Annotated in this window: 96 protein-coding genes, 1 tRNA gene and 3 rRNA genes (2 of these 100 cut by a window edge); 73 read left to right on the top strand and 27 right to left on the bottom strand. The window is 71.1% G+C overall.

Translation table 11 applies throughout. The features are described from left to right. The 3 genes from GGQ69_RS08000 to GGQ69_RS07990 all read left to right on the top strand — a co-directional run. Positions 1–126 carry the end of an ATPase gene (locus tag GGQ69_RS08000; protein WP_183526840.1) on the top strand. It extends 1437 nt beyond the left edge of the window, so 126 of the gene's 1563 nt are visible here — the last part of the coding sequence; its start codon lies beyond the left edge, outside the window; its stop codon occupies positions 124–126. A gap of 112 nt (positions 127–238) precedes the next feature. Beyond that, positions 239–5137: an NAD-glutamate dehydrogenase gene (locus GGQ69_RS07995; RefSeq protein WP_183526837.1), complete on the top strand. Its 4899-nt coding sequence runs from the start codon at positions 239–241 to the stop codon at positions 5135–5137. Between the two features lie 7 nt (positions 5138–5144). Then, complete coding sequence (locus GGQ69_RS07990; RefSeq protein WP_183526834.1) at positions 5145–6692, top strand: sensor histidine kinase; 1548 nt, start codon at positions 5145–5147, stop codon at positions 6690–6692. 75 nt (positions 6693–6767) lie between these two features. Here GGQ69_RS07990 and GGQ69_RS07985 read toward each other — a convergent pair whose 3' ends face one another. Then, entirely contained in the window at positions 6768–7016 is a 249-nt protein-coding gene (locus GGQ69_RS07985) for a WhiB family transcriptional regulator (protein WP_010144519.1), read from the bottom strand. A gap of 377 nt (positions 7017–7393) precedes the next feature. Here GGQ69_RS07985 and GGQ69_RS07980 point away from each other — a divergent pair, with 377 nt between their 5' ends. After that, positions 7394–7792, top strand: a complete 399-nt coding sequence (locus tag GGQ69_RS07980) for a hypothetical protein (RefSeq protein ID WP_183526830.1) — start codon at positions 7394–7396, stop codon at positions 7790–7792. A 133-nt stretch (positions 7793–7925) separates the two neighbouring features. On the opposite strand, the gene GGQ69_RS07975 is transcribed toward GGQ69_RS07980, so the two are convergent. Beyond that, positions 7926–8297: a DUF1844 domain-containing protein gene (locus GGQ69_RS07975; protein ID WP_010144521.1), complete on the bottom strand. Its 372-nt coding sequence runs from the start codon at positions 8295–8297 to the stop codon at positions 7926–7928. 350 nt (positions 8298–8647) lie between these two features. On the opposite strand from GGQ69_RS07975, the gene infC reads away from it, so the two are divergent. From infC to GGQ69_RS07955, 4 genes are all read left to right on the top strand, one after another. Next, positions 8648–9697 carry a translation initiation factor IF-3 gene (gene infC, locus GGQ69_RS07970; RefSeq protein ID WP_370577129.1) on the top strand — a complete coding sequence of 350 codons (1050 nt, stop codon included), beginning with the start codon at positions 8648–8650 and terminating at the stop codon, positions 9695–9697. A gap of 121 nt (positions 9698–9818) precedes the next feature. After that, positions 9819–10013 (top strand): 50S ribosomal protein L35, encoded by a 195-nt coding sequence (rpmI, locus tag GGQ69_RS07965; RefSeq protein ID WP_010144525.1) that lies wholly within the window; start codon positions 9819–9821, stop codon positions 10011–10013. Positions 10014–10099: 86 nt separating this feature from the next. Beyond that, the gene (gene rplT, locus GGQ69_RS07960; protein WP_029139186.1) at positions 10100–10486 is read left to right on the top strand and encodes a 50S ribosomal protein L20; all 387 of its coding nucleotides are present in this window, start codon (positions 10100–10102) and stop codon (positions 10484–10486) included. A gap of 58 nt (positions 10487–10544) precedes the next feature. After that, complete coding sequence (locus GGQ69_RS07955; RefSeq protein ID WP_183526827.1) at positions 10545–11429, top strand: RNA methyltransferase; 885 nt, start codon at positions 10545–10547, stop codon at positions 11427–11429. Positions 11430–11499: 70 nt separating this feature from the next. Here GGQ69_RS07955 and GGQ69_RS07950 read toward each other — a convergent pair whose 3' ends face one another. Together GGQ69_RS07950 and GGQ69_RS07945 are read right to left on the bottom strand one after the other, a co-directional pair. Continuing rightward, positions 11500–11772, bottom strand: a complete 273-nt coding sequence (locus GGQ69_RS07950) for a GlsB/YeaQ/YmgE family stress response membrane protein (RefSeq protein ID WP_183526824.1) — start codon at positions 11770–11772, stop codon at positions 11500–11502. A 160-nt stretch (positions 11773–11932) separates the two neighbouring features. After that, positions 11933–13150, bottom strand: coding sequence for an MFS transporter (locus GGQ69_RS07945; protein ID WP_183526822.1), 1218 nt, complete (start codon positions 13148–13150; stop codon positions 11933–11935). A gap of 120 nt (positions 13151–13270) precedes the next feature. On the opposite strand from GGQ69_RS07945, the gene GGQ69_RS07940 reads away from it, so the two are divergent. Next, a complete protein-coding gene (locus tag GGQ69_RS07940) occupies positions 13271–13675 on the top strand; it encodes a (deoxy)nucleoside triphosphate pyrophosphohydrolase (protein WP_183528445.1) in 405 nt (134 codons plus the stop codon). 16 nt (positions 13676–13691) lie between these two features. Here the strand turns inward: GGQ69_RS07940 and GGQ69_RS07935 are convergent, their stop codons facing one another. Both GGQ69_RS07935 and GGQ69_RS07930 read right to left on the bottom strand, forming a co-directional pair. Beyond that, positions 13692–14789 (bottom strand): Rv2578c family radical SAM protein, encoded by a 1098-nt coding sequence (locus tag GGQ69_RS07935; protein ID WP_183526819.1) that lies wholly within the window; start codon positions 14787–14789, stop codon positions 13692–13694. 108 nt (positions 14790–14897) lie between these two features. Continuing rightward, positions 14898–15398: a hypothetical protein gene (locus GGQ69_RS07930; RefSeq protein ID WP_183526816.1), complete on the bottom strand. Its 501-nt coding sequence runs from the start codon at positions 15396–15398 to the stop codon at positions 14898–14900. 205 nt (positions 15399–15603) lie between these two features. Between GGQ69_RS07930 and pheS the strand changes: the two genes are divergently transcribed. The 8 genes from pheS to GGQ69_RS07890 all read left to right on the top strand — a co-directional run bounded on the left by pheS (position 15604) and on the right by GGQ69_RS07890 (position 24414). Then, entirely contained in the window at positions 15604–16617 is a 1014-nt protein-coding gene (gene pheS / locus GGQ69_RS07925; RefSeq protein ID WP_183528444.1) for a phenylalanine--tRNA ligase subunit alpha, read from the top strand. Between the two features lie 6 nt (positions 16618–16623). Then, positions 16624–19233, top strand: a complete 2610-nt coding sequence (gene pheT, locus GGQ69_RS07920; protein WP_183526813.1) for a phenylalanine--tRNA ligase subunit beta — start codon at positions 16624–16626, stop codon at positions 19231–19233. A 42-nt stretch (positions 19234–19275) separates the two neighbouring features. Continuing rightward, the gene (locus GGQ69_RS07915; RefSeq protein ID WP_324589898.1) at positions 19276–19944 is read left to right on the top strand and encodes a 4'-phosphopantetheinyl transferase superfamily protein; all 669 of its coding nucleotides are present in this window, start codon (positions 19276–19278) and stop codon (positions 19942–19944) included. A gap of 129 nt (positions 19945–20073) precedes the next feature. Continuing rightward, a complete protein-coding gene (locus GGQ69_RS07910) occupies positions 20074–20526 on the top strand; it encodes a hypothetical protein (RefSeq protein ID WP_183526810.1) in 453 nt (150 codons plus the stop codon). Positions 20527–20540: 14 nt separating this feature from the next. Next, complete coding sequence (locus GGQ69_RS07905) at positions 20541–21596, top strand: alpha/beta fold hydrolase (protein ID WP_141566051.1); 1056 nt, start codon at positions 20541–20543, stop codon at positions 21594–21596. A 38-nt stretch (positions 21597–21634) separates the two neighbouring features. Beyond that, a complete protein-coding gene (locus GGQ69_RS07900; protein WP_183526806.1) occupies positions 21635–22456 on the top strand; it encodes a beta-ketoacyl-ACP reductase in 822 nt (273 codons plus the stop codon). A gap of 105 nt (positions 22457–22561) precedes the next feature. Further along, positions 22562–22891, top strand: coding sequence for a hypothetical protein (locus tag GGQ69_RS07895; RefSeq protein WP_183526803.1), 330 nt, complete (start codon positions 22562–22564; stop codon positions 22889–22891). Between the two features lie 221 nt (positions 22892–23112). Continuing rightward, positions 23113–24414 carry an alpha/beta fold hydrolase gene (locus tag GGQ69_RS07890; protein ID WP_183526800.1) on the top strand — a complete coding sequence of 434 codons (1302 nt, stop codon included), beginning with the start codon at positions 23113–23115 and terminating at the stop codon, positions 24412–24414. A 7-nt stretch (positions 24415–24421) separates the two neighbouring features. Here GGQ69_RS07890 and GGQ69_RS07885 read toward each other — a convergent pair whose 3' ends face one another. From GGQ69_RS07885 to GGQ69_RS07870, 4 genes are all read right to left on the bottom strand, one after another. Beyond that, positions 24422–24820 carry a helix-turn-helix domain-containing protein gene (locus GGQ69_RS07885; RefSeq protein ID WP_221243366.1) on the bottom strand — a complete coding sequence of 133 codons (399 nt, stop codon included), beginning with the start codon at positions 24818–24820 and terminating at the stop codon, positions 24422–24424. 9 nt (positions 24821–24829) lie between these two features. Beyond that, positions 24830–26317 carry a M1 family metallopeptidase gene (locus GGQ69_RS16840; protein WP_183526796.1) on the bottom strand — a complete coding sequence of 496 codons (1488 nt, stop codon included), beginning with the start codon at positions 26315–26317 and terminating at the stop codon, positions 24830–24832. Next, the gene (locus GGQ69_RS07875; RefSeq protein ID WP_183526793.1) at positions 26314–30471 is read right to left on the bottom strand and encodes a Pls/PosA family non-ribosomal peptide synthetase; all 4158 of its coding nucleotides are present in this window, start codon (positions 30469–30471) and stop codon (positions 26314–26316) included. Before GGQ69_RS07875 ends, GGQ69_RS16840 begins: the two co-directional genes overlap by 4 nt. A 102-nt stretch (positions 30472–30573) precedes the next feature. Further along, positions 30574–31569 carry a quinone oxidoreductase gene (locus GGQ69_RS07870; protein ID WP_183526790.1) on the bottom strand — a complete coding sequence of 332 codons (996 nt, stop codon included), beginning with the start codon at positions 31567–31569 and terminating at the stop codon, positions 30574–30576. A gap of 107 nt (positions 31570–31676) precedes the next feature. Here GGQ69_RS07870 and argC point away from each other — a divergent pair, with 107 nt between their 5' ends. Genes argC through GGQ69_RS07840 form a run of 6 tightly spaced genes read left to right on the top strand, consistent with a single transcriptional unit; the run spans position 31677 to position 37607 of the window. Next, complete coding sequence (gene argC, locus GGQ69_RS07865; RefSeq protein ID WP_183526787.1) at positions 31677–32717, top strand: N-acetyl-gamma-glutamyl-phosphate reductase; 1041 nt, start codon at positions 31677–31679, stop codon at positions 32715–32717. Beyond that, positions 32714–33865 (top strand): bifunctional glutamate N-acetyltransferase/amino-acid acetyltransferase ArgJ, encoded by a 1152-nt coding sequence (gene argJ / locus GGQ69_RS07860; protein ID WP_183526784.1) that lies wholly within the window; start codon positions 32714–32716, stop codon positions 33863–33865. Before argC ends, argJ begins: the two co-directional genes overlap by 4 nt. Positions 33866–33875: 10 nt before the next feature. Beyond that, a complete protein-coding gene (gene argB, locus GGQ69_RS07855) occupies positions 33876–34817 on the top strand; it encodes an acetylglutamate kinase (protein ID WP_183526781.1) in 942 nt (313 codons plus the stop codon). Continuing rightward, entirely contained in the window at positions 34814–36130 is a 1317-nt protein-coding gene (locus GGQ69_RS07850) for an acetylornithine transaminase (protein WP_183526778.1), read from the top strand. Before argB ends, GGQ69_RS07850 begins: the two co-directional genes overlap by 4 nt. Next, a complete protein-coding gene (argF, locus tag GGQ69_RS07845; RefSeq protein ID WP_183526775.1) occupies positions 36130–37113 on the top strand; it encodes an ornithine carbamoyltransferase in 984 nt (327 codons plus the stop codon). Before GGQ69_RS07850 ends, argF begins: the two co-directional genes overlap by 1 nt. Further along, the gene (locus GGQ69_RS07840) at positions 37110–37607 is read left to right on the top strand and encodes an arginine repressor (RefSeq protein WP_183526772.1); all 498 of its coding nucleotides are present in this window, start codon (positions 37110–37112) and stop codon (positions 37605–37607) included. The genes argF and GGQ69_RS07840 overlap by 4 nt, the downstream gene beginning before the upstream one ends. A 139-nt stretch (positions 37608–37746) precedes the next feature. Here the strand turns inward: GGQ69_RS07840 and GGQ69_RS07835 are convergent, their stop codons facing one another. From GGQ69_RS07835 to GGQ69_RS07825, 3 genes are all read right to left on the bottom strand, one after another. Further along, complete coding sequence (locus tag GGQ69_RS07835; protein ID WP_183526769.1) at positions 37747–38532, bottom strand: hypothetical protein; 786 nt, start codon at positions 38530–38532, stop codon at positions 37747–37749. A gap of 181 nt (positions 38533–38713) precedes the next feature. Continuing rightward, a complete protein-coding gene (gene rpf / locus GGQ69_RS07830) occupies positions 38714–39430 on the bottom strand; it encodes a resuscitation-promoting factor Rpf (RefSeq protein WP_255459449.1) in 717 nt (238 codons plus the stop codon). 346 nt (positions 39431–39776) lie between these two features. Then, entirely contained in the window at positions 39777–40277 is a 501-nt protein-coding gene (locus GGQ69_RS07825) for an ankyrin repeat domain-containing protein (RefSeq protein ID WP_183526766.1), read from the bottom strand. A gap of 173 nt (positions 40278–40450) precedes the next feature. On the opposite strand from GGQ69_RS07825, the gene GGQ69_RS07820 reads away from it, so the two are divergent. From GGQ69_RS07820 to GGQ69_RS07730, 19 genes are all read left to right on the top strand, one after another. Beyond that, on the top strand, positions 40451–41713 hold the full coding sequence (locus GGQ69_RS07820; protein WP_183526764.1) for an argininosuccinate synthase: 1263 nt from the start codon (positions 40451–40453) through the stop codon (positions 41711–41713). 3 nt (positions 41714–41716) lie between these two features. Further along, a complete protein-coding gene (gene argH, locus GGQ69_RS07815) occupies positions 41717–43183 on the top strand; it encodes an argininosuccinate lyase (RefSeq protein WP_183526761.1) in 1467 nt (488 codons plus the stop codon). Positions 43184–43198: 15 nt separating this feature from the next. Continuing rightward, on the top strand, positions 43199–43855 hold the full coding sequence (locus GGQ69_RS07810; RefSeq protein WP_183526759.1) for a DNA-3-methyladenine glycosylase: 657 nt from the start codon (positions 43199–43201) through the stop codon (positions 43853–43855). A gap of 169 nt (positions 43856–44024) precedes the next feature. After that, on the top strand, positions 44025–46289 hold the full coding sequence (locus tag GGQ69_RS07805; protein WP_183526757.1) for an AAA family ATPase: 2265 nt from the start codon (positions 44025–44027) through the stop codon (positions 46287–46289). A 172-nt stretch (positions 46290–46461) separates the two neighbouring features. Beyond that, positions 46462–47775 (top strand): tyrosine--tRNA ligase, encoded by a 1314-nt coding sequence (gene tyrS, locus GGQ69_RS07800; RefSeq protein ID WP_183528438.1) that lies wholly within the window; start codon positions 46462–46464, stop codon positions 47773–47775. An 88-nt stretch (positions 47776–47863) separates the two neighbouring features. Next, complete coding sequence (locus tag GGQ69_RS07795) at positions 47864–49960, top strand: pyruvate kinase (RefSeq protein ID WP_370577128.1); 2097 nt, start codon at positions 47864–47866, stop codon at positions 49958–49960. Between the two features lie 568 nt (positions 49961–50528). Continuing rightward, positions 50529–52053: ribosomal RNA gene (locus GGQ69_RS07790) — 16S ribosomal RNA — on the top strand. 635 nt (positions 52054–52688) lie between these two features. Continuing rightward, positions 52689–55777, top strand: a 23S ribosomal RNA gene (locus tag GGQ69_RS07785). Positions 55778–56028: 251 nt separating this feature from the next. Then, positions 56029–56145: ribosomal RNA gene (rrf, locus tag GGQ69_RS07780) — 5S ribosomal RNA — on the top strand. The 16S, 23S and 5S rRNA genes sit together here, the layout of an rRNA operon. Before the next feature lie 1185 nt (positions 56146–57330). Next, positions 57331–58218 (top strand): hypothetical protein, encoded by an 888-nt coding sequence (locus tag GGQ69_RS07775; RefSeq protein ID WP_183526755.1) that lies wholly within the window; start codon positions 57331–57333, stop codon positions 58216–58218. A 3-nt stretch (positions 58219–58221) separates the two neighbouring features. Then, positions 58222–59058, top strand: a complete 837-nt coding sequence (locus GGQ69_RS07770) for an HAD-IIA family hydrolase (RefSeq protein ID WP_183526753.1) — start codon at positions 58222–58224, stop codon at positions 59056–59058. After that, on the top strand, positions 59055–59228 hold the full coding sequence (locus tag GGQ69_RS07765; RefSeq protein ID WP_183526739.1) for a hypothetical protein: 174 nt from the start codon (positions 59055–59057) through the stop codon (positions 59226–59228). Before GGQ69_RS07770 ends, GGQ69_RS07765 begins: the two co-directional genes overlap by 4 nt. Next, a complete protein-coding gene (locus GGQ69_RS07760) occupies positions 59225–60073 on the top strand; it encodes a TlyA family RNA methyltransferase (RefSeq protein ID WP_183526718.1) in 849 nt (282 codons plus the stop codon). The genes GGQ69_RS07765 and GGQ69_RS07760 overlap by 4 nt, the downstream gene beginning before the upstream one ends. Before the next feature lie 88 nt (positions 60074–60161). Beyond that, positions 60162–61334, top strand: coding sequence for an NAD kinase (locus GGQ69_RS07755; protein WP_183526715.1), 1173 nt, complete (start codon positions 60162–60164; stop codon positions 61332–61334). After that, a complete protein-coding gene (gene recN / locus GGQ69_RS07750) occupies positions 61331–63094 on the top strand; it encodes a DNA repair protein RecN (RefSeq protein ID WP_183526712.1) in 1764 nt (587 codons plus the stop codon). The genes GGQ69_RS07755 and recN overlap by 4 nt, the downstream gene beginning before the upstream one ends. A 58-nt stretch (positions 63095–63152) precedes the next feature. Further along, positions 63153–64889, top strand: a complete 1737-nt coding sequence (locus tag GGQ69_RS07745; protein ID WP_183526708.1) for a CTP synthase — start codon at positions 63153–63155, stop codon at positions 64887–64889. 5 nt (positions 64890–64894) lie between these two features. After that, positions 64895–65563, top strand: a complete 669-nt coding sequence (locus tag GGQ69_RS07740) for an NUDIX hydrolase (protein WP_183526705.1) — start codon at positions 64895–64897, stop codon at positions 65561–65563. Further along, positions 65560–66582 carry a site-specific tyrosine recombinase XerD gene (gene xerD, locus GGQ69_RS07735; protein ID WP_183526703.1) on the top strand — a complete coding sequence of 341 codons (1023 nt, stop codon included), beginning with the start codon at positions 65560–65562 and terminating at the stop codon, positions 66580–66582. The genes GGQ69_RS07740 and xerD overlap by 4 nt, the downstream gene beginning before the upstream one ends. 158 nt (positions 66583–66740) lie before the next feature. Next, positions 66741–67688, top strand: coding sequence for a hypothetical protein (locus tag GGQ69_RS07730; protein ID WP_183526700.1), 948 nt, complete (start codon positions 66741–66743; stop codon positions 67686–67688). Between the two features lie 123 nt (positions 67689–67811). Here GGQ69_RS07730 and GGQ69_RS07725 read toward each other — a convergent pair whose 3' ends face one another. Genes GGQ69_RS07725 through GGQ69_RS07710 form a run of 4 tightly spaced genes read right to left on the bottom strand, consistent with a single transcriptional unit; the run spans position 67812 to position 72192 of the window. Next, positions 67812–68972, bottom strand: coding sequence for a bifunctional 2-methylcitrate synthase/citrate synthase (locus GGQ69_RS07725; RefSeq protein WP_183528434.1), 1161 nt, complete (start codon positions 68970–68972; stop codon positions 67812–67814). A gap of 26 nt (positions 68973–68998) precedes the next feature. Continuing rightward, a complete protein-coding gene (prpB, locus tag GGQ69_RS07720; protein WP_183526697.1) occupies positions 68999–69946 on the bottom strand; it encodes a methylisocitrate lyase in 948 nt (315 codons plus the stop codon). Continuing rightward, positions 69946–71463, bottom strand: a complete 1518-nt coding sequence (locus tag GGQ69_RS07715) for an MmgE/PrpD family protein (protein WP_183526694.1) — start codon at positions 71461–71463, stop codon at positions 69946–69948. Before GGQ69_RS07715 ends, prpB begins: the two co-directional genes overlap by 1 nt. 12 nt (positions 71464–71475) lie before the next feature. Beyond that, positions 71476–72192, bottom strand: coding sequence for a GntR family transcriptional regulator (locus GGQ69_RS07710; protein ID WP_183526691.1), 717 nt, complete (start codon positions 72190–72192; stop codon positions 71476–71478). 120 nt (positions 72193–72312) lie between these two features. On the opposite strand from GGQ69_RS07710, the gene GGQ69_RS07705 reads away from it, so the two are divergent. Together GGQ69_RS07705 and GGQ69_RS07700 are read left to right on the top strand one after the other, a co-directional pair. Next, positions 72313–74250, top strand: a complete 1938-nt coding sequence (locus tag GGQ69_RS07705; RefSeq protein WP_183526689.1) for an AMP-binding protein — start codon at positions 72313–72315, stop codon at positions 74248–74250. A 71-nt stretch (positions 74251–74321) separates the two neighbouring features. Then, positions 74322–75014, top strand: a complete 693-nt coding sequence (locus tag GGQ69_RS07700) for an alpha/beta fold hydrolase (protein ID WP_221243365.1) — start codon at positions 74322–74324, stop codon at positions 75012–75014. Positions 75015–75030: 16 nt separating this feature from the next. Here the strand turns inward: GGQ69_RS07700 and GGQ69_RS07695 are convergent, their stop codons facing one another. Beyond that, complete coding sequence (locus tag GGQ69_RS07695; RefSeq protein ID WP_183526687.1) at positions 75031–75744, bottom strand: response regulator; 714 nt, start codon at positions 75742–75744, stop codon at positions 75031–75033. Beyond that, complete coding sequence (locus GGQ69_RS07690; RefSeq protein ID WP_183526685.1) at positions 75737–77461, bottom strand: ATP-binding protein; 1725 nt, start codon at positions 77459–77461, stop codon at positions 75737–75739. Before GGQ69_RS07690 ends, GGQ69_RS07695 begins: the two co-directional genes overlap by 8 nt. A gap of 176 nt (positions 77462–77637) precedes the next feature. Between GGQ69_RS07690 and GGQ69_RS07685 the strand changes: the two genes are divergently transcribed. The 8 genes from GGQ69_RS07685 to der all read left to right on the top strand — a co-directional run bounded on the left by GGQ69_RS07685 (position 77638) and on the right by der (position 86633). Further along, positions 77638–79092 carry a cation:dicarboxylate symporter family transporter gene (locus GGQ69_RS07685; RefSeq protein WP_183526683.1) on the top strand — a complete coding sequence of 485 codons (1455 nt, stop codon included), beginning with the start codon at positions 77638–77640 and terminating at the stop codon, positions 79090–79092. Between the two features lie 293 nt (positions 79093–79385). After that, the gene (locus GGQ69_RS07680) at positions 79386–80243 is read left to right on the top strand and encodes a ParA family protein (protein ID WP_183528430.1); all 858 of its coding nucleotides are present in this window, start codon (positions 79386–79388) and stop codon (positions 80241–80243) included. 29 nt (positions 80244–80272) lie between these two features. Next, positions 80273–81223, top strand: a complete 951-nt coding sequence (locus GGQ69_RS07675) for a ScpA family protein (RefSeq protein ID WP_221243634.1) — start codon at positions 80273–80275, stop codon at positions 81221–81223. Continuing rightward, on the top strand, positions 81216–81881 hold the full coding sequence (gene scpB / locus GGQ69_RS07670; RefSeq protein ID WP_183526681.1) for an SMC-Scp complex subunit ScpB: 666 nt from the start codon (positions 81216–81218) through the stop codon (positions 81879–81881). Before GGQ69_RS07675 ends, scpB begins: the two co-directional genes overlap by 8 nt. A 197-nt stretch (positions 81882–82078) precedes the next feature. Then, positions 82079–83140, top strand: a complete 1062-nt coding sequence (locus GGQ69_RS07665) for a pseudouridine synthase (RefSeq protein WP_183526679.1) — start codon at positions 82079–82081, stop codon at positions 83138–83140. Then, on the top strand, positions 83140–84288 hold the full coding sequence (locus tag GGQ69_RS07660) for a prephenate dehydrogenase (RefSeq protein WP_183526677.1): 1149 nt from the start codon (positions 83140–83142) through the stop codon (positions 84286–84288). The genes GGQ69_RS07665 and GGQ69_RS07660 overlap by 1 nt, the downstream gene beginning before the upstream one ends. Further along, complete coding sequence (gene cmk / locus GGQ69_RS07655; RefSeq protein WP_183526675.1) at positions 84289–85089, top strand: (d)CMP kinase; 801 nt, start codon at positions 84289–84291, stop codon at positions 85087–85089. After that, positions 85086–86633 (top strand): ribosome biogenesis GTPase Der, encoded by a 1548-nt coding sequence (gene der, locus GGQ69_RS07650; RefSeq protein WP_183526672.1) that lies wholly within the window; start codon positions 85086–85088, stop codon positions 86631–86633. Before cmk ends, der begins: the two co-directional genes overlap by 4 nt. Here der and GGQ69_RS07645 read toward each other — a convergent pair. Next, positions 86630–87886, bottom strand: a complete 1257-nt coding sequence (locus tag GGQ69_RS07645) for an FAD-dependent oxidoreductase (RefSeq protein WP_221243364.1) — start codon at positions 87884–87886, stop codon at positions 86630–86632. The genes der and GGQ69_RS07645 overlap by 4 nt on opposite strands. Before the next feature lie 30 nt (positions 87887–87916). Between GGQ69_RS07645 and GGQ69_RS07640 the strand changes: the two genes are divergently transcribed. The 3 genes from GGQ69_RS07640 to GGQ69_RS07630 all read left to right on the top strand — a co-directional run bounded on the left by GGQ69_RS07640 (position 87917) and on the right by GGQ69_RS07630 (position 89743). Continuing rightward, entirely contained in the window at positions 87917–88375 is a 459-nt protein-coding gene (locus GGQ69_RS07640) for a DUF4825 domain-containing protein (protein ID WP_183526666.1), read from the top strand. Between the two features lie 142 nt (positions 88376–88517). Then, on the top strand, positions 88518–89546 hold the full coding sequence (locus tag GGQ69_RS07635; RefSeq protein WP_183526663.1) for an NADP-dependent oxidoreductase: 1029 nt from the start codon (positions 88518–88520) through the stop codon (positions 89544–89546). A 120-nt stretch (positions 89547–89666) separates the two neighbouring features. Continuing rightward, a tRNA-Pro gene (locus GGQ69_RS07630) sits at positions 89667–89743 on the top strand. Positions 89744–89892: 149 nt separating this feature from the next. Here the strand turns inward: GGQ69_RS07630 and GGQ69_RS07625 are convergent. The 3 genes from GGQ69_RS07625 to GGQ69_RS07615 are packed head-to-tail and all read right to left on the bottom strand — an operon-like array spanning position 89893 to position 91918. Further along, positions 89893–90321: a heavy metal-responsive transcriptional regulator gene (locus GGQ69_RS07625; protein WP_255459448.1), complete on the bottom strand. Its 429-nt coding sequence runs from the start codon at positions 90319–90321 to the stop codon at positions 89893–89895. 48 nt (positions 90322–90369) lie between these two features. Further along, complete coding sequence (locus tag GGQ69_RS07620; protein ID WP_183526661.1) at positions 90370–91503, bottom strand: ArsO family NAD(P)H-dependent flavin-containing monooxygenase; 1134 nt, start codon at positions 91501–91503, stop codon at positions 90370–90372. A 28-nt stretch (positions 91504–91531) separates the two neighbouring features. Continuing rightward, a complete protein-coding gene (locus GGQ69_RS07615) occupies positions 91532–91918 on the bottom strand; it encodes a helix-turn-helix transcriptional regulator (protein ID WP_221243363.1) in 387 nt (128 codons plus the stop codon). A gap of 81 nt (positions 91919–91999) precedes the next feature. Between GGQ69_RS07615 and arsB the strand changes: the two genes are divergently transcribed. The 8 genes from arsB to GGQ69_RS07575 all read left to right on the top strand — a co-directional run bounded on the left by arsB (position 92000) and on the right by GGQ69_RS07575 (position 100376). Continuing rightward, positions 92000–93124, top strand: a complete 1125-nt coding sequence (gene arsB, locus GGQ69_RS07610; protein WP_298044340.1) for an ACR3 family arsenite efflux transporter — start codon at positions 92000–92002, stop codon at positions 93122–93124. Between the two features lie 28 nt (positions 93125–93152). Further along, positions 93153–93596 carry a low molecular weight phosphatase family protein gene (locus tag GGQ69_RS07605; RefSeq protein ID WP_183526657.1) on the top strand — a complete coding sequence of 148 codons (444 nt, stop codon included), beginning with the start codon at positions 93153–93155 and terminating at the stop codon, positions 93594–93596. A gap of 52 nt (positions 93597–93648) precedes the next feature. Next, positions 93649–94089 (top strand): arsenate reductase ArsC, encoded by a 441-nt coding sequence (locus tag GGQ69_RS07600; protein WP_183526655.1) that lies wholly within the window; start codon positions 93649–93651, stop codon positions 94087–94089. A gap of 14 nt (positions 94090–94103) precedes the next feature. Then, positions 94104–95117: a thioredoxin-disulfide reductase gene (gene trxB, locus GGQ69_RS07595; RefSeq protein WP_183526652.1), complete on the top strand. Its 1014-nt coding sequence runs from the start codon at positions 94104–94106 to the stop codon at positions 95115–95117. Then, a complete protein-coding gene (locus GGQ69_RS07590) occupies positions 95110–96579 on the top strand; it encodes an NAD(P)-binding domain-containing protein (protein ID WP_221243362.1) in 1470 nt (489 codons plus the stop codon). The genes trxB and GGQ69_RS07590 overlap by 8 nt, the downstream gene beginning before the upstream one ends. 208 nt (positions 96580–96787) lie before the next feature. Next, on the top strand, positions 96788–97945 hold the full coding sequence (locus tag GGQ69_RS07585; protein WP_183526650.1) for an acetyl-CoA C-acetyltransferase: 1158 nt from the start codon (positions 96788–96790) through the stop codon (positions 97943–97945). Positions 97946–97947: 2 nt separating this feature from the next. Then, positions 97948–99588 carry a fatty acyl-CoA synthetase gene (locus GGQ69_RS07580; RefSeq protein WP_183526647.1) on the top strand — a complete coding sequence of 547 codons (1641 nt, stop codon included), beginning with the start codon at positions 97948–97950 and terminating at the stop codon, positions 99586–99588. Continuing rightward, positions 99585–100376 carry an enoyl-CoA hydratase/isomerase family protein gene (locus GGQ69_RS07575; RefSeq protein ID WP_183526644.1) on the top strand — a complete coding sequence of 264 codons (792 nt, stop codon included), beginning with the start codon at positions 99585–99587 and terminating at the stop codon, positions 100374–100376. The genes GGQ69_RS07580 and GGQ69_RS07575 overlap by 4 nt, the downstream gene beginning before the upstream one ends. Here the strand turns inward: GGQ69_RS07575 and GGQ69_RS07570 are convergent. After that, complete coding sequence (locus tag GGQ69_RS07570; protein WP_183526642.1) at positions 100361–100897, bottom strand: DUF488 family protein; 537 nt, start codon at positions 100895–100897, stop codon at positions 100361–100363. The two genes, GGQ69_RS07575 and GGQ69_RS07570, sit on opposite strands and share 16 nt — an antisense overlap. 88 nt (positions 100898–100985) lie before the next feature. Between GGQ69_RS07570 and GGQ69_RS07565 the strand changes: the two genes are divergently transcribed. After that, complete coding sequence (locus GGQ69_RS07565; protein WP_183526640.1) at positions 100986–102461, top strand: peptide MFS transporter; 1476 nt, start codon at positions 100986–100988, stop codon at positions 102459–102461. Between the two features lie 65 nt (positions 102462–102526). Here GGQ69_RS07565 and GGQ69_RS07560 read toward each other — a convergent pair whose 3' ends face one another. After that, a complete protein-coding gene (locus GGQ69_RS07560) occupies positions 102527–103660 on the bottom strand; it encodes a hypothetical protein (protein WP_255459446.1) in 1134 nt (377 codons plus the stop codon). A gap of 128 nt (positions 103661–103788) precedes the next feature. On the opposite strand from GGQ69_RS07560, the gene GGQ69_RS07555 reads away from it, so the two are divergent. Next, positions 103789–105132 (top strand): MFS transporter, encoded by a 1344-nt coding sequence (locus GGQ69_RS07555; protein ID WP_183526638.1) that lies wholly within the window; start codon positions 103789–103791, stop codon positions 105130–105132. Between the two features lie 14 nt (positions 105133–105146). After that, positions 105147–105674: a DinB family protein gene (locus tag GGQ69_RS07550; RefSeq protein WP_255459445.1), complete on the top strand. Its 528-nt coding sequence runs from the start codon at positions 105147–105149 to the stop codon at positions 105672–105674. A gap of 102 nt (positions 105675–105776) precedes the next feature. On the opposite strand, the gene GGQ69_RS07545 is transcribed toward GGQ69_RS07550, so the two are convergent. Beyond that, positions 105777–107735, bottom strand: coding sequence for an FAD-dependent monooxygenase (locus GGQ69_RS07545; protein ID WP_183526636.1), 1959 nt, complete (start codon positions 107733–107735; stop codon positions 105777–105779). 225 nt (positions 107736–107960) lie between these two features. Here GGQ69_RS07545 and GGQ69_RS07540 point away from each other — a divergent pair, with 225 nt between their 5' ends. The 6 genes from GGQ69_RS07540 to GGQ69_RS07515 all read left to right on the top strand — a co-directional run bounded on the left by GGQ69_RS07540 (position 107961) and on the right by GGQ69_RS07515 (position 112055). After that, on the top strand, positions 107961–108860 hold the full coding sequence (locus GGQ69_RS07540; protein ID WP_183526635.1) for a MarR family winged helix-turn-helix transcriptional regulator: 900 nt from the start codon (positions 107961–107963) through the stop codon (positions 108858–108860). 65 nt (positions 108861–108925) lie between these two features. Then, a complete protein-coding gene (gcvH, locus tag GGQ69_RS07535) occupies positions 108926–109312 on the top strand; it encodes a glycine cleavage system protein GcvH (protein ID WP_010143416.1) in 387 nt (128 codons plus the stop codon). Positions 109313–109377: 65 nt separating this feature from the next. Continuing rightward, the gene (locus tag GGQ69_RS07530) at positions 109378–109833 is read left to right on the top strand and encodes an FHA domain-containing protein (protein WP_010143415.1); all 456 of its coding nucleotides are present in this window, start codon (positions 109378–109380) and stop codon (positions 109831–109833) included. 118 nt (positions 109834–109951) lie between these two features. Then, positions 109952–110638, top strand: coding sequence for a MerR family transcriptional regulator (locus GGQ69_RS07525; protein WP_183528414.1), 687 nt, complete (start codon positions 109952–109954; stop codon positions 110636–110638). A 7-nt stretch (positions 110639–110645) separates the two neighbouring features. After that, complete coding sequence (locus tag GGQ69_RS07520; protein WP_183526633.1) at positions 110646–111203, top strand: bifunctional nuclease family protein; 558 nt, start codon at positions 110646–110648, stop codon at positions 111201–111203. A gap of 252 nt (positions 111204–111455) precedes the next feature. Then, positions 111456–112055 (top strand): MerR family transcriptional regulator, encoded by a 600-nt coding sequence (locus GGQ69_RS07515; RefSeq protein ID WP_183526631.1) that lies wholly within the window; start codon positions 111456–111458, stop codon positions 112053–112055. Positions 112056–112160: 105 nt separating this feature from the next. Here GGQ69_RS07515 and GGQ69_RS07510 read toward each other — a convergent pair whose 3' ends face one another. Continuing rightward, a complete protein-coding gene (locus tag GGQ69_RS07510) occupies positions 112161–113018 on the bottom strand; it encodes a ParA family protein (RefSeq protein ID WP_183526629.1) in 858 nt (285 codons plus the stop codon). Positions 113019–113255: 237 nt separating this feature from the next. Here GGQ69_RS07510 and GGQ69_RS07505 point away from each other — a divergent pair, with 237 nt between their 5' ends. Next, on the top strand, positions 113256–115343 hold the 5' portion of the coding sequence (locus GGQ69_RS07505; protein ID WP_183528412.1) for a pyruvate carboxylase. The gene runs 1359 nt beyond the window's last position; the window shows 2088 of its 3447 coding nt (coding positions 1–2088); it begins with the start codon at positions 113256–113258; its stop codon lies beyond the right edge, outside the window.

Raw genomic sequence — 115343 nt, 5'->3', positions numbered from 1 at the left:
GAGGCCGCGCCGAAGTCGGCGCTGCGGCGGGCCCTGTCCGCGCTCGCGGGGACGCCGCAGGAACCGGCCGAGGGCCGTGCACGGCGCCTGCCGGTTCCCCGGCGACTGCTCGGCGCGGCCCGTTAACGCTTTGAGACGTGGGCCACTAGGCTCGGAGCCAGTGGACCAAGGACGTTCCACTGCCTCCGGACGCCCCGGTGCCCGGAGCCGTTGAAGCGATGGAAGAGGACACCACCACATGTCATCGTCGACTCCCCTGTGGACCGATCAGCACGACTCCACCACCCCGGAGCGCCAGATCGACCCCGCCCCGCTGTTCGATGCCTACTTCGAGCACGTCTCCGAGGCGGATCAGGCCGAACTGGACCCGAGGACCCGCCAGGCGCTGGTGACCACGCACGTGGACCTGGCTGCCGGCAAGGGACTGCGGGACGCGGTCGTGAAGGTGACGCCCATGCGTCAGTACGCGCTCGTGCAGATCGTTCACGACGACATGTCCTACCTGGTCGATTCCGTCACCTCGGAGCTGACCCGGCAGGGCCACGCCATCCGCATCGTGGCCCATCCCACGGTCATCACCCACCGGCACCAGGAGAGCGGACGGCTGCTGGCGGTGCACCGCGTCCCCACCCAGTCCGGCACCGCCAGCGGTGACACGACCGCGGCGCTCGCCGACCTCGGCCCGCTCATGGCCGGTGAGGGCGCCCGGGCCGTCGTCGAGTCCTGGATCGGGATCCAGACCGTGGGACCGCTGACGGAGGACCAGGCGGCGGACCTCGAGCACGGTCTCGAGGAGGTGCTCGCGGACGTGCGGGCGGCCATCGCCGACACCGACCGCATGCGCTCGGCGGCCTTCACGGCGGCCCGGGCCCTGGCCCACGATGCCCCGCCGAGCGTCCAGGGCGTGCGCCAGAGCACCGAACTGCTGAACTGGATGGAGGACGGCCACTTCACCTTCACCGGCTACCGCGAGTACCTGCTGCAGAGCGGGGACAACGGGCAGGTGCTGGTCGCTCTGGAGGACACCGGCCTGGGGATCCTGCGGCACCGGCCCAGTGCGCCCCCGGCACCGCTGTCCATCGCCGGCCGCAACCAGATCGAGCGCCCCAACCCGCTGATCATCACCAAGGCCAACTCCCGCTCCCGGGTGCAGCGGGCCGCCTACATGGACTACGTGGCCGTGAAGACCTACGGCGCGGACGGCCGGGTCACCGGCGAGCGGCGCTTCATCGGCCTCTGGGACCCCAAGGCGTACACGACCTCCGTGGAGGACATCCCGCTGATCCGGGACAAGGTGGCCGCGGTGCTGGCCCTGTCCGGGTTCCCGCGGGACTCCCACTCGGGCGCCGAGCTCCAGCAGATCCTGGAGACCCACCCGCGCGACGAGCTGTTCCAGGTGGACGTGGAGGAACTGTGGGAGACCTGCCGGCAGATCCTGCAGCTGCAGGAACGGCGCCGGACCCGGTTGTTCCTGCGCCCGGACACCTACGGGCGGTTCATGAACGCCCTCGTGTTCCTGCCCCGTGACCGGTACAACACCGCCGTGCGCGGCCGGATCCAGGACGTGCTGCTGGAGACGCTCGGGGGGGAGTCCCTCGACTTCCAGGTGCGGCTGACCGAGTCCGTGCTGGCCCGGCTCTACTTCCGCGTCCGGCTGCCGCGCGAGCGCGAGCGCAGTGAACCGGTGGATGCCAAGGAGCTGGAGCAGCTCCTGGTCGACGCGGTGCGCTCCTGGAAGGAGGGCGTGGACGAGAAGGCGATCGAGGCCTTCGGCGAGGACAGCGGCGTGGACACCGCCCGGCTCTGGGACGAGGCGTTCCCGCCCGCCTATCGGGTGGCCTACGAGATCGACGACGCCCTGGAGGACATCGGCCGGTTCTCGAGCCTGCCGGGGGACGGCGAACCGGTGGTGCACGTGGTGCCGGAGGACCGCGACGAGAGGTCCCGCAAGGCGGAGGAGGAGGTCGAGGGCATCACCGTGGGCCGGATGAAGCTGTACTCCGACCGGCCCCGGACGCTCACGGAGGTGCTGCCGGTATTGCAGAACCTCGGTCTGTCCGTGATCGATGAGCGCCCCTTCGAGGTCGAGCCGGCCGACGGGCGCAAGTTCTACCTCTACGACTTCGGACTGGGCTATCCCGAGGGCACGGAGAACGATGTCTCCGCCCGACTGCTCGAGGACGCGGTGGTGGCCACGGCGACGGGATCCGCCGAGTCCGACGCGCTGGACCGGCTGGTCCTGTTCCAGGAGCTGCCCAGCCGCACCGTCACCATGCTCCGGGCGTACGCCAAGTACCTGCGCCAGCTCGGCGTCCAGTACTCCCTGACCTTCATGGCCGACTCCCTCCTGACCCACCCGGAGATGACGTCCCTGCTGGTGGAGTACTTCTACACCCGCTTCGATCCCTCGCTGCCCGCGGCCACGGACGACGACGGCGCCACCGCCGGCCCGGCCCGGCGCCAGGCCATGGAGGACGTCCGTGAACGCGCCGAGAACGCCCTGGACGCCGTCTCGACGCTCGACGCCGAACGCGTCCTGCAGGGCTTCCTCACCGTCATGCAGGCGACCCAGCGGACCAGTTTCTTCCAGGGGCACCGCCGGCTGAGCTTCAAGATCGCCACGGAGCAGATCCCGTTCGCGCCCCAGCCGCGGCCGGCCCGGGAGATCTGGGTGTACGCCCCCGACGTCGAGGGCGTCCACCTGCGCTTCGGGCCGATCGCGCGTGGCGGGCTGCGCTGGTCCGACCGCCGGGAGGACTTCCGCACCGAGGTGCTCGGGCTCGTGAAGGCCCAGCAGGTCAAGAACGCCGTGATCGTCCCCACCGGCGCCAAGGGCGGGTTCTACGCCAAGAGGCTGCCCGACCCCGCCGCCGATCGCGGCGCCTGGATGGAGGCCGGGAAGGACGCCTACCGCACCTTCATCCGCGCCCTGCTCGACATCACCGACCAGCAGGAGCGCTCCGGCGAGGGCACGGTGTTCTCGGTGCGCGGGGACATCGTGCGCTACGACGGTGACGACGCCTACCTGGTGGTGGCCGCGGACAAGGGCACGGCGTCCTTCTCCGACACCGCCAACGAGATCTCCGCCGACTACGGTCACTGGCTCGGTGACGCCTTCGCCTCGGGCGGATCGGTGGGCTACGACCACAAGGCCATGGGCATCACGGCCCGCGGTGCCTGGGAGTCGGTCAAGAGCCACTTCGCCTCGATCGGCCATGACACCCAGGCCCAGGACTTCACGGTGATCGGCATCGGGGACATGTCCGGTGACGTGTTCGGCAACGGCATGCTGCTGTCCGAGCACATCCGGCTCGTGGCCGCGTTCAACCACCTGCACGTCTTCCTCGACCCGGACCCCGACGCCGCGGCCTCCTTCGCCGAACGCCGCCGGCTCTTCGAGCTGCCCCGCTCCTCCTGGTCCGACTACGACCGCTCCCTCATCAGTGAGGGAGGTGGCGTCTACGACCGCTCCGCCAAGTCCATCCCCGTCTCCGAGCAGGTGCGGGCCCGGCTGGGCCTGCCCGCGGACACCACCGAGCTGACGCCGGCGGAGCTGATCCAGGCCATCCTGAAGGCACCGGTGGACCTGTTGTACAACGGCGGCATCGGCACGTACGTCAAGGCCGCGGACGAGGACCACGCGGAGGTCGGGGACCGGGCCAACAACGCGATCCGCATCAACGGCGCCGACCTCCGGGTCCGCGTGGTGGGTGAGGGCGGGAACCTGGGCTTCACCCAGCGGGGCCGGATCGAGGCGGCCCTGGCCGGGGTGCAGATCAACACCGACGCCATCGACAACTCCGCCGGCGTGGACTGCTCCGACCACGAGGTGAACATCAAGATCCTCGTGGACCAGCTGGTCTCCACCGGAGCCCTGGAGGCGCAGGAGCGCGCCGCGCTGCTCGAGTCGATGACGGAGGAGGTCGCCCGCCTGGTGCTGCAGACCAACGTCGACCAGAACAGGCTGTTGCGCAACGACTCCCAGAAGGTCTCCGAGTGGCTGCCCAGCTTCGAGCGGCACATCCACTGGCTGGAGGCGCACGGGGACCTGGACCGGGCGCTGGAGTTCCTGCCCGATGACGCGGAGCTCGAACGTCGCCAGCAGGACGGGGCATCCCTGACGACCCCGGAACTGTCCGTGCTCGCCGCCTACGCCAAGACGAACCTCTCGGCCGTCCTGCTGGACTCGGCACTGCCGGACGACCCCTGGTTCGACCGCACGCTGGACGCCTACTTCCCGACGCAGCTCCGGGAGCGGTTCGCCGGACAGATCCAGCAGCACCCGCTGCGCCGGGAGATCATCGCCACCGTGGTCGCCAACGACGTCGTCAACACCGGCGGCACCACGTTCGTCTTCCGCGCCATGGAGGAGACCGGGGCGGACGCCCCCGCGGTGGTGCACGCCTACGTCGCGATCAAGGAGATCTACGGCTTCGGCCCGTTCCTCGACGCGATCTCGGCGCTGCCTGCGTCCGTGTCCGGGGAGGCCAAGGGCCGCGTCTACCTCGACGCCCGGCGCGTGCTGGACCGCGCCGTGCGCTGGTTCGTCAACCACCGCACGCGCAGCGGCGCCAGCATCAGCTCGGGGGTGGAGTACTTCCGGGACGATGTCCAGGCACTGGCGGCGGACCTGCCGCAGATCCTCCGGGGCCAGGACGCCGAGCGCTACGAGCAGTGGCGTGACGAGGCCCTGGAGATGGGCCTTCCGGAGGACCTGGCCAGCCGACGGGCCTACCAGTTCGAGTCCTACGGGCTGCTCGACGTGGTGCGGCTGGCCCGGAAGACGGGGCGCGACCCGCGCTCCGTGGCCGAGGTCTACTACCGCCTCTACGACTGGTTCGACGTGGATCCGGTGCTCAACCGCATCACCGGCCTGCCGCGTGACGGGCGTTGGCGCGCGCTGGCCCGGGCCGCGCTGCGCGATGACCTGTACGGCCTGCTGGTCAGCTTCTGCTCCGACATCCTGGACGGCAGGGGAGACACCGTCGACGAACTCGTGTCCCAGTGGGCCGAGGACCGCTCGACCAGCCTCACGCGGGCCGAGGGTTTCCTGGACGAGATCCGCGAGGCCGGGACCGATGACCTGGCCTCGCTGTCCGTGGCGCTGCGCCAGTTGCGCGCGGTGACGGCCCAGTAGGGTTCCGATGTCCCTGCTGACCGCACCGCTCGAGGACGATCCGGACCTCCGGGACGGAGACGTCGACCGGCTGCAGGCCGTGGTCGCCGACTGGCAGCTGCTGGCGGACCTGTCCTTCGGCGACCTGGTGCTCTGGTACCCGGTCACCGGGCCGGAGGAGCCCGATCGTGGTTTCGTCGCCCTGGCCCAGGCCCGGCCCTTCACCTCGCAGACCGCGCTGCACCGGGACATCGTGGGCAGCAGGGTGCGCGCGGACCTGAGGTCCCTCGTGGACCACGCGTGGCAGACCGGGGAGCCCACGGTCACCGCGCCCTCGGTCTACGCGCCGGACAGTTCGATGCGGGTCACGGTGTGGCCCGTGGTGCGTGAGGGCAGGACCATCGGCGTGCTGACCGTGCACCAGAACCTGACCGGACAGCGCACCCCCTCCCGGCTCGAGCTCGTCTACCGAGAGAGTGCCCACCGACTGCTGGAGATGGTGTCCCGGGGCCAGTGGCCGGATCCGGACGACCCGGTCGGCGGGCCGCACCGCGGCTCGCCGCGTGTGGGCGACGGCCTGCTGCTGCTGACCACGGACGGCCGGGTGGACTTCGCCACGCCCAACGCCGTCTCGGCCTTCCGCCGGCTGGGGGAGACCGACCCCCTGGAGGGGAGGTCCCTGGCCCGGGTCGTCACCGACCTGCAGGACGAGCGCCGCCCCGTGGACGAGTCCCTTCCCCTGGTCCTCACGGGCAAGGCGACCGCCCGCGCGGAGTTGCAGGTCCGGGCGGTGAGCCTGACCCTGAGGACGGTGCCGCTGAGGGAGCGGGACGAGCGCATCGGGGCGCTGGTCCTGCTGCGCGATGTCACGGAGCTGCGCCGTCGTGAGCAGCAGCTGGTGGGCAAGGACGCCACGATCCGGGAGATCCACCACCGGGTGAAGAACAACCTGCAGACCGTCGGCTCACTGTTGCGCATGCAGTCCCGCAGGATGACCTCGCCCGAGGCCAAGCGCGGGCTGGAACAGGCGATGCGCCGGGTGGACACGATCGCGCTGGTGCACGAGACGCTCTCCCACGGCCTGGACGGGCAGGTGGACATGGATGCCCTGCTGGGTCGCCAGTTCCGCCTGGCCGTGGAGGTCGCCGGCGACGGCCGGCCCGTCACCACCGAGTACTCCGGCGGGTTCGGCCACCTGCCCAGTGACCTGGCCACGCCCCTGGCCCTGGTCATCAACGAGCTGGCCACCAATGCCGTGGAGCACGGCACCCGCCCCGAGGGCGGGCACGTGGGCCTGTCCGCGCGGCGCTCGCACGTGCCCGCGGGGGAGCGGCTGGAGGTCCGGCTGTGGGACAGCGGCTCGTCGGATCCGTCCTCCGGGCCCGACGCCGGCCCGGAGTCCCCGGCGGCTCCGGGCGGGGCCGGCGTCGTGCCGGAACCGGGACAGGATGCCGGCCTGGGGCTGCAGATCGTCCGGACGCTGGTGGCCGGGGACCTCCGCGGGACGATCGACTGGCACCGGCGTCCGGACGGAGGCACGGAGGTCGTGATCCTGGCCCCGGTCCCGGAACGCTGAAACCCCGGCCTGCTGGGCAGGCCGGGGTTTCAGGGGCTGGGGTGGGGCCGGAGGCCCCACAGGGTGGTCGGAGCCTCAGGAGGCCCGACGGGCGCGGGCGGCGCGACGCTTCAGCGCCCGGCGCTCGTCCTCGCTCATGCCGCCCCAGACCCCGGAGTCCTGGCCGGACTCGATGGCCCACTGCAGGCAGGTGTCGACTACTTCGCACGTACGGCAGACCGCCTTGGCTTCCTCGATCTGGAGCAGTGCCGGTCCAGTGTTCCCCACGGGGAAGAACAGTTCCGGGTCCTTGTCCAGGCACGCTGCCCGGCTACGCCAATCCATGCTGATCGATACTCCTCTTCTGCCGGGCACACTGCGACCCGACGCGTCCTACGTCTGTCGAAACGGACGATCGTCCGTCTGCGGGGCTGGTCGTCGCCATCCGTACGACGGCAAAGAAAAAAGGGCCGTAGCAACGACCCCCGCTGAACTCGTGAAATATCTTTTCATGTACATTGCACGTAAACAAGGGGTACGGCGGATTGGACGGCGGATATCCTGAGGTGTTGATCACAAGCCGGGTCCCGACGGGACCGACTATTCCGGCCCCTGCGCGGCACTGTCAAGGGTGACGGGATCCATTCCGGTGCCGGATTGGGAAGAGGCAGCGGGCGGATCAGGTCGAGGACAGGGCAACGACGGAAGGACGGCACGAGCACGTGAGTACGCAGAGTCGGCAGGGTCCCCGACCCCCGGCCGTGGTGGCGGTGGCCCTGGTGCTGCTGTTGCAGGCCCTCGGAGTGCTGGTGGCGGCTGCCGGGTTCGGGGTGCAGGTCGGGACCGGGTCCCTGAACCTGGGCGCCCAGGTATTCCTCGTCGTCCTCATGGTCGCCGCCGGGTTCTGGATCGGAGCCGTGGGCCTGGGCGTGTGGCGCGGCAGGCCGTGGGTCCGGGCGGCCACCGTGGTCATCGAGATGTTCGCCGTCATCCTGTCCATCAGCTTCTTCTCGGCCGGGAACGTGCCCATGGGCGCCGTGTTCCTGTTGCCGGCCGCGGTGGCCTTGGTGCTCATGTTCTCCCGGCAGGTGGCCTCCTACCTGGCCGGACTGCCCTCCTGACCGTCCGGCCGTGCCCGGGGCACCCGGGCCGCTCGGGTCCTCGAGGCCGGAACGGGCCGGGCCCGGCGTCCTCTGCTGGAGGCGCCGGGCCCGGTGGGGTAACGGGGTCTGGAGGGCGTGTGCGGACCGGCGGTCAGTTCACCGCGCCGGTGTACTTCTCGCCCGGGCCCTTGCCCGGCGCGTCCGGGAACGGCGAGGCCTCGCGGAAGGCCAGCTGCAGGGAGCGCAGGCCGTCGCGCAACGGGCCGGCGTGCTGGCTGCCGATCTCCGGGGCGGCGGCGGTGACGAGGCCGGCCAGGGCGGTGATGAGCTTGCGGGCCTCGTCCAGGTCGATGAGCTCCTGGGCGTCCTCACGGTCGGCCAGGCCGACCTTCACGGCCGCCGCGGTCATGAAGTGGACGGCCGTGGTGTTGATGATCTCCACCGCCGGGACCTCGTGGATCTCCCGGACCCGGTCGGCCACCGGCTCGCCGGACGGGGAGGGATTCTGCTGTGCATCGTTCATGCTGGTAAGCTTGTCACAGACCAGCTGGTCCGCTGGCCATTCCCCTGTGGAATGGACCACGGTCACCAGCCATCGAAGTGGAGGCCATCTCCCACCCGCGTCAGCAGGAAGCCCGGATTCCGGGCCGAGTTGCCGGGTTACCGGTCCGGCAGTCCCGTGAGGGTTGTCGCACCGTTCGGTCGGCGGAGTACTCCGCTGGCCTCGGCCTCCGTCTGCGTTGAGCACGGAGGCCTTAGTCGTCTCCGGGCCCGGCGCAGGGGACCGCACCCGGGACAGCGGCCCCGAACCCGAAGAACCCAGACCACAGGAGTTGCAAGATTAGCGAGCCGAGAATCAACGAACGGATCCGCGTGCCCGAGGTGCGCCTGGTCGGCCCCCAGGGCGAGCAGGTCGGAATTGTGCGCATCGAGGATGCGCTGCGACTTGCCACTGAGGCCGATCTGGACCTCGTTGAGGTGGCCCCGACGGCGAAGCCGCCGGTCTGCAAGCTCATGGACTTCGGCAAGTGGAAGTACGAGGCCGCCGTCAAGGCCCGTGAGGCGCGGAAGAACCAGACGAACACGGTGTTGAAGGAAGTCCGCTTCCGCCTGAAGATCGACACCCACGACTACGAGACCAAGGTCGGCCACGCCCGGAAGTTCCTCACCGCGGGGGACAAGGTCAAGGCCATGATCCAGTTCCGCGGACGCGAGCAGCAGCGCCCGGAGCTGGGCATCCGCCTGCTCGAGAAGTTCGCGTCCGACGTCGCCGATGTCGGCAGCGTCGAGTCGACCCCCCGTCAGGACGGCCGCAACATGGTCATGGTGGTCGGGCCGGTGAAGAACAAGGCCGAGGCCCGCGCCGAGGCCCGGAAGAGCCAGCAGGACACCACCAAGCCCGAGCGCGTCGGTTCGCGCCGTGACGTCGCGGCCCGGGAGGCCAAGTCCAAGGTCGCGGAGGACACCTCGTCCGCCCCGCTGTCCAGCTCCATGTCGGACGCGATGCCCGAGCAGCTGAAGAAGATGGCCCAGGCCGGTTCGGCTGCGGCGGCACCGGCGGCCGCGCCGGCGGAGACCACTCCGGTGTCAGCTCCTGCTGTGACGGAGGAGGCCAAGCCCGTGTCCGCTCCGGCGGAGACCAAGCCGGCTGCGGCCAAGCCCGCGACGGCTTCGACGGAAACGAAGCCGGCTGCGGCCAAGCCCGCGACGGCTCCGGCGGAGACCAAGCCGGCTGCGGCCAAGCCCGCGACGGCTCCGGCGGAGACCAGGCCGGCTGCGGCCAAGCCCGCAGCGGCTCCGGCAGCCAAGCCGGCGGCAACTCCGGCAGCGGCCAAGCCGGCGCCCAAGCCGTCGATGCCGAAGCCGGCCCCCAAGCCCGGTGCGGCCCCGAAGCCCGGCCCCAAGCCGGGCGGCAGGAAGTAAGGCCGGCATCACACCTTCGGTCCGGCATCCCCGGACCGTCCAGATCGGCCCCGTGCACGGCGGGGCCCATGCAGCACTGTCCCGCCCCGGCGGGCAGCCAACACGAAGGAGAACGGCAGCCATGCCGAAGATGAAGACCCACAGCGGAGCCAAGAAGCGCTTCCGCGTGACCGGTTCCGGCAAGCTGATGCGTCAGCAGGCCAACCGCCGCCACTACCTGGAGCACAAGCCCTCCACGCTGACGCGCCGTCTGGCCAGCGACCAGCTGGTCTCGAAGTCCAGCGTCAAGACCATCAAGCGGATGCTCGGCATCTGAGAATCCCCGTGGCCTGAGGGCCGCAATCCAGCCAGCCGCCGCGCGGAGCGTCCCGCGGACGGCATCGATTTCGAAGGAGTACGCACGTGGCACGTGTGAAGCGGGCAGTCAATGCCCACAAGAAGCGCCGGGTGGTCCTTGACCGCGCCTCCGGTTACCGCGGTCAGCGTTCCCGCCTTTACCGCAAGGCCAAGGAACAGCTGCTGCACTCGTATGTCTACAACTACCAGCACCGCAAGAAGCGCAAGGGCGACTTCCGCCGGCTGTGGATCACCCGCATCAACGCCGCCTCCCGCGCCAACGGCATGACCTACAACCGCTTCATGCAGGGCCTGAAGCTGGCCGGCATCGAGGTGGACCGCCGCATGCTCGCCGAGCTGGCCGTGTCCGACGCCGCCGCCTTCGCCACCCTGGTGACCGCGGCCCGCGCGGCCCTGCCCGCGGACGTCAACGCCCCGGTTGCCGCCAAGTAGGCATTCCGGACTCCGTCCGCCGGGCGAGGCATCGCCCGCGCCCTCGCGACAGGACACCATGAACGAGCGCCCTGACCAGGACGTGATGACCAACCCCCGGGCTGACCGGGTGCGCAGGGTCGCACGGCTGGCGGGGCGCTCGTCGCGTCAGCGGGAGGGGTTGTTCCTCGCCGAGGGTCCCCAGCCGGCCCGCGAGGCGCTGCGCGCACACCTGGGCCTGCTCGGATCCCCCCAGTGGGCACCGGGTGACGTCGTGGAGGCGGTGTACGTCTCGACGAGGCTGGCCGATCGTCATCCGGACCTGACCGCCCTGGCAGCTGAGGCAGCCCGCGCGGGGGTCCAGGTGCGGCAGGCCAGTGACGAGGTGCTGACGGCCATGAGCGACGCGGTCACCGGGCAGGACGTCTTGGCCGTGTGCCGGATCCCCGAGTCCTCGGCGGAGTCGGTGCTCGCCGGTCTCACCGGCCAGCCGCGCCTGGCGGCCGTCCTGTGCCGGGTCCAGGACCCCGGCAATGCGGGGACCATCCTGCGCGCGGCCGATGCCGCCGGGGCCGACGTCGTGGTGTTCACGGCCGGCTCGGTGGACCTGTTCAACCCCAAGGTGGTGCGTTCCACCGCCGGATCGCTGTTCCACCTGCCCGTCGTGACCGGGGCGGACCTGCCTGCGGCCGGTGCGCTGCTGTCCGGCCGCGGACTCCAGTTGCTGGCCGCGGACGGGTACGGCACCGTGGTCCTGGACCGGCCTCCGCGGGGCCTGCTGGCGCGGCCCACCGCCTGGCTGTTCGGGAACGAGGCCCAGGGATTGTCACCGGCGGAACTGTCCCTGGCCGCCGAACGGGTGGCGGTGCCCCTCTACGGCAGGGCGGAGTCGCTGAACGTCGCCACGGCGGCGACCGTGTGCCTCTACGCCTCGGCCATGTCCCAGCACGCGGACCGGTCCTGACGTCCCGGCCGGCGACAGCACGAAGGGCGCCCCGAGGGGCGCCCTTCGTCGTCCCGCCGACGTGCCGGAATCAGACCCTGCTGCCGCGGCGGCGCGTGATGGCCTGCCAGATGAAGGCCACGATGATGCCACCGATGATGGCGAACACCCAGGTCCAGAAGCTCCAGAAGCTCTCGTTCAGGTCGAGGCCGAACAGCAGGCCACCGATCCAGCCTCCCAGCATGGCGCCCAGGATGCCGGTGACCAGCGCCCCCAGCCAGCCCCCTCCCTGGTCGCCGGGGAGGATGAGGCGCGCGATCGCCCCTGCGATCAGGCCCATGATGATCCAGCTGATGATGCTCATGATGTGTCCCCTTCGTGCTCGCCGTGCAGTGCGCTGACAGGGATAGTGTCAGCCGGGATGCACGGGCCCGTCCACGGTTGGCGGGCTGGACCGGACGGGCCATCGCCGGTGCCCCGGGCCGGCGGACTGCACGGCCCGCACGGTGCGGCATCGCCACACGTCAGCTGGGGGTTGCCGCGGATCGGGGACGCAACAGCAGCAGGGACAGTACGCACCCGACGGCGGCGAGGCCGGCCCCGGCACCGGCCGGCACCTGGAGCCCGGCACCGGCGGAGATGACCGCCGCGCCCACCCAGGCGCCCATGGCATTGGCCAGGTTGAGCGCCGAGTGGTTCAGGGCCCCGGACAACTGCGGCGCGTGCGGGGCGGCGTCCACGAGCAGCACCTGCAGGGAGGGGACCAGGGCCGAGGCGGCGGTGGCGGCGGCCAGCAGGGGGACCAGCGAGAGCACCCACCACGGTGCGGTGACACTGAAGAGGGCCAGGGCCACGGCCACGGTCCCGAGCATCCACTGCAGGGTGCGGGTGGCCGACCGGTCGGACCAGGCCCCGCCCAGCAGGGTGCCGGCCACCATGCCGAGTCCGTAGAGGGCCATGATGACCGGGACCAGCCGCTCCGGCAGTCCGCCGATCTCCACGAACACCGGGGCGATGTAGGTGTACAGCGCGAACATGCCCGCGAACCCGATGGTGCCCACCAGCACGGCCCGCCACAGTGCGCCGGAGCGCAGCGCGGTCAGTTCGCCGCGCACCGAGGTGCCGGCCGGTGCCGGGATGGCCGGGACCAGCCAGGCGACGGCGGCGATCGTCGCGGTTCCGAAGACTCCGGTGAGGATGAACATCCACCGCCAGCCCGCACTCTGTCCGAGCCAGGTGGCCACGGGCACGCCCACCAGGTTGGCCACGGACAGGCCCGCCATCACCCAGGCGGTGGCCTGGCCCCGGCGGGCCGGACCCGCCAGGTGAGCGGCCGCCAGGGCCGCGGCCGAGAAGTACGCGCCGTGGGGGAGACCCGAGATGAAGCGGGCCACGAGCATGGTGGCGAAGTCCGGTGCCAGCAGGCTCGCGGCATGGCCGATGACGAACATGGCCATGAGGGAGAGCGCCGAGACCTTCCGGTCCACGCGGGCCAGGCCCGCCGCCAGCAGGGGTGCGCCGACGACGACGCCCAGGGCGTAGGCCGAGATCAGGATGCCGCCGGCGGGAAGGTCGACCTCGAGATCGGCCACCGCCTGGGGCAGCAGCCCCATGATCGCGAACTCGGTGGTGCCGATCGCGAACCCGCCCAGGGCCAGCGCCAGGATTCCCGGCAGGATACGGCGGGGCCGGGCGGGCCGGGCAGGTGGGGCGGAGGGGTCGGCGGCAGTGGGGAGCACCATTCCAGCCTACGGGCCAGGCCTCCGCGCGACCGGCCTAGGATCGGGACCATGACTGAACTCACGTCCACGTCCACCCCGGCTGCCGAGGCGGGAGCACGACCTCGAGGCCCCCGACCCGTCATGGGGGCCGCGGTGCTGGACCGGCTGGACCGTCCGACCCGGTTGCTGGTGGGACGGCGCAGCTCGCCCGAGGGCCTGGCCGGCCTCTGGGAGTTCCCGGGCGGCAAGGTCGAGCCCGGAGAGGACCCCCGGTCCGCCCTGCGGAGGGAGGTCCGGGAGGAATTGGGCGTGGACGTCCGCCTGGACCGCGAGGTGACGGCAGCTCACCCCGAGGGCTGGCTGCTGGGCAACGGGGCCAGGATGCGGGTGTTCACGGCGGTCATCGAGCGGGGCGAGGCGCGTCCGCTGCAGGACCACGACCTGCTCGAGTGGCGCGCACTGGACCGGGACCGGCTCCAGGAACTGGAGTGGATCCCGGCCGACCGGCCGATCGTCGACGCGCTGGTGGAGATGCTGCGGGACTGACCGTGAGGGTGCCGGCTCAGAACAGTGCCGGCTGCGGAGAGTGCTGCGGAGAGTGCTGGGAAGGCCGCCCGGTAACCCCGCGCGCGGTGGCCCTGGCCTGCCCCTCCCCGTCCGCCGCGGTGATCCGGTGGGCGCCGCTGCGGTCCAGGCCGTGGCGGCGGGCGGCCGCGGTGGTGCGGCGGCCCAGGGCCTTCCGGTAGGAGGGTGCCGCATAGGAACCCCGGGCGTAGAGGGTGCGGTAGCCCTCGAGCAGTTCCGGATGGTCACGGGCGATCCAGTCCAGGTACCACTGACGGGCCCCGGGCCGCAGGTGCAGGGCACCGGCCAGCACCGACCGTGCGCCGGCAGCGGCCAACGCCGCCATGAGCTCCTCCACCTGCCGGTCGCCGTCCGTCAGCCAGGGCAGCAACGGCATGGCCATGACCGTGACGTCCGCCCCCGCCGAGGCCAGCCTCTCGATCAGCCGCAGGCGCGCCGCCGGGCTCGGCGTCCCCGGTTCGACCTGCTGTGCGAGGCCGGGATCGAGCATGGCCAGGGACACCGACACCTGCACGGGCACCTGACGCGAGGCCGCGGAGAGCAGGTCCAGGTCACGGCCCAGCAGCGTGCCCTTGGTCAGGATGGAGAACGGCGTGCCGGTGTCCGCCAGGGCGGTGATGATGCCGGGCATCAGCCGGTACCGGCCCTCGGCCCGCTGGTACGGGTCGGTGTTGGTGCCCAGCGCCACCAGCTCTCGTGTCCATCCGGGGCGGCCCAGTTCCCGGCGCAGCAGCTCGGGGGTGTTCACCTTCACCACGATCTGCCGGTCGAAGTCGGCCCCCGGGTCGAGGTCGAGGTACTCGTGGGTGCTGCGCGCATAGCAGTAGCGGCAGGCGTGGGTGCATCCCCGGTACGGGTTGACCGTCCACCGGAACGGCATGGGCGAGGAGTCCGGGACCCGGTTCAGGGCCGACTTGGACACGACCTCGTGGAAGGTGATCCCGGCGAAGTCCGGGGTGGTGATGGAACGCTGCAGGCCGGAGAGCGGCAGCAGGGCGGCTGGCGCGGCCGGAGTGCCGCCGCCGTCCTGACCGGTTCCGTCCCCGGCCTGCAGTGCCTGCGCTTCCCATCGCATGGACCGATTAGAACACATGTTCGAATCATGGTGCAAGGAAGGTGTCAGGAACGAGCGTGGGAACCCGGGGGCCGGCGCGTGGTGCCGTCCGTGCTGGTGAGAGTGAGGTCAGGCGCGCCGGCGCGGCCAGCGCACCGGGCGCTCGCGGTACCCGCCGGCCTCCAGTCCCGCGCGGCGCTCGAAGACGTTGCGGGAGGCGGTGTCCCCGGTGCGCAGCAGCGACCAGCCGACCGCCGCCGCGTACAGCACCAGGAACGGCAGTCCCGCGCACCAGGCGTACTGGGTGGCGTGCCGGGACTCATGGGCCAGCAGTTGCGGGGTGATGACCGTCCGGGCCCGGAACAGGACGACGTTGCCGACCGTGAACGCCCCGCCGTCCGGGAACGGCCACCGGTACCCGGTGGCCAGGACCAGCCCCAGGGGTCCCCGCCGCACGGAGCACCCGGAGCCCAGGGCCAGGACCAGTCCCAGGGGCGTCGTCAGGTTGATCGCGTTCCACCACCGCCGCAGCGCCAACCGCGCCGGGAGGCGGTCCGGCCCACGCCCGGGCGGCCGGCCGGCCCGGTCATCGGACCGGACCGGCCGGCGTCGGGAAGTGTGACCGGCCATGCCGTCCAGCCTAGGTGCCCGGGGCGGTCCACTAGACTGGCCGGGGCCTTCTTCCCGGTTGGCCCACCCCGTGTCCGAACCCACCGCAGCATGAAGGTCGTTGCCCGCCATGACGGAAACCCCCCAGGACCTGGCCGAGACCCCGGTCGAGCAGCCGGACGGTACCACCGAGCAGGTCGCACCCGAGATCTCCCCGGCCGACGAGATGGCCGTGGGCGCCGCCGTGGAGGCCGCGCTCCAGGCCTTCTCCGCCGCCGCCGACCTCAACCAGCTCAAGGCCGCCCGCCTGGCCCACACGGGGGAGAAGGCGCCGCTCACCCTGGCCAACCGCTCCATCGGCAAGCTGCCCAAGGACCAGAAGTCCACGGCCGGCAAGCTCATGGGCGGCGCCCGCAAGGCGATGGAGTCCGCGCTCGCCGCCCGCACCGAGGTGCTGGAGGAGGAGCGCGCGGCCCGGTTGCTCGTCGAGGAGACGGTGGACGTCACCACGGCGGTCCGCCGTCGTCGCGTGGGCGCCCGCCACCCGCTGTCGGTGCTGCAGGAGCGGGTCTCGGACATCTTCATCGGCATGGGCTGGGAGATCGCCGAGGGCCCGGAACTGGAATCGGAGTGGTACAACTTCGACGCCCTGAACTTCAAGCCGGACCACCCGGCCCGCGAGATGCAGGACACCTTCTTCGTGGACCCGCCCGAGGCCCACCTGGTGCTGCGCACCCACACCTCGCCGGTGCAGATGCGCGCCATGCTCGGGCGCGGTGCACCGGTGTACGTGCTGTGCCCCGGCCGGACCTTCCGCACCGATGAGCTCGACGCCACCCACACGCCGGTGTTCCACCAGTTCGAGGGACTGGCCGTGGACAAGGGTCTGACGATGGCCGACCTGCGGGGCACCCTCGAGTACTTCGCCCGGCAGATGTTCGGCCCGGAGGCGAGGATCCGGCTGCGCCCGAACTTCTTCCCGTTCACCGAGCCCAGTGCCGAGATGGACATCTGGCACCCCGGGGCCAAGGGCGGGCCGCAGTGGATCGAATGGGGCGGTTGCGGCATGGTCCACCCCAACCTGCTGCGCGCCGCCGGCCTGGACCCCGAGGTCTACTCGGGCTTCGCCTTCGGCATGGGCGTCGAGCGCACCCTGATGTTCCGCAATGAGGTCCCGGACATGCACGACATGATCGAGGGCGACGTCCGCTTCTCCCAGCACTTCGGAATGGAGATCTGATCACCCATGCGCATCCCGCTGTCATGGCTCCGTGAGTACGCGCAGGTCCCGGCGGACGCCACCGCCGAGGACGTCATGGCCGACCTGGTGAGGGTCGGCCTCGAGGAGGAGGACGTCCACCGTCCGCTGGACGGGATGTCCGGACCGATCGTGGTGGGTGAGGTGCTCGAGAAGGTGCCCGAGCCGCAGTCCAACGGCAAGACCATCAACTGGTGCCAGGTCCGGGTGGCCCCCGAGGGCCGGCCGCAGCCGCTGTCCGGCGAGGGCATCGACCCCTCCGGCGTCCAGGGCATCGTGTGCGGCGCGGACAACTTCGAGGTGGGGGACAAGGTCATCGTCACCCTGCCCGGGGCCGTGCTGCCCGGGGACTTCCGGATCTCCCCGCGCAAGACCTACGGGCACGTGTCCGCCGGCATGATCGCCTCCGCCCGCGAGCTCGGCCTCGGCGAGGATCACGACGGCATCATCGTGCTCTCATCCCTCGGCTTCTCCCCGGAGCACGGCAACGACCCCGAGGCCGGCACCGACGTGTTCGACCTGCTGCACCTGCGCGACGAGGCCGCGGAGATCAACGTCACGGCGGACCGCGGTTACGCCTTCTCCATCCGCGGCGTGGCCCGGGAGTACAGCCTGGCCACCGGTACCTCGTTCACGGACCCGGCCTCCCTGGTCACCGCCCCGGAGGCCGACGGTGACGGCTACCCCGTCCGCCTCGAGGACCGGGCGCCCATCTACGGGGTGCCCGGCTGCGACCGCTTCGTGGCCCGCACCGTGACGGGCATCGACCCGACCCGGCCGACCCCGCCGTGGATGAGCGCTCGCCTGCGCCTGGCCGGCATGCGGTCGATCTCCCTGGCCGTGGACATCTCCAACTACGTCATGTGGGAGCTGGGCCAGCCGCTGCACTTCTACGACGCCGACACCCTGCAGGGTGACATCGTGGTCCGCCGGGCCCAGGAGGGCGAGCGGCTGACCACGCTGGACGGCAAGGACCGCGCGCTCTCCGCGGAGGACCTGCTGATCACCGACGACCGTGGGCCCATCGGCCTGGCCGGCGTCATGGGCGGCGGGGAGACCGAGGTCTCCGAGGCCACCACCACCGTGCTGATCGAGTCCGCGCACTTCGACCCGGTGTCCATGGGCCGGACCCGCCGCCGGCACCGGTTGCCCTCCGAGGCCTCCAAGCGCAACGAGCGCGGCGTGGACTGGGAGGTCGCGGACGAGGCCGCCGAGCGCGCCGTCCAGCTGCTCGTCGAGCTCGCCGGGGGGACCCCCGGCCCGGGCATCACGGACGTCGGCACCCGGCCCGAGCCGACCGTCGTCGAGCTGCCGGCATCCTTCCCCGCGGCCGTGATGGGTGTGGAGTACACCGAGGAGCAGATCGAGCGGACCCTGACGGACCTGGGGGCCACGGTGGAGAAGACCACCGCGGCACGGCCGGGTCCCGACGGCGGCGCCGCCGGGACGGTCTTCACCGTCACCTCGCCGCCGTGGCGCTCCGACCTGGAGATCCGGGAGGACCTGGTCGAGGAGATCGGCCGGCTGGTCGGTTACGACGAGATCCCCTCCACCGTGCCGGTGGCGCCTCCCGGGCGCGGGCTGACCCGGCCCCAGGCGGACCGCCGCCGCGTGCTGCAGGGCCTGGCCGATGCCGGTCTGACCGAGGTGCTGGCCTACCCCTTCGTCTCCGCGGCCCAGAACCGGTTCTTCGGGTCCGCCACCGCCGAGGAGGGCGAGGCCCAGCGCATGGTGCACCTGGCCAACCCGATCTCCGCGGAGTTCGGCTACCTGCGCACCTCACTGCTGCCCGGCCTGCTGGAGATCGCCCGGCGCAACCACTCCCGCGGCTTCCGCGACCTGGCCCTGTACGAGTCCGGTTCGGTGTTCCTGCCCGGTGAGCACCTGGGCAGCGCCTCGATCCCCCCGCTGGGGGCGCGGCCCGCCGACGAGGTGCTGGCCGGCCTCGAGGCGGGCATCCCCGACCAGCCGCGCCACGTGGCGGCCGTGTTCACCGGCCACGACTCGGTCGCGGGGCCCGGTCACGCCCCGCGGGCCTGGGACTGGCAGGACGCGATCGGGACCGCGCTGGACGTGGGGGCGCTCCTGGGCGTGGAGCTGACCGTGACCCAGGGCCATCACCAGGCGTTCCACCCCGGACGCACCGCCCGGCTGTCCCTGGCCGGCGGTGACGGCACCGTCGTCGGGGTGGCCGGCGAGTTGCTGCCCACGTGGCTCGAGTCCGCGGACCTGCCGGCCCGGACCGTGGCCCTGGAGCTGGACCTGGATGCGCTGATCGCGGCCGCCGCAGGCGTGGTGGTGGCCCAGACGCTCTCCACCTTCCCCCCGACCAGCCAGGACGTGGCACTCGTGGTGCCGGCCGACACCGTGGCCGCGGAGGTGCTGGCCACCCTGCGCGAGGGCGCCGGGGAGCTGCTGGAGGACATCTCCCTGTTCGACGTGTATGCCGGACCGGGCGTGCCGGAGGGGCAGAAGTCCCTGGCGTTCTCGCTGCGGTTCCGCGCCCCGGACCGGACCCTGACCGCAGACGAGGCCTCCGGGGCCCGCGCCGCGGCCACAGCCCTGGCCGCCGAGCGCCACGGCGCCGTCCAGCGCTGAACCGGGCGGGTCGACGTCGTGACCGGGCCGGGGTGGCACGTGGTGGTCACCGGCCCTCGCGCCGGTGACCAGCGGCGCGAGGCCCTGGACTACCTGGCGGTGTCCCTGGGGCACCGGCCGGGCACCTTCGAGGTGGAGCACCGCTGCCCGGCCTGCGGGTCCGCCGAGCACGGAGCCCCGGTCCTGCGGTACAGCAGGCTGGCGCTCCGCCGGCACGGCCCGGACGCCGTGGACCCGGCCCGTGCGCTGCCGGCCGTGAGTTTCAGCCGGTCCCGCGGCTGGCTCGCCACGGCCTGGCTGGACGCCGCCCTGGTCGCGGACGGATGGCGGATCGGCGTGGACATCGAGGAGCTGGGGTCCTCGGCGTTCGCGACGGCGGACGAGCTCGGTGCCGTCGGCTTCTCGGTGGCCGAGGCCTCGGCCATCGCCGGTTTGCCTCCCGCCGACCGGCCCCTGGCGCGGGCACGGCTCTGGTCGGCGAAGGAGGCCCTGGTCAAGGCCCGGGGGACCGGCTTCCGGGGTGATCCGGCGGGGGTGCCGCTGGTCCCCGCCGATGAGGGACCCGATGATCCCGACGTCGAGGACCCCGGGCTGACGTGGGCGGTTCCGGGGGCGCCGGGGGCGGTGGTCTCGGCGGACCCGTACTGGCCCGGGGGATCCGCGCCCGAGGGGCTGGTCGGTGCCGTGGTGGTGCTACCACCAAGTAGTTAGCAGGTTTGTTAACTCCCTCGTCATGACCCACTGGGGCCTGTGTGTACGATGTGCTCAGACCACGACCACGGACACTGACATGCGGCCGGCGGCACTCTGATCTGCCCGGGCCGGCGGGAGGAACACCTTATGGCGGAAGCATCCGGCAACAACGCCGACCGGCCGTACCGGCAGTACCTGGACGACGTCCTCGCCGCGGCCTCGCCGGGGCTCGAGGAGGTCGTCAACTCCAAGGCCTTCGGGCACATGCTCTCCCAGACCGCCGGTAACCTGGTGGCCCTGCACCGGCTCGGCAATGACGCCCTGGACCTGGTGATCCGCAACGCCCGGCTGGCCGGCCGCTCCGACGTCACCTCCCTGCACCGCCAGCTGTCCCGCAACGAGGACAAGCTCGAGATGGTCCTGGAGAGCGTGGAGCGGCTCGAGGACGAACTGGCCGAGGAGCGCCGCCGCAACGCCGCCCTCGTGGAGGAGGCCGCCGAGCGCGACGCCGCGGCCCCGGCCCGGCCCGCCCGCCGGACCTCCCGGTCCACGGGTGCCGCGTCCCGGTCCACCACCGGCGACGCCGACCAGGGGAAGTGATCGGCGTGGCGTCGATGTTCCGGGACATGCTCCGCCTGCCCGCCACGCTCCTGGAGTACTCGAACATCCAGCTGACGACGCCGGACGCGGTCGTGGGCGCCACGCCCAAGGACGTGGTGTGGACCTACCGCAAGACCACCCTGTACCGGTACCGGAGCAATCGGCGCACCCATCCGGTGCCGATCCTGCTGACGTTCGCCCTGATCAACCGGCCCGACATCTTCGACCTGCGGCCCGGCAACTCCTTCGTGGAGTTCCTGCTGGCGGAGGGCTTCGACGTCTACCTCGTGGACTGGGGCTACGCGGACGAGGAGGACGCGGACACCGGCCTGGAGGACTACGCCCTGACCTACCTGCCCCGGGCCGTCCGGGAGGTACGGCGCAGCAGCGGCGCCGAGGAGATCACGCTGATCGGCTGGTGCATCGGCGCGGCGCTCAGCGGAATGTACCTGTCCGTGACTCCCGATGCCCCGGTGCGCAACTGGGTCCCGCTGACCATGCCCTTCGACGCCAGCAACTCCACCTACGAGGCCATGCTCGGCAACGAGGAGCTCGACACCGACTGGCTGGAGCAGCACGCCGCGTACCTGCCGGGCGCGTACGTGGACACGGTGAACAAGTTGCTGAAGCCCGTGCCGAATTACATCGGGACTCCGCTGCGGCTGTTCCGCCAGGTCCAGGACGGCACCGCGGACAAGGCCTCGTACCAGCCGATGGCCAAGTGGGTGGCCGACAACCCGAACTTCGCCATGCGCGCCTTCCGGCAGTGGGTGACCTGGGTCTACAAGGAGAACCGGCTGGCCACCGGCCGCATCCGCCTGCGGGGGCACCGGGTGGACCTGTCCAGGATCCAGCAGTCCATCCTGGTCGTGACCGCCTCGAGAGACCACATCGCGCCCCGTGACGGGACCCTGCCGCTGCTCGACGTCCTGACGAGCCCGGACGTGGACCACCTCGACGGGGTCGGTGGCCACATCGGCCTGATGGCCGGTTCCCGCGCCAAGGGGGACATCTGGCCCCGCATCCGTGACTGGCTCGAACCCCGCAGCCAGGACCGCCGCTCCGACTGACTGTCGGACGTACCATCCCATCCCCGGAGGAGAGCCACTTGACAGCTCAGAACCAGACCAACGGAGTCCGCGGCAGCAAGCTGGCCGATCGCGTGGCCCTCGTCACCGGCGGCACGCGCGGCATCGGCGCCGCCATCGCCCGCAGCCTGGCGCAGCAGGGGGCCGCGGTGGCCCTCGGCTACGGCGGTGACACGGGCCGCGCCGAGCAGTTCCTCCGGGAGATGCAGGAGACCTTCCCGGAGGGGCGGTTCTCGATCCACCAGGGCAACGTGGCCAAGGCCGATGACTGCCGGGCGACGATCGACGCCGTGGTCGCCGAGCACGGCAAGCTCGACATCCTGGTCAACAACGCCGGGATCACCCGTGACAAGACCGTCCTGAAGATGGAGGACGACGACTGGGACGCCGTCATCCAGGTCAATCTCTCCGGCACCTTCTACATGGCCCAGGCCGCGCTGAAGCACATGCTGGAACGGGGCACCGGACGGATCGTCAACGTGTCCTCGATCATCGGCGAGATGGGCAACATCGGGCAGGCCAACTACGCCGCCTCGAAGTCCGGCCTGTTCGGGCTGACGAAGACGCTGGCGCGGGAGGCGATCTTCCACCTGCAGCGGGCCGGCAAGCTCAACGACGACTCGATCGGCGTCACCGTCAACACGGTCACTCCGGGCTACGTCAACACGGAGATGGTCGAGGCGGTCCCGGAGAAGGTCCTGGAGAAGATCAAGGGCAACATCCCCATGGCCCGGCTGGCCCACCCCGACGAGATCGCGCGCGTGGTGCACTTCCTCGTGGCCGACAAGTCCTCCTACATCACCGGGCAGATCTGGGGCGTCAACGGCGGCATGGACATGTGAGACGGTGGCCTGCAGTACCGGCTTGCAGAGGTTAGCAAGACCCTGCTAACTTTGTTAACGCAGGCAGGTCCACCGCTGCCATCGACATCAACCCAAGGAGACATCATGGCTGCTGCCAACCCCAATGCCACCAATGCCACCAACGCTGCCGCTGACAACGCCAACCGCATGGCCGAGGAGGCCACCAAGCGCTTCGAGGAGAACACCGAGCGCATGAAGGAGTTCAACTCCGCCGTGGCCGAGTCCACCAAGGCCGGCAGCCGCACCGTCGTCGACAACTACGAGAAGGCCGCCAAGTCCTTCTTCGAGATGCAGCGCCAGATCGCCGGCACCTCCCAGAACGAATGGATGAAGAACACCGCGAACACCCAGATCCAGTTCTCGGAGGAAGTCACCAACGCCTGGATCAAGGCTGCCCGCGAACTGCTCAAGTGACCCGGTCGGCGTCCTGCCGATCCTGCGCTGACGAACGGCCCCGTCGAGTTTCGACGGGGCCGTTCGACGTCTGGACCATAGACGATGGGGCCATTCGACGTTTGGACCATAGACAATCCCGTACTGGCGCGTAGGATTCAACGTCAAGTGACGCGCGTCACCCGCTCGTCACCCGCTCGTCATCCGCACGACACATGAGCCATGTTTCCCAAGGAGTCCCCGTGTACACCTCGTCTCATCGTCCCGCCACCCCCGGCATCACCGATTCCCTCATCTCCGGCACCTTCGGCACCTGGACAGCACTGAACAAGTTCGCCCTCGACTACTGGAGGGACGCCTGGCAGCGAGGGGCGACCCCGCTGGACGTGGCCGGTGACTTCGTCACGTGGGTGTCCGCCATGTCCGACCGGCGCCGCCCGCCGTGGGCCCACCAGAACACGGTCCTGCGCGAGTGGCCCATTGCCCGCCTGCGTGACTTCTCCGCGGCGGACGCGCCCGCGGACATCCTGCCCACGGTGATCCTGCCGCCGCAGGCGGGCCACGACTCGAGCATCGTCGACTTCGCCGACACCCAGAGCCAGGTCATCACGGGCCGGGACAACGGCTGTTCCCGGATCCTGGTCCTCGAGTGGATCGGTGCCACCCAGGAGACCAAGGACACGGGTATCGACGACTACATGGCCCTGTTGCGGGAGGTCACCGACCTCCTGGGGGGCAAGGTCAACATCGTCGGTGACTGCCAGGGTGGCTGGCTGGCCACGATCTTCGCGGCCACGCACCCGGAGCGGGTGAACACGCTGGCCATCGCCGGCGCCCCGATCGACTTCCACGCGGGAGAGCCGCTGATCCATGAGTGGCTCCAGCACCTCACCCCGAGGGGTGACCTGTCGTACTACCGTTCGGTCGTGGAGGCCAATGACGGCGTCCTGCCGGGGCGGTTCCTGCTGGACGGCTTCAAGGCCCTGCAGCCGGACCAGGAGGTCAGCCGCGTGCTCGAGCTGGCGACCCACCTGCGCGATCCCGAGCACATGGAGCGCTACCGCAAGTTCGAGGACTGGTTCCAGTGGACCCAGGACCTGCCCGGCGCCTTCTACCTGTGGGTCGTCGAGCACCTGTTCATGCGCAACTCCCTGACCAAGCGCCAGCTCGAGGTCGAGGGCAAGATCGTGGACCTGGCCAACATCTCGTGCCCGCTGTTCCTGATGGCCGGACAGACGGACCACATCACCCCCGCGGACCAGGTCTGGGCACTGGCGGACCACGTCTCCACCCCCGCCGACCGGATCGGCCGGCAGTCCTCCGAGAGCGGCCACCTGGGCCTGTTCATGGGCCGCGACTCGCTGGAGAACCACTGGAAGGTCATCTTCGCCGAGATGGGGGCCCTGTCCAACAGGACGCCGGAGGACGATCCCGAGGTCCTGACCGATGAGCCGACCCACAAGCGCCCCACCCGGCGGGGACCGCGCAAGGCCGCCACGAAGGTCTCGGTCGCCCAGGCGGTCCCCACCGGTTCCGTCGACTGACGCGCTCTCAGCCCGGGCTGGCTGCGCCGGCCGGGTCGTCGCCCTCAGGGCCGGCGTCCCGGCCGGCGTCACCCTCGTTCGCGCGGACGAACGACCGGTAGATCTCCGTCAGGGAGGCCCGCTGGGCCGTGGTGAGCTCGCTGGCGGCCTGGATGGCCGCCTCCAGGCCACTGACGGTTCCGCCGCCCTCGCCCGGCCCGTAGAGGTCGTGCACGTTCACCCCCAGTGCCGTGGCGATCCCGGCGGCCACGGCCTCGGAGGGGGCGCGCAGCCCGCGCTCGATCTGGGACAGGTAGGGGTTCGATATCCCCACCATGGCCGAGACCTGTCGCATGGACATGTCGGCCAGCTTGCGTTGCTGGCGGATGTACGCGCCCGCCAGCCGGCGTTGTTCCTGAGTGCTCACGCATCCATCTTACGAAGTCCCGCGCCGCGGGGACGCGGGGAAGGGCGGCAGGCTCTGCTGGCAGAGCCAGGGGCGCAGCACCTCGGAGGCGTGCCCGGCGGGGTGGCCCGCCGCCGCGGCGTGCCGGTCGGCGTGGGCGAGGAACATCGCGGTGTCCACGGTGGCATGCCGGTGCTCGCGGACCCAGGCGCGCAGCAGCTCCGCGAACACCTCCTCGCCGAGATCCTGGCGCAGAGCGAACAGGGCCATGGCGCCACGCTTGTAGATGCGGTCGTCGAACATCAGCTCGGGGCCGGGGTCGGCCACCACGAGGTCCTGGTCCTTACCGGACAGGCCCCGCCAGGCGGTGCGGGCGTAGGAGGACAGGGCACCGCGGCCGGACTCGGCGCCCCACAGCCACTCGCTGTAGCAGGCGAAGCCCTCGTGGAGCCAGATGTCCTTCCACTGACGCAGCGTCAGGGCGTTGCCGAACCACTGATGGGCCAGCTCATGGGCCACGAGACGTTCGGCGGCCCACGACCCGGTCAGGTGGTTCGAGCCGAAGATGGACAGAGAGGCGGCCTCGAGGGGGATCTCGAGCGGGTCGTCCGTGACGACGGCGGTGTAGCGGGCGAAGGGGTACGGGCCGAAGTGCCAGCTGAAGCAGGCCATCATCTCCGTCTGCAGGCCCAGCACCGCCTGGGCGCGGTCCTGCAGCGCCGGGGAGGCGGCCAGGAAGACCGGCGCGGCGTGGTCCGGCCACTCCTCGTGGCGCCCATCCTGCTGCCTCTCGTCCCGCCCGGGCAGCAGCCCGTCCAGCAGGCCCTGGACCGCCTCGCGGACGGGCCCCGGGGCGGGGCGCCGGCCGGGGGTCCGCTCGGGCACGGCCACCAGCTGGTACCGGCCGATCTGCACCGTGACGAGGTAGGTGGGCGCAGGCTCGCGCAGCTCCCAGGTCCATTCCTCGCGCGAGGACCGGCGGCGGTGCCCGGTGGGCAACCCGTTGCAGACCGGGAGGTAACCCGCGTCGGTGCTGATGGTGAAGTGGTAGGTCGACTTCACCGAGGGGTGGTCCACGCAGGGGAACCAGGTGGACGCCCCGTTGGGCTGACCGGCCACCAGCACGCCGTCCTCCAGTTCCTCCCAGCCGATCTCGCCCCAGGTGCCGTGCATCATCCGCGGGACCCCCGAGTAGGTGACCTGCAGGGTCAGGGGAGTGCCGGCGTCCAGCGGCGAGGCCAGGTCGATCACGAGCCTGCTGTTGCGCGTGGCGTACTTGGTGACCTTCACGGAACGGTCCCGGGAGACCGCCGTGACCCGGGTCGCCGAGAGGCCGTGCAGGTCCAGCTCGATCCTCTTGGCCCGGTTCAGCAGGGTGCCCTCGAGACGCGCCGTGCCCGAGACCCGGTTGGCGGCCAGCTTCACCTCGAGGGTGAGGTCGTAGTGGCCGACGCCGTAGTCCGGGGTTCCCGATCCGGGGAGGTAGGGATCGGGGATGGCCGGTCTGACGTCACTCACGGGTGGGTCTGCTCCTGACGGTCTCGGGGGTGGTCCTGGGCGGGCCGGTCTGATGGATCCGCGGCGGTCCGGGCCGCGGCCTTCTGCGCCTTCGCGGCCCTCGCCGCAACAGCCCGGGCCGCCTTGGCCTCCCGGCGTTCCAGGCGCGTGATCGCGGCGGCCAGGCCCTTCACCTTCGGGCCCTTCCACGGTGCCACGGGGTTGCCGATCCACCAGGTGTGTCCCGGCACCATCTCACCGCGCATCACCAGCGATCCGGCACCCACGGTACCGCCGTCACCGATCGAGGCGGCCGGGAGGATGACGGAGTTCGGTCCCAGGGTCGCGCCGTCGCCGAGCCGGACGGTGTCGATCGACATCACCCGGTCGTGGAACAGGTGGGTCTGGACCACGCAGCCGCGGTTGACGGTGGAGGAGTCACCCAGGGTGACCAGGTCCGCCTCCGGGAGCCAGTAGGACTCACACCACACACCGTGGCCGATCCTCGCACCCAGTGCCCGCAGCCACCACACGAGTGACGGCGTTCCCGAGGACAACCGGCCGAACCAGGGGGCGGAGACCATCTCGATGAACGTGTCCACCACCTCGTTCCGCCAGATGAACGAGCTCCACAACGGGTGCTCGCCGGCAGTGATCCGGCCGACGAGGACCTTCTTGGCAAGCACCGAGGACCCGGCGGCCAGCGCGCCGGCCAGCATCAGCACCACTCCGCCCAGCAGCACGGGCAGCCACCAGCCACCCGGGCCGGCCCCCTCTGCGGCCCCACCGCCGAGCTGGGCCAGTCCCTCCAGGGCGAGGGCCACGAGGACGGCGATGACGGTGGAGACCCAGACCGGGATGCTGCGGAGCAGTTCCCATCCGGTGCGGGCGCGCTTGAGGGCGGCCGGGGGGTCGTAGGTCAGGGCATCCTCGGCCTCGACCTCGGTCCGTCGCAACCGGACGGGCGGGGAACCGAGCCAGGAGGAGCCGGCCTTGGTCTTCTTCGGCGTGGCGGACAATACCGCCACGAGGGAGTTCCTGGACAGCTTGCGGCCGGCGGCCACCATGCCGGAGTTGCCCACGAACGACTTCCGGCCGACCCGGGCCTGGCCCACGTACATCCAGCCGCGCTGGAGCTCGTAGGAACCCACCATCGTGTCGTCCGCCAGGAAGGCGTCATCCCCGATCTGGGTCAGGGCGGGCTGCAGGATGACGGTCGAGGCCTCGACGTTGGTGCCCACCTCGGCGCCCAGCCAGCGCAGCCACACCGGGGTGAAACGGGAGGCATAGAGCGGGAACAACAGGTCCCGCGCCGTGTCCATCACCCGCTCGGTGGCCCAGAGCTGCCAGCCGACCCGCGAGCGCACGGCGTGGTAGCCCTCGCTCACGCCCACCGAGAGCAACCGGACGACGACCACGGTGAAGGCCATGTTCAGCCCGAACCACACGATCGCGAGCAGGGGGCTGACCGCCAGCAGGCGCCAGCCGGAGCCGAAGAGCGTCTCGGGGGCCGCCCCGGCGCCACCGGGCTGCCAGTCGGGCCACCAGGTGAGCGACCACAGCCCCAGCAGGGCGGCCAGCGCGGCCGCGGCGAACGGCAGCAGCGCCACGAACCCGGACCCGACGGCGGACAGGGCGAGCCAGCCGGTGGCCCGCGGCGGGTCGATGTTCGGCCCGGAGTACTTGGCCTTGCCCAGGCGCTGGGCCGGGGACCCGGCGTAGTCGAGCCCGTCCTTGACGCGGCCGGACACGGTGGACCCGGGCTGGACCCGGGCGCCCGTGCCGATCGAGGCCCCGGGCATCAGCGTGGAGCGGGACCCGATCACGGCGTCCGGGCCGATGCTGATCCTGCCGATGTGCACGACGTCCCCGTCGATCCAGTATCCGGACAGGTCGACCTCGGGCTCCACGGAGGAGCCGTCCCCGAGCTCGAGCAGGCCGGTCACGGGCGGCACCGAGTGCAGGTCGACGTTCCTGCCGATCCGGGCACCGAGCAGCCGGGCGTAGGTGGGCACCCAGAGCGCTCCGCCCAGGGAGACGGGGTCCACCAGGTCGGAGACGTGCTGGGCGAGCCACAGGCGCAGGTGGACCTTGCCGGAGCGCGGGTAGGATCCCGGGATCACCCCGCGCAGCAGCCACCGGGCGGCCACGACCGAGATGAGCATGCGGCCCGGCGGGGCCACGAAGACCAGCCAGGCGGCCAGGATCCACCACCAGGACACGGTGGGGGCCCCGGGCAGGATGCCCCAGCCGGCCGCCAGGTTCGACCCGGCGGCCAGGTACACCACCCAGCGCATGGCCACGAGGATCACCAGCGGGATGCCCATCAGGGTCTGGAAGACCTGGGCCTTGCGCGTGGTGCGGACCACGGGCCGCGGTTCGACCGGCTCGGCCGGCTCGACCGGACGGCCGTCGTTGCCGGTGACGGCCTCCAGCAGGGCACCGGCCCGCGGGTGCGCATAGATGTCCCGCACGGTGACGGTGGGATAGCGGACGCGCAGGCGGGAGACGAGTTGGGCGGCGGCCAGCGATCCGCCGCCGGAGGTGAAGAAGTCGGTGTCCAGGTCATCCGGGGCGACGCCGAGCACCTCGGTCCACTGGGACAGCACCCAGCCGCCGGGGGACCCCGGGTCCACGGGCAGGTCCGCGTTCGGTCCGGACCCGGAATGCCCCGAGCCCTGTCCGGCCTGGCCGGGCAGGGGCCAGGGCAGTGCCTTGCGGTCCACCTTGCCGGAGGTCTTGGTCGGCAGGGTCTCGACGGTCACCAGCCGGGGCACGAGCGCCCCGGGCAGCTCGGCCTCGAGCCGGGTCCGGAAGGCCTTCAGGTCGGGTTCCGGGGCCGACGGTGACATGGCCAGATAGCCGATGAGCAGCTGGGTCCCGGCCGGTGTCGTCTGGACGGCCGCCGCGCCGCCGGCGACGCCGGGCAGGGACTGCAGGGCGGCGTCGATCTCGCCGAGTTCGATGCGGCGTCCGCCGAGCTTGACCTGTTCATCGGCCCGGCCGGCGAACAGCAGGCCCTCCGGGTCCCACACCACGAGGTCACCGGAGCGGTAGGCGCGGTCCCAGCCGAGGGTGGGCATCGGGGCGTACTTCTCGGCGTCCTTGGCCGGGTCCAGGTAGCGGGCCAGGCCCACGCCGCCGATGATCAGCTCACCGGTCTGGCCCTCGGCCACGGGGATCCCGGTGGCCGGGTCCACGACGGCCAGGTCCCAGCCGTCCAGGGGCAGGCCGATGCGCACCGGGCCCGTGCCGTCCATCCGTGCGGCGCTGGCCACGACGGTGGCCTCCGTGGGGCCGTAGGTGTTCCACAGCTCCCGGTCGTCCTCGGCGAGGCGGGCCGCCAGCTCGGGCGGGCAGGCCTCGCCGCCGAAGATCAGCAGGCGGACGTTCTCCAGGGCCTCCGGGGGCCACAGGGCGGCCAGGGTGGGCACGGTGGAGACCACGTTGATGGACCGGGACACCAGCCAGGGCCCGAGGTCCATGCCGGAGCGCACCAGTGACCGGGGCGCGGGGACCAGGCAGGCGCCGGAGCGCCAGGCCAGCCACATCTCCTCACACGAGGCATCGAACGCCACGGAGAGTCCGGCCAGCACCCGGTCGCCCGGGCCGAGGGGATCGTCCGGAAGGAAGATCCGCGCCTCCGCGTCCACGAAGGCCGCCGCGCTGCGGTGGCTGACGGCGACGCCCTTCGGGGTGCCGGTGGACCCGGACGTGAAGATGATCCAGGCGTCGTCTCCGGGCTCCGCCGGCCGTGCTGCGGGGAACGGCTTGGGCCGGGCCGAGGAGGTCCGGACCGTGCCCCCGCCGCTGAGGATGGCGGCCACCCGGGCCTCGGAGAACACCAGGCGCGCCCGTTCCTCGGGGTCATCGGCGTCCACGGGCACGTAGGCCGCACCGATGTAGAGCGTGGCCAGGATGGAGACGTAGAGGTCCACCGTGCCGGAGGGGATCCGGATGCCGATCCGGTCCCCGGCGCCGAGGCCGGCCTCGTGCAGGGCACGCCCCGTGGCCTTGACCTCGTCCAGCAGCTCGGCATACGACAGGACGGTCTCCCCGTCGTCGAGCGCCGGGGCCTCCGGGTGCTGTTCTGCGGTGGACACGAGCACGTCCACGAGGGTGCGGACCGGAGGAGCCTTGGCGGCGGCGGGCAACTGGGGCTGGTGCGTGGACACGGCGGGGCTCGGCCTGCTCTCGTCAGAGGTGGATGCTGGGAAACGACAAAAGAATGCGTGCCAGTTTATCGTGTTTCCGCCCCACCGGCCCGGTGGTGCGTGTCACTGGGGCAGGAGCAGGGACTTCCCCGTGGTCCTCCGCCCCTCCAGATCCTGATGGGCACGGCCCGCCTCCGCCAGCGGGTAGGTGGCGCCCACCCGGAAGGACAGCGAGCCGTCGTCGAGCGCGGAGAACAGCTCCCGGGCCCGCCAGCGGGTCTCCTCGGCGGTGCGAGTGTAGAACGCCAGCGACGGGCGCGTGACGAACAGTGACCCGGCGGCGTTGAGACGCTGCAGGTCGAAGGGAGGCACCTGGCCCGAGGAGCCGCCGAACAGCACGAGCATGCCCCGGACCCGCAGGGACCGCAGGGACTCCTCGAAGGTGTCCTTGCCGACGCCGTCGAACACCACGTGCACGCCCTCACCGCCGGTGAGCTCGCGGACCCGGTCCGCGAAGCCGGAGTAGTCGAGGACCTCGCTGGCACCGGCCTGCCGGGACAGCTCCTTCTTCTCGTCCGAGGACGCGGTGGTGATCACGGTGGCGCCCAGGGACACGCACAACTGGGTGAGCAGGAGTCCGACGCCCCCGGCCCCAGCATGGATCAGCACCGTGTGCCCGGGCTCCACCGGGAAGGTGGAGCGGCACAGGTAGTGGGCGGTCATCCCCTGCAGGGGGATCGCCGCCGCCGTGACGGGATCCACGCCGGACGGGACCGGCAGGAGCTGCTCGGCCGGTGCGGTGAAGAACTCGGCGTAGGTGCCCGAACCGGCGGCGGTGGCGACGAGGTCGCCGACGGAGACCCCGTTCCCGACGCCGGAGCCCACGGCCACGACCGTGCCCGATCCCTCCGAGCCCGGGACGAACGGGTGCGGCATCCGGTAGACGCCGGACCGCTGGTAGGTCTCGATGAAGTTCAGGCCGGCTGCCGCGGTGCGCACGAGCACCTGACCGGAGGCGGGGGAGGGAACGGGGACCTCGGTCCAGCGCAGGACCTCGGGACCGCCGGAGGCGTCGACGCGGATGGCGTGCTGGGTGGTGGGCACAGGGTTCACCGTCATGGTGCCCACCGTAGTCGTGGGCACCGACCGGTGCGAGGGTCCGGATCCACGATGGCCCTGTCTGCATAAATATTGGCAGGTCTGCATACTTCCCCTATCATGGGCGCATGAGCCTGAAAGTCGCCGTGTCCGGAGCCAGTGGCTACGCCGGGGGAGAGGTCCTGCGCCTGCTGCTGGGCCATCCCGAGGTCGAGATCGGGGCCATCACGGCCCACTCGAACGCCGGGGAACGCCTCGGTGCCCTGCAGCCGCACCTGCACGCGCTCGCCGACCGGGTGCTCCAGGAGACCACCGCCGAGGTGCTCTCGGGGCATGACGTCGTCTTCCTCGCCCTGCCGCACGGGGCCAGTGGCGGCATCGCCTCCGAACTGGAGGCCCGCTCACCGGGCACCCTCGTGGTGGACGCCGGGGCGGACCACCGGCTGGAGTCGGCCGAGGCCTGGCAGCGGTTCTACGGTTCCGGGCACGCCGGGACCTGGCCGTACGGCCTGCCCGAACTGCCCGGACAGCGGGAGCGGCTGACCGGCGCCACCAGGATCGCCGTCCCGGGCTGCTACCCCACCACCTCCCTGCTGGCCCTGGCCCCCGGGTTCACCGCGGGGCTGCTCGAGCCGCGGGACGTGGTGATCGTGGCCGCGTCCGGGACCTCCGGGGCCGGCAAGTCGCTCAAGCCCCACCTCCTGGGCAGCGAGGCCATGGGGTCGATGAGCCCCTACGGCGTGGGCGGGGGCCACCGCCACACCCCCGAGATCGAACAGGGGCTGTCCCAGGCCGCCGGGGAACCCGTCACCATCTCCTTCACCCCCACCCTGGCGCCGATGCCCCGGGGGATCCTGGCCACGGCCACCGCACGCTACCGTCCGGGGGTCTCCGCCGAGCAGATCCGGGCGGCGTGGCAGCGGGCCTACGACCACGAGGCCTTCGTGCACCTGCTGCCGGAGGGCCAGTGGCCGACCACCGGCTCGGTCCTGGGCTCGAACCACGTGGTGATGCAGTTGGCCGTGGACGAACACGCCGGACGCGTCATCGTCACCGCCGCCCTCGACAACCTCGCCAAGGGCACCGCCGGAGGCGCCATCCAGTCCATGAACCTCGCCCTCGGCCTCCCGGAGGACTCGGGCCTGACCCAACAGGGGGTTGCACCATGAGCGTCACCAGTGCACTCGGCTTCCGCGCGTCCGGCGTGGCCGCCGGACTGAAGTCGACCGGGAGACCGGACGTCGCCGTCGTCGTCAACGAGGGTCCGGACCGCCACGCGGCCGCCGTCTTCACCACCAACCGCGTGGCCGCCGCCCCGGTGCAGTGGTCCCGGCAGGCCGTCAGCGACGGCCGGGCCGATGCCGTGGTGCTGAACTCCGGCGGGGCGAACGCCTGCACGGGCGCACCCGGCTTCCAGGACACCCATGCCACGGCCGAGCGCGCGGCAGAGCTGCTGGGCGTCTCCGCCGGAGACGTCCTGGTGTGCTCGACCGGGCTGATCGGGGAGCGACTGCCCATGGACCGGCTGCTGACCGGCGTCCAGGACGCCGTCGACGCCCTGTCCGCCGACGGGGGGCCGGCCTCGGCCGAGGCGATCATGACCACGGACACCGTGCCGAAGACCCACGCGATCGGCGGGGACGGTTACACGATCGGCGGCATGGCCAAGGGGGCGGGCATGCTGGCCCCGGGGCTGGCCACCATGCTCGTGGTGCTGACCACGGACGCCGTGCTGGAACCCGGCACCCTGGACGGTCTCCTGCGCGAGGCCACGCGCACCACCTTCGAGCGGGCGGACTCCGACGGGTGCATGTCCACCAACGACACCGTCATCCTGCTCTCCTCCGGGGCCTCGGGCACCACCCCCGAGCCAGGTGAATTCCAGGAGCGGCTGCGGGCGGTCTGCGCCGACCTGGCCCGCCGGCTCATCGGCGACGCCGAGGGAGCCAGCCACGACATCGCCGTCGAGGTGGTCAACGCCGCCTCGGAACAGGACGCGGAGGAGGTCGGCCGCGCCGTGGCCCGGTCCAACCTGTTCAAGACCGCGATCTTCGGCAAGGACCCCAACTGGGGCCGCGTGCTCTCCGCCGTGGGCACCACGCGGGCCGCGTTCGAGCCGGAGGACCTGGACGTGGCCATGAACGGCGTGCAGATCTGCCGCGGCGGCGGCATCGGTGAGCCGCGCGAGCTGGTCGACCTCGAACCCCGCGAGGTGCACGTGCTCATCGACCTGCACGCCGGGGACCAGCGCGCCACCATCTGGACCAACGACCTCACGCACGAGTACGTGCATGAGAACTCCGCCTATTCGAGCTGAGGGAGCGACCGTGACCGCACAGGAAGCCACCGGACCGGACCGGGACCGGGCGACCGCCAAGGCCGGGGTGCTGATCGAGGCCCTGCCCTGGATCCAGCGCTTCGCCGGGACCACCATGGTCATCAAGTACGGCGGCAACGCCATGGTCTCCGAACCGCTGCGCCGGGCCTTCGCCGAGGACATCGTCTTCCTGCACCACTGCGGGATCCACCCCGTGGTGGTCCACGGCGGCGGGCCGCAGATCAACGCCATGCTGGACCGGCTCGGCATCGACTCCGAGTTCCGCGGCGGGTTGCGCGTGACCACGGCCGAGGCCATGGACGTGGTGCGGATGGTGCTGACCGGGCAGGTGGGCCGCGAGCTGGTCGGACTGGTCAACGGCCACGGCCCCTACGCGGTCGGGATGTCCGGTGAGGACGCCGCGCTCTTCCGGGCCGTGCGCACCGGCACGGAGGTGGACGGCGAGGACGTCGACCTCGGGCTGGTGGGTGAGGTCACCGGCGTCAATCCCGTGGCCATCCGCGACCTGATCGACAACGGCCGGATCCCGGTCGTGTCCTCCGTGGCCCCGGAGATCGGCCCGGACGGCGTCCCCACCGGGGACGTGCTCAACGTCAACGCGGACACGGCGGCCGCCGCGCTGGCCGTCGCGCTGGGCGCGGCCAAGCTCGTGGTGCTCACGGACGTGGAGGGACTGTACGCGAACTGGCCGGACCGGGACTCACTGGTGTCCTCCATGACGGCCTCCGAGCTGCGGGCGATGCTGCCCGGGCTGCAGTCCGGGATGATCCCGAAGATGACCGCCTGCCTGAACGCCGTGGACGGTGGGGTCCCGCAGGCCCACATCGTGGACGGACGCGAGCCGCACTCGATGCTGCTGGAGATCTTCACCGCAGCCGGGGTGGGCACCCAGGTGCTGCCCGACGCCCCCACTGAGACAGGAGCCCCATGACCTCGCCCGACTCCAACGCCGGTTACCTCGACCGCTACGGCCACGCGCTGACCGGGGTCTTCGGCGCACCCAGCACGGTCCTGGTCCGCGGCGAGGGTGCCAACGTCTGGGACGCCGACGGCCGGCGCTACACCGACTTCCTCGGTGGGATCGCCGTCAACGCGCTCGGCCACGCCCACCCGGCCCTCGTGCAGGCGGTGACCACGCAGCTCGCGACGCTGGGACACGTCTCCAACCTCTTCACCTCCGGCCCGCAGGTCGACCTGGCGGAGCGGCTGCTGGAGCTGTCCCGCGCGCCGGAGGGTTCCACCGTGTTCTTCGCGAACTCGGGCTCCGAGGCCAACGAGGCCGCCCTGAAGCTGGCCCGACGCCACGGTGGCGAGGACCCGTCCGGCCGGCGCACCCGGGTCATCGCACTGCGCAAAGCCTTCCACGGCCGCACGATGGGTGCGCTGTCCATGACCTACAAGCACGCCTACCGCGAGCCGTTCGAACCACTCGTGCCGGGCATCGAGTTCATCGAGGGCGGGGACGTGGAGGCGCTGCGGGAGGCTGTGGACGAGACCGTGGCCGCCGTCGTCATCGAACCGGTCCAGGGCGAGTCCGGGGTGCACGGCTGGCCGGCCGGGTACCTCCAGGCGGCGCGGGACCTCACCCGCGAGCACGGGGCCCTGCTGATCTTCGACGAGGTCCAGACCGGCGTCGGGCGGACCGGTCACTGGTTCGCCCATCAGTCCCCGCAGGTCACGGGGCAGGATGACCCGGTGATCCCGGACGCCATGACGCTGGCCAAGGGCCTGGGCGGGGGCATCCCGATCGGCGCGATGGTCAGCTTCGGTGCGCGGACCTCCTCCCTGCTGACCGCCGGACAGCACGGCACCACCTTCGGCGGCAACCCCGTGGCGACCGCTGCCGCCCTGGCGGTGCTGGGCGTCATCCAGGACGAGGACCTGCTGGCCCACGTGCGGCGCCTCGGCGCACGCCTCGCGGAGGCCCTGCGGGGTCTCGGCCTCGTCACCGGGGTGCGCCAGTACGGGCTGCTGGTCGGCGTGGACGTCACCGCCCCGGCCGGGTCCCCGGTGCCCGACGGCGGCCTGGCGCCGGCCATGGTGCGCGCCGGCCTGCGGGCAGGGTACCTGCTCAACGCCACGGGGCCGGACACGCTGCGCCTGGCACCGCCGCTGGTGATCGGCGACGACCTGGTCGACGCCCTGATCGCCGACCTCCCGAGCATCCACGCCGCCGCGCTGGCGGAGGCCCCGGCCCCGTCCGGCCAGGGCGGTTCCGACCTGAGAACCCAGGAGACCCACTGATGAGCCCTGCACCGGTCCACACACCGAATCCCGCCCTGCGCCACTTCCTGGTGGACACCGACCTGACGCCCGCCGAGCAGTCCGAGGTGCTGGACCTGGCCCAGGAGATGAAGGCCGACCGGTTCCTGCACCGGCCCCTGGCCGGGCCGCAGACCGGGATCGTCTTCTTCGACAAGACCTCCACCCGGACCCGGGTGTCCTTCGCCGCCGGGATCGCCGACCTCGGCGGCCAGCCGTTGATCGTGAACCCCGGTGAGTCCCAGCTGGGGCACAAGGAGACCATCGCGGACACGGCCGCCGTGCTGTCCCGGATGGTGTCCGTGATCGTGTGGCGCACCTACGCCCAGTCCGGCCTCCAGGAGATGGCCGAGAACGCCACCGTCCCGGTGATCAACGCCCTCTCGGATGACTACCACCCGTGCCAGTTGCTGGCCGACCTGCTGACGGTGCGTGAGCACAAGGGCCGCACCCAGGGCCTGGTCATGACCTACCTGGGCGATGCGGCCAACAACATGGCCAACTCCTACCTGCTGGCCGGGGTGACGGCGGGGATGCACGTGCGCATCGCCGGGCCCGGGTCCTACCTCCCGGACCCGGCGGTCGTGGCCGCGGCGGAGGAGCGCGCGGCACAGACGGGCGGGTCGGTGCTGGTCACCACGGACGCCGTGCGGGCGCTGTCCGGGGCCGACGTCGTCGTCACCGACACCTGGATCTCGATGGGCCAGGAGGCCGAGAAGGAACAGCGCCAGGACCTGTTCCGGGATTACGCCGTGGACTCCGCCGCGATGGCCCAGGCCGCGCCGGACGCGATCTTCCTGCACTGCCTGCCGGCCTACCGGGGCTTCGAGGTCTCCGCGGAGGTCCTCGACGGCCCGCAGTCCGTGGTCTTCGACGAGGCCGAGAACCGGTTGCACGCCCAGAAGGCGCTGATGGCCTGGCTGCTGTACCGGTCCGGCCTGGCGACGCCGCCGCAGGGTCGATGAGCGCCCCGTCCACCAAGACCGCCCGCCAGGCCGCCATCAAGGACGTCCTGGCCGAGGTGGCCGTGCACAGCCAGTCCGAACTGCTGGACAGGCTGCGCTCCCGCGGGGTCTCGGTGACCCAGGGGACGCTGTCCCGCGACCTGGTGGAACTGGGCGCCTACCGCGTCCGCAGCGACGGCGGCCAGCTGGCCTACGCGGTGCCTCCCGAGGGCCCGGTGGCCGGGGATGCTCCGGGCCACCGGGCCCCGGAAGCGATGGAGCACCGCCTGGCGACACTGTGCCGCGAGCTCCTCGTCTCGGCGGAGTCCAGCGGGAACCTCGTGATCCTGCGGACCCCGCCGGGGGCCGCGCAGTTCCTGGCCTCCGCCATCGACCAGTCCCGGCTGCCGGATGTCCTGGGGACCATCGCCGGTGACGACACCATCATGATCGTGGCCCGGGCCACGGACGGGGGAGTGGCCGTGGCCGGCCGGTTCCTCGGCTACGCGGGCTGACGGCTGATCCTGCCGTCAGGCCGGGCGGATACCAGGCACCGTTCCCGACGACGCCGGACACGCCGACGCCGGCCGAGGTGACTAGGCCGGCGTCGGTCGTGGTGCCACGGGGCGGCGTCCGGGAGGACCCGTGTCGGTGTCACATGCCGGGGACGGCGAAGACCTCGTCCTTGGCGGGCATGTCGACCGGCTCCACGGCGTCCCAGTCGGAGAAGTCCACGGTCCCGGTTCCGGCATCCGGGCTGGCGCTGGCCTGGGGGGAGGCCGGGGTCGAGGCGTCCGCCGACCCGCCCTCACCCTGCCCGGCCTGGTCGACCTCCACGCGGACGAGCCTGTTCTCCTGGGTGATGTAGATGGCCACCGGTTCACCGTTCTCGGCGCTGGTGCCGGAGTACTTGTAGACCTCCTCGCCGTTGTGCTCCACGACCTCTGAGGTGTACTCCGAGTCCTGGAACTGGTCGGAGCCGGGGATGTCCTCACTGACGCTGGACCAGAAGCTGGACATGGTGAAGCCGCCGTCCTCCGCGGGCATCTCCAGCCACTTCTCGCCCACGAGTTCCTGCAGCCCGGCGCCGCCCATCTCCTGGTAGAAGGCGCCATTGGGCTTCAGGTAGGTCTTCTCGGCGTTGCCGATGACCTCGACCTGCGCATCGCCCATGGAGACGGAGCCCGAGTAGGAGGAGTCGTCGATCTGACCGGACATCGCCACGGACATGTCCTGCCCGCCCTGGGTGACGTTGCCCTCGATGGCCACGGACTTGGCGTTCTGGATGGACTGGCTCACCTCGGGCCACACGTCCTCGAGTGCGGGGGCGCTGGTGCCGCAGCTCGAGAGGGTCAGCGCCGCGGCCGCGCCCAGTGCGGTGATGCCCAGGGCGCGGAACCGGCGGCGGACGGGGGTGTGGCTGCTGGTGGTCTGAGGCATGGATGTTCCCCTTCGAGACTGCTGATCCGGTGTGATGCGGCGCGCGGGGCGATGACTCGTCGACGCCGCGCGCGGTGATGACCGCTGTCTCACCCTAGCGGCCGGCGTCCTTAACGAGAGAACGCGCCGGATGGGGAGGACTCCCCATCCGGCGCGTTCCGTCAAGACTGACGGCCGTCGATCAGGCCGGCAGGTGCAGGGTCTGGCCGACGAAGATCAGGTTCGCGTTCGACACGGTGTCGGCGTTGGCGGCGTGCAGTGCCTTCCAGCCGCCCTCGACGCCGTAGGAACGGGCGATCTTGGCCAGGGTGTCGCCCGGCTTGACGGTGACGGTCTTGGCGGAACGCTCGACCGGGGTGACCGAGGAGGCGCGCTCGGCCTGCTGCACCTGTGCCTGCTGGACGGCGGCGCGCTCGGCGGCGGCGGCCTCCTGGGCGGCGGCGCGCTCGGCAGCGGCCTTGTTGGCGGCGGCACGCTCAGCGGAGGCGTTGGAGTCCGCCGACTGGGTGGTCACGTTGGCGTTGGAGGGCGTGCCGTACAGGCCCAGCTTGGCGGAGCAGGCAGGCCAGGCGCCCCAGCCCTGGGCGGCCAGGGTGTTCTCGGCGACGCGGATCTGCTCGGCCTTGGAGGCCTGGTGCGGCATGCCGGAGCCGCCGAAGGCGCGCCAGGTGGAGGGGGAGAACTGCAGGCCACCGTAGTAGCCGTTGCCGGTGTTGATGGACCAGTTGCCGGTGGACTCACACTGGGCCAGGGCGTCCCAGGTGGAGACCGGGGCGGCGGTGGCGGGGGCCGAGAGGGCGGTCAGCCCGGCGCCGGCGATGGCGACGCCGGCCAGGCCGGCGGCCGAGCGACGGACGATGGAGCGGCGGGCAGTCGTGGCAGTGGAGGTGTTCTGCATGATGTTGGGAGATGTCGGCCCACCCCTGCTCGAACCGTCCCCGGTCGTCACAGCAGCACCGTCCGCCGTCCGTGATGGAATACACGGCGCGAGGCTCCCAAGGGACGGTGCTGGTGGGGGAGGCCCGCTGTCGTTCTTTCCTGCCGGATCACGAAACGATCACGGAGCAGGTCTGAAACCAGTGAAAGGCATCAGGACGATAACGTCAAATCCGGGGCGGCTTCTTCAGGCAATTCCCATGGAACGCTCAGGAGCGTCGCTGGTGGGAGTCCAGGGGCAAGGCGCGGCGTGCTTCCCGGTCAACCGGGGGACGGCGCAGTGTGGGTGGTGACGCCGGAACGAGCGGTCACGGGGTCGAGACCGGGCCGTGATCCTCGTCACGCGGCGCCGCGTCGAGCAGGCTGCGCATGGCCTCGAGTCCGAACTGGTCCACCGCCGCGCGTGCGCTGACGGGGCCGGCGTCGGGATCCGCTCCGGCGGCCAGCAGGGCGCGCACCGACTCCTCGTTCTGGACGAACACGGCGCAGGTCAGGGCCGACTGGCCGCGCTGGTTGACCCGGTGGACGTCCGCCCCGCGATCCACCAGGGCACGGACGAGCCGGGGGTGGTTGTTGTAGGTGGCCAGGATCAACAGGGTGTCCCCGTTGTGGTTGGACAGGTTCACCGGCACCCCCTGGTCCACGGCCGCGAGCAGTGGCTCGGAGTCGCCGGCGCGGGCCAAGTCGAACAGGGAGTTGAGGAACTCCAGCTGCTCGTCCGTGAGCTCAGGGGCTCCGTGGGTCGCCGGGGTGCCGGGTCCCGGGGTGGAGTGGTCCGGGTTCTGGGGTCCGGGGATGTCGCTGCTCATGGGTCCACAGTACGGTGAGTGTGGTCGGGGTGCCGCGTCGCGGAGGGTCTCCACGGCGTCGTCCGTGCGCAACGATGCATAAATATGTAGACTCTTGCATAGAGTCCACCAGGGCCGCCTTCCCCCCGCGTGGGGACCGGCCCGCCACTGCAGGAGAGCTTGAGGAGCACGCAATGACAGAACGCATCGTCCTGGCCTATTCGGGCGGACTGGACACGTCCGTGGCCATCGGCTGGATCGCCGAGGCCACCGGGGCCGAGGTGATCGCCGTGGCCGTGGACGTGGGCCAGGGTGGGGAGGACCTCGAGACCGTGCGCCAGCGTGCCCTGGACTGCGGTGCGGTCGAGGCCTACGTGGCCGACGCCCGGGACGAGTTCGCCGAGCAGTACTGCATGCCGACCCTCAAGGCCAACGGCCTCTACATGGACGCCTACCCGCTGGTGTCGGCCATCTCCCGCCCGGTGATCGTGCGCCACCTCGTGGCCGCCGCCCGCCAGTTCGGCGCCTCCACCGTGTCCCACGGGTGCACCGGCAAGGGCAACGACCAGGTCCGCTTCGAGGTGGGCATCCAGACCCTCGGGCCGGACCTGAAGTGCATCGCCCCGGTCCGGGACCTGGCGCTCACCCGGGACAAGGCCATCGAGTACGCCGAGCGCAACGAGCTGCCGATCGTCACCACCAAGAAGAACCCGTTCTCCATCGACCAGAACGTCTGGGGCCGCGCCGTGGAGACCGGTTTCCTGGAGGACATCTGGAACGGTCCGACCAAGGACGTGTACGACTACACCGACGACCCGGCGTTCCCGCCGGCGCCGGACGTGGTGACCGTGACCTTCGAGCAGGGCGTCCCGGTGGCGCTGGACGGCCGCTCGCTCTCCCCGCTGCAGATCATCGAGGAGATGAACCGCCGGGCCGGTGCGCAGGGCATCGGGCGCATCGACATCGTCGAGGACCGTCTCGTGGGCATCAAGTCCCGCGAGATCTACGAGGCCCCCGGTGCGATGGCGCTGATGACCGCCCACCGCGAGCTGGAGAACGTGACCCTGGAGCGCGAGCAGGCCCGGTTCAAGAAGACCGTGGACCAGCGCTGGACCGAGCTGGTGTACGACGGCCAGTGGTTCTCCCCGCTGAAGAAGAACCTGGACGTCTTCGTGGACGAGACCCAGAAGTACGTCTCCGGGGACATCCGGATGGAACTGCACGGCGGCCGCGCCACCGTCCAGGGCCGTCGCTCGGACACGGGGCTGTACGACTTCAGCCTCGCCACCTACGACGAGGGCGATGCCTTCGACCAGTCCTCTGCACGGGGCTTCATCGACATCTTCGGCCTCTCCTCCAAGGTCGCGACCGAGCGCGACCAGCGGGTGGAGGGCGCTGGGTCCGTGGACTCCCTCGAGGACGTGGCGAAGCTGTCGAACGAGAGCACCGGGGCCTGAGACGTGGCGGATCAGGGCGCGGAGAACACGCCGGGGCCACAGCGCCACGGCACCAATGAGGGCTCGCTGTGGGGCGGCCGCTTCGCCGGCGGCCCCGCGGACGCCCTGGCGGCGCTGAGCAAGTCGACGGACTTCGACTGGCGACTGGCCCGCTATGACATCGCGGGTTCCCGCGCCCACGCCCGGGTCCTGCACACCGCGGGGCTGCTCGACGACGCCGAGCTCGAGGGCATGCTGGCCGCGCTCGACCGCCTGGAGGCCGACGTCGTCTCCGGCGCCTACGTCGCCGCGGACTCCGATGAGGACGTGCACGGCTCGCTCGAGCGCGGACTGATCGAGCGCGCCGGTCCGGAGCTGGGCGGCAAGCTACGTGCGGGGCGCTCCCGCAACGACCAGATCGCCACCCTGGGTCGGATGTTCCTGCGCGACCACGCGCGACTGATCGCGGCCCGCCTGCTGGACACCATCGACGCGCTCATCGCCCAGTCGGAGACCCACCCGTACGCGCCGATGCCGGGACGCACGCACCTGCAGCACGCCCAGCCGGTGCTGCTCAGCCATCACTTGCTCGCCCACGCCTGGGCGATGGCGCGGGACGTGCAGCGGCTGGTGGACTGGGACGGCCGTGCCGCGGTGTCGCCCTACGGCTCGGGGGCCCTGGCCGGGTCCTCGCTCGGCCTGGATCCCAATGCCGTGGCCGCAGACCTCGGTTTCGACTCCGCGGCGTGGAATTCGATCGACGGCACCGCTGCGCGGGACGTCTTCGCCGAGTTCGCCTGGGTGTGCGCCATGATCGGCGTCGACCTCTCCCGGATCAGCGAGGAGGTCATCTTCTGGGCCACGAAGGAGGCCGGTTTCGTCACCCTGGACGACGCCTACTCCACCGGATCCTCGATCATGCCGCAGAAGAAGAACCCGGACGTCGCCGAGCTCGCCCGGGGCAAGTCCGGGCGGCTTATCGGCGACCTGACCGGGCTGCTGGCCACCCTCAAGGGACTGCCGCTGGCCTACAACCGCGACCTGCAGGAGGACAAGGAGCCGGTCTTCGACGCCGCGGACACCCTCGAACTGCTGCTGCCGGCCGTGTCCGGGATGATCGCCACGCTGACGTTCCACACCGACCGGATGGCCGAGCTGGCCCCGCAGGGGTTCGCCCTGGCCACGGACATCGCCGAGTGGCTGGTCCGCCAGGGCGTGCCGTTCCGTGACGCGCACGAGCTCTCGGGCGAGGCCGTGAAGGTCGCGGAGTCGCGGGGCGTGGAGCTCTGGGACCTGACGGACGAGGACTATGCGGCGATCTCGCCCGCACTGACCCCCGCGGTCCGTTCCGTCCTGTCCACCGAGGGGTCCCTCTCCTCCCGCAATGCCCAGGGCGGTACGGCCCCGGAGGCCGTCGCCGCCCAGCTGGCCGAGCTCCGGCGCCAGCTCGTGCCGCTGCGCGAGTTCGGGGCGTCCGGCCCGCTGGCGTGAGGGAGCCCGGCATCCATGCCCGGTGACCTGAGCGTGCTCGAGCGGGGTGGCCTGCGGGCCGCCCCGCTCCTGCTCGGTTCGACGCTGACGGTCGCCCGGGGCGGGACGGTGGTCGGCGTGCGACTAACGGAGGTCGAGGCCTACGAGGGTCAGCGCGATCCCGGTTCGCACGCCTACCGCGGTCGAAGCCGCCGCAATGACACGATGTTCGGCCCCGCCGGTCACGTCTACGTCTACTTCACCTACGGCATGCACTGGTGCATGAACATCGTCTGCGGGACGGAGGGAACCAGTTCCGCCGTCCTGCTGCGCGCCGGTGAGGTGACGCTGGGACTGGACGCCGCCGTCGCCCGGCGCGGCGCCCCGGCCGGACCGAGGCTGGCCTCCGGTCCGGCGCGCCTGGCCCAGGCCCTCGGCATCGGGGCCGGTGACGACGGCTCGGTCCTGTTGTCCGGGCCCGGCCCGGACGACCACGCGGCGCAGGCGCCGGACGGCATCTGGCTCTCCGGCATCCGCTCGCGACGCCGGCCGGGCACCCTGACCGGGCCCCGCACCGGCGTCTCCGGGCCCGGGGGAGGACCGGAGTTCCCCTGGCGCTTCTGGCTGCCGGACGAGCCCTCGGTCTCGCCCTACCGTCCGGCGGCGCCGCGTCGTCGCACCTCACGGGCGTGATCCACGGGGTGGGCCCCGTCGCGCGGGGTCGGGCATTAACGGTGTGTTCACCGCAACCGCTGTACCATGGATGGTCACTCGTTCCGTGGTGCCCCCGGGGCGTGCCGGACCCCTCCGGTCGTCAGGCTCCCCCGGGGAGCACCGTCGATAGCCCTAAGGTGTGCAAGGCATGACTGATGTGGTCCCGGTCCACCAGACCGAACTGGAGCACGAGCGCCACTACGTCGCCCGGCTCTACCAGCGTCTGGACGAATTGCGGGCGGAGAAGGAGCGCCAGTTGGCGCGCGTGCGCAAGGAGGGACCCCAGGGCTCGGTGCAGAACGTCTCCGAACGCGACGCCTTCGCCACGCTCTACGAGGACCGCCTCGCGCAGTTGTACGCCGTGGACGACCGGCTGGTGTTCGGCCGGCTGGACCTGGACGGCGGGGACGAACGCTACATCGGGCGCATCGGCCTGACCGACGAGGACCAGCAGCGGCTCATGGTGGACTGGCGGGCGCCCGAGGCCGGGGCGTTCTACCAGGCCACGGCCCACCACCGGCTGGGGGTGCGCCGCCGCCGTCACCTGATGCTGCGCGGGCGCACCGTGGTGGACCTCGAGGACGACGTTCTGGACGCGAGCCTGCTGGACGGTGAGACCGGCCACCACGGGGCCGGCGCCCTGCTGGCGGCAGTCTCGGCGCGGCGCACCGGACAGATGGGGGACATCGTCGCCACCATCCAGGCCGAACAGGACGCCGTCATCCGTTCCCCGATCAAGGGCGTGCTGGTGGTCCAGGGCGGCCCGGGCACCGGCAAGACCGCGGTGGCCCTGCACCGCGCCGCCTACCTGCTCTACACCCACCGGGAACGGCTGAAGTCCGCCGGTGTGCTGCTGGTCGGCCCGTCACAGTCCTTCATGCGCTACATCGACCGCGTGCTGCCCTCCCTGGGTGAGACCGGCGTGGTGATGTCCTCCCTCGGCCGGCTCATGCCCGGCATCAAGGCCGTGCCGGAGGCCGACCGCCGGGTGGCCCGCATCAAGGGCCGGCTGTTCATGGCCGACGTGGTGGCCAACGCGGTGGCCAACCGCCAGCGGCTCCCCGCGGGTCCGCGCACGGTGGACGTCGGCGGTACCGTCCTGACCATCCGCCCCAAGCAGGTCCGGCGCGCCCGGGACCGGGCCCGGGCCACCGGCAAGCCGCACAACGAGGCCCGGAACACCTTCGTCAAGATCATGGTCCGCGAACTGGCCGACCAGTTGAAGGACAAGCTGGAGAAGTCCTCGGGCGCCGGCAACAACATCGACCGGTCCTACCTGGCGGAGGATGTCCGGACCTCCCGGGACGTGAGGATCGCCCTCAACCTGTGCTGGATGCCCCTGACCCCGGAGAAACTGCTCGCGGACCTGTTCTCCAAGCCGGAGCACCTGGACATGGCGGCGCCGTTCCTCGACCCCGAGGACCGCCGGCGCCTGGTGCGCCCGGCGGATGCGATGTGGACCGAGGCGGACGTCCCCCTGCTGGACGAGGCGGCGGAACTGCTCGGGGAGCTCGATCCCAGCGCGGGCCGCGGCAAGGCGGGACAGGAGGTCGAGCGCAAGCGGAACCTGGCCAACGCCGAGGCGTCCCTGAAGAACGTCAACGCCATGCTGGAGGACCTCGGCGTGGACGGCGTGGTGACCGCCGAGGCCCTGGCCGACGTCAACGAGGAGGGTGACCGCTACGTCTCCGCGTCCGAGCGGGCCTCCACCGACCGCACCTGGACCTACGGGCACGTCGTGGTGGACGAGGCGCAGGAGCTCTCGCCCATGCAGTGGCGGTTGCTCATGCGGCGCTGCCCCATGAAGTCGTTCACGATCGTGGGGGACATCGCCCAGGCGTCCTCGGCGGCCGGCGTCACCTCCTGGGCCGAGGCCCTGGAGCCCTTCGTCCAGGACCGCTGGCGCCTGGAGGAGCTGACGGTCAACTACCGCACCCCGGCCCGGATCACCCGGCTGGCCGCCCGGGTGGCCCAGGAGGCCGGGCTGCCGGTCTCCTCGCCACAGGCCGTGCGCGAGGGCGACTGGCAGCCCACGGTGCAGCAGGTGCCCGAGGCGCAGGCGGTCGGCGCGCTGATGGCCGGGGTGGCCGAGGACCTCGAGAGGATCGACGGCGGCCTGCTCGCCGTGATCGCCCCGGCCTCCCTCGAACGGCGCATCGCCGCCCTGCTCGTCGAACGCTACGGTGACCGGGTCGGGTCCGGCGGCGGTGGCCTGGGCCAGGACATCGTCTCCACCACCCCGGGAGAGGCCAAGGGGCTGGAGTTCGATGCCGTCGTGCTGGTGGAACCGGCACAGATCGTCGCCGAGACCGGTGGGGTCGTCGGGGACCTGTACGTCGCCATGACCCGGTCCACCCAGACCCTGCGCGTCCTCTCCACCGGCGGGTTGCCGGCGGGGCTGGGCGACGCCTGACCGGCCCCCCGCACCCTCCGCCGACCCCCGCCCGTCCCGGACCGTCCCCCAGGACCGTCCCACGCCCCGCATTCCGAAACGACGCACGCACCGAGAGGCAGCATCCGTGACCACCACGTCCACCGCACCGCAGGACCGCCAGCCGGAGGGCGCCCCGGCGCAGCCCCGGCCCGTGAACCCTGCCCTGGCCGGCCAGTCGAACGATCCCTCGTTCCCGAACATCTGGCAGGAGCTGAAGTGGCGCGGACTCGTGCACGTCTCCACGGATGAGACCGCGCTCGAGGAGGTGCTGTCCGGGGACCCGATCACGTACTACTGCGGTTTCGACCCCACGGCCCCCTCGCTGCACCTGGGCAACCTCGTCCAGATCCTCGTCCTGCGCCGGCTGCAGCTGGCCGGTCACCGGCCGCTCGGGCTGGTCGGTGGCTCCACCGGGCTCATCGGTGATCCGCGGCAGACGGCCGAGCGGGTGCTCAACGACCGCGAGACCGTCGGCGAGTGGGTGGGTTACCTGCGCGGCCAGATCGAGCGGTTCCTGTCCTTCGAGGGGGACAACGCGGCCCGCATGGTCAACAACCTGGACTGGACGGGGCAGCTCAGCGCCCTGGACTTCCTGCGGGACATCGGCAAGCACTTCCGGGTGGGCACGATGATCCGGAAGGAGACCGTGGCCAAGCGCCTGCACTCGGACGAGGGCATCTCCTACACGGAGTTCTCCTACCAGGTGCTGCAGGGCATGGACTACCTGAACCTGTACCGCGACTACGGCTGCACGCTCCAGACCGGCGGTTCCGACCAGTGGGGCAACCTGACCTCCGGGACGGACCTGATCCGCAAGGTCGAGGGAACCGCGGCACACGCCTTCGGCACCCCGTTGATCACCAACGCGGACGGCACGAAGTTCGGCAAGTCCGAGGGCAATGCCATCTGGCTGGACGGGCGCATGTGCTCGCCGTACACCTTCTACCAGTTCTGGCTGAACACGGCGGACGCGGACGTCATCAGCCGGCTGAAGGTCTTCACCTTCCTGCACCGGGACCGGATCGAGGAGCTCGAGGCCAAGGTCCGGGACGAACCGTTCCGCCGGGAGGCCCAGAAGACCCTGGCCTGGGAGGTCACCTCCCTGGTGCACGGGGAGGAGGCCACGCGCAAGGTCATCGATGCCTCCGCGGCCATCTTCGGCCAGGGCGACCTGGCCGCCGTGGACGAGGCCACCCTCGCCGCCGCCACCGCCGAGCTCCCGACGGCGGCTCCCGGCCTGGGTGCCGGTGGCCCGGTGGGCATCGTCGAGCTGCTGGTAGCCACCGGGCTGTCCGGTTCCAACTCCGAGGCCCGCCGCACGGTCGCCGACGGAGGCGCCTCGGTGAACAACGTCAAGGTCACCGACGCCGAGCAGGCCTTCGGGACCGAGCAGGCCCTGCACGGGCGCTACCTGCTGGTGCGCCGCGGCAAGAAGAACATGGCGCTGGTGGACCTGTCCGCCTGAGTGACGGTTCCGTGTCCACGCGGTGAAATCCCCGTCCGGGCGGGTCTGACGGCCCCGAAGGTCCCGGACGGATGGCAGAGTGGACGACGTGACCGATTCCGTGCGACCCGGCCGCCCCGCGTCCGCCGGCCCCGCGGCGCCGACCGCCGCGGACCTGGAGGAGCTCCTCGCCCAGGTGCAGGAGCTCATCGACGGTGCGCGCGCCGCCGAGGCCGACCAGGTGGACCGGATCGGCCGGGTCCGGCCCGAGCACCGGGACAGTGCCGCCAACCTCGTGCACTACGTCTGGCTCCGCGGCCGGGACATCCGCACGCTGCAGGGCCGTCTCGCCGACCTCGGCCTGTCCTCCCTGGGACGGCTGGAGTCCCGGGTACTGCCCACGCTGCACTCCATCGCCGCCAGCCTGGAGGGCCTCCGGCTGGCGCGTGCCGTCTCCACGGGTGAACCCGGCGCCGCCGTCGGGACCGGGGCGGGCCGTGCCACCGGATGGCCGGACATGGATGCCGGACCGGACCGGCTGGAGCAGAACGCGACCAGCCTGCTCGGCCCCAGCCCCGAGGAACGCGTCTCCAGGATCATGGTGACCTTCCCGTCCCAGGCCGCCACGGATCCGGAACTCGTGGCCGAGATGCTCCGCGCCGGCATGGACATGGCTCGTATCAACTGCGCCCATGACGGTCCGGAGCAGTGGCGGGCCATGATCCGGCACCTGAGATCCGCCCAGGGGCTCCCGCCCGTGGACGGTGCCGGCGGCCCCGCGCGTCCTCTCCACGGGGCGTGTTTCAGCCGCGGGGGAGAACCGGCACCGGACCGCTGCCTCGTGGCCATGGACCTGGCCGGCCCCAAGCTGCGCACCGGGCCCATCGCGCCCGGTCCCGAGGTGCTCAAGATCAGGCCGGAGCGTTCGGCCACCGGGCAGGTCGTCGAGCCGGCCACCGTGGTCCTGGTCGCTCCCGGACAGGAACCGGGCGCACACGGAGCATCCGGCGGCGGAGACGGCATCGGTGGTGACGGCACCGGCGGGGACAATGTGGACCCGGCCCAGCGCGTCCCCGTCCGGGACCCTCGGTGGGTGGACGGTCGCGCCGTGGGGGAGACCCTCCGCTTCACGGACGCCCGCGGCTCGGCCCGGACCATGACGGTGGCCGCCCGCGAGCCGGGCCGGCTCACCTGCGAGATGGCGCAGACCGCCTACTTCATGCCCGGGGTCGTGCTCTACGCGGCCGACGGCACGCTCACCGAGGTCGGAGCGCTGCCGCCGAAGGAGCAGCGGCTGTTCATCCGTCCCGGCGAACGGCTCGTCCTGACCCGGTCCCTGGAACCGGCCCAGCCGGTGCCCGGTGGTCCTCATCGGATCGGTTGCTCGCTGGCCCAGGTCTTCGACGACGCCGAACCGGGCCAGCGCATCCACGTCGACGACGGGAGGATCAGTGGCGTGATCACCGAGGTCAGTCCCGAGGAGATCGAGGTGCGCGTGGAGTCGGCCGGGGTGTCGGGGAGCAGGCTCAAGGCGGAGAAGGGCATCAACCTGCCGGACACGCACCTGGACATCCCGGCGCTGACCGAGGAGGACCTCGCCGCGCTGCCGTTCGTGGCGGAGCACGCGGACATCGTCAACCTGTCCTTCGTCCGGACCCCGGCAGACGTGGCGGACCTGATGGAGCGACTCACCGGCCTCGAGCGCGAGGACCTGGACGTGGTGCTGAAGATCGAGACCGTGGAGGCCTTCGAGAACCTTCCGCAGATCCTGCTCGAGGCCATGCGCTGGCCGGACATCGGCGTGATGATCGCGCGCGGGGACCTGGCCGTGGAGGCCGGCTTCGAACGGATGGCCGAGGTGCAGGAGGAGATCCTGTGGCTGTGCGAGTCCGCCCACGTGCCGGTGATCTGGGCGACCCAGGTCCTGGACTCGCTCGCCCGGACCGGGCTGCCGAGTCGTGCCGAGGTCACCGATGCGGCGATGGCCGAGCGCGCCGAGGCCGTGATGCTGAACAAGGGCCCCTTCGTGGTGGACACGATCGCCTTCCTGTCCGGCGTCCTCGGACGGATGCAGGAGCACGTGTCCAAGAAGCGCACGCTGCTCCGGGAATTGCGTTCCTGGGACCTGTTCTCCGAGGCGGTCACCAACCGCGGACCCCGGGGGACCGCAACCACCAGGCCCCCCCGGGACCGGATCGCCGACTAGGCCGCGACACCCGCGAGAGACGTGCCTCACAGTTGCGGACGGATGTCAGCCGGTGGACGCGAAAAGCCCGGAAATCCAGGGATTCCAGGGGTGCAGACCGCCCCGGGCGCCGATTTTGCACCGGCGCCGAAGCGTGTGTATAGTTCTTCAAGTCGCCAGCCGCGAAAGCGGGAAATCGGCGGCCAAACCCAGACTGAATGAAGGCCTAGACCGGTGCGCCCTGAGGGTGTAACATCGGTGGCCCGGAGGAAGTCTGGGGGGACCGCGGTGAGCACCGGGTGAACATGGCGGAAACGCCGGTTTGACGGAATGGAAACCGCAGTCTAAAGTAATAGACCGCAGATGAGAAAAGCGAAGATGTTCCGGGTTTTCCTGGTTTCTTGGTGAGTACTTGTGATGTGCCTGTTGTTTGAGAACTCAATAGTGTGCCAAGTTTGTTGATGCCAATTATTTGATTGGTTGAATGGCTGTCTGCCGCACCCCCGTGTGGTGGATGGTTTTTTGCCATGGATTGAGCGATGGCCGGCCGGGTTTTCCGCCGGGTGGGTCGTCGTGTCTTTTGTATTTTTTTACGGAGAGTTTGATCCTGGCTCAGGATGAACGCTGGCGGCGTGCTTAACACATGCAAGTCGAACGCTGAAGCCCCAGCTTGCTGGGGTGGATGAGTGGCGAACGGGTGAGTAACACGTGAGTAACCTTCCCTTGACTCTGGGATAAGCCTGGGAAACCGGGTCTAATACCGGATGCGACCTCTCACCGCATGGTGGGGGGTGGAAAGATTTATCGGTCTTGGATGGACTCGCGGCCTATCAGCTTGTTGGTGGGGTAATGGCCCACCAAGGCGACGACGGGTAGCCGGCCTGAGAGGGTGACCGGCCACACTGGGACTGAGACACGGCCCAGACTCCTACGGGAGGCAGCAGTGGGGAATATTGCACAATGGGCGCAAGCCTGATGCAGCGACGCCGCGTGAGGGATGACGGCCTTCGGGTTGTAAACCTCTTTCAGTAGGGAAGAAGCGAAAGTGACGGTACCTGCAGAAGAAGCGCCGGCTAACTACGTGCCAGCAGCCGCGGTAATACGTAGGGCGCGAGCGTTATCCGGAATTATTGGGCGTAAAGAGCTCGTAGGCGGTTTGTCGCGTCTGCCGTGAAAGTCCGGGGCTTAACCCCGGATCTGCGGTGGGTACGGGCAGACTGGAGTGCAGTAGGGGAGACTGGAATTCCTGGTGTAGCGGTGAAATGCGCAGATATCAGGAGGAACACCGATGGCGAAGGCAGGTCTCTGGGCTGTTACTGACGCTGAGGAGCGAAAGCATGGGGAGCGAACAGGATTAGATACCCTGGTAGTCCATGCCGTAAACGTTGGGCACTAGGTGTGGGGGCCATTCCACGGTTTCCGCGCCGCAGCTAACGCATTAAGTGCCCCGCCTGGGGAGTACGGCCGCAAGGCTAAAACTCAAAGGAATTGACGGGGGCCCGCACAAGCGGCGGAGCATGCGGATTAATTCGATGCAACGCGAAGAACCTTACCAAGGCTTGACATGTTCTCGACCGCCACAGAGATGTGGTTTCCCCTTTGGGGCGGGTTCACAGGTGGTGCATGGTTGTCGTCAGCTCGTGTCGTGAGATGTTGGGTTAAGTCCCGCAACGAGCGCAACCCTCGTTCCATGTTGCCAGCGGGTTATGCCGGGGACTCATGGGAGACTGCCGGGGTCAACTCGGAGGAAGGTGGGGACGACGTCAAATCATCATGCCCCTTATGTCTTGGGCTTCACGCATGCTACAATGGCCGGTACAATGGGTTGCGATACTGTGAGGTGGAGCTAATCCCAAAAAGCCGGTCTCAGTTCGGATTGGGGTCTGCAACTCGACCCCATGAAGTCGGAGTCGCTAGTAATCGCAGATCAGCAACGCTGCGGTGAATACGTTCCCGGGCCTTGTACACACCGCCCGTCAAGTCACGAAAGTCGGTAACACCCGAAGCCGGTGGCCCAACCCTTGTGGGGGGAGCCGTCGAAGGTGGGACTGGCGATTGGGACTAAGTCGTAACAAGGTAGCCGTACCGGAAGGTGCGGCTGGATCACCTCCTTTCTAAGGAGCACATGGCCATCACCGCCTGGACTTCTGGTCCGGGTACCGGGGTGGTCCATTGGTTGCCCGTGTCGGTCCCGCGTGTGGACCGGCGGGTTGCTCAAGGGTGGAACATCAACGAATCGTGCCCCGTGGTCGTACCGGCCGGTGGGTTCTCGTAGTACCGCGTCTGGAATGGGCGCCGCGGCCGTGGGCCGTGGTGTCGCGCCGGCGAGGGGAAGGGGAGCGTCACCGGGTCCGGATGGGCGTGGGGGTGTTGGCACACTGTTGGGTCCTGGGACAACAGGACCGGCCGTTCCCGGTCTGTCGGTGGAGTGATCCGCCGGTGGGCTCGGGGGTGGTTGTTCCGGGTCGGGTTCCTCCGTGGTGGGGGTCCCGGGTCCTGGTTCCGGCCGCGTTGAAGCGTCCTGCCGTTGTGGTGGGGTGTGGAGTGCGCGGTGCGGGTTGTTGTTTGGGAACTGCATAGTGGACGCGAGCATCTTATTTTTATTGCCGCCATCATCACGCCCCCTGGTGTGGTGTGGTGGCGCCGAGAATGTAGTCATCTTTGATGCCCGCACTGATCGTCCTGTCCTCCTGGTGGGGGCGGGTGTGTTGGTGTGGGTTTTTGCTCATTGAGGGCTTGGCCGTTGTGTGGCTAAGTTTTTCAGGGCGCATGGTGGATGCCTTGGCAACAGGAGCCGATGAAGGACGTGGGAATCTGCGATAAGCCTGGGGGAGTCGATAACCGGACGTTGAGCCCAGGATTTCCGAATGGGGAAACCCCGCACGCCGATGAGCGTGTGACCGCCGGTTGAACACATAGGCCGGTCGGGGGGAACGCAGGGAAGTGAAACATCTCAGTACCTGCAGGAAGAGAAAACAACATGTGATTCCGTCAGTAGTGGCGAGCGAACGCGGATGGGGCTAAACCGTGCACGTGTGATACCCGGCAGGGGTTGCGTGTTCGGGGTTGTGGGCCCTTGCGTGGTGGTTCTGCCGAACCACCGTGGTGAGGTGCGGGCGTATAGGCGAACAGGTTTGGATGCCTGACCGTAGAGGGTGAGAGTCCCGTAGCTGGAATGCGTTCCGCCGCTTAGTGAGTGTGCCCGAGTAGCACGGGGCCCGAGAAATCCCGTGTGAATCCGCCAGGACCACCTGGCAAGCCTGAATACTACCTGTTGACCGATAGCGGATAAGTACCGTGAGGGAATGGTGAAAAGCACCCCGGGAGGGGAGTGAAATAGTACCTGAAACCATGTGCCTACAATCCGTCGGAGCCTTTCGGGGTGACGGCGTGCCTTTTGAAGAATGAGCCTGCGAGTCAGTGGTACGTGGCGAGGTTAACCCGTGTGGGGAAGCCGTAGCGAAAGCGAGTCTGAATAGGGCGAACATAGTCGCGTGTCCTGGACCCGAAGCGGAGTGATCTACCCATGGCCAGGTTGAAGCGCGTGTAAGAACGCGTGGAGGACCGAACCCACTTCAGTTGAAAATGGAGGGGATGAGCTGTGGGTAGGGGTGAAAGGCCAATCAAACTCCGTGATAGCTGGTTCTCCCCGAAATGCATTTAGGTGCAGCGTCACGTGTTTCTTCCCGGAGGTAGAGCTACTGGATGGCTGATGGGCCCTACAAGGTTACTGACGTCAGCCAAACTCCGAATGCCGGGAAGTGAGAGCGTGGCAGTGAGACCGTGGGGGATAAGCTTCATGGTCGAGAGGGAAACAGCCCAGACCACCGGTTAAGGCCCCTAAGCGTGTGCTAAGTGGGAAAGGATGTGGAGTTGCTGTGACAACCAGGAGGTTGGCTTAGAAGCAGCCACCCTTGAAAGAGTGCGTAATAGCTCACTGGTCAAGTGATTCCGCGCCGACAATGTAGCGGGGCTCAAGCACACCGCCGAAACCGTGGCATTCAGCGTTTGCTGGATGGGTAGGGGAGCGTCGTGCACGAGGTGAAGCCGGGGCGGAAGCGTCGGTGGATTGTGCACGAGTGAGAATGCAGGCATGAGTAGCGAAAGACGGGTGAGAAACCCGTCCGCCGGATGACCAAGGGTTCCAGGGTCAAGCTAATCTGCCCTGGGTAAGTCGGGACCTAAGGCGAGGCCGACAGGCGTAGTCGATGGACAACGGGTTGATATTCCCGTACCGGCGAAGAACCGCCCATGCTGAGCCGGTGATACTAACCGCCCGAGCCTGCCTGGATCCCCTTCGGGGGACGTGGCAGGGGAGCGCGGGACCTGAACCGGTAAGGCAAGCGCATTAACAGGTGTGACGCAGGAAGGTAGCCGGGCCGGGCAATGGAATTGACCTGGTCCAAGGGTGTAGGGTGTCCGGTTGGCAAATCCGCCGGACGTGAGCCTGAGACCCGATAGGCCCCCACCACGTGGGGGATCCGGTGATCCTATGCTGCCAAGAAAAGCATCGGCGCGAGGTTCTAGCCGCCCGTACCCCAAACCGACACAGGTGGTCAGGTAGAGAATACTAAGGCGATCGAGAGAATCATGGTTAAGGAACTCGGCAAAATGCCCCCGTAACTTCGGGAGAAGGGGGGCCCCAACCGTGACACCCACTTGCTGGGTGGAGCGGATCGGGGCCGCAGAGACCAGGGGGAAGCGACTGTTTATCAAAAACACAGGTCCGTGCGAAGTCGCAAGACGAGGTATACGGACTGACTCCTGCCCGGTGCTGGAAGGTTAAGAGGACCTGTTAGCCGCAAGGCGAAGCGGAGAATTTAAGCCCCAGTAAACGGCGGTGGTAACTATAACCATCCTAAGGTAGCGAAATTCCTTGTCGGGTAAGTTCCGACCTGCACGAATGGAGTAACGACTTCCCCGCTGTCTCAACCATGAACTCGGCGAAATTGCACTACGAGTAAAGATGCTCGTTACGCGCAGAAGGACGGAAAGACCCCGAGACCTTTACTATAGTTTGGTATTGGTGTTCGGTGTGGCTTGTGTAGGATAGGTGGGAGACGTTGAAGCATGGACGCCAGTTCGTGTGGAGTCATCGTTGAAATACCACTCTGGTCACTCTGGACATCTAACTTCGGCCCGTGATCCGGGTCAGGGACAGTGCCTGATGGGTAGTTTAACTGGGGCGGTTGCCTCCCAAAATGTAACGGAGGCGCCCAAAGGTCCCCTCAGCCTGGTTGGCAATCAGGTGTCGAGTGCAAGTGCACAAGGGGGCTTGACTGTGAGAGCGACAGCTCGAGCAGGGACGAAAGTCGGGACTAGTGATCCGGCGGCACCTCGTGGAAGGGCCGTCGCTCAACGGATAAAAGGTACCTCGGGGATAACAGGCTGATCTTGCCCAAGAGTCCATATCGACGGCATGGTTTGGCACCTCGATGTCGGCTCGTCGCATCCTGGGGCTGGAGTAGGTCCCAAGGGTTGGGCTGTTCGCCCATTAAAGCGGTACGCGAGCTGGGTTCAGAACGTCGTGAGACAGTTCGGTCCCTATCCTCTGCGCGCGCAGGAAATTTGAGAAGGTCTGTCCTTAGTACGAGAGGACCGGGACGGACGAACCTCTGGTATGTCAGTTGTACCGCCAGGTGCACCGCTGATTAGCTACGTTCGGGACGGATAACCGCTGAAAGCATCTAAGCGGGAAGCCAGCTTCGAGATGAGATTTCCACAGGGCTTGTCCCTGGGAGGCCCCCAGCAGACCACTGGGTTGATAGGCCGGACGTGGAAGCAAGGACTAACGACTTGTGAAGCCGACCGGTACTAATAGGCCGACAACTTACACACACAACACCACCCCACCCCCCGCCGCTTCAGGCACCAGGGGACGGGGTTGGCCAGGTGCGCAGCGTCCACTATGCGGTTGCGGAACAACAACCCACCCCGCACCCCCGAGCCCTCACCGGCACCCGGGGCCCGCGGGGCGGAACACCGCACCACACACACAACTGAACAGTGCAACCACAAGTTGTACCCCTAAAAGACCACCCCCGACACAGCGGCCCCCACGGGAGGCCCGGACAGGGCGGTAACAGGGTTACGGCGGTCATAGCGTGGGGGAAACGCCCGGTCCCATTCCGAACCCGGAAGCTAAGGCCCACAGCGCCGATGGTACTGCATCCGGGAGGATGTGGGAGAGTAGGACGCCGCCGGACAACCATTCAAGGGAGGCCCCGCACTGTATGTGCGGGGCCTCCTTGCTTTAACCATGTCGGCTACTCTGGTGTGGCCGATCGGCAGCCCGGCCCCATTCCGGGTTGCGGTCGCACCTGAAGGAAAGAGGATCCTGGATGTCCGAGAACGAGGAACGCCCCGGTTCAGCCGGCCGCGACCGGAAGCAGACCGGTGGACAGACCGGGCGGGGGTCCCGCGGCGGCCCCCGGGACGATCGCCGTTCCTATGACTCCCGCGGCCAGTCCGGGCGTGCCGGAACGGGCCGGGACTCCGGTCGATACGGTTCCGAGCGCGGAGGCTCGTCATCCGCTCGTCGTGATCCCGGCGAGGGGCGACCCCGTCGGTCTGACGGCGGGGGTCACCGCCGGGAGGACGGTCCGCGTCGTGAGGACCGGCCCCGCTCCGGGGCGCCGCGCTCCGGTGACCGCAGCGGCAGCGGGTACCGTCGGGACGACCGTGAGGGCCGTCAGGAACGGCCTCGGCGGGAGAGCGGGTACCAGCGGGACGACCGCGGTGAGCGCGGGGATCGTCCTCGCCGGGACACCCGGGACAGCGGATACCGCCGGGACGAGCGGAGTGACCGCGGGGATCGCCCGGGCCGGGACAACCGTGAGGGTGGCTACCGCCGGGACGACCGAGGTGACCGCGGGGATCGCCCGCGCCGTGAGGGTGGGTACCAGCGGGACGACCGGGGCGCGCGTGGGGAACGACCGCGTCGGGACGACCGTGAGGGCGGTTACCGCCGGGATGACCGCGGTGAGCGGGGCCCTCGTCCGCGCCGGGACAATCCAGGCGGTGGCTACCGCCGAGACGATCGGGGTGACCGGAGTGATCGCCCTCGCCGTGAGGGTGGGTACCAGCGGGACGACCGTGGCGAGCGGGGAGATCGTCCCCGTCGTGATCACCGGGACGGATACGACCGCTTCCGGGAGGATCAGCGCGGTGGGCGCCCCGGAGCGGATCGCGGCCGGGGTGCCGGCCCGGACCGTCGCGGGTTCCGCGACCGGGGCGACAGCGCGCCCGATCACAACCCCAGCGACCTGCGCAGTGCCAACCGCCCCGACCGTGCCAAGTCCCCGGAGATCGACGAGGACGTCACCGGCAGGGAGCTGGATCGCGCGACCAGCCGGGAACTCGACTCGCTGGACGAGCGCAATCGTCCCTGGGTGGCCAAGCACCTGGTCATGGCCGGCCGGCTGCTCGAGATCGATCCCCAGTTGTCGTTCGAGCACGCCCTGGCGGCCAGCCGCCGAGGCGGCCGACTCGGCTGCGTCCGCGAGGCCGTCGGGCTGACGGCCTACGCCGCGGGGCAGTATGCCGAGGCGTTGCGCGAGTTCCGGACCTATCGCCGCATCACCGGTGACCACACCCACCTCCCCGAGATGGTGGACAGCGAACGTGCCCTCGGTCGTCATTCCAAGGCACTGGAGCTGGCCGGCGAGGTGGACCTGGGAACCCTCGACCGCGCCGTCCGCGTGGAACTCGTCATGGTGCTGTCCGGCGTCCACCGCGACCTCGGGGACGTCGATTCCGCACTGAAGGTGTTGCAGGTCCCCGAGCTCGACCGGAACCGCGGGTTCTCCTTCAGTCCCCGACTGTTCCGGGCCTATGCCGATGCCCTCGAGGAGGCCGGGCGAGGCGGTGAGGCGAAGGACTGGCGCCACCAGGCGCGGGTCGCGGAGCGGGCCCTCGGGATCGGAGAGTTCTCGGACCCGGAGATCGTGGACTTCGGGGTGGAGGAGGACGTGCGACCGGAGCGTCGTCCCCGGGCCCGTGACCTGGTCCCACCCGGGAGCACCGGAGAGGAGACGGAGGGCGATGCGGCCACGCCCGCTCCGGCCGCCGCGGGCTCCGAGGACGGCCAGCCCGATGATGACCATCCCGGGAGGGACCGCGCCGTCGCTGACGACCTGGCGGAGGAGGGACTCGTCGTCGTGGATTCCCGCGAGGACGCGTCCGAGGGTGCCGCGCCGTGGGAGGACGCGCCGGACGATCATCCGGGACAGCGTCCGGACTCTGCGTCCCGCCCCGACCGGGACCCGCAGGGCGACTGATCCGTGGCTGCACGCTTCTTCGACGGGCACGACGTCCTGCTGTGCGACCTGGATGGCGTCGTCTACGCGGGTGAGCACGCTATCGACGGCGCCGTGGAGACCCTCCGGGAGCTCGACGCACTGGATGTCCCGGTCGCCTACGTGACCAACAACGCCTCGCGTTCGCCCGAGTCCGTGGCCGAGCACCTCAACTCGTTCGGACTGTCGGTGGCGGGTGAGCAGGTGCTCGGTTCCGCCGCCGCCGGTGTGGCCCTGCTGGGCGAGGAGCTCGAGGGCCGGACCACCCGGGTCCTGGTCGTCGGCTCCGACCACCTGCGCGACCTCGTGTCCGGGGCAGGTCACGAGGTCGCCGAATCGGCCGCCGAGGACCCCGAGGCGGTGATCCAGGGGTTCGACCCCTCGGTCGGCTGGAAGGACCTGGCCCAGGCGGCCTTCGCGATCCGGTCCGGTGCCCGCTGGGTGGCGACCAACACCGACCTGACGATTCCCCGCGCCGAGGGGATCGCCCCCGGCAACGGCGCCCTGGTCGAGGCGGTGGCCCGCGCGACCGGTACCGTCCCGGTCGCTGCGGGCAAGCCGGAGCCGGTGTTGTTCCGGCTGGCCGCCGAGCGACTGGGCGGTCGTCGTCCGCTCGTCGTCGGTGACCGTCTCGACACGGACATCCTCGGCGGGAACCGTGCGGGATTCGACACCGCGCTGGTGCTCACGGGCGTCGATGACCACGACACGACGCGGGCAGCGCCCTGCGACCACCAGCCGACGTGGGTCCTGGACGGCCTGCCCGCCCTGCTGCAGGCGCCCCCGGAACGGTGGTCCGCGGCTACGGGGACGGACCGGTGAGCGCGGGGTGGCCCGAGCCCACCGGTGATCCCGCGGCCGACGCCATCGTGTCCGGCCTGGACGGGGCCGACGCACTGAGCCCGGGGGACGAGGTCGAGGCCTACCGGACGGCACTGGATGCCCTGTCCCGCCTCCTCGAGGAACAGCCTCGGTTGCCGGGGACGCCGTGAGCCGCTCGGGAGCTGCGACGGCCGGTGCTGAACGGCTGGACGTCGCCCTGACCCGTCGCGGGCTCGCCCGGTCCCGCAGTGAGGCCGCGGGGATGGTGAGCGCCGGGGAGGTGACCGTGAACGGCGCCCCGGCCACCAAGCCGTCGCAGAAGTGCGGCCCGGACGACGTGCTGGCGCTGTCCGCACGGGGTCCGCGCTACGCCTCCCGGGCGGGGCACAAGCTGGCCGGGGCGCTGGAGGTGTTCGCCGGCGTCGTCCCCGCCGGTCTGCGCTGCCTGGACGCCGGGGCCTCCACCGGGGGATTCACCGACGTCCTGCTGCGCGCGGGCGCCACCAGGGTGGTCGCGGTCGACGTGGGCCACGGACAGCTCGTGGACGAGCTGCGCCTCGATCCGCGTGTCGAGGTCCACGAGGGCCTCAACATCCGGGACCTGACCCCGGAGCGGATCGGCGGGACCGTGGACCTGGTGGTCTCCGACCTCTCCTTCATCTCGCTGCGCCTGGTCATGGCGCCGCTGGCCGCGGCGTGCCGGCCCGGTGCCGACCTGGTCCTGATGGTCAAGCCCCAGTTCGAGGTGGGCCGGGAGGCCTTGCCGCGCACCGGCGTCGTGGTGGACCCCCGGGCCCGTCGCCGGGCCGTCGCCGGGGTGGTCGACGCCGCCCTCGAGGCCGGGCTGGAGCCACGGGGACTCGCCCGGTCGCCGCTGCCCGGGCAGGACGGCAATGCCGAGTTCTTCCTGTGGCTGCGCCGGGGTGCCCCCGGCACCCCGGACGGCACGGACGGCGCACCGGATCCCGCGCCCGGTGGGGACTGGTGGTCCCGGCAGGTCGTGGACTGGGACTGACCGGGCCGGATGCAGGGCCCGCCCGGTCCATCCACACCGCGGACGTCTCGCGTCCGGCCGGCCACGGAGCGTGGGTATCCTTGTGCCCATGGCTCGCCGAATCCTCGTCCTCGCCCACACCGGCCGTGAGGACGCCATCCGCGCCGCCCTCCGCACGTGTGCGAGCCTCCAGGAGTCCGGGCTGGTCCCGGTCCTGCTCGAGGGCGATGCCATCGCCATCCGCGAGGCCATCCACTCGGACGTGGTGCCGCCGTTGGCGACCCGCCCCGAGACGCTGGGGGTGGACTGCGACCTGACCGACATCCATCTCGGCGTGGTCCTCGGCGGTGACGGGTCCGTCCTGCGCGCCGCCGAACTGGTCCGTGAGGCCGGTGTTCCCCTGCTGGCCGTCAACCTGGGGCATGTGGGGTTCCTGGCCGAGTCCGAGCGCACCGACCTCACCCGCACGGTCGAGGCGGTCGTGGACGAGGACTACACCGTCGAGGAACGGATGACGATCGACGTCCGCGTCTTCGAGAACGACGTCCTGGTCGCCCGGACCTGGGCTCTGAACGAGGCGAGCGTGGAGAAGTCCAACCGCGAACGCATGCTCGAGGTCATCACCGCGGTGGACGGCCGCCCCATCTCCACCTATGGCTGCGACGGTATCGTGATGGCCACCCCCACCGGCTCCACCGCGTACGCCTTCTCCGCGGGCGGCCCGGTCGTCTGGCCCGAGGTGCGCGCCATGCTCATGGTCCCGATCAGCGCCCACGCCCTGTTCGCCCGTCCGCTCGTGGTCTCCCCGGACTCGGTCCTGACCGTGGAGGTGCTCCCGCGCACGAATGAACCCGGCGTCCTGTGGTGCGACGGCCGGCGGACCGTCGACCTGCCGCTGGGGGCCCGGATCGAGGTCACCCGCTCGGAACACCCCGTCCGGATCGCCCGGTTGTCCCGCACCCCGTTCTCCGAGCGCCTCGTGCGCAAGTTCAACCTGCCCACCAAGGGCTGGCGCGGGCCGGTCACCGAACAGGACCGGGAGGAGGTGGCGGCCCGCGAGGCGCGCTACGCCGCCCGGCACACCGACGCCAAGGTACCCGGCTCGCCCGGCGTCTCCGTGGTCGAGCCGCACCACCTGGCACCGCGTCCCGGAGTGGTCCCACCGGCCACGGCCGCCATCCCGGTGGTCGTGCGCGAGGACGAGAAGCTGCCCCTGGCCCGATCCAGCACCACCCCGGCAGAGGCCCGTGAGGACCGAAAGCCCGGAGGCCGCCGGCCATGATCGAGTACCTGTCCATCGACTCCCTGGGTGTCATCGGCGACGCCACCGTGGACCTGGACCCCGGGTTCACCGTGGTCACCGGTGAGACGGGAGCCGGCAAGACCATGGTCGTGACCGCCCTGAACCTGTTGCTCGGGGCGCGCGCCGACGCCGGGGCCGTGCGCCACGGCGCCTCCCACGCCACGGTCGAGGCGGGGTTCCGGCTGGCAGCCGGGAACGCCGCCGTCGGGCTCGCCGAGGAGGCCGGGGCGGTCCTGGACGAGGTCGACGACGAGGGTCACGACGGCGACGCCCCGGGCCGCGGGCCGGGGAACCGCTCGTTGGTGGTCACCCGATCGGTGGGCGCGGCCGGGGGGTCCTCGCGGTCCCGCGCCTCGGCGGGCGGGCGCGGCGTGCCGGTGGCGCTCCTCGGGGAGATCGGCGGACACCTCGTGGCGGTGCACGGACAGACGGACCAGTTGCGGCTGAAGTCCGCGACGGCCCAGCGCCACGCGCTGGACGCCTTCGCCGGGGAGGAGCTGGCCACCGCGCTGGCGGCCTACCGGCGGGACTTCGACACCTGGCGTGCCGCCCGCGCCGAGCTGGCCGAGATCACGCTGCACGAGCAGGACCGCGCCCGCGAGGCCGAGAACCTGCAGCGTGCGCTCGAGGAGATCGACGAGGCCGACGTGACGCCGGGCGAGGACGAGGAGGTGCGCGCCCGGATCCAGCGGCTGGAGAACGTCGAGGAGCTGCGGGCGGCGTCCCTGGGCGCCCACGCCCACCTGGCCGGTGCCGACGTGGCGGAGGCGGTGGACGTCCCGGCCGCGGAGGCCCTCGTGGAGGCGGCGCGCCAGGCCCTGCTGCAGGCACCCGGCCAGGACACCGAGCTGACCGGGCTGGCCGCACGGCTGGCCGAGGTGGGCATCGTACTGGCGGACGTCTCGGCCGACCTGGCCGGGTACGCGGCCCGCCTGGACGACGACGCCGCGTCCGACCTCGACGCGGCGCAGTCCCGGCTGGCGGAACTGACCCGGCTGATGCGGCTGTACGGCCCGGAACTGGCCGACGTGCTCGACTGGGCGCGGTCCCACCGCGCCCGGCTCGACGAGCTGCAGGGCGACTCGGGCCGCATCGTGGAGCTCACCGAGCAGTGCGAACGGCTCGAGGCGGCCGTCCTGGCCGGGGCGGCAGAGCTCACCCGGTTGCGCACCGCGGCAGCGCAGGACCTCTCCGGACAGGTCACCAAGGAGCTGCACGCGCTGTCCATGCCGGACGCCACGTTCCATGCCTCGGTCACCGGTGGCGGTGAACCGGGCCCCCACGGTGCCGACGACGTCGCGCTGCTGCTGCAGCCCCACGCCGGTTCCGCCCCGCGTCCCCTGGGCAAGGGCGCCTCCGGCGGTGAGCTCTCGCGCGTGATGCTGGCGCTGGAGGTGGTCCTGGCCGCCACGGACCCGGTGCCCACGTTCGTGTTCGACGAGGTGGACGCGGGCGTCGGCGGAGAGGCCGCCGTGCAGATCGGCCGGCGGCTGGCCCGGCTGGCCCAGCACGTCCAGGTCATCGTGGTCACCCACCTGCCCCAGGTGGCGGCCTTCGCCGACCGCCACCTGAAGGTGACCAAGGACTCGGACAGCGACGCCGGCTTCACCACCTCCGACGTCCAGACCCTGGAGGGCGAGGACCGGGTGGAGGAACTGGCGCGGATGCTCGCCGGACGGGCGGGATCCGGGTCCGCACGGGACCACGCCCGGGAACTGCTCGAGGCCTCGCACGCCTGAGCCCCCGCGGCGGTCCCGCAGGGCACCGGCCCCGGGCCGGCGGCGGGGAACCGGTGTGGTGCTACGATCGAACTCCGTGGTGCAAAGAACCTCTCGATTCCTGAAAACGCCCAACGCGACCCGCCAGATCTTCGTGACCGGCGGGGTCGCCTCATCGCTCGGGAAGGGACTGACGGCGTCCTCCCTGGGCCACCTGCTCAAGGCGCGCGGACTGTCCGTGACCATGCAGAAGCTGGATCCCTACCTGAACGTGGATCCCGGCACCATGAACCCCTTCCAGCACGGCGAGGTCTTCGTCACGGAGGACGGTGCCGAGACGGACCTGGACATCGGCCACTACGAGCGGTTCCTGGACGAGGACCTCGACGGGCTGAACAACGTGACCACCGGCCAGGTGTACTCCACGGTCATCGAGAAGGAGCGCCGCGGCGACTACCTCGGTGACACCGTCCAGGTCATCCCGCACATCACGGACGAGATCAAGCGCCGCATGCGCCTGCCCGCCACGTGGGGCGGCAGTGAGGACCGCAAGGACCACCGCACCGCCGGCCGGACCGCACCGGACGTGATCATCACGGAGATCGGGGGCACGGTCGGGGACATCGAGTCCCAGCCGTTCCTCGAGGCCGCCCGGCAGGTCCGCCAGGACATCGGGCGGGACAACGTGTTCTTCGTGCACGTCTCCCTGGTGCCCTACATCGGCCCGTCCCAGGAACTGAAGACCAAGCCGACGCAGCACTCGGTGGCCACCCTGCGCTCCATCGGCATCCAGCCGGACGCCATCGTCATCCGCTCGGACCGTGAGGTCCCCCAGGACGTGCGGGACAAGATCGGCCGGATGTGCGACGTGGACAACGACGCCGTGATCAACTGCGCCGACGCCCCCTCGATCTACGACATCCCCAAGATCATCCACGCCCAGGGGCTGGACGCATACGTGGTCCAGGCGCTGGACCTGAAGTTCAAGGACGTGGACTGGTCCACCTGGGACCGGCTCATCGAGGTGGTCCACCACCCGGCCCACGAGGTCGAGGTGGCGCTGGTGGGCAAGTACATCGACCTGCCGGACTCCTACCTGTCCGTCACGGAGGCCCTTCGGGCCGGCGGTTTCGGCAACGACGCCCGGGTCACGATCCGCTGGGTCGCCTCGGACGAGTGCTCCACCGAGGCCGGTGCCGAACGCGCCCTGGCCGGAGTCGACGCGATCTGCGTGCCGGGTGGCTTCGGCGTGCGTGGCCTCGACGGCAAGATCGGTGCCCTGCGCCACGCCCGCGAACGGGGCGTCCCCGCCCTCGGGCTGTGCCTGGGCCTGCAGACGATGGTCATGGAGTACGCCCGCAACGTCCTCGGGATGGAGGGCGCCTCCTCCACCGAGTTCGAGCCGGACACCGCGTTCCCCGTCATCGCCACCATGGCCGAGCAGGAACACATCGTCTCCGGCGGCGGGGACCTCGGTGGCACCATGCGCCTGGGGTCCTACCCTGCGGCCCTGAGAGAGGGCTCGGTGGTCGCCGCGGCCTACGGCACCACGGAGGTGAGCGAGCGGCACCGCCATCGCTACGAGGTCAACAACGCCTACCGCGAACAGCTCGAGGAAGCCGGACTGGTCGTCTCGGGCACCTCCCCGGACGGCACCCTCGTGGAGTTCGTGGAGCTGCCGCGACAGGCCCACCCGTTCTACGTGTCCACCCAGGCCCACCCCGAGTTCAAGTCCCGCCCCACGGACCCGCACCCGCTGTTCCAGGGGTTGGTGGCCGCGGGCCTGGAGCACCAGCGGGCCGGGAGGACGGGCTGATCCGCATGGCGTACATCCCCCACGACGGCGGCCCGCTGGCCGACCTGCCCGCGGCCCGCACCGCGGAGGAGACCGAGAGGGCGTTCGCGGGCAAGGTCTGGGACGTCGCCCGGGAGTCGTTCCGCATGCATGAGGGCGAGGAACCTCTGGTGCGGGAGTTCATCCGCCACCCGGGCGCGGTGGCGATCGTCGCCCTCGACGACCGGGACCGGGTGCGGATGATCCGGCAGTACCGGCATCCCGTCGGCCAGGAGCTCTGGGAGGTCCCCGCCGGCCTGCTGGACGTGGCCGGCGAGCCGATGCTCGCCGCCGCCCAGCGGGAGCTGGCCGAGGAGGCCGACCTGCGGGCCGGCCGCTGGGACGTGCTCGTGGACTTCTACACCACGCCGGGGTCCTCCTCCGAGGGGATCCGGGTGTTCCTGGCCCGGGGACTGAGCGAGGTCCCGGAGGACCAGCGACACGAGCGGACGGGGGAGGAGGCCGGCATGCCGCTGGCCTGGGTGCCCGTGGACGAGGCCGTGGAGGCCGTGCTCTCCGGCCGGCTGCGCAACCCCTCGACCGCGATCGGCCTGCTGGCCCTGCGGGTGCACGCCGCGCAGGGGTTCTCCGGGCTGCGCCCGGCAGACGCGCCGTGGCAGGTCACCACGACCTCAGCCTCCGTCCCCGGCCAGTGACCGACGAGGAGCTCCCGCGGTCCCTGGTCCGGCCGGCGGAGGCCTACCTGGACCACCTGGCCGTGGAGCGGGGGATGTCCGCGAACACGCTGGGCGCGTATCGGCGGGACGTCACGCGGTACCTGCGCTGGCTCGTGGCCGAAGGCGTGGTGGAGCCCCAGGACGTCACCCGGCGGCACGTCACCGGATTCCTCCAGGCCCTGGGCACCGGTGCCGACGGCGGCCACCCCCTGGCCCCGCGGTCCGCGGCGCGCACCATCGTGGCGGTGCGAGGCATGCACCGATTCTGGACGCTCGAACACCTCACGGAGACGGACCCCGCCCGGGAGGTCACCCCACCACGACCGGCCCGGGAACTGCCGAAGGCCATCCGCGTGGACCAGGTGACGGCCCTGCTCGAGGCGGTGCCCACGGACACGCCCGCAGGACTGCGGGACCGCGCGCTGCTCGAGTTCCTCTACGCCACCGGCGCCCGGATCTCCGAGGCGGTCGGGCTGGACGTGGACGACGTCGTCGGCGCGGTCCGCGGCCCGACCGGTGCCGGTCCGGACGCCGGTGCGGACCCGTCCGGCGACCGGGGCGAGGGGGACGAGGAGTCCGGACCCGCCGTCGTGCGGCTGTTCGGCAAGGGCTCCAAGGAGCGGATCGTGCCGCTGGGCTCCTACGCCGCCGCGGCGATCGAGGCCTGGCTGGTGCGCGGCCGCCCGGCGCTGGCCTCCCAGCCGGGCACCGGGGGACCGGCCCTGTTCCTGAACCAGCGGGGCGGCCGGCTGTCCCGGCAGTCCGCCTGGACGATCCTGAAGAAGGCGGCCGAGCGCGCGGGCATCGGGACCGAGGTCTCCCCGCACACCCTGCGCCACTCCTTCGCCACCCACCTGCTCGAGGGCGGGGCGGACGTCCGCGTGGTGCAGGAACTGCTCGGCCACGCCTCGGTGACCACGACGCAGGTCTACACCCTCGTCACGGCGGACACCCTGCGGGAGGTCTATGCCGCCGCGCACCCCCGCGCCCGGGCCTAGGGCTCCATCACGATCCCGCAACGTCACCGGTCAGCCCGGCAGTACCGCGTGACAGCGCCGCACGGGGATGCTCAGATGGACGGAGGCCGTCCGCTCGACCGACGGCCGCAGTGAGACAGTCGTCGGCGCCGCCGGGGCGCCCCGGCGGGAGGGAGTCCATGATGGGGTACGGCACGGAGCGGGGCGGCGACCAGGACGACGACAGGGGTGTCCCCGGAGAGCCGGCGGCGTCCCGGCGCTGGCGCCGGACGCCCGTCGCCCTCGGCCTCGCCGCCGTCCTGGCCCTGGCCTCCTGTGCCGCCGTGCCCGGTGGGGGGAACTCCTCGGAGGCCACCGGCCCGTCGGAGTCCGCGGCGGTCCAGTCCACCGAGGCCGCAGGAGCCACGGAGTCCGGTGACGTCACGGGGTCCGTCGCTGCCAGTCCCACCCCGACGGCCAGCGGGGCGCCCGGTGACGGCGAGGGCGCCGAGGACGGGGACGGGTCCACGCAGACCCACAGCACGGAGGGGGGTCACTTCCGGTGGACGCTGCCGGCCGACTGGACCATCAGTGAGGAGCTGGCCGGCCCGGACACCACCGAGGCGTACGGCGTGAAGAACGAGCGGTGGGTCTTCCAGAACCCGGAGGGGACGGCCGTCTTCTCCGCGAACACCGGCGTGGGGCCCACGGACGGTGACGGCGCCAAGCCCGACGTCGTCGAGGTCGTGGACGCCGAGCGGCTGCGGGGCCTCCCGGCGGACCCGGAGTACGGGGAGGAGGACACCTGGTACCGCGCGGCCATCCTGAGGGACAACGGGCTGCGGGGCGACGAGGGGTTCTTCGACGGGGAGGAGTACCGGCTGGCGGTCCAGGTGGTGGGCGTGCCCCAGGACGTGGACCCGGAGGCGCCGGGCGATGACTACTGGAGCGGCTGGACCTTCGTGCTGCCCGCGGCCCCGGGCACGGGGCAGGGGACGGCCAGCTTCCTGCAGGGCCGCATCGCGCAGTCGGATGCCGAGGCGATCACCGGCCGGGAGGGCAAGGACGCCCTGCGCGCGGTGCTGGAGACCGAGGAGTACTCCGAGCTGCGCGACGTGGCAACGTCCCTGCAGGTCACCGCCCCCTGACACGGACGCGTCCTCGTCCGTCCGGGGTCCTGGACGCGAGCCGGAGACGGCCGGTCGCCTCCCCGCGGGAAGGCGACCGGCCGTCGTCGTGTCCGGGAGCCCCGGACGATACGCCGCTGCGGTTCAGGCGCCGGGCAGGTGCCGCTCGTCGGGTCCGTTGTAGGCGGACAACGGGCGGATCAGCGAGTTGGAGGCACGCTGTTCCATGATGTGCGCGGTCCAGCCGGTGACGCGCGCGGCGATGAACAGCGGGGTGAACAGCTCGGTGTCGAAGCCCATCAGGTGGTAGGTGGGCCCGGCCGGGTAGTCGAGGTTGGGCTTGATGGCCTTGGCCTCGTCCATGGCCTGCTCCAGGCCGTTGTACAGGCCGAGGATCTCGTGCCGGCCGAAGTGCTCGATCATCGCGTCGAGGGCCTTCTTCATGGTCGGCACGCGGGAGTCGCCGTGCTTGTACACGCGGTGCCCGAAGCCCATGACCTTCTTCTTGCTCGCCAGGGCATCCTCCATCCAGGCCTTGGCCCGGGCCTTGGCCTCCTCCTGGGACTCCTCGGGACGGATCCCGATCTCGTCGAAGGTGTGCATCACGGCCTCATTGGCACCGCCGTGCAGCGGGCCCTTGAGGGCGCCGATCGCGCCGGTGACCGCGGAGTGCAGGTCGGACAGGGTGGAGGTGATGACCCGCGCGGTGAACGTCGAGGCGTTGAAGGAGTGCTCGGCGTACAGCACCATGGAGATCCGGAACGCGTCGACGACCTCCGGGGCCGCCTCCTCGCCGAAGGTCATCCACAGGAAGTTCTGCGAGTAGTCCAGGTCCTCGCGCGCGGGCACCGGCTCTGCCGGCCCGCCGGCGTGGCGCCGGCGCTGCTCGTAGGCGACGACGGCGGGCAGCTGGGCGAACAGGGTCGTCGCCTTCTCCAGCTCGGCCTCCGGGGAGGAGTCCTCCGCCTTCGGGTGCTGGGCGCCCAGGATGGAGACCGCGGTACGCACGGAGTCCATCGGGTGGCAGTCGACCGGCAGGGCGTCCAGGGCCGCCTTGACGTGCTCGTCCAGGGCGCGGTGGGCCCGCTCGTGGGCGGTGAAGTCGGCCAGCTGCCGGTCGGTGGGCAGCTCCCCGTTCCACAGCAGGTAGGCCACGGCCTCGAACGGCAGGGCGGCGGCGAGCTCCTGGACCGGGTAACCCCGGTAGAGCAGGGAGTTGGTGTCCGGGTTGACCTTGGAGATGGCGGTGTAGTCGGCCACCACCCCGGCCAGGCCCTTCTTGATCTCGATCTCGGTCTCAGTCATCATCTCGAGTCCTTTCGCGTGACGGGTCAGCCGGCGTCGGTGCGGCCGGGGGAGGAGGCGGTGTCCAGCCCGGGCACCTGGAAGTTGAACACACCCGAGTCGAAGCCGTTGTAGCCCTCGTAGTCCACGAGCTCGTACAGCCGCGCCCTGGTCAGCATCTCACCGACCCCGCCCTGCTGGGTACCCTCCGTGCGGATGGTGGACAGGACCCGTTCCATGGCACCCAGTGCGGTGCGCAGGAGGGTGACCGGGTAGATCACCAGGGCCACGCCCACGCCGGCGAGCTGCTCACGGGTGAACAGCTCGGACTTGCCGAACTCGGTCATGTTGGCCAGTACGGGCACGTCCACGGCGGAGCAGACGGCCTCGAACTCGGACAGGTCCTTCATGGCCTCCGGGAAGATGGCGTCCGCCCCGGCGTCCACCAGGGCCTTGGCCCGGTCCACGGCCGCGCGCAGGCCGCCGGCCCCCTCGACCCCGCGGACGTCCGTGCGGGCCATGATGAGGAAGTTCGGGTCGCGGCGGGCGCTCGCGGCCGCGGCCACCCGCTGGGTGGCGGTGGCCAGGTCCACGACGGCCTTGTTGTCCAGGTGGCCGCAGCGCTTCGGGTTGACCTGGTCCTCGAGGTGGCAGCCGGCCAGTCCGGCGTTCTCGAGTTCCTGGATGGTCCGGGCCACGTTCATCGGTTCGCCGAACCCGGTGTCCGCGTCCACGATCGCCGGCAGGTCCGTGATCCGGGCGATCTGCCCGGCGCGCTGGGCCACCTCGGTCAGGGTGGTCAGCCCGATGTCCGGCAGCGCGAGCTCGTTCGCCAGGACGGCGCCGGAGATGTAGAGCCCGGAGAAGCCCTGTTCCTCGACCAGCCTCGCCGAGATCGGGGTGTAGGCGCCCGGGAACTGCACGGCCGCTCCGGGCTGCAGCAGTTCCGAGAGCCGGACCCGCTTCTGCTCGGCGGTGAGTGTCGAGTACAGCATCAGAACAGTCCCTCCGGTGCGGCGGCCAGGTCGATGACGCCCTCGGCGGCGGTGATGTTGAGCTGGTCCAGGTCCCCGGCGCCCAGTGAGGCGGTGCGCTGGGCGGCCTCAAGGAAGCGCTCGATCTCCTCGGGGGCCACCAGTCCCTCGGCCAGGGTGCGGAACTTGGCGATGTACTGTTCGCGGCCGAACGGGCGGGCACCCAGCGGGTGGGCGTCGGCCACGGCGATCTCGTCGCGGATGACGGTGCCGTCGGTCAGGGTGATCTCCACCGCGCCGCCGAAGGCCTTCTCGTTGAGGTCCAGGGAGTGGTAGCGGCGCGTCCACTCCGGGTCCTCCTCGGTGGTGACCTTGTGCCACAGCTGGACGGTGTCCGGGCGCGCGGCCCGCTCGGGGGCGTAGGAGTCCACGTGGTGCCAGGAGCCGTCCTGCAGGGCCACGGTGAAGATGTAGGGGATGGAATGGTCCAGGGTCTCCCGCGAGGCCTGCGGATCGTACTTCTGGGGGTCGTTGGCCCCGGAGCCGATGACGTAGTGGGTGTGGTGGGAGGTCCTGATCAGCACCGACTCCACGTTCTCCGGGTCGGTGGCCTCCGGGTGCTCACCGTGCAGCTTGCGGGCCAGGTCGATCCAGGCCTGGGCCTGGTACTCGGCGGAGTGCTCCTTGGTGTAGGTGTCCAGGATGGCGCGCTTGGCCTCTCCCGGGGCCGGCAGGGGCACCGAGTACCGGGCGTCCGGGCCGTCCAGCAGCCAGGCGATGACGCCGTCCTCGCCCTCGTAGATCGGAACGGGGGAGGTCTGGCCGCGCGTGGCGCGGTCGGCCGCCTCCACGGCCATCTTGGCGGCGAAGGCCGGGGCGTGGGCCTTCCAGGTGGAGATCTCGCCCTTGCGGGACTGCCGGGTGGCGGTGGTGGTGTGCAGGCCCTGGCCGATGGCCTGGAAGATCGTCTCCGTGTCGAGGCCGAGCAGGGTGCCGATGCCGGCGGCGGCGGAGGGACCGAGGTGGGCGACGTGGTCGATCTTGTGCTTGTGCAGGCAGATCGCCTTGACGAGGTCCACCTGCAGTTCGTACCCGGTGGCGATGCCCCGGATCAGGTCCGCGCCGGTGGACCCGCGGTGCTGGGCCACGGCGAGGATGGCGGGGATGTTGTCACCGGGGTGGGAGTACTCGGCGGCCAGGAAGGTGTCGTGGTAGTCCAGTTCGCGCACGGCCACGCCGTTCGCCCAGGCCGCCCACTCGGGCGAGACCTTCTCGGTGATGCCGAAGACGGAGGCACCGGTGCCCCCGGTGGACGGTGCGTGGGTCAGGGCCTGGGCCCGGGCCGCGACGATCGGACCGCGGTTCAGCGAGGCGATCGCCACGGAGGCGTTGTCGATGATCCGGTTGATGACCATCTCCTCGACCTCGGGGTCGATGCCGACCGGGTCGGTGGCGACCTCGGCCATCTTCCAGGCCAGCTGGTCCTTGCGGTCCAGGTTCTCCTCGGAACGGTAGACGCGGACGTCGTGGTTGATCATGGGGTTCTCTCCTCAGGTCGTGACGGTGTCATGGTCGTGCTGGGTCTCGTGTCCCGGCGGGGTGCCGGGCCGGGGGTCCGAGCGCGCCGGTCCGGCGCCCTCCTGGTGTGACTGCAGGTGGGCCAGTGCGTGCTGCAGGTGCATGGTGGTGGTGGCCGCGGCCAGTTCCGGGTTGCGTGCGGCCAGGGCGTGGGCGATCGCGGCGTGCTCCGTGGCGGAGGCGGCCAGCCGCGCGGGGTCCTTGCGGGAGAACCGGCGCAGGCGCGTCAGGTGCACCCGCAGGCCGCGCAGGTGCTGCGCCAGGTAGGGGTTGGCGCAGGCGTCGTCGACGGCGGCGTCGAGTTCCTCGGTGAGGGCGTAGTACTCCGTGGGGTCGGCCCCGCCGCGCAACGGTTCCGTCGCCGCCTCGAAGCGATCGGCCAGGTCCACGAAGAGCGCGGCGTCGGCATGCTCCGCCGCGCGGCGGGCGGCCAGGCCCTCGAGGGCGGTCCTGAGGTCGAAGAGCAGGCCGGCCTCCGCGAGCGAGACCTTCGTGACGACGACACCGCGGCCGGTGGAGGGCTCTGCCAGTCCCTCGGCCACCAGCCGTCCGATGGCCTCGCGCAGGGGCGTGCGGGAGAGCCCGAGGCGTTCGGACTGCTCGACCTCGCCGAGCACGGCCCCGGGCGGCAGGTGTCCATCGATGATGTCCTGCCGCAAGGCCTGGTACGCACGTTCACTGGCTCGCACAGGGTCAGTGTATACACAAGAAGTCCATCCAGGGCATCTTCGCCCGGAAATTCCCCGTATCCGGAATTTTGCGTATACAGACCCTAGACGGGGGCGTGACCCGGGCCATATCTTGTGCCCATGACCCCAGCAGCGCACGCCACCACCGGGCCGGACCACGACTACGCCGAGGTCTACCGACGATCCATCGACGATCCCGAGGGCTTCTGGCTCGAGGCCGCCCGCGCCATCGACTGGACCCGTCCCCCCACCCGGGCGCTGGACGGCGCCGCGGCCCCGATGTACCGATGGTTCCCGGACGGCACCCTCAACACCGCGGCGAACTGCCTGGACCGGCACGTGGCCGCCGGCCACGGGGACCGGACCGCCATCATCTACGATTCCGCGGTGCTCGGCACCGTGGAGCACATCAGCTACGCCGAGCTCACCGACCGGGTGGCCACCTTCGCCGGCGTGCTGCGGCAGCTGGGCGTCGGCCGGGGGGACCGGGTGGTGATCTACCTGCCGATGACGCCCGAGGCCCCGGTCGCCATGCTGGCGTGTGCCCGGCTCGGAGCGGTGCACTCCGTGGTGTTCGGCGGCTTCGCGCCCAAGGAACTGGCCACCCGCATCGACGACGCCCGGCCAAAGGTCATCGTCACCTCCTCCGGCGGCATCGAGCCCAGCCGCAGGGTCGAGTACCTGCCGGCCGTCGCCGAGGCCCTGTCCCTGGCCGGCCACCGGGTGGACGCCGTCGTCGCGCGGCGCCGGGACGGATTCGCCACGGACCCGGCCGACGTCGCGTCCGGGACCGCGGGCACCCGCTGGGTGGACTGGGACGAGGCGGTGTCCACCGCGCTGCCCGCCGGGCCGGTGGAGGTCGCCGCCACGGATCCGCTGTACGTCCTGTACACCTCGGGCACCACCGGTTCGCCGAAGGGCGTGGTGCGGGACCACGGCGGGCACGCGGTCGCCCTGGCCTGGACCATGGCCAACATCTACGACGTCGGCCCCGGCCAGGTGATGTTCACCGCCTCCGACGTCGGCTGGGTCGTCGGGCACTCCTACATCGTCTACGCCCCCCTGCTCGTGGGGGCCACCTCGGTGCTCTACGAGGGCAAGCCGGTGGGCACCCCGGACGCGGGTGCCTTCTGGCGGGTGGCCGCGCAGCACGGCGTGCGCTCGCTGTTCACCGCCCCCACCGCGCTGCGCGCCATCCGCAAGGTGGACCCGGAGGGAGCCCTGGCCGCCGACCACGACCTGTCCGGGCTGAAGGTCCTGTTCGCCGCCGGGGAGCGGCTGGACCCGGAGACCCAGCGCTGGATCGGGGACCTGCTGGGGGTCCCCGTCATCGACAACTGGTGGCAGACCGAGACCGGGTGGCCGATCGGGGCGAACCCGGTCGGACTGCAGGAACTGCCCGTGAAGATCGGTTCCTGCACCCGGCCCTCGCCGGGATACGCCGTGGAGGTCCTGGACGGTGCGGGCGAACCGGTGCCGGCCGGGACCGAGGGCAACATCTGCCTGCGCCTGCCGCTGCCCCCGGGCACGCTGGCCACCCTGTGGGGCAACGACCAGCGCTTCATAGACTCCTATCTCAGCGCCTTCCCCGGGTACTACGCGACGGGGGACTCCGGCCTCATCGACGAGGACGGCTACCTGTTCGTGATGGGCCGCACCGACGACGTCATCAACGTGGCCGGTCACCGGTTGTCCACGGGGGCGCTGGAGCAGGCGCTCGCCGCCCATCCGGCGGTGGCCGAATGCGCGGTGATCGGCCTGGCCGACCCGCTCAAGGGCCAGCGGGCCGCGGGATACGTGGTGCTGAAGTCCGGGGTCGAGGTGCCCGAGGACCCCGAGGAATTGCTGGCGGAGCTGCGGTCCACGGTGCGGGGGACCATCGGCGCGGTCGCCGACTTCCGCCAGGTCACCGTCGTGGAGGCCCTGCCGAAGACCCGTTCCGGCAAGATCCTGCGCAAGACGATGCGCCAGATCGCGGACGGGGAGGACTACGTGGTGCCCTCCACGATCGAGGACCGTTCCGTGCTGGACCGGATCGCGGACCAGCTGCGCGCCTGACCGGGACGTCCGGAGTCCGCGCGCGTGCCCCCACCGTGGCGCCGGGGCCGGGGCCGTGCCAGACTGCGCCCATGACGAGTCCGCCGCAGATCGTGCTGGTGCCGGGGTTCTGGCTGGGCGGCTGGGCGTGGGACGAGGTCCGGGCGGACCTGGACGGACGGGGCCTCGCGGTGGCGACCCCGACCCTGCCCGGGCGCGGGACCAGGGCCGACGGGCCGCAGGACCAGGCCGACGCGATCCTGGCGGCCCTGGACCGCACGACCGGACGCCGCGTGCTCGTGGTGCACAGCGGGGCGGCCATCGCCGGGACCCTGGTGATCGACCAGCACCCCGGACTGGTGGACCACGCCGTGTGGGTCGACACCGCCCCGGTGCCCGACGGGTACGCCATGGACCCCGGTCTCACGGCCGAGTGGTACCGGTTGGAGGACGCGTGGGCGAGGGAACTGGAGGGTGGCGCGCTGCGCGACCTGACGGACCGGCAACTGCAGACCTTCCGCGAGCGCGCCGTCCCGGAGGCGGCGACCGTGCTGACCACTGCCGTCCGGCTCTCGGACGACCGGCGCCACGACGTGGCCTCCACCGTGGTCTGCACGGAGTACAGCGGCGAGGAGTACCGCTCCTACGCCGGACAGGGCGTCCCCTTCCTGGCCGCCCTGCCGTACTACCGCAACCTGCGCTACGTGGACCTGCCGACCGGGCACTGGCCGATGTGGTCCCGACCCCGGGAACTGGCCGGTCTGATCGCGGACGCCGCCGGGTGAGCGGACCGGGGCAGGCTCAGCCCGCCGGCCCCGTCCAGCGGTACTCGTTCTCCGGCCGGCCCGGCGTGCCGTATCGCGGGGACCGCTCCACCATGCCCACCCGGTAGAGGTGCTCCAGGTACCGTCGCGCGGTGACCCGGGACGTCCCGACGGCGTGGCCCACCTCGCCCGCGCTCAGCGCGTCCGCGGCGGCGCCCCGCAGCAGCGCGACGACGGTGTCCAGGGTCCGCTCCGTCAGCCCCTTGGGCAGTTCCGGGGGACCGGCGGGCCGGGAGCGCGGGAAGGCCCGGTCCACCGCGTCCTGGCCCGGTGCGGTGCCGGTGCCGGCGAACTCGGCCGCCAGCTCGCGGAACGCGCGCATCCGCTCCGCGAACTGCTGGTAGCCGAACGGCTTGACCAGGTACTGCACCACGCCCAGGGCCACCGCCCGGCGGATGGTGTGCAGTTCCGTCGAGGCGGTCAGCGCCAGCACCCCGCCGGTGAAGCCGGCCGAGCGCATCTGCCGCAGCACGTCGAGCCCGTGGCCGTCCGGCAGGTTCATGTCCAGCAGGACCACGTCGACGCCGAAGGAACCGCCCCGGCGCATCTGCTCGGCCAGGAAGCCCAGCGCGTCCCGGGCGGTGGGCGAGACATGGACCACCTCGAAGCCGCCGGTGCGGGCCAGGTACTCCACGTAGGTCTCGGCCGTGACCTGCTCGTCCTCGAGGATCAGCACCCGGTAGTCACGCATGCCCGTCGATCCTCTCCGGGTGCCCTGCGTCCACCGGGTCCGGCAGGCCCCGGTCCGCGGCACCCAGGGGCAGCTCGACGGTGAACACGGTCCCGGAGTCCTGGGCCAGGTCCACGGTCCCGCCCAGCCGTCGGGCCGTCTGGCGGACCAGGGCCAGTCCCACCCCACGGCCGGCGGGCCCGGCCGGTTTCGTGGACCAGCCCAGCTCGAAGATCCGCTCACGGTCCTCCGCAGAGGGTCCCGGCCCACCGTCGGCCACCTGGAGGACCAGCCAGCGCCCCTCGAGGCGCGCCTCGGCGTCCACCCAGCGATCCTCCGGGTCCCGGCGGGCCGGGTCGGCGGCCGCGTCGATCGCGTTGTCCAGCAGGTTGCCCATGAGGGTGACCAGGTCCTGGGCCGGGACGCCGGTGGGGGAGTCGACCTCGTTGCGGTGGTCCATCGTGACCCCGCGCTCGCGGGCCTGGGAGGCCTTGGCGATCAACAGCGCGTCCAGCGCGGGCTCGGCCTCCGCGGTCGTGGCGAGGTCCGCGCCGGTGCCCCGGGCGTCCAGGGACTGCTCGATCAGCTCGCGGGCCTGCTCGGGGCGGCCCAGCTCGAGCAGGGAGTAGAGGGTGTGCAGCCGGTTGGCGTGCTCGTGGGTCTGCGAGCGCAGGGCGTCGGTGAGGGACCGGGTGGTCTCCAGCTCCCGGTTCATCTCCTGGACCTCGGTGCGGTCGTACAGCGTGACCACCGTTCCCGGGCCCGGCGCCGGGATCTCGGACGACCGCCGCCGCGACCGGGTCCAGGGCCGTGCCGTCGGCGTGGTCCCCGGGCGGGCGGGCCGCTGGTTCACCACGAGGATCCGCTCGCCCACCGCATAGAGCTCGTCCCGGGCCTGCCGTCCCGCGCCCAGCAGGTCGGCGAGCGGCGCAGGCAGGCCGAGCTCCCTCACGTGCAGCGGTCGATCGCCGATCACCCCGGCCTCCCGGGACGGGGGCAGGTCCAGCAGCTCGGCGGCGCGGTCGTTGTACAGCGTCAGGTGCCTCGTCGGCGAGATCAGGACCATGCCCTCCGAGACGTTGTGCAGTGCCGTGTCCAGCACCGCGAAGCGTGCGGCCAGCTCCTCGGGACCCAGCCCGTGGGTGGTCCGGGAGATGTAGCGGCCCAGGATCGCCGATCCGGACAGCGCCAGCGCGGCCAGCACCCCGGTGATCACCAGGATCCGGGGAATCTGGGCGGACACGGCGATGTCCAGCTCCGGAACACGCTGGCCGACGCCGACGACCCCGATGACCGTCTCGTCGTCCGCGGACAGGACCGGGGCCAGGGCACGCAACGACAGGCCGGCCGGGCCCGTCGCGACGGTGTCCACGCTGACCCTTCCAGCCCGGACCTGCGAGAGGTCCCCGGGGAAGTGCGTGCCCTGCAGAGCCGGATTCCGGTGGGCCACGCGCGTGGCGTCCGTGCCGAAGAACGTCACCCAGTCCACGTCGGCCGGGCCGGGCAGCTCCAGGGTCAGGGGCTGCAGGGCCGCCGAGGGGTCCGCCGCGGCGAAGCCCTCACGGACCGTGCCCTCGTCCGCGATCAGCTGTGCGGTGGCCACCACGTGCTCACGCTCCAGGGCGTAGAAGGTCTGCCGGGTCTGCAGGTAGCTCACACCGATCGCGAGGACCGCGATGACGACCAGCCCCGCCAGCTGGGCCACGGCGAGCCGCCGGGCGATGCTCCACCGGCGCATGATCACCTCCCGGATCTGTGAGCGGCGTCATGAACTTTATGACCGCAACCGTGACGATCCCCACAGTACGGGGCGAGGATCATCACTGACCGCAGTCCCGGTGGCGCCACACCCCGGCATCGCCGGCGTCCGCCCCCATCATCACACCCCGATCCACCATCGCAGCAAGGACCACCATGGCAGAGACCACCACCGCCCCGCGCGCAGAGCGCTCCGTGGCGAAGAAGACCAAGGACCGGACCCACTGGCTCTACATCTCCGTGATCGCCTCGGTGGTCCTGGGAGCCGCCGTGGGCCTGCTGTTCCCGGAGTTCGGCAAGTCCCTCAAGCCCCTCGGCGACGGCTTCGTCTCCCTGATCAAGATGATGATCGGCCCGGTCATCTTCTGCACCATCGTGCTGGGCATCGGCTCCATCGCCAAGGCCGCCACCGTCGGCAAGGTCGGTGGCATGGCCCTGCTGTACTTCGTCATCATGTCCACCTTCGCCCTGGGCCTCGGCCTGGTCGTGGGCAACCTCATCCACCCGGGTGAGGGTCTCGCGCTGACCCCCTACGACCCGGCCGCCAAGGCCGAACTCGACCCGACCGTCGCGTTCGTGCTGGAGATCATCCCGGACTCCGTCCCGGTGCTGCCGGTCCTGTTCGTGGCCCTGCTCGTCGGGTTCGCCCTGCAGAAGATGGGCGAGGCAGGCAAGCCGCTGCTGAACATCCTCTCCCTCGTCCAGGGCGTGGTGTTCCGGATCCTGATGATGATCATGTGGGTCGCCCCCATCGGCGCCTTCGGTGCCATCGCCGCCGTCGTCGGCTCCACCGGCTGGTCCGCCATCGGGGCCATGGCGCTTCTGATGGGTGCGTTCTACGCCACCTGCATCCTGTTCATCGTCCTGGTGCTCGGCACCCTGCTGAAGATCGTCACCGGGATGAGCATCTTCTCCCTGATCAAGTACCTGGGACGGGAGTACCTGCTGATCTTCGCCACCTCCTCCTCCGAGTCGGCCCTGCCGCGGCTGATCGCCAAGATGGAGTACGCCGGGGTGTCCAAGCCCGTGGTCGGGGTGACCGTCCCGACCGGGTACTCGTTCAACCTCGACGGCACCGCCATCTACCTGACCATGGCCGCCCTGTTCGTCTCCAACGCCATGGGCCTGGAGATGAACCTGGGCGAGCAGATCGGCCTGCTGGTCTTCATGATCATCGCCTCCAAGGGTGCCGCCGGCGTGACCGGCGCCGGCCTGGCCACCCTGGCCGCCGGCCTGCAGTCCCACAGCCCGGCGCTGCTGGGCGGGATGGGCGTGATCGTGGGCATCGACAAGTTCATGTCCGAGGCCCGGGCCCTGACCAACTTCACCGGCAACGCCGTGGCGACGATGCTGATCGGCAAGTGGGTCGGTGAGTTCGACGCCGACCGCGCACGGCAGGTGCTCTCCGGCCGGCTGGCGTTCGACGAGGCCCTGGTGGCCGGACACGGCGCGGCCGAGGCCGCACCGGCCACGGAGGCCGACGCGGAGTCCCGGGGGCGCGGCTTCGACCCGTACGAGTCGCCGACCATCGCCGAGCAGGCGGTGGAGGGGCACCCGGAGTCCAGCCTGAACGTCACCCGCGACCTGGACACCGCCGGCAGCCGCCGGTAGTCCGCCGACCGGGTCCCACGGACCCCACGACCGCGGCCGGGCCCCTGCACGGGGCCCGGCCGCCGACGTGGGCGGGAACCGACCGGCGTATACACCTTCACCCTGCGGTTGAACGTCAAGGCTCGCCGCGGGTCCGCGTGAATTCTCCGGGCCGGCCGAGATCCGGACTAGGGTGTACCCATGCCGCAGCAGCCGGCGTTATCCAGCGAAGGCACCTCACAGAACGGCGGACAGACGGACAGATGGCAGGAGTCGGCAGCATCGTGAACCAGCAAGAGCCCACGCCAGTGCTCATGGTCACCGGGGATCCGGTGATCGGGCCCACGGGACGGCCCAAGCACGAGTTCCCGGAGCCCGCCCCCCTGACCTCGCACGGCCCCGCCCGGATCATCTCGATGGTCAACCAGAAGGGCGGGGTGGGCAAGACCACCTCCACCATCAACCTCGGCGCCGCGCTCGCCGGGTACGGCCGCAAGGTCCTCATGGTCGACTTCGATCCCCAGGGCGCCCTGTCGGCCGGTCTCGGGGTCAGCCCGCACGAGCTGGACACGACCATCTACAACGTCATGATGGAGCGCAGCGTCACCGCGCGGGACGCGCTCGTGGAGACCGAGTTCGAGAACATCGACCTCTTGCCCGCCAACATCGACCTCTCCGCCGCGGAGGTCCAGCTCGTCAACGAGGTGGCCCGCGAGCAGGTGCTCGAGCGGTCCCTGCGCCAGGTCCGTGACGACTACGACGTCATCCTCATCGACTGCCAGCCGTCCCTGGGGCTGCTCACCGTGAACGCGCTGACCGCCTCGCACGGGGTGATCATCCCGCTGACGGCCGAGTTCTTCGCCCTGCGCGCGGTGGCCCTGCTGGTGGAGACCATCGAGAAGATCCAGGACCGGATCAACCCGGACCTGCAGGTCGACGGCGTGCTGGCCACGATGTTCGACGCCCGTACCCTGCACTCCAAGGAGGTCGTGGGCCGGTTGGTCGAGGCCTTCGGGGACCGGGTCTTCGAGACCGTGATCAAGCGCTCCATCAAGTTCGCCGACGCCACCGTCGCCGCCGAGCCGATCACCGCCTTCGCCCAGAAGCACGAGGGTGCCAAGGCCTACCGCACACTGGCCCGCGAGCTGATCTGGCGCGGCGGAGCGCCGTGAGCCCAGTGTCCGCGGCGGTGACCGGCGGAATGGCCGGTCTCGCCGCGGACGACGGTGGCCCCGGCGTGGCCGACCCGTCCCGGGCGGCCCTGGACGAGGCCGGCCTGGACGGGACGCCGTCCGGCTTCTCGGTCACCCTGCGGAACTTCTCCGGCCCGTTCGACCTCCTGCTCTCCCTGATCGCCCGGCGCCGGATGGACATCACCGAGGTCGCCCTGGCTGAGGTCACGGACGAGTTCATCGCCTACATCGGCACCCTGCGGCAGCAGCCCGGGGGACGGGACGAGGACGAGCGCGGCCGCCCGGACCTGGCGGCGCTGGACGAGTCCAGCGCCTTCCTCGTGGTGGCGTCCACGTTGCTGGACCTGAAGACGGCCCGGTTGCTGCCGGCCGGCACCACGGACGCCGAGGAGGACGTGGCCCTGCTGGAGGCGCGCGACCTGCTGTTCGCCCGGCTACTGCAGTACAAGGCGTTCCGGGACGTCTCCGCCCTGATGCGCAGCCGCATGGAGTCCGAGTCCCGGCGCTTCCCACGCCAGACGACGCTGGACCCGCGGTTCGCCTCCGTCCTGCCCCCGCTGGTGTGGACGGTGAGCCCGGAGCAGTTCGGTGCGCTGGCAGAGCAGGTCCTCTCCCGCACCCCGGCCGAACCCGACGCCGTCGGGCTCGGCCACCTGCACGCCCCGCCCGTCTCGGTGCGCGAGCAGAGCGGCATCCTGGCGGCCCGGTTGCGGGCGTCCGGCCGGCTCACCTTCCGTGAAATCGTCCACGACGCCGGCACCACCCTGGTGGTGGTGGCCCGCTTCCTGGCCCTGTTGGAGATGTACCGGGACCGGGCCGTGACGTTCCACCAGGACACGCCGCTGGGGGAGCTGGTGGTGGTGTGGGACCCGGATGCCCCGGACGTGCTGGCGGATCCCGGCGCCGGGTGGGACGAGGAGCACGACGAGAACCTGGACGAGGAGACGACGCATGAGTGAACCGGGACCACGGCCCGCGCCGGCGCCCCCGGCCGAGCGGGAGGGGCCCGGGCCGCACCTGCCCACCCACCCGGCCGGTGACGACCCGGCGGACCTGCGCGAGCAGCTCGAGGCCGTGCTGATGGTGGTGGACGAGCCGGTGACCGTGGCACAGCTGGTCCAGGCGACCGACGCGGAGCCCGCGAGGGTCGCCGCGACCCTGTCGGCCCTGGCGGACGACTACGACGGACGCTCCGGCGGGCCCCGGCGCGGTTTCGAATTGCGCGAGCTGGCCGGCGGTTGGCGCATCTACTCCCGGCCCGCCCTCGCCGACGTCGTCGAGCGGTTCGTCGTCGAGGGCCAGACCGCCCGGCTCACGCAGGCGGCCCTGGAGACCCTGGCCGTGGTGGCCTACCTCCAGCCGGTGACGCGGTCCCGCGTGGCCGGCATCCGCGGCGTGAACTCGGACTCCGTGATGCGCACCCTGGTCAGCCGGGGACTGGTGGCCGAGGCGGGAACGGATCCCCACACCGGAGCGGTGCTGTACCGGACCACCGGATACCTGCTGGAGACCCTCGGGGTGGGAAGCCTCGACGAGCTGCCCAGGCTCTCCGAGCACCTGCCCGGCCTGGACGACCTCGCGGCCCTCGCCGAGCAGGACGAGGGCTTCCGCGGCTGAAGCACGGCCGCGTCCACCCGGTGGGCCCTCGGCAGTGCGCAAGATCACCGCGCCCGCGTGACCTTGCGCGGGAAGGGCTGGACTATGATGGAGTGTTCGGTGGGGCACGGTCGTGGTGCCGTGACCGGTGACCCGAGGTCCCGTGATCCCCACCCACTCCGACCCCTGCACATGCCGTGAGGCACTGAAAGGACATCATGACTCCACGTACCCCCGGACACCAGAACTCCTCCGGCGGACCCCAGGGCTCCGGCGGCCGCCGCGGCCAGGGCGCATCGCGTCCCGGAAGGCCCGGCAAGACCGGTAAGCCCGGCAAAGGCTACGGCGCATCGGCCGGCAAGGGGCACTCCGGCAAGGGGGCTGCCCGCGGCGGCCCTGCCGGCGGCGGTGGCCGCACCCCGCAACCGGGCCAGAAGGGCGGGCCGTTCCGCGACGACTCGCGGGATGGATACGACCGCAACCTGGGCGCCGCGCGCAAGCCGCAGCGTCCGAACCGCGCTCGGCGCGAGCAGAATTTCTCCGAGGTCCACGACCCGTCCGGGGTGCGCCTCCAGAAGCTGATGGCCTCCGCCGGCGTGGCCTCCCGGCGCGTCTGCGAGGACCTGATCGCCGAGGGACGGGTCGAGGTGGACGGCAAGGTCGTGACCGAGACCGGTGTCCGCGTGGATCCCGAGACCTCGGTCATCCACGTGGACGGCATCCGCCTGCAGCTGGACACCACCCTGCGCTACTTCGCCTTCAACAAGCCCCGCGGCGTGGTCTCCACCATGGACGACCCCGAGGGGCGCCCGTGCATCTCCGACTACCTCAAGAAGGGCCAGGAGCGCCTGTTCCACGTCGGCCGGCTCGACACCGAGACCGAGGGGCTGCTGCTGCTGACCAATGACGGCGAGCTGGCCAACCGGCTGACCCACCCCCGCTACGAGGTCCCGAAGACCTATCTCGTCCAGGTGCCCGGGCCGATGGCCAAGGGCGTCGGGGCCCAGCTCAAGGAGGGCATCCACCTCGAGGACGGCTTCGCGCAGGTGGACTCCTTCAAGCTGGTGGACTCCACCCCGGGGCACGTGCTCGTGGAGGTCGTGCTGCACTCCGGGAAGAACCGGATCGTGCGCCGGATGTTCAAGGAGGTCGGCTACCCGGTCGAACGGCTCGTGCGCGTGAAGTTCGGGCCGATCGCCCTCGGCGACCAGAAACAGGGCACGGTCCGGCAGATGGGCCGGCAGGAGATGGGCCACCTGATGGCCTCGGTCGGACTGTGATGGCCCGGGCCCTGCTGACATCCCGGGTCCTGACGGAACCGGTCCTCATCAGGGGCACCGGACTGCTGGGCGCCTCGATCGGTCTGGGCCTGCGTGCCGCGGGCGCCGAGGTCTGGCTCGCCGACCCGTCGCCCTCCGCGCAGGCCGTGGCCGTGGACATCGGCGCCGGCGACCCCTTCCCGGCCGGGCCCGACGGCGCCACGGACGCGCCGGACGTCCGGCAGCCGGGCACCGTCGTGGTGGCCTCGCCCCCGGACGTGACCGGGCAGGTCGTGATCGATTCGCTGCGCCGGTTCCCGGAGGCCGTCGTGCTGGACATCGCCTCGGTCAAGGGGGCGATCGCCGCGGAGGTGCAGGCCGCCGTCGCCGACGGGACCCTGGCCCCCGCCCAGGCGGCCCGCTACGTGGGCACCCACCCAATGGCCGGTTCCGAGCGTTCCGGCCCGGTGGCGGCCCGCGGCCAGCTGTTCACCGCGGCCCCCTGGGTGGTCTGCGCGACCGAGGCGACCGACCCGTCCGCCGTCGCGGCGGCCGAGGAGATCGCCCGCAGCCTGGGCGCCACCGTGCACCGGATGAGCGCCGAGGACCACGACGCCTCGGTGGCGCTGATCTCGCACCTGCCGCAGATCGCCGCCTCCCTGGTGTCCTCCCGGCTCCAGGAGACCCCGGCGGCCTCGCTCGCCCTGGCCGGCAACGGACTGCGGGACACCACGCGCATCGCCGCCTCCGACCCCCAGCTGTGGGTGCAGATCCTCGCCGCGAACGCGCCGGAGATCCTGCGGATCCTCTACGGGGTGCGCGAGGACCTGGACCGGCTGATCGGCACGATGGAGGACCCGTCGGCGCCCGGTGCACGACTGGACATCGCGCAGCTGATCGCCGAGGGCAACGCCGGGCACGCCCGGATCCCGGGCAAGCACGGCGGTCCGCCGCAGGCCTTCGCCGTGGTCACCGTGATCGTGGACGACACCCCGGGCCAGATCTCGGCGGTCCTGCAGGACGTCGGCGCCGCCGGCGTCAACGTGGAGGACCTGCGCATGGACCACTCGGCCGGGTACCAGGTGGGCATGCTGGAGATCTCCGTACTGCCCGGACGCCGGCAGGAACTGACGGACGCGCTGACCGCGCGGGGATGGAAGGTGGTCTGAATGGTGGACGAGACGACGGGGGCGGCATCGCGTCGCCTCGTGGTGGCCGTGGACGGTCCCTCGGGGTCGGGGAAGTCCTCCGTGTCCCGCGAGGTCGCACGTCGGCTGGGCGCGGCCTACCTCGACACCGGGGCGATGTACCGCGCCGTGGCCTGGCACTGCCGGGAGGCCGGGGTGCTCGAGGACGACGACGCCGTCGTCAGTGCCGTCCAGGACATCGACCTGGGGCTGTCCGTGGACCCTGACGTCGACCGCGTGGTGGTGGGCACCCATGACATCACCGAGGCCATCCGCGCACCGGGCATCTCCGCCGTCGTCTCGGTGGTGGCCACCAACCGGGCCGTCCGCGAGCTGCTCGTGGCCCGTCAGCGCGAGCTGATCGACTCCCACCGCCGGATCGTGGCCGAGGGACGGGACATCACCACCGTGGTGGCCCCGGACGCCGATGCCCGCATCCTGCTGACCGCCTCCGCGGAGGTCCGTCTCGCCCGGCGCGGCGAGCAGCTCGGCGGCACCGTCGGCCGGCAGGACCTGACCGCCCAGGTGGTGGACCGGGACGCGAAGGACTCCACCGTGGTGGACTTCATGACCCCCGCCGCGGGGGTGGGTCTCGTCGACTCCTCCGAGCTCGACCTCGAGTCCACCGTGCAGGCCGTCCTGGCCGAGATCGCCGGCCAGTCCGGCCAGGGCGTCTTCGGCGACGCCCACCACGCCCCCGGCACCGAGGCGGCCGGAACCGCCGCACCGGTGACCACACCAGACACCGCAGCACCGACGACCCCGAAGGGGAACCGCGCATGAGCACCGAGAACACCACCGGCACCGGGCCGCAGGACGGGGCCGAGTACGTGCCCGCCGGCGAGGACAACGTCGCCGAGCGGCTGGCCGCCCTCTCGGACGAGGACGCGCGCCAGCGGGCCGAGGCCCTGCGCGCCGGCCTGCAGGACTACGAGCTCGACGACGAGGACGCCGCCCTGCTCCAGGGCTGGGAGGAGGGCGACGCCGAACCCGAGGACGAGCCCGTGCCCCCGGTGCTGGCCATCGTCGGCCGGCCCAACGTGGGCAAGTCGACCCTGGTCAACCGGATCATCGGCCGCCGCGAGGCAGTGGTGGAGGACGTGCCCGGGGTGACCCGGGACCGCGTCAGCTACGAGGCCGAGTGGAACGGGCGGGTGTTCACCGTGGTGGACACCGGCGGGTGGGAGCACGATGCCAAGGGCATCCACCAGCGCGTGGCCGAGCAGGCCGAGCTGGCCGTGGACGTGGCCGACGCCGTGCTGTTCGTCGTGGACGCGACCGTCGGCGCGACCTCGACCGACGAGGCCGTCGTCCGGCTGCTGCGGCGCAAGAAGAAGCCGGTGATCCTCGTGGCCAACAAGGTCGACGACATCACCCAGGAGGCGGACGCCGCCACCCTGTGGGGCCTCGGCCTCGGCGAGCCCCACCCCGTCTCCGCGGTGCACGGCCGGGGGACCGGTGACCTGCTGGATGCGGCCCTGGCGGTCCTGCCGGAGGAGTCCGCCCACGGCGGGCTCGTCCCGCGCGGTGGCCCGCGCCGCGTGGCCCTGCTGGGACGGCCCAACGTGGGCAAGTCCTCGCTGCTGAACAAGCTGGCCGGATCCGACCGCGTGGTGGTGGACGACACCGCCGGCACCACCCGTGATCCCGTGGACGAGCTGATCGAGCTCGGTGGCCGGCTCTGGCGGTTCGTGGACACCGCCGGCATCCGCCGCCGCCAGCACATGGCCCACGGTGCGGACTACTACGCCTCCCTGCGGACCCAGTCCGCCCTGGACAAGGCCGAGGTGGCCGTGGTCCTGCTGGAGGCCTCCGAGGTGCTGTCCGAGCAGGACGTGCGCATCCTGCAGACCGTCGTGGACTCCGGCCGGGCACTGGTGCTGGCCTTCAACAAGTGGGACCTCATGGACGAGGACCGCCGCTTCTACCTGGACCGGGAGATCGAGCAGGACCTGGCCCACGTGGCCTGGGCCCCTCGAGTGAACCTCTCGGCCAAGACCGGGTGGCACAAGGACCGGTTGGTGCCCGCCCTGGACACCGCGCTGGAGTCCTGGGACCGGCGCATCCCCACCGGCAAGCTGAACGCCTTCCTGGGCGAGCTCGTGGCAGCCCACCCGCACCCGGTGCGCGGCGGCAAGCAGCCCCGGATCCTGTTCGCCACGCAGCCCTCCACCCGGCCCCCGCGCATCGTGCTGTTCACGACCGGGTTCCTGGACCCGGGCTACCGGCGGTTCATCATCCGCCGGCTGCGGGAGACCTTCGGCTTCGAGGGGACCCCGATCGAACTCGGGATGCGGGTCCGCGAGAAGCGCGGCCGCAAGCACTAGTCCGCGGCCACCCGGCGGGCCGGGGACACCGGCCGCGGCCGCGACGGGCGGCGGGCCCAGTCCGGGGCCCGCTCCGGCAACGGGCCGACGCCGATCAGGTAGGCCGGCAGGAGTGTCAGCGCGGGGAACCGGCGGACCAGGGAGACGAACCGTGGTGACGGAGCGGTCCACGTGCCGTCCAGGACGGGTTCGACGAACCGGGCGTGCGCGACCCGCTGCACCGCCTGGATGAGGGCGGTCGGCATCAGTCGACGACGCCGCACCCGGGCGAGCACGCGGGGGCCCACGCGGCCCGTCCGGATCGCGGGGGCCAGCAGACGGGCGGTCGCGACGGCGTCCTGCACGGCCAGGTTGATCCCGACCCCGCCGACGGGGGACATCGCGTGCGCCGCGTCCCCGATGCACAGCAGGCCGGCGGTGTGCCACCGCCGGAGCCGGTCCACCCGCACGTCCAGGTGCTTGACCTGGTCCATCGAGGTCAGGGCGCGGACATCGGCCTCCGGGGGCAACAGGCCGTGCAGTTCCCGGCGGAGTGCCTCGACGCCCCGGCGGCGCAGCCCGGCGTCGCCGCCCTTCCGGCCCAGGTACGCGACCTGGAAGTACCCCCGCCTCGGGATGGCGACGACGGCGGCGCCGGCGCGGAACCGGGGGAGCAGGGAGGTCCTCGGGTCCCCGAGGGCGGGCAGCCGGAACCACCACACGTCGAAGGGAACCGGGTACTCCCGCACGGGGAGCCCGGCCGCACGCCGCAGGACCGACCCCCGGCCGTCGCAGGCGACGACGAGGTCGGCGCGCAGCTCCCCGGCCCCCTGCGAGGACCGGTACCGGACCCCGGTGACGCGACCGCCCTCGCGCAGCACGTCCACGGCCTCGGTGTTCATCCGCAGGGCGAAGGTGGGTTCCTCGCCGGCCGCCCGGGCCAACAGGTCCAGCAGGTCCCACTGCGGGACCATCGCGATGTAGGGATGGGGCACCCGCAATCGTCCGAGGGTCACCAGACGTACCGAGCCGCCGTCGGGGGCCGGGAAGCCGACGCCATCCAGCCGGGTCTGCGGCAGGGCGTCGAACGCCTCGAACAGCCCCAGGTCCTCGAGCAGGGTCAGGGTGCTGGGATGCACGGTGTCGCCGCGGAAGTCCCGGAGGAAGTCGCCGTGCTTCTCCAGCACGGTCACCCCGATGCCGGCCCGGGCCAGCAGGAGGCCCAGGACCATTCCCGCGGGCCCGCCGCCCACGACCACACAGGTGCCGCTCATGGTCACATCCTGCCGTGAGAAGATACCGGGATGAAGACCTCGAGACGTCGGGCCGCCGGTGCGGCTGTCCTGCTGATGATGTCACTGGCCGGCTGTGCCCAGGTCGAGGAGATCACGAACCAGGCCGGCGAGGTCACCGCCCAGGCCGAGCGGCTGTGGACCGAGGCGCGGCAGATGGGCGACCTCACGGTGGAGCAGGTCCGGGACTTCGACTGGTCCTCCCTGTCCGGGTTCGACGGCATCCTCCTGGGGGACAACTCCAGGGTGACCGAGTTCTTCCGGTCCATGCCCTCCGGTCCGGACATGGAGTCCTTCGAGATCAAGGGGGACGAGGGCACGCTGGTCGTCCACTACGGGGAGCAGGTCGCGGAGGTCGATCCCGCCGTGCTGCAGGAGACCATGGAGCAGGTCGCGGCCGAGGCCAAGGAACGCGTGCAGAACCTGGACACCGTCGAGTTCCGGGTGGGCGAGCGCACGTACACGTTCTGACCGCGGGGCCCCGCCTCGGGGACCCTGTTCGGCGTCCGCGGGAACCGAGGTGTCCGCGCGCCGCGGACACGTCGGGGGTGCGTGCCGGTCCGGGCGTAGGGTCGGTGCCGGAAGCGACCGACACGCCACCAGGAGTGAGTCCATGAGCACGTTCACCAGTACCCAGATCCGCCTGGCCGCCCGCCCGCAGGGATGGCCCACGCCCGAGGACTTCGCCACGGAGTCGGTGGAGTACGCAGACCTGCGGCCCGGGCAGGTGCGCGTGGTCAACGAGTTCCTCTCCGTGGACCCGTACATGCGCGGCCGGATGAGCGCGGCACGCAGCTATGTCACGCCGTACCAGGTGGGGGAGACCATCACCGGGGGCGCGGTGGGCCGCGTGGTGGAGTCGGCGGCCGATCACCTGCCCCCGGGCACCCTGGTGCTGCACCAGCACGGCTGGACGGACCGGGTCCAGGCCGGGGCGGAGGACTTCCGGCCCGTCCCCGAGCTCGAGGGCCTGCCGCACTCGGCCCATCTGGGCATCCTCGGCATGCCGGGCATGACCGCGTACCTGGGCCTGACCAGGATCGCCGGGCTTCGGGAAGGGGACACCGTCCTGGTCTCGGGCGCCGCCGGTGCCGTGGGCACCGCCGTGGGGCAGATCGCCCGGTTGCTCGGGGCGGCCAGGGTGGTCGGCTCGGCCGGCACGACGGAGAAGACGACCGCCCTCACCCAGCAGTACGGCTATGACGTGGCGCTCAACTACAAGGACGCACCGATCCGGGAGCAGCTGGCGGGGGCCGTCGGCCAGGACCGGGTGGACGTGTTCTTCGACAACGTGGGCGGGGACCACCTCGAGGCGGCCCTGGACGTCATGGCCGACTTCGGCAGGATCGCCCTGTGCGGGCAGATCTCCGGGTACAACGCCACGCAGCGCCCGGCCGGGCCGGACAACCTCGGCCACGTCCTCACCCGTCGGCTGCGCATGCAGGGCTTCATCGTCACGGAGGTGGCCGCCGCCCACCCCGGGGCGGTGGAGGAGTTCCGGGAGCGGATGACCGGGTGGTTGTCCTCCGGGGAGGTCGTCTTCGAGGAGACGGTGATGGACGGTCTCGACCGCACCGTCGAGGCGTTCCTGGCCATGATGCGCGGTGAGAACCGGGGCAAGATGATCGTCCGGCTCACCTGATCCGGGGGCGGACGGAGGCCGGTCCCACGGCCGCGGCTCACGCAATCGTGGCGTGTCCACGGCACCGCTCGCGATGGGGTAGAGTGGGTCCGGTGGAAAACGCCGTGGGCGTTCTCCTCACGGGCTATGGCGCAGCTTGGTAGCGCGCCTGACTGGGGGTCAGGAGGTCGTGGGTTCGAATCCCGCTAGCCCGACCATGTGATCTCTCAAGAGATCGCCGACAGCCCGGACCCAATATTGGGTCCGGGCTGTCGGCGTTCCCGGGATGGTCCGGGCCGGTGGCCTAGCAGCCGCAGCCGCAGGACTCTGGCGGGCAGGTCGGGTCGTCACAGCAGTCGTTCATCTCTCAGCACCTCCTCTCCGGTGTCAGCCACGTGCCGGGGGTGGGCTGGGGACAGTCCTCGGTGGGCAGGGCATCGAGCATGGCGGCCATCTCGGTGCGCAGGGCCTCGAGGTGCCTGATCTTCTCGTCCAGTTCGGCCAGGCGTCGGGTCAGCAGGTCGCCGGCCGGTTCGCACGGACAGCTCCCGGTGTCCCGGATGGCCAGGAGGTTGCGGATGTCCTCGAGCCGCAGGCCGAGCCGCTGGGCGCCCTGGATGAAGTGCAGCCGATCGACGGCCTCGGGGCCGTAGGCGCGGTACCCGGCCGGGGTACGGGCCGGGTCGGGTAGCAGGCCGGCCTTCTCGTAGTACCGGATCGTGTCCGGGCTCAGGCTGGTCGCTGCGGCGAGTTCACCGATCCGCATGCCGCGTTGAACCACTGTCTGGGTCGTCATGCGACAACGATAAACCTTGGAGTCCACTCCAAGGTCAAGACCGTGGGACTAATCTTTCCGGTTGTCTTCCAGGGGGCCGGTGAGGTGGTCGGTCGCGACAGTGACGGTGGCACGGGCGGGGGCTCCCACACCGATCAGGGTGGCCGAGGCCGGGCCGCACCAGTCCCCGGAGCCGAGGAAGAACAGCCCGGGCCGATCGCGGGAGCGCGTGGGCGGGGTGCCCGTGGTGGCCGGGACGGTGCACTCCGTGCTCAGGCCCAAAGGGCGCAGGTGGCCCAGGTCAGGGCGGAAGCCGGTGCACCAGATGACCGCGTCGACCTCTGCCCGGCGGCCGTTGTCCCACCGTATGCCGGTGGGGGTGAAGGCCGAGAACATCGAGGCGGCCTCCAGCCGCCCTGCGTCCCGGGCTGCCCGGACGGGGGGCACGGCGACGATGTCTCCGAGGGATCCGACCCCGCCGGGGCTGGGTTCACCCCGGCGGGCGGCCTGGACGTGGGCGGTGGCCACGGCGAACAGGGCCCGGCCGTCGACGTCGTCGGGCAGGTACCGGGGTGGCCGGCGGGTCGCCCAGGTCACCGATTGGGCGGCGTCCAGCAGGTCGGTGGCGATCTGCGCCCCGGAGTTGCCCCCGCCGACCACCATCACCCGCTGACCGGCGAAGGGCTCCCGCCCGCGATAACCGGTGGTGTGCAACTGGCTCCCGGTGAACTGCTCTGCCCCGGGGACGCGGGGGATGAAGGGCCGGCGCCAGGAGCCCGTGGCATTGATGACCACCCGGCTGGTCCAGGTGCCCCGGTCGGTGCGGGTGAGGTAATTCCCGTCGGGGCCGTCTTCGACGGCCTGGACGGTGACGGGCCGGTGCACCGGCAGCTCGTACCGTTGCTCGTAGGCGCGCAGGTAGGACACCACGTGGGCGGCCGAGGGGTTGCCCACCCCGGCCCAGGGTGGCATCTGGTAACCGGGCAGCGAGCTATAGGCAGCCGGGGAGAACAGCTCCAGGGAGTCCCAGTAGTACTGCCATGCCCCACCGGGGCGGTCGTTGGCATCCAGGATCGCGAAGCTGGGAGCGGGGCCGACGCGTCCCCGGGCGGCGTCGCGGGCCAGACGGTGCAGGTAGAACCCGGCGGCCAGTCCGGCCTGACCCCCGCCGACCACCAGGACGTCGACCTCGCCGGACTTCATGGTTCCCATGGCTGGCGGGGCGGGCGGGTCAGCCCATCTCCAGCATCCGACGCAGCTCGGCGAAGGCGGCTGGGACCACGGTGTAGTGCGCCCACCGCCCGCGCTGTTCCCGGATGAGGAGTCCCGCGTCGACGAGCTTCTTCATGTGGTGACTCACGGTGGGCTGGCTGATGCCGAGTTCCTCGGTGAGGTCGCAGGAGCACACGGCCTCGCAGCCCTGGGCGGCGACGTGGGAGAGCAGGCGCAACCGCATCGGGTCGGCCAGGGCCTTGAGCATCCCGGCGGCCCGCTGGGCCTGCTCGGCGCTGATCGGCCCATCGGACAGGGAACAACACGCCACCGACTCCGGCGTGCCGGAGGCCTCGGCGCGGCGGCCGGTGGTCTCTAGGGCGGGAAGAGTAGTGGTCGCGACCATCACCCCATCTTACATTGACGAACGCCAATATGTCCCGGTAGGGTTCGCATCGATATTGGTCGATACGAGAGATGGGCTTTCATGAGCGTCCCCACCACCGCACCGCCGGCCGCCCAGCACGGCGTGATGAAGGAGATGTCCTTCCTGGACCGCTGGCTGCCGGCCTGGATCGGGCTGGCCATGGTCGTCGGCCTGGCCCTGGGCCGCTTCGTGCCCAGGCTCAACACCGCCCTGGAGGCGGTGAAGATCGGGGAGGTCTCCCTGCCGATCGCGATCGGGCTGCTGGTGATGATGTACCCGGTGCTGGCCAAGGTCCGCTACGACGAGACCCACCGCGTGGCCGGGGACAAGCGGCTGATGGTCACCTCCCTGGTGCTGAACTGGCTCGTGGGCCCGGCGCTGATGTTCACCCTGGCCTGGCTGCTGCTGCCGGACCTGCCCGAGTACCGCACCGGACTGATCATCGTCGGGCTGGCCCGGTGCATCGCGATGGTGTTCATCTGGAACGACCTGGCCTGCGGGGACCGGGAGGCCGCAGCCGTGCTGGTGGCCATCAATTCCGTCTTCCAGGTCATCGCCTTCGGTGCTCTGGGGTGGTTCTACCTCCAGGTGCTGCCCTCCTGGCTGGGCCTGCCCACCACGTCTGCCGACTTCTCCGTCTGGGCGATCGTGCTCAGCGTCCTGGTCTTCCTGGGCATCCCGCTACTGGCCGGTTTCCTCACCCGGGTGCTGGGGGAGCGGGCCAAGGGGCGCACCTGGTACGAGGAGGAGTTCCTGCCCAAGATCGGGCCCTGGGCGCTGTACGGGCTGCTGTTCACCATCGTGCTGCTGTTCGCCCTGCAGGGCGAGGCGATCACTTCCAACCCCTGGGACGTGGCCCGGATCGCGCTGCCGCTGCTGGCCTATTTCGTGCTGATGTTCGGCATCGCCCTGATCGCCTCCAAGGCGGTGGGGCTGAATTACGCGAAGTCCACCACGGTGGCCTTCACCGCCGCGGGCAACAACTTCGAGCTGGCCATCGCCGTGGCCATCGGCACCTTCGGGGTGACCTCCGGCCAGGCCCTGGCCGGTGTCGTCGGCCCGCTGATCGAGGTTCCCGTGCTGGTGGGGCTGGTCTACGTGTCCCTGTGGGCCGGGCGCAGGCTGTTCCCCGGGGACCCCACCGTCCCGGTCCGCGCCGAGACCGTCGCCGCGACCCGCGCCTGAACCCTCATCCCCGACAGGAGAGCCAGAGATGACCACCTCAGAGTCCGCGTCCCGGCCGGCCGTGTTGTTCGTGTGTGCCAAGAACGGTGGCAAGTCCCAGATGGCCGCGGCCCTGATGGACCACCACGCCGCCGGCAGCGTGGAAGTCCACTCCGCCGGAACTAAACCGGGCGAGGCGATCAACGTCCTCTCGGCCGAGGTCGTCGCCGAGGTCGGGGCGGACATGTCCGGCGGCCAGCCCAAGCCCATCGACGTAGACCTGCTGGCCCGCGTGGACCGGGTCATCGTCCTGGGGGACGAGGCGAAGGTCGACCCGGTGGAGGGTATGGCAGGGACCATCGAGACCTGGCATACCGACGAGCCCTCCACCCGCGGCATCGAAGGGGCCGAGCGGATGCGCCTGGTCCGCGACGATATCGACGCCCGCGTGCGCACCCTGCTCACCGACCTCACCGGTACCCCCGGCCCCTGACCTCCTCATGACCGACTGCTCCGTGACCCACCGACCGAGAAGAGATGACCCGATGACTGCAGAGACCACCCCGACCGCCCAGAAGCCGTCGGTGCTGTTCGTGTGCGTGCACAACGCCGGGCGGTCCCAGATGGCCGCCGCCTACCTGCAGCATCTGGCCGAGGGCCGGATCGAGGTCCGCTCCGCCGGCTCCGCGCCCGCCGAGTCGGTCAACCCGGCCGCCGTGGAGGCCATGGCCGAGGAGGGCATCGACATCAGCGCGAACCAGCCCAAGGTCCTCACCTATGAGGCGGTGCAGGACTCCGACGTGGTGATCACCATGGGCTGCGGCGACGCCTGCCCGTTCTACCCGGGCAAGCGCTATGAGGACTGGAAGCTGGACGACCCGGCCGGTCGGGGCGTCGAGGGCGTGCGCCCCATCCGCGACGAGATCAAGACCCGCATCGAGCAGCTCATCGCCGAGTTGCTCCCGGCCGAGTCCACCGCGAACTGAAGGCGAACCATCCCATGAGCACCACGACCACGGACACCACGAGCACTGAGCAGGCCACGGACCAGCTGATCATCATCGGCTCGGGTCCGGCCGGGTACACCGCCGCGATCTACGCCGCGAGGGCCGGGTTGGCCCCGCGGGTGATCGCCGGATCCGTCACCCACGGCGGGGCGCTGATGAACACCACCGAGGTGGAGAATTTCCCCGGGTTCCCCGGCGGGATCCAGGGCCCGGAGCTGATGGCCGGACTGGCGGAGCAGGCCATCCGGTTCGGGGCCATCATCGAGTACGACGACGCCGCGTCCGTGTCCCTGTCCCGGCACCTGAAGGAGGTCACCACCCTGACCGGGATGACCTACCGGGCCCCGGCGGTGATCGTGGCCACCGGTTCGGCCTACAAGGAGCTCGGCCTGCCCGAGGAGAAGAGCCTCAGCGGGCACGGGGTGTCCTGGTGCGCCACCTGTGACGGGTTCTTCTTCCGCGACCAGGACATCGTCGTCGTCGGCGGCGGGGACTCGGCCATGGAGGAGGCCCTGTTCCTCACCCGCTTCGCCCGCTCCGTCACCGTCGTGGTCCGCCGGGACGCCCTGCGGGCCTCGAAGATCATGGCCGCCCGCGCCAAGGACAATCCCAAGATCCACTTCGCCTGGAATAGCCGTGTCGCCGCGATCCACGGCGCCGACAAGGTCACCGGGGTCACCCTGACCGACACCATCACCGGGGACACCCGCGATCTCGCCGCGACCGGGGTGTTCGTGGCCATCGGCCACCTGCCCCGCACCGAACTGGTCGCCGACCAGCTGGAGCTGGACGCCGAGGGGTACATCGTCGTGGACGCCCGCACCACCCACACCAACCTGACCGGGGTCTTCGCCTGCGGGGACGCGGTGGACCACCGCTACCGCCAGGCCATCACCGCGGCCGGCACCGGCTGCGCCGCGGCCCTGGACGCCGAGCGCTACCTGGCCGCCCTGAATGATGCCGAGTCCATCGCCACCGCACTCGTCGAGGAGCCCACTCATGGCTGACACCACCATCCCCACCACCACAGCCAGCAGCTCCAGCACGACCGACATCAGCGCGGACCCCACCGGGCTTCCGGTCGTGGTCATCGGCGCCGGACCGGTGGGCCTGGCCGCCGCCGCCCACCTGGTCGAGCGCGGCCTGGACCCACTGGTCCTGGAAGCTGGCCCAGACGTCGGGGCGGCCATCCGGGCCTGGGGCCACACCCGACTGTTCTCCCCGTGGCGGTACAACGTCGACGCCGCCGCGGCCCGCCTGCTCGAGCCCACCGGATGGGTCACCCCGGACCCGGAGGCCCTGCCCACCGGGACCGAACTGGTCGAGCAGTACCTTCAGCCGTTGGCCGCCACCGAGGCCCTGGCACCCCGGATCCGCACCGGTGCCCGCGTGATCGCGGTGTCCCGGGCCGGGATGGACAAGACCCGCACCGCCGGTCGGGCCCAGACCCCGTTCCTGGTCCGCATCCAGCACGCGGACGGCACCGTGGAAGACGTGTTCGCGTCCGCGGTGATCGACGCCTCCGGCACCTGGGGCCAGCCCAACCCCTTGGGCCAGGCCGGACTGGAGGCACCCGGGGAGACCGCTGCCCGCGCGGCAGGGCGGATCACCACCGCGCTGCCGGACGTCACCGGCCGGGACCGGGCCCGGTTCGCCGGTCAGCACGTGCTGGTGGTCGGGGCCGGGCACTCGGCGGCCAACACCCTGCTCGAGCTCGGCGCCCTGGCCCAGGACGCCCCGGGCACCCGGATCTCCTGGGCGGTCCGCTCGGCCGACGTCACCCGGGTCTATGGCGGCGAGGACCGCGACGAACTGGCGGCCCGCGGGGCCCTGGGCACCCGGCTGCGCCACCTGGTGGAGACCGGGACCATCCGGGTGCACCCGTCCTTCACCATCACCGCCTTCACCACCACCGGCCTGGGGATGATGGTGCAGGCCTCCACCCCGGCCGGAGACGAACGGCTGGTGGTGGACGTGGTGGTGCCGGCCACCGGATTCCGTCCCGCACTGGGCATGCTCTCCGAGCTGCGCCTGGACCTGGACCCGGCCGTGGAGGCCCCGAGGCGACTGGGCCCGCTGATCGATCCGGAGTTCCACTCCTGCGGTTCGGTCGCGCCGCATGGGGAGAAGATGCTCGCCCATCCCGAGCCGGGGTTCTACATCGTGGGCATGAAGAGCTATGGGCGGGCGCCGACCTTCCTGATGGCCACCGGCTACGAACAGGTCCGCTCCATCGCCGCCTCCCTGGCCGGGGACCAGGCCGCCGCCAACCACGTGGAGCTGGAGCTGCCCGAGACCGGGGTGTGCTCCACCGACCTGGGCGGGTCCTGTGACGTCCCGACCCCCGTCGCCGGCACTGCCGATCAGGGCTGTTGCACTCCGGCCCCCACGACCGCATCCATCGACATCCCGCCCACACCCGCGACCGTCCCGGTGCTGCTACCCGTCCGGGCCAGCGCCTGCTGCTGACCCGCGCTCACCCTCAGCGTCCCGAACTCCACGTCGGGGGCCACCGCCGACCGGACGGGGACGCACCCACGAACCGGCCGGTAACTTTTCCTTCCCTCGCTCTGGACAGATCTCCAGTGGTTGGACATCCTCATACACGTGGGTCGGATCACACGTCGTGAGTCCCGTCGCCACTGCGTGCCGACCATCCTGACCTGGAGGAGCAATCGTGGCCGAGGCCTACATCATCGATGCCGTGCGGACCCCGGTGGGCCGGCGCGGGAAGGGCCTGGCGCAAGTCCACCCCCTGGACCTGGCCGCCGCGCCGATCGCGGAGATCGTCCGACGGGCCGGGATCGACTCGGCCGAGTATGACGAGGTGATCCTGGGGTGTATCGACCAGCTGGGTCCGCAGGCGATGGACATCGCCCGCAACGCCTGGCTGGCGGCCGGGGGCTCCGAAGCGGTGCCCGGGACCACGGTGGAGCGCCAGTGCGGTTCCGGCCAGCAGGCGGTGCACTATGCCGCCCAGGCGGTGATGTCCGGCACCAGTGACCTGGTGGTGGCCGGCGGGGTGCAGTCGATGTCCACGATCCCGCTGTCCCACGCCAACCAGGCGGCCGCGGAGTTGGGGTTCCCGGACCCGTTCACCGGGTCCGTGGGCTGGGCGGACCGGTACGGGGGCCAGGAGATCTCCCAGTTCCGGGGCGCGGAGATGATGGCCGCCCAGTGGGGGTTCAGCCGTGAGGCGCTGGAGGGGCTGGCGGTGAGTTCGCACGAGCGGGCCCTGGCCGCCCAGGCGGCGGGGCGCTTCGAGCGGGAGATCATCCCGGTGCCCCAGGCGCCGGGGGTCACCGCGGACGAGGGTCCCCGGGTCCCGGACGTGGCGAAGATGGCCTCGCTGGAGCCGATCGTGCCCGGCGGGCTGCACACCGCCGCGTCCGCCTCGCAGATGTCCGACGGGGCCGCGGCCCTGCTCATCGCCTCCGAGGCCGCCGTGGAGCGGTACGGTCTGAGCCCGCGGGCCAGGATCCACCACGTCTCGGCCCGGGGCGATGACCCGGTGATGATGCTCTCGGCCCCGATCCGTGCCACCCGGCACGCCCTGGAACGGACCGGGATGAGCCTCGATGACCTGGACGTGATCGAGATCAACGAGGCGTTCGCCGCCGTGGTGCTGGCATGGGCCCACGAGACGGGGGCCGACATGACCCGGGTGAACGTCAACGGCGGGGCGATGGCCCTGGGCCACCCGATCGGGGCCACCGGGGCCCGGCTGATGACCTCGATGCTGCACGAACTAGAACGCACCGGCGGCCGCTACGGGCTGCAGACCATGTGCGAGGGCGGCGGCCAGGCCAACGTCACCATCATCGAGAGGCTCTGACCATGACATCGACCGACACCGACACCGAGACCGGCAGGGGCGTGGGGGCGGCCGTCCAGCAGGCCCAGCAGAACACGGTGGGTGCCCTGGTGCGCCGCGCCGTGTCCACCTTCGGCGACACCGTCGCGCTGCGGTTCCAGGACCGTCACTGGAGCTACCGCGACCTGGGGGCGGCCGTGGACCGCGTGGGCCACCGGTTGAGGGACCTCGGGCTCGCACCGGGGGACCGGGTGGCGGCCTACGGGGTGAACTCGGACGCGTACCTCGTGCTGTTCCTGGCCTGCGCCCAGGCGGGCGTGGTCCACGTCCCGGTGAACTTCGCCCTCAAGGGCGGTGAGCTCGCCTACATCCTGGAGGACTCCGGGGCGCGGGTGATCGTGGCGGACAACGCCCTGGCCCCGCTGGTCCGCGAGGTCCTGGACGGGGGCCGTGCGGCCGGCGTCGAGACCGTCCTGCCGATGTTCCCCGGTTCCGGCACGGGGCAGCAGTCCCTCCTGGAGACCGCTGAGGGCGAGGGACCCGGCTCCGGCCCGGGTGCGGGGGCGGAGCCCGGCACGGGCCCGGTCGAGACGGACCTGCTCCAGCTGCTGTACACCTCGGGGACGACGTCGGCCCCGAAGGGGGCGATGATGACCCACCGGGCGCTGATGGCCGAGTACGTCTCCTCGGTCATCGCCCTGGACTTCACGGCCGAGGACCGGCCGCTGGTGGCGATGCCGTTGTACCACTCGGCGGCCATGCACGTGTTCCTGTTGCCGTATCTCTCCCTGGGGGCCACGGTGCGCCTGCTGGCCAAGCCGGACGTGCCGGAGATCCTGCGCTACGTGGAGGAGGAGCACATCGGCTCCCTGTTCCTGGCCCCCACGGTGTGGGTACCGCTGTCCAACCATCCCGAGCTGGACACCCGTGACCTGTCCTCCCTGACGAAGGCCCAGTACGGGGCCTCGATCATGCCCGTGACCGTGCTGGGCCGGCTGCGGTCCCGGTTCCCGGGACTGGGGTTCTACAACTGTTTCGGCCAGTCCGAGCTGGGCCCGTTGTGCACCGTGCTGCGCCCGGAGGAGCACCACGCCCGACCGGCCTCCTGCGGGCGGCCGGTCTACCTCGTCGAGGCCCGGGTGGTCACCGCCGAGGGGCGCGTGGCCGAACCCGGCGAGCCCGGGGAGATCCAGTACCGCTCCCCCCAGCTGATGGACGGGTACTGGAACAAGCCCGAGGCCACCGCCGAGGCCTTCTCCGAGGGCTGGTTCCGCTCCGGGGACCAGGTCACCCGGGACGCCCAGGGGTACATCCAGGTGGTGGACCGCATCAAGGACGTGATCAACACCGGCGGGGTCATGGTGGCTCCACGGGAGGTCGAGGACTGCATCTACGAGCTCGACGAGGTGGCCGAGGTGGCCGTCATCGGCCTGCCCGACGAGCGCTGGATAGAGGCCATCACCGCGGTCGTGGTCCTCAAGGACGGTGCCGCCCTGACCGCCGAGGCCGTGCGAGCGCAAGTCAGGGACCGGATCGCCGACTACAAGGTGCCCAAGCGCGTGGACTTCGTCGCCGAACTGCCCCGCAACCAGTCCGGCAAGCTCCTCAAGCGCGAACTGCGTGCCGAGCGCACCGAGACCCCGGTGCCGAGGGTGCAGTCGTGACGTCGCCGCTGCGGGTCGAACGCCGCTCGGGGGTGGTCCGGCTCGTCCTGGACCGCGTCGCCGCCGGCAACGCCCTCGACGAGCCCCTCGCGGAGGCCCTGGTCACGGAACTCGAACGCGCCGAGGCAGATCCCCGGGTCCAGGTGCTGACCGTGACGGGCCGCGACCGCTTCTTCTGCGCTGGCGGTGACGTCCGATCCATGGCCTCGGTGCCGGCCGGGGAGCGGCACGAGCTCCTGCTGTCCCTGGCGACGGCGACGAGCACCCTGATGACCGCCCTGTCCCGCACGCGGTTGCTGGTGGTCGCCGGGGTCAACGGCGCCACGGCCGGGGCCGGCCTGGGCCTGCTGCTCGCCGCGGACTGGGTACTGACCAGCGACGAGGCGAAGATCGTCGGGGCCTTCGCCGGCGTCGGGCTCACCCCGGACACCGGGGTGTCCTACCTGCTGCCGCGTACCGTCGGATATCACCGGGCGGTTGAGCTGACCCTGGGTGGACGCCGGCTGGGCGGGGCGGAGGCCGTGGAGTGGGGGCTGGCCAGCCAGTCCGTCCCGGCCGCCGGCTTCGCCCGCCGGCTGACGGAGGCCGAGGACGCGTTCGCGGCCAACGCGGACCACGTGGTCGGCCCCACCAAGGCACTGCTCCGCGCCGGTCGCTACGGGGCGGACTGGGAGGAGCACCTGCGCGCGGAGGCGCGGAGCGTGGCGCGGTCGAGCACGCACCCGGAGAGCGTCCGCCTCGTGGACCGGTTCGCCGCGCCGGCGCCGGCGGCTCACCGCGCGGGGTAGGTGACCCGGCCGCCGTCGGGATCCACCACGGCACCGGCGGTGAGCTGGGCCGGGGGAGCCTTGCCCGGTTCCATGAGGTGGTGCACGGCCTCGCCCGCCGCGAGCAGGTGGTCGGCGATGATCCGGCGATGACACCGCCACCACACCGCCTCCGAGCACATCACCGCCGCCGTCCGCTCGGCACCCCACGCCCGCAGCTCGGCCAGTCCCGTCCTGAACTCCTCCGACAGGGCGTGGTCCGCATAGTTGTGGAAGCTGCGGTTCTCCCAGAAGCCGTTGACCTCCTCCGGGACGGACCGGTCGCGTGACCGCCGGCCGCCGAGGGAGGCCAGGCGCCGGTACTCGATGCCCGTCCCGGACAGGGATGCCGCGAGGACCTCCTGGTCGAAGTGCGGGTAGCGGCGCGAACCGGGCAGTCGCCGCACGTCCACGAGCAACCGGACGTCCACCGAGCGCAGCAGGTCCAGGAACTCCTCCAGCGTCCGGGTCGAGTGACCGACGGTGTAGAACGGAAAGTCCATGCCCCGAATCTAACGTCCCCGGCCGTCAGGTCCAGCGGGTCCATCAGGTGAACTTGCACTTGCCAGAGGAGAGGAGGAAAGTGTATGGGTGCATTCTCCAGAAACCATCGAACCCACCGCCGCTGAGCGGAACCCCTCGGGCAGGACGTTCTTCGGCCAGCCGGGCCCGCTCGCCAACCTGTTCAGCGTCGAGTTGTGGGAGCGCTTCTCGTTCTACGGGATGCAGGGCATCCTGCTCATCTACATGTACTTCACGGTCGCCGAGGGCGGCCTGGGGATCGACGAGGCGGTGGCCACCGGCATCGTCGGTGCCTACGGCGGCATGGTCTACGTGTTCTGCATCATCGGCGGCTGGGTGGCCGACCGGCTGCTGGGCTCGGAACGGACGATGTTCATCAGCGGGGTGCTCATCATGTGCGGGCACATCGCGCTGGCCCTGGTCCCGGGCGTCCCCGGGCTCGCGCTGGGCCTGGTCCTGGTGGGGCTCGGTTCGGGCGGGCTGAAGGCGAACGTCGCCAACCTGGTCGGCAACCTCTACACGCGGGCCGATCCGCGGCGCGACGCAGGGTTCTCCATCTTCTACATGGGCATCAACATCGGTGGCCTGGTCGGGCCCCTGCTGACCGGCTGGACCGCCCAGACCTGGGGTTTCCACGTCGGCTTCGGACTGGCGGCCGTGGGCATGGCCATCGGCCTGACCCAGTACGCGCTGACCCGCAAGAGCCTGCCGGAGCACGTCCACCACGTGCCCAGCCCGCTGCCGCGCAGCCAGTACGGCCGGTGGATCGGCATCACCGTCGTGGCCCTGGCGGTGATCGCGGTGGCCGTGGCCACCGGGCTCGTCAACGCCGCGAACCTGGCCGACGTCGTCGTCGTCCTCTCCGTGGTGGCCGCGATCGCGATCTTCGCGGTCATCCTCACGTCGGCCAAGACCACCGGCGAGGAGCGCAGTCGCGTGCTGGCCTTCATTCCGCTGTTCATCGGCTCGGCCGCCTTCTTCGCCCTGTTCCAGCAGCAGTTCACCGTCATCACCCTCTACTCGGACACGCGGCTCGACCGCATGCTGGGCGACTGGGAGATGCCGATCCCGTGGGTGCAGTCCTTCAACCCGTTCTTCATCATCCTGCTGGCCCCCGTCTTCGCCGCACTGTGGACGAAGCTGGGCCGCCGCCAGCCCAACACCCCGGTCAAGTTCGGGGTGGGCATCGCCCTGATGGGCGCCGCCTTCCTGCTGTTCCTGCCGATGGTCGGCACGGGAGCGGTACCGGTGCTGTGGATCGGGTTCATCATGCTGGTGGCCACCATGGGTGAGCTCATGGTCTCCCCGGTGGGGTTGTCCCTGTCCACCAAGCTCGCGCCCGCGGCGTTCCCGGTGATGATGGTGGCCCTGTACAACCTCTCGGTGGCCCTGGGCACCGCGCTGTCCGGCGCGCTCGCCGGCTACTACACCGCCGAGACGGAGGGCACCTACTTCGGGATCCTCGGTGCCGTGACCATCGCGATCGGCGTGGTCATGCTGGTTATTTCCCGTCCGGTGCACCGGGCCATGCGCGGAGTCCACTGACCTGCCGAGCGGGGAGGGCGGGTGCCGACCGGGACGATCCGGTCAGCACCCGCCCTCGGCGCGGCTCAGGCCGGTGAACGGAACGTCGCCGCGATCAGGGCGCCGTCGGGAAGGTCTGCCGAGCGGACGGCCTTGACGGTTCCGCCGGTACGCAGTACCCGGGCCGCGACCTCGTCCGCCAGGCCGTAGGTGTGGGCGCTGGGCTCCTCCGCGACAGTCACCTCGCCGTACTCGTCGATGGTGCCCTCGCGTTCGGCCGCGAGATCGAACAGCAGCACGTCCACCCGGCCCGCGGTCGCCGCCCTGGCGATCTCCCGCAGCTTGGCACTGGCCCGGCCATGGGCGCGCTGCGTGCCGAAGCGCTCGCGCCAGGCGGCCAGCTGGGTGGCGTAGTTGCGGTCCAGCACCTCACGGCCGCGCTTCCCCAGGTCCTCCAGGGACAGCGAGGCCGGGTTGACGCCGATGCCCTCCTCCACGAGCCGCTGGTAGGTGTTGACCTCCCGGTAGGCCGGTTCCAGGTCGGGGCTGGCCGCCAGCACCAGCGGGTGGGCGGACCCGTTGATCTGGCGCAGGACCGCCTCCTGGACGGTCGAGCAGTAGTCACGGCGCTGGACCTTGGGCCGCTGGTTCCCGTCCGCGCGCTGGCGGTCCATGCGGCCCTCGTTGTCGGCGGTCTGCAGTTCGAGGCCGAGGTCGTCGGGCAGCCCGGTCAGCGGCACCTCATGGCAGGAGGCGTCGGCCTCCAGGGCCAGCAGCCGCACCGATCCCTTCGTCAGTGCCAGCACGTACCCGCTGTGGGCGAAGGTCGTGGCCCGGATGAGGGGGCCGACGTCGAACCGGTCGCCGACGCTGCAGTGACTGTTCAGGTTGTTCATGAGCCGGAAGGCGCGCAACCCCGACGGCGAGACGAACACCGCGATGGAGCGCGCCTGGGTGGACCAGAAGTCCCGGTCCTCCTCCAGTGCGGCCACCTCGGCGCTGACGCGCTCCCGGTCCTCGGCGGGCACGGACCCGGGCAGCGTGGCCAGAGCCTCCGTGGCCATCGTGCGCAGGGCCACCTGGGCCGCCTCGGGGTTCCGGCCGATCGGCGCCCGGGCGTCGTCGGCCCCGGACGACGCAACATACAACGACACGCTCGCGGCGTGCCGGTGCTGCGTGAGCTCGGCGAAGTCTTCTGCTGAGGGAATGTCGATGCTCATGGGGACACGGTACCCACGTGTGACCAAAAGCACACCTGATTCCGGAGATTCCATGCCCGGTTCTGCCGACTCGGCACCACGACGTCGGCCCGTCGCCCCCGGCCCACCGGTGGGCGTACGCTGTGCGCATGCAGACGCGCCCGGTGCGTACGGCGGGGGAGCGCAACCGCACCTTCGCCGGCATCCTGGCCAACACTGCCCTGGCCAACCTCACCACCAGCTACCTGTGGTTCGCCATCACCTTCTGGATCTACCTCGAGACGCGGAACGTGATCGCCACGGGGGTGATCGGCGGCGCCTACATGCTGCTGCTGGCCGCCACCGGGATCAGCTTCGGCACCTACGTGGACCGGTTCCGCAAGCTTCCGGTGATGCGGTTCGCGGGAGCCGTCACGCTGGCGATGTTCGCCGTGGCCGGACTGTTGTTCCTGGTGGCACCGGCCGAGGAGCGCAGCGCCCTGGACCGCCCGTGGTTCTGGGCGTTCGCCCTGTCCGTCCTGGCGGGGGCCGTCGTCGAGAACCTGCGGAACATCGCGCTGTCGACCACCGTCACCCTGCTCATCGACCAGGACCGGCGGGCCAACGCCAACGGCTACGTGGGCATGGTGCAGGGGCTGGCCTTCATCGCCACCTCCGTCCTGTCCGGGCTCTCGATCGGGTTGCTGGGGATGGGCCCGACCGTGCTGGTCGCCGTCGTCCTCTCGGCCCTGGCCCTGGCCCACCTGGCGATCCTGCGCCTGCCCGAGGAGGCCGCACCGGCTCCCTCCGACGCCCACGGGGGGTTCGACCTCGCGGGCGCCTGGTCCGCGATCCGGGACATTCCGGGCATGGTCGCGCTGATCCTGTTCACGACGTTCAACAACTTCATCGGCGGCGTGTACCTGGCCCTGATGGACCCCTACGGCCTGGAACTGTTCACGGTCGAGCTCTGGGGCGCCTGGTTCGCCCTCGGAGCCACGGGCTTCATCCTCGGCGGGGTCCTCGTCGGACGCCTCGGGCTGGGGCCCAACCCCATCCGCACCCTGTTGGGCATCGTCGCGATCATGGGGGTGATCGGTTCGCTGTTCACCATCCGGGAGTGGGGGTGGCTGTACGTCCTGGGCATCTGGCTGTACATGCTCGGCATCCCGGCCGTGGAGGCCGCGGAGCAGACCGTCATCCAGAAGGTCGTGCCGCTGCACCGCCAGGGACGGGTCTTCGGGTTCGCCGCGGCCGTCGAGTCGGCGGCGGCACCCGTGACGGCCTTCGTGGTGGCCCCGATCGCGGAGGTCTGGATCATCCCCTTCGCCCGGGGTGCCGAGGGCGGCGCGGCCCTGGAACCACTGCTGGGCACGGGGACGGCCCGGGGGATCGCGCTCGTCTTCCTCGTCGCGGGACTGGTCATGGTCCTCGCGGCGGTGGTGGCGTGGCGGTCGCCGGCCTATCACCGGATCTCGGCCGCCTACGCCGGACCCGTGCCGGCCCGGTCCTGACGGGGAGCCCGCCCATGGACCAGACTGGCGCCATGGACGCCACCGACATCCTCACCGACCTGGCCCGCAGGCCCCTCGACCAGCTCGACCTGTTCTGGGGTGAGGTGCACCCCACCCGGCTCAATGCGCATCCCGGTGGGCACCCGAACTCGATCGCCTGGCTCGTCTGGCATGCCGGCCGCGAGACCGACGCCCAGGTCGCCGCGCTCGCCGGCGTCGAGGAGACGTGGACCGCAGGGGACTGGCCCGGCCGCTTCGGGCCGACGGTGCCGGCCGAGGGCCACGGCTTCGGTCACTCGTCGGCCGAGGCCCGCGCCGTCGTCGTGACGGACAAGGGCCTGCTCCGGGACTACCTCGCCGCGGTCACGGGGGCCGCGACGGGTTACCTGGGCCGGCTGCGGTCCGACGACCTCGGCGTGGTCGTCGACGAGGGCTGGCACCCGCCGGTCACGCGGGGGGCGCGCCTGGTCAGCATCTTCGCCGATGCGCTCCAACACGTGGGCCAGGCAGCCTACGTGGCGGGAATGCCGGACGGCGACTGAGCCCGCGGCGCCGTCTCCCGTGCCGGTGGACACCGGGCGGGTGCGCCGAGGGCCGGCCCGCCACGGGGCGGGCCGGCCCTCACGGGTGACGCCGGAAAGGGGTCAGGACTGCTCGACCATGAAGGCCGCGAAGAACCCGGCGAGTTCCTCGTGGGCCTCCAGCGGCATCACCTGCGCGATGTACTGGTCCGGTCGGACGACCACGAGGGCACCGCGCTCGCGGTCGATGCCGCGCAGGTCGTAGATGTCCTGCGTGGCCGTCAGCCCGGGCACGTCACCGAGCAGGCGGCCGTTGGTCCGCTCCGCCGAGAACACCTTCTCGTAGTCGCGCAGGCCGAACCTCCCCTTCGCGGGGAGCAGGAACTGCGGGAGGGCGTTCAGGTCGACGTCCAGGTGCTCCTGCTGCAGGATCGCGCGGACGTCGAACACGGCGTCGTCGGCCCAGCCGGCCGGGGTGAAGCGGCGGACGGGGGAGGAGGCGGACTCGTCCAGGAAGGTGATGAGCCCGCGCAGCGCCGAGCCCTCGGACCCGGCGTCCGCGGCGTCGGCGAAGGCGTACAGGCGCCACCGGCCGTCGGCCTCGTGCACGTGGCCCAACTGTTCGGGCTTGGCATCGGCCACCCGGATGACCGGGGCCGAGTGGAAGCGGGTCCCGACCTCGAACCCGGTGGCGAGGTCCTGGTGTGCCGTCCCGCCGGTCAGCAGGGACTGGCGGTACACGGTGGACAGGCCGGCGGTGAACACGCCTCCGGCCACGAAGTGGGCCTCGACGTCCGTGGCGGCCACCCCGCCGGCCTCGGGGTGGTCGGGGTCCGCGACCTTGGAGCCCATCATCCTCGACCAGCGCTTGTCGAAGTCGATGAGGTCCTGGGCGATCGTCTGGCGCTCCTCGGAGTAGGTGGTGAGCAGCGACTTCGGGGACCGGCCCTGCAGGACCGCGGCGAGCTTCCAGCCCAGGTTGTAGGTGTCCTGCATGGAGACGTTCATGCCCTGGCCGGCCTTGGCCGAGTGGGTGTGGCAGGCGTCGCCGGCGATGAACACGCGGGGGTCGCGGCTGCCGGGCTCGGTGACGTCGTCGAAGCCGTCCGTGACACGCTGGCCCACCTCGTAGACGCTCCACCACGCCACGTCGCGGGCGTCCAGGGTGTACGGACGGATGGCCTTCTGCGCCGCCGAGAGGATGTCCTCGTAGGTGGTGCGGTCCCGGATGCTGCGGTCACCCTCGGGGATGTCGCCGAGGTCCACGTAGTAGCGCACCAGGTGCCCACCCTCGCGGGGGATCTGGAGGAGCGCGCCGCTCGAGGACTGCATGACCGCCTTCTTGCGCACGTCCGGGAAGTCGGTCACGGGCAGGATGTCCATGACGCCCCAGGCGTGGTTCTGGGCGTCCCCGTGCAGGGCGCGGCCGATCGAGGTGCGGATCGCCGAGCGGGCGCCGTCGCAGCCCACCACGTAGCGCGCCCTGACCGTGCGGGTCACGCCGGTGCCCTTGCCGTGCTCGTCCGTCTCCTCGAGGGTCACGGTGACGAGTGCCTCCGGGTCCTCGGGGACCTCGACGCCCAGGGCCTTGTAGCCGTAGTCGACCTCGAGCCGGGAGGGGGACTTGGCGGCCTTCTCCAGCAGCATCTCCTGCATCCGGGCCTGGTTGACGATGACGTGGGGGTACTCGCTCAGCCCGTCGGCGACGTCCTGGACCCGGCCGGTGCGGGCGATGCCCGTGCGGTCCGCGGAGTCGGGGGACCAGAAGGTGGTCTCGTTGACCCAGTAGGCCTCGTTCACCAGCGTGGATGCGAGCCCGAAGGCGTCGAACATCTCGACGGTCCGGCAGGACACGCCGTCGGCCTGGCCCACCGGCAGCGGGCCCTGACGGCGTTCCACTACGCGCGTGGTGATCTCGGGGAACTCGGCCAGCTGGGCGGCCAGGACGGTGCCGGCGGGCCCGGTGCCCACGACGAGGACGTCCACCTCCTCGGGCAGGGGGCCCTGCCCTCCCTCACGACCGGTGGCCGCGGGCTGGATGGTGGGGTCGCCGTAGCGGTAGCCGTTCAGGTGATATTGCATGAGGCTCCTTCTCGCCGGAGGGGACAGGTGCGTGGCGGGGTGCCCACCAATCGTCCGTGTGCTGAATGATTCCGTGGCGATCATAACGCAGTCGCGTGACTGGAGCCACAGTATGCTGGGGCGGTCGCATCCGCACCCGTCGTCCGGCGAGGTCCGGGCGCCCGGCGGTGCATCGTCCGCCTACGCATGGACGCGGCAGATGGAACCTACTCGGAAAGGCAGTGCATGGTGGCGACGGAAGGGGACGGGCGGGACCGGGGCCCGGGGAGGGGGGCACTTGTCGGACACCTGTTGCGCCGGTGCCAGCAGGTGCACAACGTCCTGTGGTCCGAGGAGGTCGGCTCGACGCTCACCCCCTCCCAGTACTCCCTCCTGGCCACCCTCACGGCAGCGGACGACGGCCTGGACCAGAACACGATCGGCCTCCGGGCCGGGCTTGACCGGTCCACCACGGCGGGGATCGTGCGACGGCTCCGGGACCAGGGGTGGATCCGGCAGTCCCGGGACCCCCGCGACGGCCGCCGGCAGGTCATCACGCTGACCGCGCCCTCCGGCGCGGCGCTGGCGGGACTCGCCGCGCCCGTGGCACGTGTCCAGTCACGCTTCCTGGAGCCCCTGCCGTCCGGGGCCCGAGGCTGGTTCACGGCACGACTGGCGCTGGTGGCCGACGTCGGTCCGTCGGGCCGGGACCGCCGGCCCGGTCACCTGATCCGGCTGGCCCAGCAGCGGCACTCGGTGCTGTGGTCCGAGGAGGTGGGCGGGCAGCTCACCGGTCCCCAGTTCGCGGTGCTGGACGAGCTCCGGCGGGCCGGGGGGATGGGGCAGGGCGCGCTGGCCGAGGCCTCGGCGGTCGACCGTTCCAGCGCCTCGGACGTGCTGGGTCGGCTGGAGGCGCGCGGCTGGACGCAGCGGACGGCCGATCCGTTCGACCGGCGGACCCGCCAGGTGGCGCTGACCCCGGCCGGCCGAGCACTCCTGGAGGGAGTCGACCCCTTGGTCCTGCGCGTCCAGGAGCGCATCCTGGCGCCGGTGCCGGAAGGGGAGCGGGAGCGCCTGGTGACCCTGTTGGGGCGCGTCGCCGAGGGTGGCCGGACGCCATTGGCGCCCGGCACGGGACCCCAGTAGTCTCAGTGCTGTACCGCGTGGACCCGCTCAGGACGGTCCAGCGTCCCCGATCACCTGGAGGAATCATGAGCAACATCCCCGACGGGCTTCGTTACAGTGCCGAGCACGAGTGGGTCTCCGGTCCCGACGCGGACGGCGTGGTCCGCATCGGCATCACCGACTTCGCCCAGGACGCCCTCGGCGACGTGGTCTACGTGGACCTGCCGGAGGTCGGCACGGAGATCGAGGCGGAGTCGACCGTGGGCGAGGTGGAGTCCACCAAGTCCGTCAGCGACCTGTTCGCGCCCGTCACGGGGACCGTCACGGCCCGTAACGAGGAGCTCGACGCCGATCCCGCCAAGCTCAACGCCGACCCCTACGGCGAGGGCTGGCTCATGGAGGTCTCGGTGAAGGACCCGGCGCAGGTCGAGGCCCTGCTCGATGCAGAGGGCTACCGTCAGCAGGTAGGCTAGTCAGGTCACGGAAGCACTACGTCCGGCCCGCCGCAGAGCGGGTCGGACACCACCTCGGAGGAGCAATGTCAGGCACCCAGCACCCGGGCGGCAGGGAACCGGGTACCGAGCCAGAGGCGCAGACCACCAGCATCGGACTGCCTGACCTCGGCGGTCCGGTCGATCGCGCGCTCGACGCGGAGGACCGCGCTGCGATCAACGCCCTGCCCATCGGCTCGGCCCTGCTGGTGGCCCACGCCGGCCCGAACCAGGGGGCACGGTTCCTGCTGGACCAGGACGTGACCACCACGGGACGTCACCCGAACGCGGACATCTTCCTCGATGACGTCACCGTCTCCCGCAAGCACGCCGAGTTCCGCCGTCAGGGAGAGGGCTTCGTCGTCGTCGACTCCGGTTCGCTCAACGGCACCTACGTGAACCACGACCGGGTGGACTCGGTGGCCCTGCGCTCGGGGATGGAAGTGCAGATCGGCAAGTTCAGGCTGACGTTCTACGCCGGCACCCAGCGGCTCAGCGCCTGACCCGGGCCGGATCAGACCGACGAACGCCACCGAAAGAAGACCCGAGGAACCCTCCGTGACCGCAGCAGCCTCCCGCCGCACCGTCTCGACCGCCAGGACCGGTGCGAGCCGCGCCGTGATGAACATCGGTGAGGTCCTCGGCGAGCTCAAGGAGGACTTCCCCCAGGCCAGCGCCTCCAAGATCCGCTTCCTGGAGGAGAAGGGCCTGATCACCCCCCGGCGGACCGCCGCGGGATACCGGAAGTACACGGACGCGGACGTCGACCGCCTGCGCTTCATCCTGGCACTCCAGCGCGACCAGTACCTGCCGCTGAAGGTCATCAAGGACTACCTCGACGCGGTGGACCGCGGTGACCATCCGGAGTCGCTGCCGGGCGGCCTCACGCTGACCCCGCGCTCGGTCTCGGACCAGCTCGCCCAGGAACTGGCGGGGCACACCCGGCCGCTGACCCGGGCCGAACTGCAGGGGATCTCCGGCGCCGGCGCCGACCTGCTGGACTCGCTCGAGCAGTACGGCATGATCGCCGCCGACGAGGACGGGCGGTACAGCGAGCACTGCCTCAAGGCCACCCGGTCCGCCGTCGTGCTGGCCGCCCACGGACTGGAGCCCCGGCACCTGCGTCCGTTCCGGGCGGCAGCGGACCGAGAGCTCGGTCTCATCGAACGGGTGACGGCCCCCCTGGCCAGCCGCCGCGACTCCGCGGCCGGGGCCCGGGTGGCCGAGACCGCCCGGGAGATCAGCGAGGCCTGCCTGGGACTGCACAGCGCCCTGGTGGGCGCCGCGGTCGCCGACCTGGATTCGTGAGGCGGACATGGCCCTGCCCGACGTGGAGATGACGGTGCTGGGAGTCCGGGTGGAGCTGCCCGGCAACCAGCCGCTCGTGCTCCTCCAGGACCCCGGCACGGGGACCCTGGTGCCGATCTGGGTGGGGGCTCCGGAGGCCAGCGCCATCGCCCTGTGGCAACAGGGGATCACCCCGCCGCGCCCCATGACCCACGACCTGCTCGTCGACGTCATCGCCGCGGCGGGCACCGCCCTGGAGTCCGTCCGGATCAGCTCTGTGCGGGACGCCGTCTTCCACGCCGAGCTCGTGCTGGACAACGGCGCCCGGGTGGATGCCAGGGCCTCCGATGCCATCGCCTGCGCCCTGCGTGCCGGGGTGCCCGTGCTGTGCGCGGCGGAGGTCCTCCAGGATGCCGGGGTGGACCCCGAGCAGGCGCTGGAGGACGAGGACGAGGAGACAACGGACGAGTCCGCCACCGGTGTGTCCCGGTCCGCGGACCGCGATGCCGAGCTGAGTAAGTTCCGCGAGTTCCTCGACTCCGTGGACCCCGAGGACTTCGCCGACGGCGGTCCGGGACAGTCCTGACAGCGCCCCGGACGTCACCGGGCCGGCTGCCCCGGCCCTCCGCGGGAGACGACACGTTCGCGGCGAAAGCGACTGGGTCTTTGACCGTGGCCCTCCACGGGCCTACCGTCGTCAGCAGAGGTTCCACATTGCCTGCCGGTCCATTCGCATCGGTCAGCGGTGCCGGGCCGGGTCGATGCCCGTCGCGCTCCGCTGGTCCGGACCGGCGGCTCCTTCCTTCCCCAGTGTGGACCTGAGACCAGGAGGGTTCCAGTGAGTCCCAAGGGCGAGGCCGGGCAGTCCCCGGACGTGACGCATCCCGCCGCTGCGCGCACCCCGGCGCAGGGCATGCTGTTCACCGAAGACCTGCCGGTGCTCGACGAGGGCGTCGGATACCGCGGCCCCACCGCGTGCAAGGCGGCCGGGATCACCTACCGCCAGTTGGACTACTGGGCCCGGACGGGCCTCGTGGTGCCCACCGTCCGGGGAGCCAGCGGCTCGGGGACACAGCGGTTGTACTCCTTCCGGGACATCCTCGTGCTCAAGGTGGTCAAGCGGCTGCTGGACACCGGGGTCTCGCTGCAGCAGATCCGTTCGGCCGTGGAACACCTGCGCGAGCGCGGCGTGGACGACCTGGCACAGATCACGCTGATGAGCGACGGTGCCTCGGTCTACGAGTGCATGTCGGCCGACGAGGTCATCGACCTGGTGCAGGGCGGGCAGGGTGTCTTCGGCATCGCCGTCGGCCGGGTCTGGCGTGAGGTCGAGGGCTCCCTCGCCCAGCTGCCCTCCGAGCGCCTGCATGACACCCCCGGCGACTTCCCCGGGGACGAACTCTCCCAGCGTCGCGCCCAGCGCAAGTCCGCCTCCTGAGGGGCGTCCCACCGCCTCTTCCCGACGACGGCCCCGTCCCTGCCGCCGGCAGGCACGGGGTCGTCGCGGTCTGACGGCGATCGTGCTCCGGCAGGGGGGCGCGCCTCAGTGCCGGCGCTGGCTGCGGCGGTCCTTCAATGGACGCTGCACGGCGTAGAGCAGCTCATCGAACAGTGCCGCGGACTGGGCGGCCATCTCGCCGGGCCAGGCGTGGACGGGCCAGGCTGCGCCCTGGATCTGCTGCCAGTTACCCTGTTCCGGGATGGCCACGGGCAGCAACCGGTCGCCGTACATCCGCTCCATCTCGCCCAGGCGGAACTGGTGCTCCACGCTGGCCGGCCGGACGCGGTTGGCCACCACTCCGGTGGAGGTCACGCCCTGGGCGTACTCCTTGCGGAACAGGTCCAGGGCCCGCAGGGTGCGTTCGGTGCCGGCCACGGAGAACAGGCTCGGCTCGGCCACCAGCAGCACGTCCGTCGAGGCGGCCCAGGCCATCCGCGTGACGCCGTTGAGGGCCGGGGGGCAGTCGATGAGGACCAGTGCGTAGCGCGTCACGGGCTCGACCAGCTGGGTGAGCCGGCGCAGCTCGCGCTGACGGGTCGTCGGGCGCTCGTACAGCGAGGTCCGCGAGGAGCCGCGCACGACGTCGAGGATCCGGGGCGCGCCGCCGTCGGGACCGCCCGCGCCGTCGCCGTCGGCCGCCGGGGCCGCGGTGGACCCGGTCCAGCCCGAGGCGACCACGTGATCGGTCAGGGACACCCGCCGGGGGTGGGAGAGCAGGGTGCCCACGTCCTCGGTGCCGGCGTCCTGCCGGACCCCGAGTCCGGTCGTGGCATCGGCATGGGGGTCCATGTCCACCACGAGGGTGGGGATGCCCTGCGCCTGCGCCGCCGAGGCCAGTCCGAGGGTGACCGAGGTCTTGCCGACCCCGCCCTTGAGGCTGGAGATGGAGATGATCTGCACGGCGGTGGAATCCTGACTGTCGACCAGAGGGTGGGTGGCCCGGGACCGTGGTCCATCCTAGTGCTGACGACACTGTGACGGGTCTCACGTAGTGGGTGCCGGGGTCGTATGCGACACTGACGGGTGATGCAAGCCACAAGGAAGTGGCTCCACCGTGCGCTGACCGCGCCTGATCGTGTCCCGGCAGACCCGCCGGGCAGCCCAGGAGGCTCCATGTCATCCAACGCCACCGACGGAATGTTCTCCAAGGTGCTGGTCGCCAACCGAGGGGAGATCGCGGTCCGCGCCTTCCGTGCCTGCTACGAGCTGGGTGCCCGGACCGTGGCGGTCTTCCCGTATGAGGACCGCAACTCCATCCACCGGCAGAAGGCGGACGAGGCCTACCGGATCGGGGAGGAGGGGCACCCGATCCGCGCCTACCTGGACGTGGACGAGATCATCCGGGTGGCCAAGGAGTCAGGATGTGACGCCATCTACCCGGGGTACGGCTTCCTGTCGGAGAACGCCGGGCTGGCCCGGGCCGCGGCGGAGGCCGGGATCGCGTTCGTCGGTCCTCCCGCGGACGTGTTGGAGCTGACCGGTAACAAGGTGGAGGCCCTGCGGGCCGCCAAGGCGGCGGGCATCCCCACCCTGAAGTCCTCCGAGCCCAGCTCCGACGCCGAGTGGCTCGTCGCACAGGCCGAGGACATCGGCTTCCCCATCTTCGTCAAGGCCGTGGCCGGCGGCGGCGGCCGCGGCATGCGCCGGGTCGAGACCGCCGCCCAGCTGCCGGACGCACTGAACGCGGCCATGCGCGAGGCCGAGACCGCCTTCGGCGACGCCACGGTGTTCCTGGAGCAGGCCGTGCTGCGGCCCCGGCACATTGAGGTCCAGGTCCTGGCGGACGGCACGGGGGAGACCGTGCACCTGTTCGAGCGCGACTGCTCCATGCAGCGCCGCCACCAGAAGGTCATCGAGATCGCCCCGGCCCCGCAGCTGGACGAGTCCATCCGCCAGGCGCTCTACGCCGATGCCGTCAAGTTCGCCAAGGCCATGGGGTACGTCAACGCCGGCACCGTCGAGTTCCTCGTCGACACCGCGGGGGACCGTACCGGTCAGCACGTGTTCATCGAGATGAACCCCCGGATCCAGGTCGAGCACACCGTCACCGAGGAGATCACCGACGTCGACCTGGTCGCCTCCCAGCTGCGCATCGCCGCCGGCCAGACGCTCGAGCAGCTCGGGATCCGCCAGGACGAGCTGCGGATCCGTGGCGCCGCCCTGCAGTGCCGGATCACCACGGAGGACCCTGCCAACGGCTTCCGGCCGGACACCGGCGCCATCACCGCCTACCGGTCCGCCGGCGGCTCCGGCGTGCGCCTGGACGGTGGCACCATCTACACCGGTGCCGAGATCAGTCCGCACTTCGACTCCATGCTGGTGAAGCTGACCTGCCGTGGACGGGACTACCCGACGGCGGTGCGGCGCGCACGGCGCGCCCTGGCCGAGTTCCGCGTCCGCGGGGTGGCCACCAACATCCCGTTCCTGATGAACGTGCTGGACGACCCCACGTTCGTGGCGGGCGACGTCGCCACGGACTTCATCGACGCCCACCCCGAGCTGGCCCAGGTCAACCGCAGCCAGGACCGTGGTTCGAAGGCCCTGCAGTACCTCGCCGACGTCACGGTGAACCAGCCCCACGGGCCCCGGGTGGACGGGATCGACCCCAGGGACAAGCTGCCGGCCTTCCCGGGCGACAAGTCCCAGGAGCCGGATCGCAGCCCGTTCGACGGCCCCTCGCCGCACCAGCCGCCCGCCGGCTGGCGCCAGGTGCTGCTGGAGAAGGGCCCTGAGGGGTTCGCGGCCGAATTGCGCGGCCGGACGGAACTGGCCGTCACGGACACGACCTTCCGTGATGCCCACCAGTCCCTGCTGGCCACCCGGGTGCGCACACGTGATCTGCTGGCGGCCGCTCCGGCCGTCGCGCACACCCTGCCCGGGCTGTTCTCGGTGGAGGCCTGGGGTGGGGCCACCTACGACGTCGCCCTGCGCTTCCTCGGTGAGGACCCCTGGGACCGGCTCGCCCGGTTGCGCCAGGAACTGCCGAACATCCCGCTGCAGATGCTGCTGCGCGGGCGCAACACGGTCGGCTACACGCCCTACCCCGTGGAGGTGACCAATGCCTTCGTGGCCGAGGCCGCCCAGACCGGTGTGGACATCTTCCGGATCTTCGATGCGCTGAACGACGTCCGGCAGATCGCCCCCGCCATCGACGCGGTCCGGGCCACCGGGACGGCGGTGGCCGAGGCGGCCCTGTGCTACACCGGCAACCTGCTGGATCCCGCG

This window comes from Micrococcus sp. TA1 (assembly GCF_014199555.1).
Lineage (GTDB): Bacteria > Actinomycetota > Actinomycetes > Actinomycetales > Micrococcaceae > Citricoccus.
Note: the sequence above shows the minus strand (reverse complement) of the source record. Positions and strands in the feature narration are given on the sequence as shown.

What these genes read in the sequence shown, in the direction of transcription:
- pheT (WP_183526813.1), top strand. Translation starts at nt 16,624, where the DNA reads ATGCGCATCCCGCTGTCATGGCTCCGTGAGTACGCGCAGGTCCCGGCG.
- GGQ69_RS07605 (WP_183526657.1), top strand. Translation starts at nt 93,153, where the DNA reads ATGACCACCTCAGAGTCCGCGTCCCGGCCGGCCGTGTTGTTCGTGTGT.
- GGQ69_RS07975 (WP_010144521.1), bottom strand. Translation starts at nt 8,297, where the DNA reads ATGAACGATGCACAGCAGAATCCCTCCCCGTCCGGCGAGCCGGTGGCC.
- GGQ69_RS07835 (WP_183526769.1), bottom strand. Translation starts at nt 38,532, where the DNA reads ATGCCTCAGACCACCAGCAGCCACACCCCCGTCCGCCGCCGGTTCCGC.
- GGQ69_RS07635 (WP_183526663.1), top strand. Translation starts at nt 88,518, where the DNA reads ATGAGCACGTTCACCAGTACCCAGATCCGCCTGGCCGCCCGCCCGCAG.
- GGQ69_RS07615 (WP_221243363.1), bottom strand. Translation starts at nt 91,918, where the DNA reads ATGGTCGCGACCACTACTCTTCCCGCCCTAGAGACCACCGGCCGCCGC.
- GGQ69_RS07895 (WP_183526803.1), top strand. Translation starts at nt 22,562, where the DNA reads ATGGCTGCTGCCAACCCCAATGCCACCAATGCCACCAACGCTGCCGCT.
- GGQ69_RS07955 (WP_183526827.1), top strand. Translation starts at nt 10,545, where the DNA reads ATGAACGAGCGCCCTGACCAGGACGTGATGACCAACCCCCGGGCTGAC.
- GGQ69_RS07850 (WP_183526778.1), top strand. Translation starts at nt 34,814, where the DNA reads ATGACCTCGCCCGACTCCAACGCCGGTTACCTCGACCGCTACGGCCAC.
- GGQ69_RS07940 (WP_183528445.1), top strand. Translation starts at nt 13,271, where the DNA reads ATGGGGGCCGCGGTGCTGGACCGGCTGGACCGTCCGACCCGGTTGCTG.
- GGQ69_RS07675 (WP_221243634.1), top strand. Translation starts at nt 80,273, where the DNA reads ATGGCCGGTCTCGCCGCGGACGACGGTGGCCCCGGCGTGGCCGACCCG.
- GGQ69_RS07905 (WP_141566051.1), top strand. Translation starts at nt 20,541, where the DNA reads ATGTTCCGGGACATGCTCCGCCTGCCCGCCACGCTCCTGGAGTACTCG.
- GGQ69_RS07680 (WP_183528430.1), top strand. Translation starts at nt 79,386, where the DNA reads ATGGTCACCGGGGATCCGGTGATCGGGCCCACGGGACGGCCCAAGCAC.
- GGQ69_RS07950 (WP_183526824.1), bottom strand. Translation starts at nt 11,772, where the DNA reads ATGAGCATCATCAGCTGGATCATCATGGGCCTGATCGCAGGGGCGATC.
- GGQ69_RS07930 (WP_183526816.1), bottom strand. Translation starts at nt 15,398, where the DNA reads ATGGCCGGTCACACTTCCCGACGCCGGCCGGTCCGGTCCGATGACCGG.
- GGQ69_RS07705 (WP_183526689.1), top strand. Translation starts at nt 72,313, where the DNA reads ATGACCCCAGCAGCGCACGCCACCACCGGGCCGGACCACGACTACGCC.
- GGQ69_RS07740 (WP_183526705.1), top strand. Translation starts at nt 64,895, where the DNA reads ATGGCGTACATCCCCCACGACGGCGGCCCGCTGGCCGACCTGCCCGCG.
- GGQ69_RS07560 (WP_255459446.1), bottom strand. Translation starts at nt 103,660, where the DNA reads ATGAGCATCGACATTCCCTCAGCAGAAGACTTCGCCGAGCTCACGCAG.
- GGQ69_RS07935 (WP_183526819.1), bottom strand. Translation starts at nt 14,789, where the DNA reads ATGCGATGGGAAGCGCAGGCACTGCAGGCCGGGGACGGAACCGGTCAG.
- gcvH (WP_010143416.1), top strand. Translation starts at nt 108,926, where the DNA reads ATGAGCAACATCCCCGACGGGCTTCGTTACAGTGCCGAGCACGAGTGG.
- der (WP_183526672.1), top strand. Translation starts at nt 85,086, where the DNA reads ATGAGCACCGAGAACACCACCGGCACCGGGCCGCAGGACGGGGCCGAG.
- GGQ69_RS07625 (WP_255459448.1), bottom strand. Translation starts at nt 90,321, where the DNA reads ATGACGACCCAGACAGTGGTTCAACGCGGCATGCGGATCGGTGAACTC.
- GGQ69_RS07755 (WP_183526715.1), top strand. Translation starts at nt 60,162, where the DNA reads ATGGCTCGCCGAATCCTCGTCCTCGCCCACACCGGCCGTGAGGACGCC.
- GGQ69_RS07725 (WP_183528434.1), bottom strand. Translation starts at nt 68,972, where the DNA reads ATGACTGAGACCGAGATCGAGATCAAGAAGGGCCTGGCCGGGGTGGTG.
- rpmI (WP_010144525.1), top strand. Translation starts at nt 9,819, where the DNA reads ATGCCGAAGATGAAGACCCACAGCGGAGCCAAGAAGCGCTTCCGCGTG.
- GGQ69_RS07945 (WP_183526822.1), bottom strand. Translation starts at nt 13,150, where the DNA reads ATGGTGCTCCCCACTGCCGCCGACCCCTCCGCCCCACCTGCCCGGCCC.
- pheS (WP_183528444.1), top strand. Translation starts at nt 15,604, where the DNA reads ATGGCCGTGGGCGCCGCCGTGGAGGCCGCGCTCCAGGCCTTCTCCGCC.
- GGQ69_RS07715 (WP_183526694.1), bottom strand. Translation starts at nt 71,463, where the DNA reads ATGATCAACCACGACGTCCGCGTCTACCGTTCCGAGGAGAACCTGGAC.
- GGQ69_RS07530 (WP_010143415.1), top strand. Translation starts at nt 109,378, where the DNA reads ATGTCAGGCACCCAGCACCCGGGCGGCAGGGAACCGGGTACCGAGCCA.
- GGQ69_RS07810 (WP_183526759.1), top strand. Translation starts at nt 43,199, where the DNA reads ATGCCCGGTGACCTGAGCGTGCTCGAGCGGGGTGGCCTGCGGGCCGCC.
- GGQ69_RS07590 (WP_221243362.1), top strand. Translation starts at nt 95,110, where the DNA reads ATGGCTGACACCACCATCCCCACCACCACAGCCAGCAGCTCCAGCACG.
- GGQ69_RS07620 (WP_183526661.1), bottom strand. Translation starts at nt 91,503, where the DNA reads ATGAAGTCCGGCGAGGTCGACGTCCTGGTGGTCGGCGGGGGTCAGGCC.
- prpB (WP_183526697.1), bottom strand. Translation starts at nt 69,946, where the DNA reads ATGCTGTACTCGACACTCACCGCCGAGCAGAAGCGGGTCCGGCTCTCG.
- argJ (WP_183526784.1), top strand. Translation starts at nt 32,714, where the DNA reads ATGAGCGTCACCAGTGCACTCGGCTTCCGCGCGTCCGGCGTGGCCGCC.
- GGQ69_RS07690 (WP_183526685.1), bottom strand. Translation starts at nt 77,461, where the DNA reads ATGCGCCGGTGGAGCATCGCCCGGCGGCTCGCCGTGGCCCAGCTGGCG.
- GGQ69_RS07700 (WP_221243365.1), top strand. Translation starts at nt 74,322, where the DNA reads ATGACGAGTCCGCCGCAGATCGTGCTGGTGCCGGGGTTCTGGCTGGGC.
- GGQ69_RS07660 (WP_183526677.1), top strand. Translation starts at nt 83,140, where the DNA reads ATGGCCCGGGCCCTGCTGACATCCCGGGTCCTGACGGAACCGGTCCTC.
- recN (WP_183526712.1), top strand. Translation starts at nt 61,331, where the DNA reads ATGATCGAGTACCTGTCCATCGACTCCCTGGGTGTCATCGGCGACGCC.
- GGQ69_RS07580 (WP_183526647.1), top strand. Translation starts at nt 97,948, where the DNA reads ATGACATCGACCGACACCGACACCGAGACCGGCAGGGGCGTGGGGGCG.
- GGQ69_RS07520 (WP_183526633.1), top strand. Translation starts at nt 110,646, where the DNA reads ATGGCCCTGCCCGACGTGGAGATGACGGTGCTGGGAGTCCGGGTGGAG.
- GGQ69_RS07545 (WP_183526636.1), bottom strand. Translation starts at nt 107,735, where the DNA reads ATGCAATATCACCTGAACGGCTACCGCTACGGCGACCCCACCATCCAG.
- arsB (WP_298044340.1), top strand. Translation starts at nt 92,000, where the DNA reads ATGAGCGTCCCCACCACCGCACCGCCGGCCGCCCAGCACGGCGTGATG.
- cmk (WP_183526675.1), top strand. Translation starts at nt 84,289, where the DNA reads ATGGTGGACGAGACGACGGGGGCGGCATCGCGTCGCCTCGTGGTGGCC.
- GGQ69_RS07805 (WP_183526757.1), top strand. Translation starts at nt 44,025, where the DNA reads ATGACTGATGTGGTCCCGGTCCACCAGACCGAACTGGAGCACGAGCGC.
- GGQ69_RS07695 (WP_183526687.1), bottom strand. Translation starts at nt 75,744, where the DNA reads ATGCGTGACTACCGGGTGCTGATCCTCGAGGACGAGCAGGTCACGGCC.
- GGQ69_RS07665 (WP_183526679.1), top strand. Translation starts at nt 82,079, where the DNA reads ATGACTCCACGTACCCCCGGACACCAGAACTCCTCCGGCGGACCCCAG.
- rpf (WP_255459449.1), bottom strand. Translation starts at nt 39,430, where the DNA reads ATGCAGAACACCTCCACTGCCACGACTGCCCGCCGCTCCATCGTCCGT.
- GGQ69_RS07640 (WP_183526666.1), top strand. Translation starts at nt 87,917, where the DNA reads ATGAAGACCTCGAGACGTCGGGCCGCCGGTGCGGCTGTCCTGCTGATG.
- GGQ69_RS07570 (WP_183526642.1), bottom strand. Translation starts at nt 100,897, where the DNA reads ATGGACTTTCCGTTCTACACCGTCGGTCACTCGACCCGGACGCTGGAG.
- GGQ69_RS07555 (WP_183526638.1), top strand. Translation starts at nt 103,789, where the DNA reads ATGCAGACGCGCCCGGTGCGTACGGCGGGGGAGCGCAACCGCACCTTC.
- GGQ69_RS07840 (WP_183526772.1), top strand. Translation starts at nt 37,110, where the DNA reads ATGAGCGCCCCGTCCACCAAGACCGCCCGCCAGGCCGCCATCAAGGAC.
- GGQ69_RS07820 (WP_183526764.1), top strand. Translation starts at nt 40,451, where the DNA reads ATGACAGAACGCATCGTCCTGGCCTATTCGGGCGGACTGGACACGTCC.
- GGQ69_RS07870 (WP_183526790.1), bottom strand. Translation starts at nt 31,569, where the DNA reads ATGACGGTGAACCCTGTGCCCACCACCCAGCACGCCATCCGCGTCGAC.
- trxB (WP_183526652.1), top strand. Translation starts at nt 94,104, where the DNA reads ATGAGCACCACGACCACGGACACCACGAGCACTGAGCAGGCCACGGAC.
- GGQ69_RS07985 (WP_010144519.1), bottom strand. Translation starts at nt 7,016, where the DNA reads ATGGATTGGCGTAGCCGGGCAGCGTGCCTGGACAAGGACCCGGAACTG.
- argC (WP_183526787.1), top strand. Translation starts at nt 31,677, where the DNA reads ATGAGCCTGAAAGTCGCCGTGTCCGGAGCCAGTGGCTACGCCGGGGGA.
- GGQ69_RS07550 (WP_255459445.1), top strand. Translation starts at nt 105,147, where the DNA reads ATGGACCAGACTGGCGCCATGGACGCCACCGACATCCTCACCGACCTG.
- GGQ69_RS07645 (WP_221243364.1), bottom strand. Translation starts at nt 87,886, where the DNA reads ATGAGCGGCACCTGTGTGGTCGTGGGCGGCGGGCCCGCGGGAATGGTC.
- GGQ69_RS07685 (WP_183526683.1), top strand. Translation starts at nt 77,638, where the DNA reads ATGGCAGAGACCACCACCGCCCCGCGCGCAGAGCGCTCCGTGGCGAAG.
- scpB (WP_183526681.1), top strand. Translation starts at nt 81,216, where the DNA reads ATGAGTGAACCGGGACCACGGCCCGCGCCGGCGCCCCCGGCCGAGCGG.
- GGQ69_RS07990 (WP_183526834.1), top strand. Translation starts at nt 5,145, where the DNA reads ATGTCCCTGCTGACCGCACCGCTCGAGGACGATCCGGACCTCCGGGAC.
- GGQ69_RS07600 (WP_183526655.1), top strand. Translation starts at nt 93,649, where the DNA reads ATGACTGCAGAGACCACCCCGACCGCCCAGAAGCCGTCGGTGCTGTTC.
- GGQ69_RS07825 (WP_183526766.1), bottom strand. Translation starts at nt 40,277, where the DNA reads ATGAGCAGCGACATCCCCGGACCCCAGAACCCGGACCACTCCACCCCG.
- GGQ69_RS07525 (WP_183528414.1), top strand. Translation starts at nt 109,952, where the DNA reads ATGAACATCGGTGAGGTCCTCGGCGAGCTCAAGGAGGACTTCCCCCAG.
- GGQ69_RS07540 (WP_183526635.1), top strand. Translation starts at nt 107,961, where the DNA reads ATGGTGGCGACGGAAGGGGACGGGCGGGACCGGGGCCCGGGGAGGGGG.
- GGQ69_RS07730 (WP_183526700.1), top strand. Translation starts at nt 66,741, where the DNA reads ATGATGGGGTACGGCACGGAGCGGGGCGGCGACCAGGACGACGACAGG.
- argF (WP_183526775.1), top strand. Translation starts at nt 36,130, where the DNA reads ATGAGCCCTGCACCGGTCCACACACCGAATCCCGCCCTGCGCCACTTC.
- GGQ69_RS07995 (WP_183526837.1), top strand. Translation starts at nt 239, where the DNA reads ATGTCATCGTCGACTCCCCTGTGGACCGATCAGCACGACTCCACCACC.
- GGQ69_RS07910 (WP_183526810.1), top strand. Translation starts at nt 20,074, where the DNA reads ATGGCGGAAGCATCCGGCAACAACGCCGACCGGCCGTACCGGCAGTAC.